The 115,343-nt window shown below is 64.8% G+C and carries 102 protein-coding genes and 3 tRNA genes (2 of these 105 cut by a window edge); 48 read left to right on the top strand and 57 right to left on the bottom strand.

Annotation, left to right across the window (positions count from 1 at the left end; genetic code table 11):
• Positions 1-288 carry the final stretch of a molybdenum ABC transporter ATP-binding protein gene (gene modC / locus DD542_RS16195; protein ID WP_127806344.1) on the top strand. It extends 816 nt beyond the left edge of the window, so 288 of the gene's 1,104 nt are visible here — the last part of the coding sequence; its start codon lies beyond the left edge, outside the window; its stop codon occupies positions 286-288.
• A gap of 9 nt (positions 289-297) precedes the next feature.
• Here modC and DD542_RS16190 read toward each other — a convergent pair whose 3' ends face one another.
• Genes DD542_RS16190 through DD542_RS16180 form a run of 3 tightly spaced genes read right to left on the bottom strand, consistent with a single transcriptional unit; the run spans position 298 to position 2,641 of the window.
• Complete coding sequence (locus DD542_RS16190) at positions 298-1,137, bottom strand: extracellular solute-binding protein (RefSeq protein WP_127806343.1); 840 nt, start codon at positions 1,135-1,137, stop codon at positions 298-300.
• On the bottom strand, positions 1,134-1,910 hold the full coding sequence (locus tag DD542_RS16185; protein WP_206610828.1) for a phosphate ABC transporter ATP-binding protein: 777 nt from the start codon (positions 1,908-1,910) through the stop codon (positions 1,134-1,136). The genes DD542_RS16190 and DD542_RS16185 overlap by 4 nt, the downstream gene beginning before the upstream one ends.
• A gap of 2 nt (positions 1,911-1,912) precedes the next feature.
• Entirely contained in the window at positions 1,913-2,641 is a 729-nt protein-coding gene (locus DD542_RS16180) for an ABC transporter permease (protein ID WP_127806341.1), read from the bottom strand.
• A gap of 118 nt (positions 2,642-2,759) precedes the next feature.
• On the opposite strand from DD542_RS16180, the gene DD542_RS16175 reads away from it, so the two are divergent.
• A complete protein-coding gene (locus DD542_RS16175; RefSeq protein WP_127806340.1) occupies positions 2,760-3,875 on the top strand; it encodes a substrate-binding domain-containing protein in 1,116 nt (371 codons plus the stop codon).
• A gap of 4 nt (positions 3,876-3,879) precedes the next feature.
• Here DD542_RS16175 and DD542_RS16170 read toward each other — a convergent pair whose 3' ends face one another.
• Entirely contained in the window at positions 3,880-4,953 is a 1,074-nt protein-coding gene (locus DD542_RS16170) for an MBL fold metallo-hydrolase (RefSeq protein WP_127806339.1), read from the bottom strand.
• 85 nt (positions 4,954-5,038) lie between these two features.
• On the bottom strand, positions 5,039-6,289 hold the full coding sequence (gene coaBC, locus DD542_RS16165) for a bifunctional phosphopantothenoylcysteine decarboxylase/phosphopantothenate--cysteine ligase CoaBC (protein WP_127806338.1): 1,251 nt from the start codon (positions 6,287-6,289) through the stop codon (positions 5,039-5,041).
• A gap of 101 nt (positions 6,290-6,390) precedes the next feature.
• On the opposite strand from coaBC, the gene DD542_RS16160 reads away from it, so the two are divergent.
• The 8 genes from DD542_RS16160 (at position 6,391) to DD542_RS16125 (ending at position 13,402) form a co-directional block, all read left to right on the top strand.
• A complete protein-coding gene (locus tag DD542_RS16160; protein WP_127806337.1) occupies positions 6,391-6,933 on the top strand; it encodes a hypothetical protein in 543 nt (180 codons plus the stop codon).
• Positions 6,934-7,049: 116 nt separating this feature from the next.
• Positions 7,050-8,705, top strand: coding sequence for a CTP synthase (locus DD542_RS16155; RefSeq protein WP_066155547.1), 1,656 nt, complete (start codon positions 7,050-7,052; stop codon positions 8,703-8,705).
• 13 nt (positions 8,706-8,718) lie between these two features.
• A complete protein-coding gene (kdsA, locus tag DD542_RS16150; protein WP_066155541.1) occupies positions 8,719-9,573 on the top strand; it encodes a 3-deoxy-8-phosphooctulonate synthase in 855 nt (284 codons plus the stop codon).
• Positions 9,570-9,857, top strand: a complete 288-nt coding sequence (locus DD542_RS16145) for a DUF1330 domain-containing protein (RefSeq protein WP_066155538.1) — start codon at positions 9,570-9,572, stop codon at positions 9,855-9,857. The genes kdsA and DD542_RS16145 overlap by 4 nt, the downstream gene beginning before the upstream one ends.
• Before the next feature lie 47 nt (positions 9,858-9,904).
• Positions 9,905-11,191, top strand: a complete 1,287-nt coding sequence (gene eno, locus DD542_RS16140; protein WP_079365314.1) for a phosphopyruvate hydratase — start codon at positions 9,905-9,907, stop codon at positions 11,189-11,191.
• A gap of 44 nt (positions 11,192-11,235) precedes the next feature.
• The gene (locus DD542_RS16135; RefSeq protein ID WP_127806336.1) at positions 11,236-11,520 is read left to right on the top strand and encodes a septum formation initiator family protein; all 285 of its coding nucleotides are present in this window, start codon (positions 11,236-11,238) and stop codon (positions 11,518-11,520) included.
• An 8-nt stretch (positions 11,521-11,528) separates the two neighbouring features.
• Positions 11,529-12,203 carry an ATP-binding protein gene (locus DD542_RS16130; RefSeq protein WP_127806335.1) on the top strand — a complete coding sequence of 225 codons (675 nt, stop codon included), beginning with the start codon at positions 11,529-11,531 and terminating at the stop codon, positions 12,201-12,203.
• Positions 12,200-13,402, top strand: a complete 1,203-nt coding sequence (locus tag DD542_RS16125) for an AGE family epimerase/isomerase (protein ID WP_127806334.1) — start codon at positions 12,200-12,202, stop codon at positions 13,400-13,402. The genes DD542_RS16130 and DD542_RS16125 overlap by 4 nt, the downstream gene beginning before the upstream one ends.
• A gap of 4 nt (positions 13,403-13,406) precedes the next feature.
• Here the strand turns inward: DD542_RS16125 and DD542_RS16120 are convergent, their stop codons facing one another.
• Positions 13,407-14,387 (bottom strand): Hsp33 family molecular chaperone HslO, encoded by a 981-nt coding sequence (locus tag DD542_RS16120; protein ID WP_127806333.1) that lies wholly within the window; start codon positions 14,385-14,387, stop codon positions 13,407-13,409.
• A 37-nt stretch (positions 14,388-14,424) separates the two neighbouring features.
• On the bottom strand, positions 14,425-14,949 hold the full coding sequence (locus tag DD542_RS16115) for a gamma carbonic anhydrase family protein (protein WP_127806332.1): 525 nt from the start codon (positions 14,947-14,949) through the stop codon (positions 14,425-14,427).
• Positions 14,950-14,994: 45 nt separating this feature from the next.
• On the opposite strand from DD542_RS16115, the gene DD542_RS16110 reads away from it, so the two are divergent.
• From DD542_RS16110 to DD542_RS16085, 6 genes are all read left to right on the top strand, one after another.
• Positions 14,995-15,846: a ferritin-like domain-containing protein gene (locus tag DD542_RS16110; RefSeq protein WP_127806331.1), complete on the top strand. Its 852-nt coding sequence runs from the start codon at positions 14,995-14,997 to the stop codon at positions 15,844-15,846.
• A 128-nt stretch (positions 15,847-15,974) separates the two neighbouring features.
• Positions 15,975-17,003, top strand: coding sequence for a histidine kinase dimerization/phosphoacceptor domain -containing protein (locus tag DD542_RS16105; RefSeq protein WP_127806330.1), 1,029 nt, complete (start codon positions 15,975-15,977; stop codon positions 17,001-17,003).
• Positions 17,000-18,487, top strand: coding sequence for a response regulator (locus DD542_RS16100; RefSeq protein ID WP_127806329.1), 1,488 nt, complete (start codon positions 17,000-17,002; stop codon positions 18,485-18,487). Before DD542_RS16105 ends, DD542_RS16100 begins: the two co-directional genes overlap by 4 nt.
• 34 nt (positions 18,488-18,521) lie before the next feature.
• Positions 18,522-19,928: an ATP-dependent RNA helicase DbpA gene (dbpA, locus tag DD542_RS16095; protein WP_127806328.1), complete on the top strand. Its 1,407-nt coding sequence runs from the start codon at positions 18,522-18,524 to the stop codon at positions 19,926-19,928.
• A 54-nt stretch (positions 19,929-19,982) separates the two neighbouring features.
• Positions 19,983-20,228, top strand: coding sequence for a DUF3297 family protein (locus tag DD542_RS16090; RefSeq protein ID WP_127806327.1), 246 nt, complete (start codon positions 19,983-19,985; stop codon positions 20,226-20,228).
• Positions 20,229-20,239: 11 nt separating this feature from the next.
• Positions 20,240-20,824, top strand: a complete 585-nt coding sequence (locus tag DD542_RS16085; RefSeq protein ID WP_127806326.1) for a DUF1439 domain-containing protein — start codon at positions 20,240-20,242, stop codon at positions 20,822-20,824.
• Positions 20,825-20,830: 6 nt separating this feature from the next.
• Here DD542_RS16085 and DD542_RS16080 read toward each other — a convergent pair whose 3' ends face one another.
• From DD542_RS16080 to DD542_RS16070, 3 genes are read right to left on the bottom strand one after another with little or no spacing between them, the layout of a single operon-like run.
• Positions 20,831-22,021 carry an AAA family ATPase gene (locus DD542_RS16080; RefSeq protein ID WP_164868415.1) on the bottom strand — a complete coding sequence of 397 codons (1,191 nt, stop codon included), beginning with the start codon at positions 22,019-22,021 and terminating at the stop codon, positions 20,831-20,833.
• Positions 22,022-22,062: 41 nt separating this feature from the next.
• Positions 22,063-22,983: a site-specific tyrosine recombinase XerD gene (xerD, locus tag DD542_RS16075; protein WP_127806324.1), complete on the bottom strand. Its 921-nt coding sequence runs from the start codon at positions 22,981-22,983 to the stop codon at positions 22,063-22,065.
• Complete coding sequence (locus DD542_RS16070; RefSeq protein ID WP_127807417.1) at positions 22,983-23,939, bottom strand: tripartite tricarboxylate transporter substrate binding protein BugE; 957 nt, start codon at positions 23,937-23,939, stop codon at positions 22,983-22,985. Before DD542_RS16070 ends, xerD begins: the two co-directional genes overlap by 1 nt.
• 178 nt (positions 23,940-24,117) lie before the next feature.
• On the opposite strand from DD542_RS16070, the gene DD542_RS16065 reads away from it, so the two are divergent.
• The 15 genes from DD542_RS16065 to DD542_RS15995 all read left to right on the top strand — a co-directional run bounded on the left by DD542_RS16065 (position 24,118) and on the right by DD542_RS15995 (position 43,622).
• Positions 24,118-25,023 (top strand): AEC family transporter, encoded by a 906-nt coding sequence (locus tag DD542_RS16065; protein ID WP_066155484.1) that lies wholly within the window; start codon positions 24,118-24,120, stop codon positions 25,021-25,023.
• 76 nt (positions 25,024-25,099) lie between these two features.
• Positions 25,100-26,266 carry a nucleotide sugar dehydrogenase gene (locus tag DD542_RS16060; RefSeq protein WP_127806323.1) on the top strand — a complete coding sequence of 389 codons (1,167 nt, stop codon included), beginning with the start codon at positions 25,100-25,102 and terminating at the stop codon, positions 26,264-26,266.
• A 30-nt stretch (positions 26,267-26,296) separates the two neighbouring features.
• Positions 26,297-28,093, top strand: a complete 1,797-nt coding sequence (locus DD542_RS16055; RefSeq protein WP_079365327.1) for an SGNH/GDSL hydrolase family protein — start codon at positions 26,297-26,299, stop codon at positions 28,091-28,093.
• A gap of 10 nt (positions 28,094-28,103) precedes the next feature.
• A complete protein-coding gene (locus DD542_RS16050) occupies positions 28,104-29,174 on the top strand; it encodes a glycosyltransferase (protein ID WP_127806322.1) in 1,071 nt (356 codons plus the stop codon).
• Positions 29,171-30,124: a glycosyltransferase family 2 protein gene (locus DD542_RS16045; RefSeq protein WP_084397286.1), complete on the top strand. Its 954-nt coding sequence runs from the start codon at positions 29,171-29,173 to the stop codon at positions 30,122-30,124. The genes DD542_RS16050 and DD542_RS16045 overlap by 4 nt, the downstream gene beginning before the upstream one ends.
• A 31-nt stretch (positions 30,125-30,155) precedes the next feature.
• Positions 30,156-31,115, top strand: a complete 960-nt coding sequence (locus DD542_RS16040) for a glycosyltransferase family 2 protein (RefSeq protein ID WP_127806321.1) — start codon at positions 30,156-30,158, stop codon at positions 31,113-31,115.
• The gene (locus DD542_RS16035; RefSeq protein WP_206610683.1) at positions 31,112-31,843 is read left to right on the top strand and encodes a glycosyltransferase family 2 protein; all 732 of its coding nucleotides are present in this window, start codon (positions 31,112-31,114) and stop codon (positions 31,841-31,843) included. Before DD542_RS16040 ends, DD542_RS16035 begins: the two co-directional genes overlap by 4 nt.
• Before the next feature lie 98 nt (positions 31,844-31,941).
• Positions 31,942-33,006, top strand: a complete 1,065-nt coding sequence (gene rfbB / locus DD542_RS16030) for a dTDP-glucose 4,6-dehydratase (RefSeq protein WP_127806320.1) — start codon at positions 31,942-31,944, stop codon at positions 33,004-33,006.
• Positions 33,003-33,899 (top strand): dTDP-4-dehydrorhamnose reductase, encoded by an 897-nt coding sequence (rfbD, locus tag DD542_RS16025; RefSeq protein ID WP_127806319.1) that lies wholly within the window; start codon positions 33,003-33,005, stop codon positions 33,897-33,899. Before rfbB ends, rfbD begins: the two co-directional genes overlap by 4 nt.
• Positions 33,896-34,777: a glucose-1-phosphate thymidylyltransferase RfbA gene (gene rfbA / locus DD542_RS16020; RefSeq protein ID WP_127806318.1), complete on the top strand. Its 882-nt coding sequence runs from the start codon at positions 33,896-33,898 to the stop codon at positions 34,775-34,777. Before rfbD ends, rfbA begins: the two co-directional genes overlap by 4 nt.
• A gap of 4 nt (positions 34,778-34,781) precedes the next feature.
• A complete protein-coding gene (rfbC, locus tag DD542_RS16015) occupies positions 34,782-35,327 on the top strand; it encodes a dTDP-4-dehydrorhamnose 3,5-epimerase (RefSeq protein ID WP_127806317.1) in 546 nt (181 codons plus the stop codon).
• Positions 35,324-36,151, top strand: a complete 828-nt coding sequence (locus tag DD542_RS16010) for an ABC transporter permease (RefSeq protein ID WP_127806316.1) — start codon at positions 35,324-35,326, stop codon at positions 36,149-36,151. Before rfbC ends, DD542_RS16010 begins: the two co-directional genes overlap by 4 nt.
• Complete coding sequence (locus tag DD542_RS16005) at positions 36,141-37,496, top strand: ABC transporter ATP-binding protein (protein ID WP_127806315.1); 1,356 nt, start codon at positions 36,141-36,143, stop codon at positions 37,494-37,496. The genes DD542_RS16010 and DD542_RS16005 overlap by 11 nt, the downstream gene beginning before the upstream one ends.
• The gene (locus DD542_RS16000; RefSeq protein WP_127806314.1) at positions 37,489-42,975 is read left to right on the top strand and encodes a glycoside hydrolase family 99-like domain-containing protein; all 5,487 of its coding nucleotides are present in this window, start codon (positions 37,489-37,491) and stop codon (positions 42,973-42,975) included. Before DD542_RS16005 ends, DD542_RS16000 begins: the two co-directional genes overlap by 8 nt.
• A 2-nt stretch (positions 42,976-42,977) precedes the next feature.
• Positions 42,978-43,622, top strand: coding sequence for an acyltransferase family protein (locus tag DD542_RS15995; RefSeq protein WP_127806313.1), 645 nt, complete (start codon positions 42,978-42,980; stop codon positions 43,620-43,622).
• A 181-nt stretch (positions 43,623-43,803) separates the two neighbouring features.
• Here DD542_RS15995 and DD542_RS15990 read toward each other — a convergent pair whose 3' ends face one another.
• From DD542_RS15990 to aceE, 8 genes are all read right to left on the bottom strand, one after another.
• Positions 43,804-44,652: a 2OG-Fe(II) oxygenase gene (locus DD542_RS15990; RefSeq protein ID WP_127806312.1), complete on the bottom strand. Its 849-nt coding sequence runs from the start codon at positions 44,650-44,652 to the stop codon at positions 43,804-43,806.
• Between the two features lie 141 nt (positions 44,653-44,793).
• The gene (locus DD542_RS15985) at positions 44,794-46,962 is read right to left on the bottom strand and encodes a PAS domain S-box protein (protein WP_127806311.1); all 2,169 of its coding nucleotides are present in this window, start codon (positions 46,960-46,962) and stop codon (positions 44,794-44,796) included.
• Positions 46,963-47,100: 138 nt separating this feature from the next.
• The gene (locus DD542_RS15980; protein WP_127806310.1) at positions 47,101-48,777 is read right to left on the bottom strand and encodes a DUF4038 domain-containing protein; all 1,677 of its coding nucleotides are present in this window, start codon (positions 48,775-48,777) and stop codon (positions 47,101-47,103) included.
• The gene (locus DD542_RS15975) at positions 48,774-49,937 is read right to left on the bottom strand and encodes a rhamnan synthesis F family protein (protein ID WP_127806309.1); all 1,164 of its coding nucleotides are present in this window, start codon (positions 49,935-49,937) and stop codon (positions 48,774-48,776) included. Before DD542_RS15975 ends, DD542_RS15980 begins: the two co-directional genes overlap by 4 nt.
• A 15-nt stretch (positions 49,938-49,952) precedes the next feature.
• Positions 49,953-51,398, bottom strand: coding sequence for an oligosaccharide flippase family protein (locus tag DD542_RS15970; protein WP_127806308.1), 1,446 nt, complete (start codon positions 51,396-51,398; stop codon positions 49,953-49,955).
• Positions 51,399-51,714: 316 nt separating this feature from the next.
• Entirely contained in the window at positions 51,715-53,550 is a 1,836-nt protein-coding gene (gene lpdA / locus DD542_RS15965) for a dihydrolipoyl dehydrogenase (RefSeq protein WP_127806307.1), read from the bottom strand.
• A gap of 12 nt (positions 53,551-53,562) precedes the next feature.
• Positions 53,563-55,206: a dihydrolipoyllysine-residue acetyltransferase gene (gene aceF, locus DD542_RS15960; RefSeq protein WP_127806306.1), complete on the bottom strand. Its 1,644-nt coding sequence runs from the start codon at positions 55,204-55,206 to the stop codon at positions 53,563-53,565.
• An 18-nt stretch (positions 55,207-55,224) separates the two neighbouring features.
• Complete coding sequence (gene aceE, locus DD542_RS15955; protein ID WP_066154273.1) at positions 55,225-57,927, bottom strand: pyruvate dehydrogenase (acetyl-transferring), homodimeric type; 2,703 nt, start codon at positions 57,925-57,927, stop codon at positions 55,225-55,227.
• Between the two features lie 203 nt (positions 57,928-58,130).
• Here aceE and DD542_RS15950 point away from each other — a divergent pair, with 203 nt between their 5' ends.
• From DD542_RS15950 to folD, 3 genes are all read left to right on the top strand, one after another.
• Positions 58,131-60,689, top strand: a complete 2,559-nt coding sequence (locus DD542_RS15950; RefSeq protein ID WP_066154276.1) for a PAS domain S-box protein — start codon at positions 58,131-58,133, stop codon at positions 60,687-60,689.
• Positions 60,686-61,312: a response regulator transcription factor gene (locus tag DD542_RS15945; RefSeq protein ID WP_066154279.1), complete on the top strand. Its 627-nt coding sequence runs from the start codon at positions 60,686-60,688 to the stop codon at positions 61,310-61,312. The genes DD542_RS15950 and DD542_RS15945 overlap by 4 nt, the downstream gene beginning before the upstream one ends.
• Positions 61,313-61,387: 75 nt before the next feature.
• The gene (gene folD, locus DD542_RS15940) at positions 61,388-62,239 is read left to right on the top strand and encodes a bifunctional methylenetetrahydrofolate dehydrogenase/methenyltetrahydrofolate cyclohydrolase FolD (RefSeq protein WP_127806305.1); all 852 of its coding nucleotides are present in this window, start codon (positions 61,388-61,390) and stop codon (positions 62,237-62,239) included.
• 13 nt (positions 62,240-62,252) lie between these two features.
• Here folD and DD542_RS15935 read toward each other — a convergent pair whose 3' ends face one another.
• The 24 genes from DD542_RS15935 to rpsB all read right to left on the bottom strand — a co-directional run bounded on the left by DD542_RS15935 (position 62,253) and on the right by rpsB (position 86,863).
• The gene (locus DD542_RS15935; protein WP_127806304.1) at positions 62,253-63,689 is read right to left on the bottom strand and encodes a hypothetical protein; all 1,437 of its coding nucleotides are present in this window, start codon (positions 63,687-63,689) and stop codon (positions 62,253-62,255) included.
• Positions 63,686-64,159, bottom strand: coding sequence for a DUF4149 domain-containing protein (locus tag DD542_RS15930; RefSeq protein WP_127806303.1), 474 nt, complete (start codon positions 64,157-64,159; stop codon positions 63,686-63,688). Before DD542_RS15930 ends, DD542_RS15935 begins: the two co-directional genes overlap by 4 nt.
• Positions 64,160-64,169: 10 nt before the next feature.
• The gene (gene greA / locus DD542_RS15925) at positions 64,170-64,643 is read right to left on the bottom strand and encodes a transcription elongation factor GreA (RefSeq protein WP_127806302.1); all 474 of its coding nucleotides are present in this window, start codon (positions 64,641-64,643) and stop codon (positions 64,170-64,172) included.
• Positions 64,644-64,760: 117 nt separating this feature from the next.
• Positions 64,761-65,489, bottom strand: coding sequence for an alpha/beta hydrolase (locus tag DD542_RS15920; protein WP_127806301.1), 729 nt, complete (start codon positions 65,487-65,489; stop codon positions 64,761-64,763).
• Between the two features lie 131 nt (positions 65,490-65,620).
• Complete coding sequence (locus tag DD542_RS15915) at positions 65,621-66,595, bottom strand: helix-turn-helix domain-containing protein (protein WP_241559576.1); 975 nt, start codon at positions 66,593-66,595, stop codon at positions 65,621-65,623.
• 50 nt (positions 66,596-66,645) lie between these two features.
• The gene (gene carB / locus DD542_RS15910; RefSeq protein WP_127806299.1) at positions 66,646-69,930 is read right to left on the bottom strand and encodes a carbamoyl-phosphate synthase large subunit; all 3,285 of its coding nucleotides are present in this window, start codon (positions 69,928-69,930) and stop codon (positions 66,646-66,648) included.
• Between the two features lie 34 nt (positions 69,931-69,964).
• The gene (locus DD542_RS15905; protein ID WP_127806298.1) at positions 69,965-70,327 is read right to left on the bottom strand and encodes a hypothetical protein; all 363 of its coding nucleotides are present in this window, start codon (positions 70,325-70,327) and stop codon (positions 69,965-69,967) included.
• Positions 70,328-70,350: 23 nt separating this feature from the next.
• The gene (gene carA, locus DD542_RS15900) at positions 70,351-71,505 is read right to left on the bottom strand and encodes a glutamine-hydrolyzing carbamoyl-phosphate synthase small subunit (protein ID WP_241559575.1); all 1,155 of its coding nucleotides are present in this window, start codon (positions 71,503-71,505) and stop codon (positions 70,351-70,353) included.
• 178 nt (positions 71,506-71,683) lie between these two features.
• Positions 71,684-72,463: an RNA methyltransferase gene (locus tag DD542_RS15895; protein WP_127806296.1), complete on the bottom strand. Its 780-nt coding sequence runs from the start codon at positions 72,461-72,463 to the stop codon at positions 71,684-71,686.
• The gene (gene rnhB, locus DD542_RS15890; RefSeq protein WP_066154309.1) at positions 72,460-73,089 is read right to left on the bottom strand and encodes a ribonuclease HII; all 630 of its coding nucleotides are present in this window, start codon (positions 73,087-73,089) and stop codon (positions 72,460-72,462) included. Before rnhB ends, DD542_RS15895 begins: the two co-directional genes overlap by 4 nt.
• On the bottom strand, positions 73,061-74,200 hold the full coding sequence (gene lpxB / locus DD542_RS15885; protein ID WP_206610682.1) for a lipid-A-disaccharide synthase: 1,140 nt from the start codon (positions 74,198-74,200) through the stop codon (positions 73,061-73,063). The genes rnhB and lpxB overlap by 29 nt, the downstream gene beginning before the upstream one ends.
• A gap of 16 nt (positions 74,201-74,216) precedes the next feature.
• Complete coding sequence (gene lpxA / locus DD542_RS15880) at positions 74,217-75,005, bottom strand: acyl-ACP--UDP-N-acetylglucosamine O-acyltransferase (RefSeq protein ID WP_066154312.1); 789 nt, start codon at positions 75,003-75,005, stop codon at positions 74,217-74,219.
• A gap of 19 nt (positions 75,006-75,024) precedes the next feature.
• Complete coding sequence (fabZ, locus tag DD542_RS15875; protein WP_066154315.1) at positions 75,025-75,462, bottom strand: 3-hydroxyacyl-ACP dehydratase FabZ; 438 nt, start codon at positions 75,460-75,462, stop codon at positions 75,025-75,027.
• An 11-nt stretch (positions 75,463-75,473) separates the two neighbouring features.
• Positions 75,474-76,517 carry a UDP-3-O-(3-hydroxymyristoyl)glucosamine N-acyltransferase gene (gene lpxD, locus DD542_RS15870; RefSeq protein WP_127806295.1) on the bottom strand — a complete coding sequence of 348 codons (1,044 nt, stop codon included), beginning with the start codon at positions 76,515-76,517 and terminating at the stop codon, positions 75,474-75,476.
• An 8-nt stretch (positions 76,518-76,525) separates the two neighbouring features.
• Positions 76,526-77,044: an OmpH family outer membrane protein gene (locus DD542_RS15865; protein WP_066154325.1), complete on the bottom strand. Its 519-nt coding sequence runs from the start codon at positions 77,042-77,044 to the stop codon at positions 76,526-76,528.
• Positions 77,044-79,344, bottom strand: coding sequence for an outer membrane protein assembly factor BamA (gene bamA / locus DD542_RS15860; protein WP_127806294.1), 2,301 nt, complete (start codon positions 79,342-79,344; stop codon positions 77,044-77,046). Before bamA ends, DD542_RS15865 begins: the two co-directional genes overlap by 1 nt.
• Before the next feature lie 14 nt (positions 79,345-79,358).
• Positions 79,359-80,723, bottom strand: a complete 1,365-nt coding sequence (gene rseP / locus DD542_RS15855; RefSeq protein ID WP_127806293.1) for an RIP metalloprotease RseP — start codon at positions 80,721-80,723, stop codon at positions 79,359-79,361.
• A 66-nt stretch (positions 80,724-80,789) separates the two neighbouring features.
• A complete protein-coding gene (gene ispC, locus DD542_RS15850; RefSeq protein WP_127806292.1) occupies positions 80,790-81,977 on the bottom strand; it encodes a 1-deoxy-D-xylulose-5-phosphate reductoisomerase in 1,188 nt (395 codons plus the stop codon).
• Entirely contained in the window at positions 81,974-82,816 is an 843-nt protein-coding gene (locus DD542_RS15845) for a phosphatidate cytidylyltransferase (RefSeq protein ID WP_127806291.1), read from the bottom strand. The genes ispC and DD542_RS15845 overlap by 4 nt, the downstream gene beginning before the upstream one ends.
• Positions 82,809-83,576 carry a polyprenyl diphosphate synthase gene (gene uppS / locus DD542_RS15840; protein ID WP_066154342.1) on the bottom strand — a complete coding sequence of 256 codons (768 nt, stop codon included), beginning with the start codon at positions 83,574-83,576 and terminating at the stop codon, positions 82,809-82,811. The genes DD542_RS15845 and uppS overlap by 8 nt, the downstream gene beginning before the upstream one ends.
• Before the next feature lie 46 nt (positions 83,577-83,622).
• Positions 83,623-84,183: a ribosome recycling factor gene (frr, locus tag DD542_RS15835; RefSeq protein WP_066154345.1), complete on the bottom strand. Its 561-nt coding sequence runs from the start codon at positions 84,181-84,183 to the stop codon at positions 83,623-83,625.
• A 42-nt stretch (positions 84,184-84,225) separates the two neighbouring features.
• Positions 84,226-84,936 carry a UMP kinase gene (gene pyrH / locus DD542_RS15830; RefSeq protein WP_066154348.1) on the bottom strand — a complete coding sequence of 237 codons (711 nt, stop codon included), beginning with the start codon at positions 84,934-84,936 and terminating at the stop codon, positions 84,226-84,228.
• 167 nt (positions 84,937-85,103) lie between these two features.
• A complete protein-coding gene (gene tsf / locus DD542_RS15825; protein WP_127806290.1) occupies positions 85,104-85,997 on the bottom strand; it encodes a translation elongation factor Ts in 894 nt (297 codons plus the stop codon).
• A 110-nt stretch (positions 85,998-86,107) separates the two neighbouring features.
• Positions 86,108-86,863, bottom strand: coding sequence for a 30S ribosomal protein S2 (gene rpsB, locus DD542_RS15820; RefSeq protein ID WP_066154354.1), 756 nt, complete (start codon positions 86,861-86,863; stop codon positions 86,108-86,110).
• A 295-nt stretch (positions 86,864-87,158) separates the two neighbouring features.
• On the opposite strand from rpsB, the gene DD542_RS15815 reads away from it, so the two are divergent.
• Entirely contained in the window at positions 87,159-88,379 is a 1,221-nt protein-coding gene (locus tag DD542_RS15815) for an FAD-dependent oxidoreductase (protein ID WP_164868414.1), read from the top strand.
• A gap of 176 nt (positions 88,380-88,555) precedes the next feature.
• Positions 88,556-90,025 carry an NAD(P)H-hydrate dehydratase gene (locus DD542_RS15810; protein WP_347232054.1) on the top strand — a complete coding sequence of 490 codons (1,470 nt, stop codon included), beginning with the start codon at positions 88,556-88,558 and terminating at the stop codon, positions 90,023-90,025.
• A gap of 9 nt (positions 90,026-90,034) precedes the next feature.
• On the opposite strand, the gene DD542_RS15805 is transcribed toward DD542_RS15810, so the two are convergent.
• A complete protein-coding gene (locus tag DD542_RS15805; RefSeq protein ID WP_241559574.1) occupies positions 90,035-90,589 on the bottom strand; it encodes a YggT family protein in 555 nt (184 codons plus the stop codon).
• Complete coding sequence (gene rnr, locus DD542_RS15800; RefSeq protein ID WP_127806287.1) at positions 90,589-92,865, bottom strand: ribonuclease R; 2,277 nt, start codon at positions 92,863-92,865, stop codon at positions 90,589-90,591. The genes DD542_RS15805 and rnr overlap by 1 nt, the downstream gene beginning before the upstream one ends.
• A 49-nt stretch (positions 92,866-92,914) precedes the next feature.
• Between rnr and DD542_RS15795 the strand changes: the two genes are divergently transcribed.
• Together DD542_RS15795 and DD542_RS15790 are read left to right on the top strand one after the other, a co-directional pair.
• Positions 92,915-92,999: transfer RNA gene (locus tag DD542_RS15795), tRNA-Leu, on the top strand.
• A 114-nt stretch (positions 93,000-93,113) separates the two neighbouring features.
• Positions 93,114-93,198: transfer RNA gene (locus DD542_RS15790), tRNA-Leu, on the top strand.
• Positions 93,199-93,249: 51 nt separating this feature from the next.
• Here the strand turns inward: DD542_RS15790 and rimO are convergent.
• The 5 genes from rimO to DD542_RS15765 form a co-directional block, all read right to left on the bottom strand.
• On the bottom strand, positions 93,250-94,635 hold the full coding sequence (gene rimO, locus DD542_RS15785; RefSeq protein WP_079366141.1) for a 30S ribosomal protein S12 methylthiotransferase RimO: 1,386 nt from the start codon (positions 94,633-94,635) through the stop codon (positions 93,250-93,252).
• Between the two features lie 30 nt (positions 94,636-94,665).
• Positions 94,666-95,208 carry a polyhydroxyalkanoate synthesis repressor PhaR gene (gene phaR / locus DD542_RS15780; RefSeq protein WP_241559573.1) on the bottom strand — a complete coding sequence of 181 codons (543 nt, stop codon included), beginning with the start codon at positions 95,206-95,208 and terminating at the stop codon, positions 94,666-94,668.
• Positions 95,209-95,404: 196 nt separating this feature from the next.
• Positions 95,405-95,481: transfer RNA gene (locus tag DD542_RS15775), tRNA-Val, on the bottom strand.
• Between the two features lie 61 nt (positions 95,482-95,542).
• Positions 95,543-97,828 carry a bifunctional (p)ppGpp synthetase/guanosine-3',5'-bis(diphosphate) 3'-pyrophosphohydrolase gene (locus DD542_RS15770; RefSeq protein ID WP_079366139.1) on the bottom strand — a complete coding sequence of 762 codons (2,286 nt, stop codon included), beginning with the start codon at positions 97,826-97,828 and terminating at the stop codon, positions 95,543-95,545.
• Positions 97,829-97,841: 13 nt separating this feature from the next.
• Positions 97,842-98,774 carry an alpha/beta hydrolase gene (locus tag DD542_RS15765; RefSeq protein ID WP_241559572.1) on the bottom strand — a complete coding sequence of 311 codons (933 nt, stop codon included), beginning with the start codon at positions 98,772-98,774 and terminating at the stop codon, positions 97,842-97,844.
• Positions 98,775-98,840: 66 nt separating this feature from the next.
• On the opposite strand from DD542_RS15765, the gene DD542_RS15760 reads away from it, so the two are divergent.
• The gene (locus DD542_RS15760) at positions 98,841-99,611 is read left to right on the top strand and encodes a 3-hydroxybutyrate dehydrogenase (protein WP_066154381.1); all 771 of its coding nucleotides are present in this window, start codon (positions 98,841-98,843) and stop codon (positions 99,609-99,611) included.
• A gap of 3 nt (positions 99,612-99,614) precedes the next feature.
• Here DD542_RS15760 and DD542_RS15755 read toward each other — a convergent pair whose 3' ends face one another.
• Together DD542_RS15755 and DD542_RS15750 are read right to left on the bottom strand one after the other, a co-directional pair.
• Positions 99,615-100,355, bottom strand: coding sequence for an SIMPL domain-containing protein (locus DD542_RS15755; protein WP_127806286.1), 741 nt, complete (start codon positions 100,353-100,355; stop codon positions 99,615-99,617).
• A gap of 6 nt (positions 100,356-100,361) precedes the next feature.
• Positions 100,362-100,655: a hypothetical protein gene (locus DD542_RS15750; RefSeq protein ID WP_127806285.1), complete on the bottom strand. Its 294-nt coding sequence runs from the start codon at positions 100,653-100,655 to the stop codon at positions 100,362-100,364.
• A 168-nt stretch (positions 100,656-100,823) separates the two neighbouring features.
• Here DD542_RS15750 and ompR point away from each other — a divergent pair, with 168 nt between their 5' ends.
• Positions 100,824-101,555 carry a two-component system response regulator OmpR gene (ompR, locus tag DD542_RS15745; RefSeq protein ID WP_066154387.1) on the top strand — a complete coding sequence of 244 codons (732 nt, stop codon included), beginning with the start codon at positions 100,824-100,826 and terminating at the stop codon, positions 101,553-101,555.
• On the top strand, positions 101,555-102,964 hold the full coding sequence (locus DD542_RS15740; protein ID WP_066154390.1) for an ATP-binding protein: 1,410 nt from the start codon (positions 101,555-101,557) through the stop codon (positions 102,962-102,964). Before ompR ends, DD542_RS15740 begins: the two co-directional genes overlap by 1 nt.
• A gap of 12 nt (positions 102,965-102,976) precedes the next feature.
• On the opposite strand, the gene ispF is transcribed toward DD542_RS15740, so the two are convergent.
• Together ispF and ispD are read right to left on the bottom strand one after the other, a co-directional pair.
• Positions 102,977-103,489: a 2-C-methyl-D-erythritol 2,4-cyclodiphosphate synthase gene (gene ispF, locus DD542_RS15735; protein WP_127806284.1), complete on the bottom strand. Its 513-nt coding sequence runs from the start codon at positions 103,487-103,489 to the stop codon at positions 102,977-102,979.
• Positions 103,486-104,199: a 2-C-methyl-D-erythritol 4-phosphate cytidylyltransferase gene (ispD, locus tag DD542_RS15730; RefSeq protein WP_127806283.1), complete on the bottom strand. Its 714-nt coding sequence runs from the start codon at positions 104,197-104,199 to the stop codon at positions 103,486-103,488. The genes ispF and ispD overlap by 4 nt, the downstream gene beginning before the upstream one ends.
• A gap of 83 nt (positions 104,200-104,282) precedes the next feature.
• Here ispD and mfd point away from each other — a divergent pair, with 83 nt between their 5' ends.
• The 4 genes from mfd to DD542_RS15710 all read left to right on the top strand — a co-directional run bounded on the left by mfd (position 104,283) and on the right by DD542_RS15710 (position 109,720).
• Positions 104,283-107,774: a transcription-repair coupling factor gene (gene mfd, locus DD542_RS15725; RefSeq protein ID WP_127806282.1), complete on the top strand. Its 3,492-nt coding sequence runs from the start codon at positions 104,283-104,285 to the stop codon at positions 107,772-107,774.
• Positions 107,775-107,891: 117 nt separating this feature from the next.
• Entirely contained in the window at positions 107,892-108,398 is a 507-nt protein-coding gene (locus tag DD542_RS15720; protein ID WP_127806281.1) for a DUF4405 domain-containing protein, read from the top strand.
• A gap of 36 nt (positions 108,399-108,434) precedes the next feature.
• Positions 108,435-109,151 (top strand): phosphoserine phosphatase SerB, encoded by a 717-nt coding sequence (serB, locus tag DD542_RS15715; RefSeq protein WP_079366132.1) that lies wholly within the window; start codon positions 108,435-108,437, stop codon positions 109,149-109,151.
• The gene (locus tag DD542_RS15710) at positions 109,148-109,720 is read left to right on the top strand and encodes a protein disulfide oxidoreductase (protein WP_127806280.1); all 573 of its coding nucleotides are present in this window, start codon (positions 109,148-109,150) and stop codon (positions 109,718-109,720) included. The genes serB and DD542_RS15710 overlap by 4 nt, the downstream gene beginning before the upstream one ends.
• Positions 109,721-109,744: 24 nt before the next feature.
• Here DD542_RS15710 and DD542_RS15705 read toward each other — a convergent pair whose 3' ends face one another.
• A complete protein-coding gene (locus DD542_RS15705) occupies positions 109,745-111,115 on the bottom strand; it encodes a TrpB-like pyridoxal phosphate-dependent enzyme (RefSeq protein WP_206610681.1) in 1,371 nt (456 codons plus the stop codon).
• A 140-nt stretch (positions 111,116-111,255) separates the two neighbouring features.
• Between DD542_RS15705 and DD542_RS15700 the strand changes: the two genes are divergently transcribed.
• Positions 111,256-112,290, top strand: a complete 1,035-nt coding sequence (locus DD542_RS15700) for an AraC family transcriptional regulator (protein WP_164868413.1) — start codon at positions 111,256-111,258, stop codon at positions 112,288-112,290.
• A 48-nt stretch (positions 112,291-112,338) separates the two neighbouring features.
• Here DD542_RS15700 and DD542_RS15695 read toward each other — a convergent pair whose 3' ends face one another.
• Entirely contained in the window at positions 112,339-112,698 is a 360-nt protein-coding gene (locus DD542_RS15695; RefSeq protein ID WP_066154413.1) for a translation initiation factor Sui1, read from the bottom strand.
• Positions 112,699-112,734: 36 nt separating this feature from the next.
• Between DD542_RS15695 and DD542_RS15690 the strand changes: the two genes are divergently transcribed.
• Positions 112,735-113,973, top strand: coding sequence for a DEAD/DEAH box helicase (locus DD542_RS15690; protein ID WP_127806278.1), 1,239 nt, complete (start codon positions 112,735-112,737; stop codon positions 113,971-113,973).
• An 80-nt stretch (positions 113,974-114,053) separates the two neighbouring features.
• Here the strand turns inward: DD542_RS15690 and DD542_RS15685 are convergent, their stop codons facing one another.
• On the bottom strand, positions 114,054-114,389 hold the full coding sequence (locus DD542_RS15685) for a DUF6172 family protein (protein WP_127806277.1): 336 nt from the start codon (positions 114,387-114,389) through the stop codon (positions 114,054-114,056).
• A gap of 54 nt (positions 114,390-114,443) precedes the next feature.
• Entirely contained in the window at positions 114,444-114,752 is a 309-nt protein-coding gene (locus DD542_RS15680; protein WP_127806276.1) for a hypothetical protein, read from the bottom strand.
• Between the two features lie 55 nt (positions 114,753-114,807).
• Here DD542_RS15680 and DD542_RS15675 point away from each other — a divergent pair, with 55 nt between their 5' ends.
• Positions 114,808-115,343, top strand: partial view of a 3'-5' exonuclease gene (locus DD542_RS15675; RefSeq protein ID WP_127806275.1) — the 5' portion only. The gene runs 67 nt beyond the window's last position; 536 of the gene's 603 nt are visible here — the first part of the coding sequence; the start codon lies at positions 114,808-114,810; its stop codon lies beyond the right edge, outside the window.

Genomic DNA, 115,343 nt, shown 5'->3' with positions numbered 1-115,343 from the left:
GGCGTGCCACAGCCTGGCACGCGCGCGCGCCTGCACATTCAGGCGCGGGATGTGAGCCTGTCGCTGGTGATGCCTGCGCAGACCAGCGTGCTCAACGTGCTGCCGGCGGTGGTGGACAGCCTGACGGACAACGCCCCGGCGCAGGTGGTGGTGAGCCTGCGCCTGGGCGCCGACGGCCAGGGCGCCACCCTGCTCTCGCGCATCAGCAGCCTGTCGGCCCGGCGCCTGGCGCTGGCGCCGGGTCAGCTGGTCTACGCCCAGATCAAGGGCGTGGCGATGGTGCGCTGAGGCGCACCGTCATTTCGTGGCGTTCGGAAAGAATAGCTGCTCGCCGCCGATCTTGTAGTCGGCAATCGCCTTCTGGCCGGCCGGGCCGGTCACCCAGTCGACGAACTTCTGGCCCTCGGCCGTCTTCACCTGCGGGTGCTTGGCGGCGCTCACCAGCATCACGCCGTACTGGTTGAACAGGCGCTTGTCGCCTTCCACCAGCACCGCGAGGTCGGCGCGGTTCTTGAAGTTGAGCCAGGTGCCGCGGTCGGCCAGCACGTAAGCGCCGCTGCTCGCGCCGATGTTCAGCGCCGGGCCCATGCCACAGCCGCATTCCTTGTAGCCGCTGCCCTTGTTGGCATCGGTGTCCGTCATCTTCCAGAAGCGCAGCTCGGCCGCGTGCGTGCCGCTCTTGTCGCCGCGCGAGACGAAGGGCGCATTGGCGGTGGCGATCTTCTTGAGCGCGGCCACGATGTCGTTGCCCTTGGTGCCGGCCGGATCGGCCTTGGGGCCGATCAGCACGAAGTCGTTGTACATGACCTCCTGGCGCTTGGCCGCGAAGCCATCGGCCACGAATTTCTCTTCAGCGATCTTGTCGTGCACGAAGAGCACGTCGGCGTCGCCGCGGCGCGCCATGTCGATGGCCTGGCCGGTGCCCAGCGCCACCACCTTCACGTCGATGCCGCTGGCCTGCTTGAAGGCCGGCAGGATGTGGCCGAACAGGCCCGACTGCTCGGTGGAGGTGGTCGAGGCCACGACGATGCTGCTCTGGGCCAGCGCGGAAGTGGCGCCCAGCAGGCCAGCCGACACGAGGCCGGCGGCGGCGAGCAGTTGCACGATGGTGCGACGGGAAGTGAGGGATGGGTTCATGTGGTTTCTCCTTTGACGAACAGATGGGCCTGGGGGCAGTGCGCCTCCAGGAAGGTGTGGTTGAAAAACTCGTTCACCGGCAGGTCGGCCAGCAGCCGGCCCTGCTCCAGATAGATCACGCGGCTGGCCAGGCGCTTGACCTGGCCAAGGTTGTGGCTGGCAAACACCAGCGTGGGCGGCAATCGGCCGGGTGCGGGCGCTTCGTCGCCGAAGTCGGCGATCAGCGCCTCGACATCGCGCTTGGCGTGTGGGTCCAGGCTCGCGGTGGGCTCGTCCAGCAGCCACACATCGGGCCGCAGCGCCCAGGCCCGCGCCAGCGCCACGCGCTGCTGCTGTCCGCCCGACAGCGCACGGCCATTGCGCTCGGCCAGCGCCGCCAGCTGCACCCGCTCCAGCGCCTGCCGGGCACGCTCGCGCGTCTGTCCCCAGGGCACGCCACTGAGCCATAGGCCCAGCTGCAAGTTGCGCCGCACCGACATGCGCAGCATGTGCGGACGCTGGAACAGCATGGCGATGCGCGAGGCATGGGGCACCTCGCGCCGGCCCTGCGCAATGGACAGCAGGCCGTGCAGCGTGCGCAGCAGCGTGCTCTTGCCGCAGCCGTTGGGCCCGACCAGGGCCACGCGCTCGCCGGCGTGGATGCTCAGCGTGATGTTCCGCAATGCCTCCACCTGCGCCGCAGGCCCGAGGCTCACGTGGACCGACGCCAGCGTCAGCACCGCCGGCGCCGCGCCGGCGCTGCCGAACACCTCGCCCGTGGCGGAGAGTTCCATCTTCATGTCGTGGCCATCCGCAGATCACCACCGTCCAGGTGCTCTCGCCAGCGGCGCAGCAGCGCCACCAGGCTGTTGAGCAGCAGCACCACCGCCAGCAGCACGATGCCCAGACCGAGCGCCAGTGGCAGGTCTCCCTTGCTGGTTTCCAGCGCAATGGCGGTGGTCATGACGCGGGTGAAGCCGTCGATGTTGCCGCCGACGATCATCACCGCGCCGACCTCGGACACCGCCCGGCCGAAGGCGGTGATCAGCACCGTGAGCAGCGCATAACGTTCGTCCCAGGCCATCAGCAGGCTGCGCAGCCCCAGACCCGCGCCCAGCGAGGACAGCTGCTCGCCGTGGTTGCGGTCGGCGTCTTCGACCACCTGGCGCGTGAGTGCGGTGACCAGGGGCAGCACCAGGATCGCCTGCGCCAGCACCATGGCCTGGAAGCTGAACAGCCAGCCCAGAAAGCCCAGCGGGCCGGAACGCGAGAGAAGCAGGTAGATCACCAGGCCCACCACCACCGAGGGAATGGCAAGGAAGGTGTTGAGCAGGGTCAGCACCATCGGCCGGCCCGGGAAGCGTGCCACCGCCAGCCAGGCGCCGAGCAAGAGTCCCAGGCCGCAGGCAAACAGGCAGGCCGTGGCGCTCACGGCGAGGGAGCGCGTCACGATCGCCCAGAGACTGGCATCGCCCGAGAGGATGAGTTCGAGCGCGGTGACTGCGCTATCGGAAAAAGTGTTCATACGTTGCGCCGCAGCATAAGCGGGCGCTACGGGTTTGAGAGTACGTGGCAACTCGGTATGAACAAATCAACATAGGAACTTGTTTGCATATGGAAGCTCTCAGGCACACTCGACGCCCATGAAACGGATTGCGATGTCCTATTCGCTGATGGCCGAACGCCCGGAGCGCGGGCGGGGCTCGGCGTTGCTGAGCAACCCGATGATGGATGTGCTGCACGCCGTGCACGAGCAAGGCTCGATTTCCGCGGCAGCCCGGCAGTTGGGCCTCTCGTACCGCCATGTCTGGGGCCAGCTCAAGGAGTGGGAACAGCAGCTCGGGCGCGAACTGTTGGTCTGGGAACGCGGGCAGTCCGCCCTGCTCTCACCCTTCGGCCAGCGCCTGCTGATGGCCGAGCGTCTGGCCCAGGCGCGGCTGGGCCCGCAGATGGAGAGCCTGCGCGCGGAGCTGGAACGGGCCTTTGCCTTGGCTTTCGACGACGCGCAGCGCCCCCGCGAGGTCCTGACGCTGTACGCCAGCCACGACCATGCGCTGGCCGAGCTTCAGGAACTGGCCGCCTCGTCGCAGACGGCGAACGAGCCCGGCGTGCATCTGGACATCCGCTTCACCGGCAGCGTCGACGCGATCCGCGCCCTCAACGAAGGCCGCTGCCTGCTGGCGGGCTTCCACACCCAGCCGTTTGCGGACGCCGACAGCCGCAGCGCCCGCACCTACCGCCCGCTGCTCAAGCCCGGCACACACAAGATCATCGGCTTCGCGCGCCGCTCGCAGGGCCTGATGGTGGCGCCCGGCAACCCCTTGCGCTTGCGCGATCTGCGCGATGTGTCTCTGCAGCGCGCCCGCTTCGTCAACCGCGCCATCGGCACCGGCACCCGGCTGCTGCTGGAGGAGTTGCTGAGCCAGGACGGCCTGAGCAGCGCCGACCTCAACGGCTTCGACCGCGAGGAAAGCTCCCATGCGGCGGTGGCCCAGGCCGTGGCCAGCGGCGAAGCCGACGTGGGCCTGGGCACAGAGTACACAGCGCGCATCCAGGGACTCGGTTTTGTGCCGTTGACGGACGAGCGCTACCTGCTGGTGTGCCTGAAATCGGCACTGGAACAGGCGCCGGTGCAAGCGTTGCTGAAGATGTTGCGCAGCGCGAGCTGGCAGCAGCGCCTGCAGTCGATGACCGGTTACCTGCCCGACCATCCGGGTGAGGTCGCCGCGATGAAGCGGCTGCTGCCCTGGTGGGCCTGAAGGTTCAGAACGCTTCCTTCTCCGCTTCCAGGTAGGCCAGGCTGGTGTATTTGCCGATGTTGCTGTCGAAGCCATCCATGGTCTTCGCGCGGCTGGCGACACGGGGGTCTTTCATCACCAGCGCCTTGGCGCCATCCAGCGGAATGCCGTCCTTGACCGCCTGCATACACGGTTCCCAGATGCCCCGCATGAAGGTGCCATAGGTGTCCAGCAGGTCCTTGCTGCCCCGGCCGTGGCCGGGCACCCAGAGCTGGTCGCCCGCGGCGCTCCTGAGCGCCTCGTAGTACTTGAAGGTGCCCGGGTAGGAACCGTCGTCGATGTTGGCGATACGGTTCGCCATCGCGATGTCGCCCACATAGGTCAGCTGGTCCTGCACGACCTCGAAACACAGGTCCGACGGCGTGTGGGCCCGGCCGTAGTGGTGCAGCCGGATCTGCACATCGCCATAGTCGAACACCTGTCCGTGCTCGACGGTCCGGTTGGGCGCCACCACCTGGGTGCCCAGGGTGGCCTGGTTGGTCCAGCGCTCCATCAGGCTGCGCCAGAGGTTGCCCTCGTGGCCGGCAATCTGCTCGCGCGTGTAGGCCAGCGCATGGATCGGCAGGTCCTTGCCGTAGGCGTCGGCGAAGGCGTGGTTGCCCAGCCAGTGGTCGCCGTGGTAGTGGCTGTTGAACACCGCGATCACCGGCTTGGGCGTCACGGTCCTGATCATGCGGATGGCCATCTGACCGATCTGCAGCGAGGCGCCGCTGTCCAGCACCACCACGCCCTTCTGTGTCACCACGAAGATGACGCTCGCCATCAGGCCCTGGTTGTCCTGTGTCGGAAAGCCCTCCTTGGCGTAAACCATCCAGACGTGGGGCGACAGCTGCTCGGGTTTGACGTCCGGCACCGGCGGGCCTTCGATGAATTCCTGCACCTGCTGGGCGAACACCCGGACCTCTGGTACCAGGGCCAGGCCCAGCCCGGCGGCCCCCAGGCCGGCGGCGGTCCGCACCCAGTGGCGCCGGGATTCGTTGACAGCGACAGAAGGTGTCCCTAGCACCGGGGGCCGGTGGGTCGGAATTCGGGATGGCATGGGCGTCTCCTCCAAATCATCGAATAAGCAATTGCTTATTCGATGATAGCGAGCTTGCCTGCACCGGGCAACCGGCGTTACCAGGTCAGGTCGTGGCTGGCAGCGGCGAGGGGTTGGGCAGACGCCGCGCGATCTCCGCCACAAGCTGCCGCGCCAGCTGCAGCTTGGACGCCCGGGGCAGCTCCGAACTGCCCTGCTCATCCACCAGCAGCAGGGCGTTGTCGTCCTGGCCAAAGGTGTCAGGACCGATGTTGCCCACCAGCAGCGGCACGCCCTTGCGCACGCGCTTGGCCTGCGCATGGGCCAGCAGGTCCTCGCTTTCGGCGGCGAACCCGACGCAGTACAGCGCCCGGCTCTGCGCGCGGGCGGTCTGGGCAATGCCGGCCAGGATGTCGGGGTTCTCGACGAAGCCCAGGGTCGGCACCTGGCCGGAACCGTCTTTCTTGATCTTCTGCACGGCGATGTCGGCTGGACGCCAGTCGGCCACCGCGGCGGCCGAGATGAACACCGTGGCGTTCTGGCTCAGTACGCCGAGCGTCTTCTGCATGTTCAGCGCGGACTTGACGTTGATGCGCCCCACGCCTCGGGGGGTCGGCAGGCTCACCGGCCCAGCCACCAGCGTCACATGGGCGCCCGCCTCGTGCGCGGCCCTGGCAATGGCAAAACCCATCTTGCCGCTGGACAGGTTGGTCAGACCCCGCACCGGGTCGATCGCCTCGAAGGTCGGGCCGGCGCTGACCAGCACCTGCTGGCCGGCCAGCAGCTTGGGCGTGAAGAAGCGGATGAGCTCGTACAGCAGTTCGTCCGGTTCGAGCATGCGCCCGTCGCCAATCTCGCCACAGGCCTGATCACCCACGCCCACGTCCAGCACCGTGGCGCCATCGGCTTTGAGCTGGGCCACATTGCGCTGCGTGGCCGGGTGGGCCCACATCTCGCGGTTCATGGCAGGCGCCAGGATGAGTGGAACCTTGTCGATCGGGCGCGCCAGGCACATCAGACTGAGCAGGTCGTCGGCCCGGCCGTGCAGCAGCTTGGCCATGAAGTCGGCGCTGGCGGGGGCCACCACAATCGCGTCGGCTTCCCGGCTCAGGTTGATGTGGGGCATGTTGTTGTCCACGCCCGCTGCGTTGCGGTTGTCCCACTGGGACGAGAACACCGTGCGACCTGACAGGGCCTGCATCGTGACCGGTGTGATGAACTGGGTGGCCGCGTCGGTCATGACCACCTGGACAGTGGCGCCGGCCTTGATCAGGGCGCGACAGAATTCGGCCGCCTTGTAGCAGGCGATCCCGCCCGACAGCCCCAGGACAATGTGTTTGCCGGCGAGTTCGCTCATGGCCGCAATGTAGCAGTTTGAAACGCCTGCCAGCAGGCCACGGCCGCGCGAACCCATAATCTGCGCTTTGACCAACCTTCCATATCAGGACACCCTTGGCCATGCACTTGACCCGCCTTCCCATGCTCCTCAGCGCCAGCCTTGTCCTGGCCTCCCTTGCAGCCTGTGGAGGAGGCTCCGACGGACCGGAAGGCGAAGCGCCCACGGGGGGTGCCCTGGCCAACGTCTGGTTTGCCGACAGCGACAGCTACCACCCGCTGGACAAGATCAGGCCCGATGGCAGCTTCTACTCGGGCAACGAGGCCGACTTCGGCCCGGTCAATCCCGCGTACGCCGGCAGCACCGCCACCCAGTCGCGCTGGGCCATCGACACCTCGGCCACCCCGCCCGCCGGCGAAACCCTGAGCTACTCGTTCAAGCTGGACGGCGTCAGCGCCTCGGGCAGCGCGGTGGCGGCACTGCTGACCAATCTGCGCATCAACAGCAGCACCGGCCTCATCACCCAGACCTGCAAGGGCTTTCCCGAGTGCTACGACAACACCTCTGGCCAGGACGAGGACTTCCTTGTGACGGTGACGGCCCAGGCCAGTGGCGGCGGCAAGCTGGAGAGGAATTTCCTGCTGCGGGTGCGCGGCAACCGCTGAGCACCACAGCCCGCGGACCGACCGTGTCGTGACCGGTCCGTGCGGCCGGGCCAACAGGGGGGTGGCGCCTATAATCGCCATTTCCACCTCCTGCGAGCGCCCGGCTCGCCCGAGTCATGACCAAATTCGTGTTCGTCACCGGCGGTGTGGTGTCCTCCCTTGGCAAGGGCATTGCTTCTGCTTCCCTGGCTGCGATCCTTGAATCGCGCGGCCTCAAAGTCACCCTCATCAAGCTCGACCCGTACATCAACGTGGACCCGGGCACCATGTCGCCCTTCCAGCACGGCGAGGTGTTCGTCACCGACGACGGCGCCGAAACCGACCTGGACCTTGGTCACTATGAGCGTTTCATCGAAACGCGCATGAAGAAGACCAACAACTTCACCACCGGCAAGATCTACCAGTCGGTGCTGGAGAAGGAACGCCGCGGCGACTACCTCGGCAAGACCGTGCAGGTCATCCCGCACGTCACCAACGAGATCCAGGAGTTCATCAAGCGCGGCGCCGGCATCGGCACGCCCGATGCCGTGGACGTGGCCATCGTCGAGATCGGCGGCACGGTGGGCGACATCGAGTCCCTGCCCTTCCTCGAAGCCGTGCGCCAGATGAGCCTGCGCATGGGCCCGAACAACTCGGCCTTCGTGCACCTGACCTACCTGCCGTGGATTGCCGCGGCCGGTGAGCTCAAAACCAAACCGACCCAGCACACGGTGCAGAAACTTCGCGAGATCGGCATCTCGGCCGACGCCCTGCTGTGCCGTGCCGACCGCCGCATTCCCGAAGAGGAGCGCGCCAAGATTTCGCTGTTCACCAACGTGCCCGAGTGGGGCGTGATCAGCATGTGGGACGTGGACACGATCTACAAGGTGCCGCGCATGCTGCACGAGCAGGGCCTGGACGGCCTGATCTGCGACAAGCTGCGCCTGAACACCCCACCCACCAGCCTCAAGCGCTGGGACGACCTGGTTTACGAGACCGAACACCCGCAAGGCGAGGTGAAGATCGCCATGGTCGGCAAGTACGTCGACCTCTCGGACAGCTACAAATCGGTCAACGAGGCCCTGCGCCACGCCGGCATGCGCAACCATGTGCGCGTCAAGATCGACCACGTCGACTCCGAAACCATGGAGGGTGCCGATGTGGCGACCAAGCTGGCACAGTACGACGCCATCCTGGTGCCCGGCGGTTTCGGTCAGCGCGGCGTGGAAGGCAAGATCGCCACCGCCCGCTTCGCGCGTGAGCACAAGGTGCCCTATCTCGGCATCTGCCTGGGCATGCAGGTTGCGACCATCGAGTACGCGCGCCACGTCGCGGGCCTCGAAGGTGCCAACAGCACCGAGTTCGATGCCGCCACGCCCCACCCGGTGATCGCACTGATCGAGGAATGGAAAGACGCGGACGGCAGCATCCAGAAGCGCGACGCCAGTTCCGACCTGGGCGGCACCATGCGCCTGGGCGCGCAGAGCTCCGACGTGGCCCCCGGCACGCTGGCGCACAGCATCTATGGCGACGTGGTGACCGAGCGCCACCGCCACCGCTACGAGGCCAACGTCAACTACCTCGACCAGCTGCGTAAGGCCGGTCTGGTGATCTCGGCTCTGACCCAGCGCGAACAGCTGACCGAGATCGTCGAACTACCGCAGAGCGAGCACCCGTGGTTCATCGGCGTGCAGTTCCACCCCGAGTTCAAGTCCACTCCCTGGGCCGGTCACCCGCTGTTCAACGCCTTCGTCAAGGCGGCGGTCCAGCACCAGAAGGCCGCCAAGGCCTGATCGGAACACCGCCATGCAACTCTGCGGATTCGACGTCGGCCTGGACCGGCGCTTCTTCCTGATCGCGGGCACCTGTTCCATCGAAGGTCTGCAGATGTCGCTCGATGTCGCCGGTCAGCTCAAGGAAATTTGCGGCGCGCTGGGCATTCCGCTGATCTACAAGGGCTCCTTCGACAAGGCCAACCGCTCGTCTGGCAGCAGCCAGCGCGGCGTTGGACTGGATGCGGGACTGAAGATCCTCGACGAAGTGCGCCGCCAGCTGCAGCTGCCCGTGCTGACCGACGTGCACGACGAGTCGCAGGTGGCCGAGGTCGCAGCCGTGGTGGACGTGCTGCAGACGCCGGCCTTCCTGTGCCGCCAAACCGATTTCATCCGCGCCGTGGCGCAGTCGGGCAAGCCGGTGAACATCAAGAAGGGCCAGTTCCTCGCCCCCTGGGACATGAAGAACGTCATCGACAAGGCCCGCGCCGCCGCGAAGGACGCCGGCCTGTCGGAAGACCGATTCCTGGCCTGCGAACGCGGCGTGAGCTTCGGCTACAACAACCTGGTGGCCGACATGACCAGCCTGGCCGAAATGCGCAAGTCCGGCGCACCGGTGGTGTTCGACGTCACCCACTCGGTGCAGAAGCCCGGCGGCCTGGGCGCCGTCAGCGGCGGTGCGCGCGAGATGGTGCCGGTGCTGGCCCGCGCGGGTGTCGCCGTGGGTGTGGCCGGCCTGTTCATGGAAACGCACCCGAAGCCGGCCGAGGCCTGGTCCGACGGACCGAACGCGGTGCCGCTGGGCCGCATGAAGGCGCTGCTGGAAACCCTGGTCGCGCTCGATTCCGTAACCAAAACAAATCCGCTGCTGGAGAACGATTTCCAATGAGCGCGTACATCATTGCGGATGTGACCGTCACCGACGAAGCGCAGATGAAGGTCTACCGCGAGTGGAGCACCCGCGCCATGCAGGAGTTTGGCGCCGAGGTGCTGGTGCGCGGTGGCCGTATCGAGCCGCTCGAAGGTGGCTGGCATCCGCAGCGGGTTGTGGTGCTGAAGTTCAAGGACATCGCCACCGCACAGGCCTACTACCACTCCGAAACCTACACCCATGCGCGCACGCTGCGTGAGGGTGCGGGCTCGATCCGCATGTTTGCCGTAGAGGGCGTCTGAGCGCCCCGTTCCGATTTCTTTTTTGACTTGTTCCAAAGGTAGAAACCATGAGTGCAATCGTTGATATCGTCGGCCGCGAAGTCCTGGACAGCCGTGGCAACCCCACCGTCGAATGCGACGTGCTGCTGGAATCGGGTGTGATGGGCCGCGCGGCCGTGCCGTCGGGCGCCTCCACCGGCTCGCGCGAAGCCATCGAGCTGCGCGATGGCGACAAGAAGCGCTATCTCGGCAAGGGCGTGCTCAAGGCCGTCGAGAACATCAACACCGAGATCAGCGAAGCCGTGCTGGGACTGGACGCCTCGGAGCAAGCCTTCCTGGACAAGACCCTGATCGACCTGGACGGCACCGAGAACAAGGGCCGCCTGGGCGCCAACGCCATGCTGGCCGTGTCGATGGCCGTGGCCCGTGCCGCCGCCGAAGAAGCCGGCCTGCCGCTGTACCGCTACTTCGGCGGCATGAGCGCGGTGCAGATGCCGGTGCCCATGATGAACATCATCAACGGCGGCGCACACGCCAACAACTCGCTCGACCTGCAGGAACTGATGATCATCCCCGTGGGCGCCCCGAGCTTCCGCGAAGCCCTGCGCTGGGGCGCCGAGGTGTTCCACGCCCTCAAGGCCATCCTGCACGACAAGCACATCAGCACCGCCGTGGGCGACGAAGGCGGGTTTGCCCCCTCGGTCGAGAACCACGAAGCCGCGCTGCAGCTGATCCTGCAGGCCATCGACAAGGCCGGCTACACCGCCGGTGAACAGATCGCCCTGGGCCTGGACTGCGCCGCCAGCGAGTTCTACAAGGACGGCAAGTACGTGCTCGAAGGCGAAGGCGGCATCCAACTCACCGCCGAGCAGTGGACCGACATGCTGGCCACCTGGGTCGACAAGTACCCCATCGTCTCCATCGAGGACGGCATGGCCGAAGGCGACTGGGATGGCTGGAAGCATCTGACCGAGCGCCTGGGCCAGAAGGTCCAGCTCGTGGGCGACGACCTGTACGTCACCAACACCAAGATCCTCAAGGAAGGCATCGAGAAGGGCATTGCCAACTCGATCCTGATCAAGATCAACCAGATCGGCACCCTGACCGAGACCTTCGCCGCCATCGAGATGGCCAAGCGCGCCGGCTACACCGCCGTGATCTCGCACCGCTCGGGCGAAACCGAAGACAGCACCATCTCCGACATCGCGGTGGGCACCAACGCCGGCCAGATCAAGACCGGCTCGCTGTCGCGTTCGGACCGCATGGCCAAGTACAACCAGCTGCTGCGCATCGAGGAAGACCTGGGCGACGTGGCCGTGTACCCCGGCCGTGCCGCGTTCTACAACCTGAAGTAATCGGGACCGGCGGCTCCGGTCGCCAGACCAAGCAATACTGCTCCATGGCTCATCGCATTGTCCCCGGCCTGCTGATCACGCTGCTGCTCGTGCTGCACGCACAGCTGTGGTTCGGCCGGGGCAGCGTGCCCCAGGTCTCGCGCATGAAGACCGAACTGGCGGCGCTGGAAGCGGTCAACCAGGACGCGCAGCAGCGCAACGAGCGACTGGCCAACGAGGTGCGCGACCTCGAAGAAGGCTTGGGCATGGTCGAAGAACTGGCCCGCAACGATCTGGGCATGGTCCGGCCCAACGAGATCTTCGTGCAGATCGCCCACAAGAAGCCCTGAGCTGCGCCGTGGCACTTGTGGTCACGCTGCTCGGCGGCGAATCCACCGGCAAGACCTCCCTGGCCCGTGCCTTGTGCGGGCACCTCGCGGAAACGGGTCTGACCGCCGAGCTGGTGCCCGAGCACCTGCGCCACTGGTGCGAACAGCAGGGCCGTGCGCCCCACGCGCACGAGCAGGCCGCCGTGGCCCGCGAGCAGGCCCGCCTCACCGACGAGATGGCTTCCCTGCATGGGGTGGACATCGTCGTCGCCGACACCTCTCCGCTCGTGATCGCGGCCTACAGCGAGCTCTATTTCAACGACCGCTCGCTCTGGCCCGAGGCCCTGGCCTGGCAGCGCTGTGTGGACCTGACCCTGCTCATGGGTCTGGACCTGCCCTGGGTCGCCGATGGATTCTTCCGCGACAGCCCCGCCGTGCGCGATGCGGTGGACGCAGCGATCCGGCGCGAACTGCAGGCCGCGGGACTGGCCTTCCAAACCATCCACGGCCACGGGCAGACCCGAACCGAACAAGCCCTGCGCGCCATCGGCCGCTGCCTGGGGCAGGACCTCACCACCACCGAACCGTCCCTGACCAGCGGCCGCCGCGCCTGGAGCTGCGACAAATGCAGCGACCCGGCCTGCGAACACCGGCTGTTCAGCGGCCTGCTGGCACGCAACCACACTGGAGACGCACGCCCATGATTCCTGCAACACCCCTGCCCGACTTCCGCTCGCCGGCATTCCTGCGCAACCACATCGAAGACACGCTGTCGTTCTACCTGCCGCGCGCCATCGACCCCAACGGCGGGCTGTTCCATTTCCTGCGCGACGACGGCAGCGTCTACGACGCCCACACCCGGCACCTGGTGAGCAGCACGCGCTACGTGGTCACACTGGCCATGGCCGTGCGCCGAGGGCTGGGTGGTGCGGTGGCCCGCAAGGCCCTGCAACAGGCCTTCGACTTCCTGCCCATGCACCGCAACCCGGACACCGGTGGCTACGCCTGGCTGCTCGACTGGCGAGACGGTCAGGCCCGCGTGCTGGACGCCACGAACCACGCCTACGGCCTGGCCTTCGTGCTGCTGGCCCATGCGCACGCCCACATGGCCGGCTTGGCCGGTTCACACGCGGGCATCGCGCAGACCTTCGAGCTGCTGGAGCAGCGCTTCTGGGAACCAGCCCATGGTCTCTACGCCGACGAGGCCACCGCCGACTGGCAGGTCCTGCCCTACCGCGGCCAGAACGCCAACATGCACCTGTGCGAAGCACTGCTCGCCGCCTTCGACGCCACGCAGGAGACGCATTACCTGGACCGCGCCGCCCTGCTAGCCGAACACATCACCGTGCGGCAGGCCGCCCTGGCCGACGGGCTGGTCTGGGAGCACTACAAGGCCGACTGGAGCGTGGACTGGGACTACAACAAGGACGACAAGACCAACATCTTCCGGCCCTGGGGCTTCCAGCCCGGCCACCTGACCGAGTGGACCAAGCTGCTGCTGCAACTGCATGAGCACCGCCCCGATGCGGCCCTGATCGACCGCGCGCGCCATTTCTTCGACACCGCGATGCACAAGGCCTGGGACGGCGAACACGGCGGCCTGTACTACGGCTTCGCGCCCGACGGCAGCATCTGCGACAGCGACAAGTACTTCTGGGTCCAGGCCGAGTCGCTCGCCGCCGCGTCGCGGCTGGCCACCGTCACCGGCGAGCAGCGCTACTGGGCGGCCTACGACCACCTCTGGGCCTACTCATGGCGCCATTTCGTGGACCACGAACACGGCGCCTGGTGGCGCATCCTGACGGCCGACAACCGCAAGTACAGCGACGAAAAGAGCCCGGCCGGCAAGGTCGACTACCACACCATGGGCGCCTGCCACGATGTGCTCGATGCTCTGAAGTAAAGGCTCAGTGCGTGCCGCCCGCGACGGGCGGCTGGGCCGCCGCCTGCAGGAACACCTGCGCTGCGTCGACCGGATCGAAGTGGTACTGGGCACCACAGAAATCGCAGCCCACCTCCACCTGTCCTTGCTCGGCGATGATGGACTCGACCTCCTCGCGCCCCAGCGACTTGAGCATGCCCGCCACGCGCTCGCGCGAGCAGGTGCAGGCAAAACGCGGACCTTCGGCGCCGATCTGCGGCTCGAAGCGGCGCACATCCTCTTCCCAGAACAGGCGGTGCAGGATGGTGTCGGCATCCAGCGTCAGCAGTTCCTCGCGCTTGAGACTCGCGGCCAGGATGGCGATGCGGTTGTAGTCCTCGTTGCGGCCGATCTGGTCCTCGTCGCGCGCCACCGCGCCCGCACCAGCCAGGTTGGATTCGCCCTGCAGCGGCAGGCGCTGGATCAGCAGGCCAGCCGCGACCTGGTCGTTGGCGGCCAGCACCAGGCGCGTATCGAGCTGCTCGCTCTGCAGCATGTAGTGCTCGATCACCTCGCTGAGCTTCTCCAGCTTTTCGTGACGATCGCCGAACAGCGGCACCACCCCCTGGTAGGGCTGCTGACCCGGCAGGCGGTCCTTGGGGTCGAGCGTGATGGCGCAGCGGCCGAGATTGTTCACATTGACCATGTGCGACAGCGGTGCGTCGGTCGCCACCTCGCCGGTCACGGTGGCCGTGGCGCGCAGCGCCAGGTCGGGCTGCACCTCGGCCACGGCCAGCTTGACCGGACCATCGCCCTGCACCTGCAGGATCAGCGCGCCGTTGAACTTGATGTTGGCCTGCATCAGCGTGGCCGCTGCCGCCATTTCGCCCAGCAGCTCGGTCACGGCTTCGGGGTAGCCACCGGCTTGCTGGCGACGGCGGAGGATTTCCTGCCAGCTGTCGGTCAGGCGCACCAGCATGCCGCGCACCGGCAGGCCTTCAAACAGGAATTTGTGGAGTTCGGACACTCTGTGCTTTCAGAAAAAGAACGTTGGCAGATCGGGGTCAGCCGATTTTTTTCAAGCCCTGGCGGTAGCGCTCGGCGTTCTCCATGTAATGCAGCGCGCTGCGGCGCAGCCCTTCGATCTGCTCGGGCGTGAGCTGGCGCATGGCCTTGGCCGGGCTGCCGATGATCATGGAGCCGTCGGGGAATTCCTTGCCTTCGGTGACCAGCGCACCCGCTCCGACCAGGCAGTTCTTGCCGATCTTCGCGCCGTTGAGCACGATGGCGCCGATGCCGATCAGCGACTCGTCGCCGATGGTGCAACCGTGCAGCATGACCTGATGGCCCACGGTGACGTGGCGACCGATGGTCAGCGGCAGGTTCTTGTCGGTGTGCAGCACCGAGCCATCCTGGATGTTGCTGCCTTCGCCCACCACGATGGGCTCGGTGTCGCCGCGCAGCGTGGCGCCGAACCATACGCTGCTGCCGGGCGCGAGCTGGACGTCGCCGATCACCTGCGCGTTCTCGGCCACCCAGGCCGATTCGGCCAACTGCGGGCGGGTGCCATCGAGTTCATAGATCGCCATGCGAAGGTCTCCTGTGGGCTGCGGGGCAAACCTAGAATTGTAGGGATGCCCACCGTCCCCAGCACCGAACCCAGCCTGCGCGAGGCGGCGCTCGACGCCCTGTGCCTGCCGGACCCGCAGGCCAAGGCGCAGGCGGCCCACGCGCTGTGGCAGCGCTTGCTGGCATTGCCCGACGAGTCCGCGCGTGAAGCGGCACTGGCGCCAGCACAGTCCATCCATGAGCCCGATGACCGGGTCTTGCCCGGCCGCCCGGAACAGCCGGCGCTGGTGCCGCCCATGGCGGTGGCGCAGCGCTCGCCGTTCACGCCCGAAGGCCTGGCCGCTCTGCTGCACGCGGTCTGCCACATCGAGTTCAACGCCATCAACCTGGCGCTCGACGCGGTCTGGCGCTTCGCGGGCATGCCCTCCGATTTCTACCGCGACTGGCTGCGCGTGGCCGATGAAGAGGCCACCCACTTCGGCCTGCTGCGCGAACACCTGCAGAGCCTGGGCCACGACTACGGCGACTTCCCGGCGCACAACGGCCTGTGGGAGATGTGCGTGAAGACGCAACACGACATCACAGCGCGCATGGCCCTGGTGCCGCGCACGCTGGAGGCGCGCGGCCTCGATGCGACGCCGCTGATCCAGGCCCGGCTGCGCAAGGTCGGCACCCCGGCGGCTCTGCGCGCCGTGGACATCCTGGACATCATCCTGCGCGACGAGGTCGGGCATGTGGCCATCGGCAACCGCTGGTATGGCTGGCTGTGCGAACGGCAGGGCCTGGAACCACTGTCGCACTACCGGCACCTGGCGCGCGTGCACACGGCGCCCCGGCTGCGCCCGCCTTTCAACAATGAGGCCCGCCGGGCGGCGGGTTTCAGTCAGGCCGAACTCGACTATCTGCTCAGCGCCTGAGCCGAAAACGAATTCGTTTGTATCAAGCGAGGGTGCGACGCGCGCCCGGACGGTGTTTTTCCCCGCGCAGCGTGGCCCATTCCCCTTTATGCTGGGCCACCACCTGGCATCACTCCCGCACGTTGGCCATGAGCACACGAAACATCCAGCTGGACGAATACCTCGGACAGGCGTTTGACCGCATACCGGTGGCCATGGTCGTGGTCACGCAGCAAGGCATGATCACCCGCGTGAACCGGCTCGCCGAGGCCACCTTCGGCTACACGAGCGAAGAGATGCTGGGACAGCCGGTGGAAATGCTGGTGCCAGAACGCTACCGCCACGCACACCCCGGGTACCGGCGCGGCTTCCAGATCGAGGCCACCGCGAGACCGATGGGCGCGGGACGCGATCTCAGCGGACTGCGCAAGGACGGCAGCGAGTTCCCGGTGGAGATCGGCATCAACCCGGTGGACACCGGCGAGGGTCCGATGATCCTGTCGGTGATCCTGGACCTGAGCGAGCGCAAACAGAACGAACGCCGCGTCAGCGACGCACTGCGCGAGAAGGAGCTGCTGCTCGAAGAGGTGCACCACCGGGTCAAGAACAACCTGCAGGTGATCCACAGCCTGCTCGACCTGCAAATGCTCAAGATCGGCGACCCGGATCTGGTGGCCATGCTGCGCGACAGCCAGAACCGCATCCGCTCGATGTCGATGATCCATCAGACGCTGTACCAGTCGCACGACTTTGCCCGGGTCGACTTCCAGCAGTTCCTGGGCGAGCTGCTGCCCAGCCTGATGGACTCCTACGGCATGGTGGCGGGTCATGTTGCGATCAACATCGAGTCGACCCACGTCAAGCTGCCGATCAACGAGGCGATACCCTGTGGCCTGATCGTCAACGAACTGGTGAGCAACGCGCTCAAACACGGGTTTCCCGGCCAGCGGCGCGGCACCATCCAGGTGGTGCTGGAGCAGGGCGGCGACGGCAGTGTCAGTCTCTCCATCAGCAACGACGGCGTCGCCATCCCGGAGGATCAGAATCTGGAGCGAACCGGTTCGCTGGGCCTGCAGCTCGTGCGGCTGCTGACGCGCCAGTTGCAGGGCACGCTGGAGGTGCAGCGCGCCGACCCCACCCGGTTCACCGTCCACATCCCTCCCGGAGGCCAGCCATGAACCAGCCCGCCCGCATCCTCGTGGTGGAAGACGAAAGCATCGTGGCCTTCAACCTGCAGCAGCGCCTGTCGATGCTGGGGTACGACGTGCCCGCCATCGCGGTCTCGGGCCAGGAGAGCATTGATCTGGTGTCGCAGATGCGGCCCGACCTGGTGCTGATGGACATCCACATCCAGGGCGACATGGACGGCATCGAGGTGGCCGCGAAGCTGCGCGAGACGCACGCTGTCCCGGTGATCTACCTGACGGCCTACTCCGAGGACTCGACCCTGGAGCGTGCCCGCAGGACACGACCTTACGGCTACCTGCTCAAGCCCTTTTCGGAGCGCGAGCTGCACGCCACCATCCAGATGGCGTTCGAGCGCCAGCGGCTGGAGAACGAGCTGAACGACAGCCGTCGCCTGCTGCAGCAGGCACTTGATGCCGCCAGCCTGGGGGTCATGGAGCTGGACAAGAACACCAGCACCATCACCCCGTCGCCCCGCACCGCCGACCTGATCGGCTGGCCACGCGATCAGCCAATGACATTGGCCAACCTGCTCGAGCGCGTGGACGCCGCCGAGCGCGACGCCATCGCGGGCAAGCTCCACGACTGCCTGGAAAACCGCCGGCACTTCAGCGAGGAGTTCCGCGTGCTTGCGGAAGGCGCGACGCCCCGGTGGATCAAGATCGACGCAGGCCACGTCTCCGACCGCCGCGTGACCGGGGTGGTGCAGGATGTGTCGGAGCGCAAGCAGAGCGAACTGCGACTCAAGACGCTCAACGAGAGCCTGGAGAATCTGGTCACTGCACGCACCGACCAGCTCAACCAGAGCCTCAAGGAACTGGAGGCCTTCAGCTATTCGGTGGCGCACGATCTGCGTGCGCCAGTGCGCGCCATCATCGGCCTGAGCGAAATGCTGGTACAGACACAACCGACCCGCTTCGACCCCGACGGGATCGACCTGGTCCAGCGGATTGCGGCCACCGGCCAGCGCATGTGGGCCCTGATCGACGCCTTGCTGCACATGGCGCGCCTGAACCAGGTGCCCATGCAGTTGCGGGTGGTCGACATCAGCGGCATCGCCGGCGAGATCGCCAGCCAGCTGATGGAGTCCGAGCCGCAACGTGTCGCCGAGATCCGGATTTCACCCAAGCTTGAGGCCATGGCGGACCCGACGCTGGTGCGCGCCCTGCTCGACAACCTGATGCGCAACGCCTGGAAGTTCAGCGCCCACAGCAAGATCACGCGCATCGACGTCGGTGCCAAGACGCTCGGCGGGGAAACGGTGTTCTTCGTGCGCGACAACGGCTGCGGCTTCGACATGGCCTCGGCCGACCGGCTGTTCGGCCCCTTCCAGCGCCTGCACCGGGCGGATGAATACACCGGCACCGGCATCGGGCTGACCATCGTGCAGCGCATCGTCATGCGCCACGGCGGTCGCGTGTGGGCGTTTTCCGAGCCCGGGCTGGGGGCGGCCTTCCACTTCACCCTGAGCGCCTGAACACCCAGCAGCCGGCATGTGCGGATAATCGCCGATGACCTCCGCCTCCCCCGCATCCTCCGACGCCGGTTTCAGCCAGCTCCCCCTCTCGCCCGCCACCCTGGCCAACCTGGAGCAACTGGGCTACCTGCGCATGACGCCGATCCAGGCGGCCTGCCTGCCGCCCGCCCTGCTGGGCAAGGACCTCATCGCCCAGGCCCAGACCGGCAGCGGCAAGACCGCCGCCTTCGCCCTGGCCCTGCTGACCAACCTCAACCCGCGCCGCTTCGCGGTGCAGACCCTGGTGCTCTGCCCCACGCGCGAGCTGGCCGACCAGGTGACCACCGAGATCCGGCGCCTGGCGCGCGCCGAGGACAACATCAAGGTCGTCACGCTCTGCGGCGGCGTGCCTCTGCGCGGGCAACTGGCCACACTGGAGCATGGCGCACACATCGTGGTCGGTACACCCGGCCGCATCATGGACCACCTGGAGCGCGGCAGCCTGCAGCTGGACGCGCTCAACACCCTGGTGCTGGACGAGGCCGACCGCATGCTGGACATGGGTTTCTTCGACGACATCGTCAAAGTCGCCAAGCAGTGCCCCAAAGAGCGCCAGACCCTGCTGTTCTCGGCCACCTACCCTGAAGGCATCGCCAAGCTGGCGGCGCAGTTCATGCGCGATCCGCAGACGATTGCCGTGCAGGCCCAGCACAGCAGCGCGCAGATCGAACAGCGCTGGTACGAGGTGAGCGACAAGGAGCGCCTGCACATGGTGGGCCAGCTGCTGCTGCACTTCCGCCCGGCCAGCACCATCGCCTTCTGCAACACCAAGGCCCAGTGCCGCGACCTGGTGGCCGTGCTGCAGGCCCAGGGCTTCAGCGCGCTGGCCCTGTTCGGTGAACTGGAGCAGCGCGAGCGCGACCAGGTGCTGGTGCGCTTTGCCAACCGCAGCTGCAGCGTGCTGGTGGCCACCGACGTGGCCGCGCGCGGGCTGGACATCGCCAGCCTGGCGGCCGTCATCAACGTGGACGTGACGCCCGACCCCGAGGTGCACATCCACCGCATTGGCCGCACGGGCCGCGCGGGCGAGAGCGGCCTGGCGCTGAACCTGGCGAGCATGGACGAGATGGGTTGCGTGGGCCGCATCGAACAGCTGCAGGGCCGCGAATCCGAATGGCATCCGGTCAGTGAACTCGTGCCCGCCAGTGCCGAACCGCTGCAGCCGCCCATGGCCACGCTGCACATCCAGGGCGGACGCAAGGAAAAGATCCGGCCCGGCGACGTGCTGGGTGCGCTCACCGCCGACCTGGGCTACACCCGTGAGCAGGTGGGCAAGATCAACGTCAACGAATGGTCCACCTATGTGGCGGTGGACCGTGCCATCGCACAGCAGGTGGCCAGCCGCCTGTCCACCACCAGGGTCAAGGGCAAAAGCGTGAAGGTGCGGGTGCTGGAGGACTGAGCCGACACCCGATGCGGGACAATCGGCGTTTTCTGATTTCCGATCCTCTGCCTCATGTCTGACACCGTCCGCCCCGACCTCCCTGACCGCCTCTCCATCGATCCGCGCAGCCCCCACCATGTGGCGGCCGTGTTCGAGCACGACATCGGCATCCGCTTCAACGGCAAGGAGCGCTTCGACGTGGCCGAGTACTGCATCAGCGAAGGCTGGGTCAAGGTGCAGTCGAGCAAGACGGTGGACCGCCGTGGCCAGCCTGTGCTGATCCAGCTCAAGGGCCCGGTCGAGGTGTTCTACCGCTGAGCTGAGTCCGCGTGCGCCGCCGCCTGCTTCTTTCGTTGGTGACGGTGGGCCTGTGCGGGCACAGCCTGGCGCAGACCACCGGCGCCGCGTCGGCCGAACCGCCCCCCGCCCTGCCCCGCATCACGGTGCCGCAGGACCTGCTGCAGACCGAGGTGGCCAAACGCTTTCCGGTGCGCTACCCGGTCGCCGGCCTGGTGAACCTGGACCTCGGCGCACCGCGCCTGGGCCTGCTGCCGGCGCAGAACCGGCTGCGCGCCGAGATGCCGGTGACCGCCGCCGGCGCGGCACTGGCCCGCACCCAGCAAGGCAGCTTCACGGTCGACTTCGCGCTGCGCTACGAACACAGCGACCGCTCGCTGCGGGCCCACCAGCTCAAGGTCTACCGCTTCCGGTTCCCCGGCCTGCAGCCCGAGGCGGTGGACCTCCTCAACACCTACGCCCCCGCGCTGGCCGAGCAGTCGCTGCGCGAAGTGGTGCTCTACCAGCTGCCACAGAAGGAAGCCGCCATGGCCGACCTGCTGGGCCTGCGGCCTGGCCAGATCACGGTCACCGAGCAGGGGCTGCTGGTGGAGCTGGTGCAGCGGCCGCCGCAATGAGCGTCGTCAGACCTGACGACGCATGGCGCCGAAACGGCGCATCAGCATGCCCTGCACCTGCGCCGGCGACAGACCCTGCGGGGCGTGCTTCGAGGCGAACGCCAGCGCCGCCACCTCGTCCGGGTCGAACTTCAGGTAGAGCCGCCGCAGCTGCTCTTCGTCACAGGCGCCCAGTTCCACCCGCTCGTCGATGCGCCCGGCGCGGATCAGCGCCTCGTCCAGACGCTCGGCGTGGTTGGTCGTCATGAATAGCACATTGCCCTCCTGCGTCGCCACACCGTCCAGCGCGTTGAGGAAGCCGGAGAAGGACAGCCGCACCTGGGCGTGCGCCGCGTCGCGCTGGCGGAAGAAGGCGTCGACGTCCTCAATCAGCAGCAGCGAGCGCTGCGGTACCGCCGCCAGCAGGGTGTGGATCTTCTCGTCGGTGACAATGGGCGAGGCTAGGCTGAGCGTGCAGACGTTCAGGTGCAGCTCGGACGCCAGCGCGGTGACCAGCGAGGTCTTGCCGGTGCCCGGAGGCCCGTAGAGCAGGTAGCCGCGGCGCCAGGGAATGCCCAGTTCCGCGTAGCGCTCGTGGGCAGCGTAGAACGATTGCAGGTCGGCCAGCAGCGCCTCGGCCTGCCCGGCCTTGAGCACCACAGACGACAGCGGGCGGCGCGAGCCCAGCCGTGCCCGCATCCAGTCCCCGCCGTGGAACGGGTTGGGGATATAGACCGAGAGCGTGTCGCTCTCGCGGCTGGCGCGCGCGTCGATGGCGCGCTGCAGAAAGGCCGACAGCCAGCCACCGGAGCGACCGAAGTGCGACAGGCTGATGCGCTCGAACACGCTTTGCGTCACCTGCAGTTCGCGGCGTATCCAGACCAGCCGGCCGTCGATCCAGAGGATGTGCAGGCCTTCGCCAGGCGACAGATAGGCCCGGGGCGCCTGGCCGGCCCGCAGGTCCTCGGCCAGGCTCTGGTATTCCGTGCCCTGGCGCACGCTGCGGGCCGTGAACTGGTTGACCTGCCGCAGCGAGGGATGGGTGTCCATGTACTCCACGAGCGCCGAAAACAGGAACTCGTCGCGCGAGTCGATGGAGAGGGTGGAGATGAAGAAGCGCTTGCCCCAGGAGACCACCAGCCCGGGCACGTCTCTCAGCCAGAACGCCAGCGCGCCCGCCGCCGCCAGCATCGCGGCCTGCGCCACGGGGGTTTGCAAGAAGCCATCCATATCCGGGTTATACCCCCAGGACCATCCCCTCAGCCGCGCGGATGGTGCTGCGCCACGACCGATTTGAGCCGCTCGCGCGCGACATGGGTGTAGATGGTGGTGGTCGAAATGTCGGCGTGCCCCAGCAGCATCTGCACGGCACGCAGGTCGGCGCCGTGGTTGAGCAGATGGGTGGCGAAGGCATGGCGCAGCGTGTGGGGCGACAGCGGCGAGGTGATGCCGGCGGCCAGCGCGTAGCGCTTGACCAGGTTCCAGAACATCACCCGGCTCATGGCTTCGCCGGCCTTGCTGCCGCGCGCGGTGACGAACAGGTCTTCGCTGGCTTGCCCACCGAGGATCTCGGGGCGCCCTTCCCTCAGATAACGCTGCAGCCACTCACCAGCGATCTGCCCGAACGGCACCAGCCGCTCCTTGTTGCCCTTGCCAGTCACCCGCAGCACGTGGTCCTGGTGGCCCACCTGAAAGGTGCGCAGCGTCACCAGCTCGCTCACCCGCAGCCCGCTGGCGTACATCAGCTCCAGCATGGCGCGGTCGCGCAGGCCGAGCGGTGTGGCGGTGTCGGGTGCGTTCAGCAGCGCCTCGACCTGGGCTTCGGACAGCGTCTTGGGCACGCGCAGCGGCTGACGCGCCGCGGTCAACCGCAGGGTCGGATCGGCGTCGATGAGGCGCTCGCGCAGTGCCCAGCGGAAATAGCGCTTGAACACCGTGAGGCGCCGGTTGGCGGTGGTCGCCCGGGTCTCGGCGTGGCGGCTGGCGAAGTAGGCATGGATGTCGGCCTCGCCCGCCTGCGGCAGGGAACGCGCGCCATGGGCCGCCAGCCACTGGCCGAACAGCACGAGGTCGCGCCGGTATGCGTCGAGCGTGTTGCGCGAGAGGCCCTCCTCCAGCCAGAGGGCATCGACAAAGGCGCCCGCGCTCTCTTCGCTGCGCGCGAGCGCCGTGGGGTCCATCAGTCCAGCGAGAGCTTCTGCTTGGTGACGACTTCCTTGTACACCTCGTACTCGGCCTTGATCTGGGCCGTGAACTGCTCGGGTGTGTTGGCCACGATCAGCGAACCGGTGTCCTCGATGCGCTTGCGGACCGCCGGGTCCGTCAGGGCCGTCTTGGTGGTGTTGTAGAGCTTGTCCACCACGTCCTTCGGCATGCCCTTGGGGCCGATGAGGCCGTAGTAGGCCATGCGGTTCACAGGCTCCAGCCCCACTTCCTTGAAGGTCGGCACGTCGGGCAGCACCGGCAGGCGCTGCGGCGCGGCCACCACGATGGGCACCAGGCGACCAGCCTTGATGTGCGGCAGGGCCGACGGCAGGTTGTCAAAGATGATGGGCACCTGGCCGCCCACGGTGTCGTTCAGGGCCGGACCGGCGCCACGGTAGGGAATGTGGGTCATGAACACACCCGCAAGGCTCTTGAACAGCTCGGTCTGCAGGTGGCCGATGCCACCGGTGCCGGAGCTGGCGTAGCTGTACTTGCCAGGGCTCTTCTTGAGCTCGGCGATGAAGGCCTTGTAGTCCTTGGCCGGGAAGCTGGGGTGCACCGCGATCACGTTGGGCGTGGCGGCGATGTTGGTGATGGGGGTGAAGTCGGTGAGCGTGTTGTACGGGATCTTGGGATTGATCGCCGGGTTCGCCGCCGTGGTGGACACCGTGGCCATGCCGATGATGTAACCGTCGGCGGCGGCACGTGCCAGCTCGGTGGCACCGATCACACCGCCGCCACCAGCCTTGTTCTCGACCACCACGCTCTGGCCCAGCGATTTGCCCAGAGGCTCGGACATGACGCGCGCGACGATGTCGGTCGTACCGCCTGGTGCGAACGGTACCTGCAGGCGGATGACCTTGGTCGGGTAGGCCTGCGCCCAGGCCACTCCGGTCGCACCCAGCGACATGGCAACCAGACCCAGCCCCATCAGGGAACGGCGAGCAAACATGCGATCTCTCCTTCGTTGTACACAAAACAATAGCAACGGTCATATTACCCCTGCCAGCCCCCCGGGACTGTAGACAGGCTGCACCCGGTTGACCATGGGGAGACTACATAAGTACAAACCCCCGGAAGCAGGCACGTCCGGGCGCTATGCTCGCCCGGTGAACTTTGCCCAACTGCTCTTTCCGGACTTTTCGCTGATCCTCTGCGGCTACCTGGTCTGCCGCTTCACCGCCCTGAACCGGACGGTGTGGGAGCCACTGGAAAGCCTGGTGTATTTCTTCCTGTTCCCGGTCCTGCTCTTCCACTCGATCGTCAAGAGCCCACTGGACATAGGTGCCGCCTCCAGCCTTATGGCGGCCGGCCTGGCACTGGGCATCTGTGGCATCGCGCTGTCCTATTCGCTGCCTCACTGGCCCTGGCTGGGGCGCCGGCTGGACCCGCGGTTGCACGCCGCCAGCGCACAGGTGGGGTTCCGGTTCAACTCCTTCATCGCCCTGGCACTGGCCGACAAGATCGCCGGCCCCCAGGGGCTGCTGATGATTGCGGTGCTGATCGGGGTCTGCGTGCCATTGTTCAACGTGGGCGCCGTATGGCCGATGGCCCGCCGCGCCAACAAGGGCTTCGCCCGCGAGCTGGTGCGAAACCCGCTGATCATCGCCACCGCCAGCGGGCTCGTCGCCAATTTGCTCGGCTTCACGGTTCCGTCCTGGCTGGAACCGACGGTCAACCGCATCGGGCAGGCCTCGCTGGCCCTGGGGCTGATGGCCGCTGGCGCGGGTATGCGGCTGGGCAGCCTGACCAAGGCCAAGCAACTCGGCGCGATGGTGTTGTGCGTCAAGCACCTGGGCATGCCGCTGCTCGCCTTCGGGCTGGCCATGGCCTTCCGCCTCGACACGGCACAGACCACCATCTTGCTGATGTTCTCCGCCGTGCCGACGGCCTCCAGCTGCTACGTGCTGGCGGCCAGGATGGGCTACGACGGGCCCTATGTGGCCGGTCTGGTGACCCTGTCCACACTGCTGGGCATGGCCAGCCTTCCGTTCGCGCTGGGAATCCTGGCCTAAGGAACCCATAAGGGTCTCAGAGGCCCCTATGGCAAAATTCCAAGGTTTTAGGCCTAGCTCTTTCACAAGGTTTCTCATGAAGATTGCGGTTGCTGGCACCGGCTACGTCGGGCTGTCCAACGCCGTGCTGCTGTCCCAGCACCACGAAGTCGTCGCTCTGGACATCGTTCCCGAGAAGGTGGCGCTGATCAATGCGCGCAAGAGTCCGATCGTCGACGCGGACATCGAAGACTTCCTGGCCCACCAGCCGCTGAACCTGCGCGCCACGCTGGACAAGCACGAAGCCTACGAAGGCGCCAGCTTCGTCATCATTGCGACGCCCACCGACTACGACCCCGAGACCAACTACTTCAACACGCGGTCGGTCGAGGCGGTGATCCGTGACGTGATGCAGATCAACCCGCAGGCAGTGATGGTGATCAAGTCCACGGTGCCCGTGGGCTATACCGCCAAGCTGCGCGAGCAGACCGGCTGCCAGAACCTGCTCTTCTCGCCCGAGTTCCTGCGCGAAGGCAAGGCCCTGCACGACAACCTGTACCCGTCACGCATCATCGTGGGCGAGCGTTCGGAGCGGGCTGAGACCTTCGCCGGGCTGCTCAAGGAAGGTGCTCGCAAGCAGGACATTCCGGTGCTGTTCGTCGATTCGACCGAAGCCGAGGCGGTCAAGCTGTTCTCCAACACCTACCTGGCCATGCGGGTGGCCTATTTCAACGAGCTGGACACCTACGCCGCGGCGCACAACCTGGATTCGCGCCAGATCATCGAGGGCGTCGGCCTCGATCCGCGCATCGGCAACCACTACAACAACCCCTCCTTCGGCTACGGCGGCTACTGCCTGCCCAAGGACACGAAGCAGATGCTGGCCAACTACCAGCACGTGCCGCAAAACCTGATCCAGGCGATCGTCCAGTCCAACACCACGCGCAAGGACTTCATCGCCGAGAGCATCCTGAAGCAGAAGCCCAAGACGGTCGGCGTGTTCCGGCTGATCATGAAGGCGGGCTCGGACAACTTCCGGTCCTCCAGCATCCAGGGCATCATGAAACGGATCAAGGCCAAAGGCGTCCGCGTCATCATCTACGAACCCGCCTTGCAGGAAGAAGAGTTCTTCCACTCGCCGGTGGTCAACGACCTCGAAACCTTCAAGAAGGAATCGGACGTGATCATCACCAACCGCCTCACGCCAGTACTGGCCGATGTGCAGGACAAGGTCTACACGCGCGACCTGTTCGGCAGCGACTGACCCACCAGACACTTTTCGGGGAGAACCTTCATGAAGTCACACCATGCCCTGTCGGCGATGACCCTGGCAGTCACGGCCCTGATCACCGGCTGCGCCAGCTCCGGCGGCTCCACCCCTTCGGTGGCCAACCCCTACAGCAGCAGCGGTGGCAGCTCGCTGGGTGAGGTCCATGTGAACACCATGCGGGTGTTCGGCGACAGTTACTCCGACCCGAACTTCACCAACTCCATCGGCACCATCAACTGGGCCACGCAGATGCAGGGCCGGGGCACGGTCACGAAGTCCGACATCTATGCGATCGGTGGTGCACGCGCCAGCTACGGCGAAGCACGCGCCTTCGACAAGCAGATCGACAACTGGAAGAACCGTGGCAGCGCCATCGCCGACCGGGATCTGACCGTGGTCTACCTGGGCCACAACGACATGGGTCGCAACGGCTCGCCGGACAACAACCTCACCAATGCCAAAAAAGGCTATTCGGATGGCGTGGCGCGCCTGATCGCGGCCGGTGCCGCGGCCGACAACCGCCGGCTGTTTGTCACCCAGTTGCACGACTGGGGCCGCGGACCGGGCGTGTCGTCGCTGGCCTCCCAGCAGGTGATCGGCTGGAACAACTACATCGCTTCGGTGGCCAACGCCACACCCAACGTGATCGCGGTGGACATGTACACCGTGTTCCAGCGCGTCTTCAACGAACCCGGCAAGTTCGGCTTCAACAACGTCTCGACGGCCAACCCCTCCCGCTCGGCAGTGGACACGCTCTACCACGACGCCACCCACTTCGGCAACCGGGGCCAGGACATCATCACCCGCGTCTACCAGCACTACCTGACCCGCGGCTGGGACTGGGCCAACAGTGTGAGCGCCGGCGCCGACTCGGCCGGGCGCATCAACCAGGACATCGACAACGGCACGCTGGTGCTGTCCATGGCCGAACAGAAGACCCTGCAGCCTGGCTTCAGGCTGCTGCCGCTGGGCCTGCGGGAGGGCGATGCCTTCCAGTTCAACGCACGCAACAGCCGGGTGTTCCAGCCGTTCGCCCAGACGCCGCAAGGCTCTGCGCCGACCGGCCTGGCCTTCGACATGCGCGTCGGATCGGCCGACAACGCCCAGAGCAGCCGCATGGGCATCGCCGTGTTCCAGCAGGACCAGGCCAAGTACCTGTCCACCACCGAGCAACGCAACTCCAAGCAGTACACCTCCGACGCCGTGTCGCTGTACTGGAACAAGCCGGTGTCGGGCTGGGTGATGAGCAGCCAGGTCTCCCACCTGGACCTGAAGTTTGCCAGCCACGCACAGGACGGTCTGGTCCGGCGCACGCTGGAAAACCGCCAGAGCGGCAGCACCTGGTCCTTCGAGAACAAGATGCGCTACCCGATGCGTGGCGAGTTCTTCAGCGTCACGCCCTGGGTGTCGCTGACCAACCAGTCGCACAGTCTCGACCCGGCCCTGACCTCCACCCTCTACACCACCGACGTGCTGTTCAGCTCCAACCGGGTCAACGAGTGGCTCTCGGGCATCGGCGTGGACCTGCAGACCGACCCGATCAGCCTGAGCGGCCAGCGCAAGCTGCGTTTCGGCGGCAGCCTGCACCACACCTCCAGCCTGTCGCGCGACACCGTGACCGTGTCGATGCGCGAGTCGGGCTCTCCCAACGTCGTGCAGCGCGAGATTTTCCCGCTGTCCAAGGTCGAGCGCACGCAGCTGGGTCTGCAGGCCACCATGGACGTGGCTCGCCACCTCCAGTTCAGCGCCACCTACGGCGCCCAATTGCAGGACGTGCGCAAGACACAGAGCGTGGTGTTCAAGGCCAACCTCCGCTTCTGATCCGCCCTTGATGAAAATCCTGTATGTCGCCGGACGGGAGGCCGCCTACTCACGCACCCGCATCGTGCTCAACGCCATGCGCCAGAACGGCTTTGAGGTGATCGAATGCCTGCCGCCCAACAAGTCATTCAAGCACTACCCGGGCCTGTTGCTCAAGACCCTACTGAACGCCCCCCGCTGTGATGCGGTTGTGGTGGGTTTCTACGGCCAGTTGCTCGCGCCGCTGGTGCGGCTGCTGACCTGGAAGCCCATCCTGTTCGACATGTACATCACCACGTACGACACGATGGTGTTCGACCGGGAGAAGGCGGCCCCCGGCTCGTTCAAGGCCCGCATCTATGGCCTCAGCGACTGGCTGTCCTACAAGATGACGAAGCTGTCCATCCTGGACAGCCACCACGTCATCGGCCATTTCGGGCGCACCATCCACACCGAGACCAGCAAGTTCCGCCGGCTCTTCCTGGCCGTGGACGACAGCGTGATCAAGCCGGGGCCTTTGCGGCCCGCCGATGGCGAGTTCCTCGTGCACTTCCATGGCGAATACATCCCGTTCCATGGCGTGCGTCACATCCTCAAGGCCGCCAAGCTGCTGGAACCACATGGTGTGAAGTTCCAGATAGTGGGCAAAGGCCTGACCTACGAAGAGGACATGCAACTGGCCCGCGAACTTGGCCTGCCGCATGTGAAGTTTCTGGACCCAGTGCCATACGCCAAGCTGGCCGAGCTGATGTCCCGGGCCGATGTGTGCCTGGGAATCTTCGGCGACAACGAGCGCGCCAAGCTGGTGCTGACCAACAAGGTCGTCGAGGCGATCGGCGTGGGCAAACCCCTGATCACCAGCCGCAACGAGCCCGTTCAGGAGCTGCTCAAGGACGGCGAAAGCGTGCTGCTGGTGAACCCCGCCGATCCTCAGGCGCTGGCCGATGCCATCCTGCGCCTCAAGAACGACGAGCCGCTGCGCCATCGCATCGCGGCCGCCGGCCACAAGGTGTTCAGGCAGCAGTGCGCCACCGAGACCTTCGGAAAACGCTTCACCGCGATCCTGCACGAGGTGCTGGGTACGCGACGCACCGCCGAATGAGTGAAGCGTCCGGTGCCGCGCCCTGCGTTCATGTGCTGCTGGCGTCCTACCAGGGTGGCAGGTACATCCGTGAGCAGCTGGAGTCGATCGCCGGCCAGACCCACCCCAACTGGACGCTGACCGTCAGCGACGACGGATCGACGGACGACACCGTGCGTCTGTGCGAAGCCTTCGCGGACAAGCACGGGGACCACCGCATCCGGCTCGTCAAAGGACCCGGGCGGCGCTCCACCGCCAACTTCTTCCACCTCCTGCGCACCGTCGAACCCACGTCCAACCACGACCTGATCGCGTTCAGCGACCAGGACGACGTCTGGCTACCGGAAAAGCTCTCCCGCGCCGTGGACGCACTGCGGGCCCTGCGGCCGACCACGGGCCAGCCGGCGCTGTATGCGGCGCGCACCCGCCTGGTCAACGAGCGACTGGAGCCCATCGGCGTGAGCCGCCTGCCACAACGCCCCCTGGGCTTCGGCAACGCCCTGCTGCAGAACGTCGCCAGCGGCAACACCATGGTGTTCAACCAGCCCCTGCTGCGGCTGATGCGCCGGGTCAAACCCGAGCATTCGGTCCTGCACGACTGGACGGCATACCAGGTCGTCACCGGCTGCGGCGGGCAGATGCACTTCGATCCGGAGCCCTGTCTGCTCTACCGCCAGCATGCCGACAACCTGATCGGATCGCAGGGCCGCTCCTGGGACAAGGTACTGCGCATGGGCATGCTGTTCAAGGGGCAGTACCGCACCTGGGGCGACCAGACGGAAGCGGCCATGAACGACATCGCCAATGAGCTGCAGCCCAAGGCGCTGGACGTGCTGCGCAAGTTCCAGGACATGCGCCGCCGCCCCGATCTGATCGGACGCATGCAGGCAGGACGCCACAGCGGCCTCTGGCGGCAGACCCGTTCCGGCCGCGCCTCGTTCTGGCTGGGCCTGGCCCTCAACCAGCTCTGACCTATCCCCGGCGGTCCACCCATCACTCTCCATGAGCCAGTCTCCCGTTCCTACTTTTTCTGACCCTGCTTCACCCTGGGTGCTGGTGCTGCTGCCGGTGTACAACGGCCAGCGCTTCCTCACACAACAGGTGGAATCCATCCTGAATCAGAGCGGCGTGAGCACCCACATCCTGTGCCGCGACGATGGATCGAGCGACGGATCACCTGGGCTGCTGCACGAGCTCCGACTGCGCTCGCCCGAGCGCATCACTGTGGTCGAGGACGACCTGGGCAACCTGGGCGCCAGTGGCAACTTCTCGTGCCTCATGCAACTGGCCTTGGACTTGGAGCCGTCCGGGTTCGGGCGCGCGGCCTACATCGCGCTTTCCGACCAGGACGACGTCTGGCACGACGACAAGGTGGCCATCGGGCTGGCCACCATCCGCTCGCTTGAACAAGCCCGCCCCGGTGCCCCAGCGCTGGTGCACAGCGACCTGCGCGTCATCGAAGAGGACGGCCGGGAGATCGCCCCATCAATGGCCCGGTACCAGGGCTTGCGCCCAGATCTCAGCAGTCTGCCAGCACAGCTGCTGAGCAACACGCTGACAGGGTGTACCAGCCTGATGAACCGAGCCTTGCTGGAGAAGGCCTTGCCGGTCCCGCCCGAAGCCATCATGCACGACTGGTGGTTGTCGCTGGTGGCCAGCGCCCTGGGCAGCCGCCGGTACCTGGACCAGTCCTTGATCGACTACCGCCAGCACGCCAGCAATGCCATCGGCGCCAAGGCGCAAGACAAACCCGTGGCCTTCAAGACCATCGTGCACCGCTTGTTCGACGACCGGCACGGCGAGATCTTTCGTCTCAACGCCCGCCAGGCGCGTGGTTTCATGGCACGTTTCGGCGGTGAGCTGACCGCCCGCCAACGGCTCACCACCTGGCTCGCATCCCAGCTGTCGCTGCCTTTTCCGCCCCTGCAGCGCCTGATCTACCGCGTGCTGAGGCGCTTGTGAGCATCCGCCTGTCCATGGTCAGCCACGGCCAGGCCCGACTGGCCAACCAGTTCCTGCAGGACCTGACCGGAACACACGAAGTGGCTGAACTGGTGGTCACGGAAAACATCCCGGACGCGCCCATGCACCCACCACCCGGCTTGACTGTCCTCGCGCACCACAACCCGTTGCCGTTGGGGTTTGCGGGCAACCACAACCAGGCCTTTGAGGGATGCGAACAAGCGTTCTACTGCGTAGCGAATCCCGACATCCGTTTGCCGATCAATCCGTTCCCGGGCCTCCTGGCAGCAATGCAAGACCCTACAGTGGGGCTGGTGGCTCCGCTGGTGCTCGGCCCGGCCGGACAGCCTGAGGACAACGCGCGGCGCTTTCCCACCCCCTGGAACCTGGCGCAGAAACTCGCTGGCGTGAACGATGGTCGCTACCACCTCATGCCCCAGTCGGATGCCCGCCCGGTCGAATGGGTCGCAGGAATGTTCCTGCTGTTTCGCGCCCAGGCGTTTCGGGATGTGGGAGGTTTTGATGCTAAATTCCACCTCTACTATGAAGATGTGGACATCTGCGCCCGGCTGTGGAAATCGGGCTGGAAAGTGATGTGCGATCCGGGGGTCACGGTGGTGCATGAGGCCCAGCGCGCCAGCCGGCACAGCTTCCAGTACATGCGCTGGCATGCTGCGAGCATGGCACGCTACTTTGGCAAGCACCTGGGCCGCCTGCCACTGGTATAGCCACCCCTTCAAGACACAAGCCCTTCAGAGCCGCTCCATCCCGATGGGTGGGTGACGGACTTCCACGATCTCGCCCGACACACCAAGCAGGAGAAAAGATGATTCTGGTTACCGGCGCCGCAGGCTTTATTGGCGCGAACTTCGTGCTCGACTGGGTCGCACAGTCCCAGGAACCCGTCGTGAATCTGGACAAGCTGACCTATGCCGGCAACCCCGAGAACCTGGCCAGCCTGCAGGGCAACCCCGGACACATCTTCGTTCAGGGTGACATAGGCGATCGCTCCCTTGTTGACCGCCTGCTGGCCGAACACAAGCCCAGGGCAGTGGTGAACTTCGCTGCAGAAAGCCACGTCGACCGATCCATTCACGGACCGGAGGACTTCATCCAGACCAACGTCGTCGGCACCTTCCACCTGCTGGAGTCTGTGCGTGCGTATTGGGGTTCTCTTGAAGGTGAAGCCAGGGCTGCTTTCCGGTTCCTGCACGTCTCGACCGACGAGGTCTACGGCACGCTCGGCCCGAACGATGCTCCGTTCACCGAGACCACACCCTACACGCCCAACAGCCCCTACTCGGCCTCCAAGGCGGCCAGCGACCACCTGGTGCGCGCCTACCACCACACCTACGGTCTGCCGGTGCTGACCACCAACTGTTCGAACAATTACGGTCCCTACCACTTCCCCGAGAAGCTGATCCCGCTGATGATCGTCAACGCCCTGGCCGGCAAGCCACTGCCGGTCTACGGCGACGGCATGCAGGTGCGCGACTGGTTGTTCGTCAAGGACCACTGCAGTGCGATCCGCCGCGTGCTCGAAGCCGGTACAACGGGTGAAACCTATAACGTGGGCGGCTGGAACGAAAAGCCCAACATCGAGATCGTCAAGACGGTCTGCGCACTGCTGGACGAGCTGCGTCCCCGCACCGATGGCCAGTCCTACGCCGCTCAGATCACCTACGTGAAAGACCGGCCGGGCCACGATCGCCGCTACGCCATCGACGCAACCAAGATCCACCGAGAACTGGGCTGGAAGCCTGCGGAAACCTTCGACACCGGCATCCGCAAGACCGTGCAGTGGTACCTGGACCATCCCGACTGGGTGGCGCACGTGCAAAGCGGCGACTACCGGAACTGGATCGGCCAGCAGTACGGAGCGCTTGCATGAAGATTCTCCTGACCGGCAAGAACGGCCAGGTCGGGTTTGAGTTGCAGAGAGCCCTGGCGCCACTGGGCACCGTTCATGCAGTGGATTCAGGCGACTGCGACCTGGCCGACGAACAGGCGCTGCGAGCCCTGATCAGGACCTCGTGCCCGGACCTCATCGTTAATCCCGCCGCGTACACCGCGGTGGATCGTGCCGAAGATGAAGCCGGCGGACAACTCGCCACCGCGGTCAACGCCATCGCCCCCGGGGTCATGGGTGAGGAAGCCGCGCGCCTGGGCGCCGCAGTCATCCACTACTCCACCGACTACGTTTTTGACGGTCACAAGGCCTCGCCATACGTGGAAACGGATCCGACAGCCCCTCTGGGGGCCTATGGGCGCAGCAAGCGCGACGGGGAGCTGGCCTTGATGCGCAGCACCCCGCGGCACCTCGTGCTTCGCACGAGCTGGGTGGTCGGAGCCCACGGAAACAACTTCGCAAAAACCATGCTCCGCCTGGCGGCCGATCGCAAGGAACTGAGCGTGGTCCATGACCAGGTGGGAGCCCCCACCTCTGCGGCCCTGATCGCTGACCTGACCGCACATCTGGCAATGCGGCTGCGCCAAGACACCGCCTTTCCGTTCGGCCTGTATCACATGACCGCCGGTGGAGAAACCTCCTGGTGCGAATACGCCCGCTTCGTGATCGAGCGCGCCGTCCATGCTGGTCAACCTCTGAGCCTGACCCCCGCGGACGTGCGCCCGATCGCCAGCGCCGACTACCCCACCCGGGCCCGCCGCCCACTGAACTCGCGGCTGGACACCCGCCGCTTCACCGAGACCTTCGGCCTGCGCCTGCCGCCATGGCGGGAAGGGCTGGGCCACATCCTGCAACAGATCCTGAGAACGCCATGAACAGAAAAGGCATCATCCTGGCCGGCGGCTCCGGCACGCGCCTGTACCCCGTGACGCAGGCGGTGAGCAAGCAGCTCATGCCCGTGTACGACAAGCCAATGATCTACTACCCGCTGAGCACCCTCATGCTCGCCGGCATCCGCGACATCCTGATCATCTCCACTCCGCAGGACACCCCGCGCTTTGCCGATCTGCTGGGCGATGGCAGCCAGTGGGGCCTGAACCTGCAGTACGCCGTGCAGCCCAGCCCCGACGGCCTGGCCCAGGCCTTCATCATCGGCGAGCAGTTCATCGGCAACGACCCTTCGTCTCTGGTGCTGGGCGACAACATCTTCTACGGCCACGACTTCGCAGCCCTGCTGGGCAACGCCACGCGCCGTCCGGACGGCGCCACCGTCTTCGCCTACCACGTGCACGACCCCGAGCGCTACGGCGTCGCCGAGTTCGACCCCTCGGGCAAGGTGCTCAGCCTGGAAGAGAAGCCGGCGAAACCCAAGAGCAACTACGCGGTCACGGGCCTCTACTTCTACGACAACCAGGTGGTGGAGCTGGCCAAGAACCTCAAGCCCTCGGCCCGCGGCGAGCTGGAGATCACCGATCTCAACCGCCTGTACCTGGAAGCCGGCTCGCTGCAGGTCGAAGTGATGGGCCGCGGCTACGCCTGGCTGGACACCGGCACCCACGACAGCCTGCTCGAAGCCGGCCAGTTCATCGCCACCCTGGAGAAGCGCCAGGGGCTGAAGGTGGCCTGCCCCGAAGAAATCGCCTACCGCAGCAAGTGGATCGACGCCGAGCAGGTGCAGCGCCTGATCAAGCCGCTGGCCAAAAACGGCTACGGCCAGTACCTGCAACAGATCATCAAAGACGAGCTGCGCTGAGCCCATGAAAGCGACCCCACAGTCCATCCCCGAGGTCATCCTGTTCGAGCCCAAGGTGTTCGGCGACGAACGCGGCTTCTTCTTCGAGAGCTTCAACCACGCCCGCTTTGAAGAAGCGGTGGGGCGCCCCGTGCGCTTCGTGCAGGACAACCACTCCAAGTCCATCAAGGGCGTGCTGCGCGGGCTGCATTACCAGGTGCAGCAGGCCCAGGGCAAGCTGGTGCGCGTGGTCCAGGGCGAGGTGTTCGACGTCGCGGTCGACATCCGCCGCTCCTCACCCACGTTCGGCAAATGGGTGGGCGCCCACCTGACGGCCGAGAACAAGCACCAGCTGTGGGTGCCCGAGGGCTTTGCGCACGGCTTTGTCGTGCTCAGCGACAGCGCCGAGTTCCTCTACAAGACCACCGACTACTACGCCCCCGCTCACGAGCGCAGCATCCTCTGGAACGATCCGGACCTGGGTATTGACTGGGGATTCACGGGAACACCCAACCTGTCGGGCAAGGATCAGGCAGCCCTGCTGCTCAAGAACGCCGAAGTTTTTGGATGACCACAATCCTGCACCACAAGAGCTCCCCGCTGGAACTGCTTTACAGCCACTGGAGGAACCGAAGCCTCATCGCGCAGATGGTCCGTCGCGAAGTCTCCAGCCGATATAAAGGGTCTGTCCTGGGGGTGTTTTGGGCATTCATACAGCCATTGATTCTCCTGGTCGTGTACACCTTCGTTTTCTCCGAGGTGTTCAACGCGCGATGGGGCACGCATGTAGCAAGCAAAACAGATTTCGCACTGGCGCTGTTCACAGGCATCACCATCTACAACTTGTTCATGGAGGTGATCACCCGGTCCCCTTCCCTGATCATCTCCCATGCCAACTACGTAAAGAAAATCATCTTTCCGCTTGAAACCCTGCCTGCAATCGCCATCGGCAGCGCCTTGGTACAGATGACGATCTCGATCATCACGATCATCGGGATCAATTTCGCACTCAATAGCAGCTTCTCACCGGCCATCATTGCCCTCCCTATCATTGTCCTGCCATACATACTCTTCATTGCAGGACTGAGCTGGCTACTGGCAGCATTGGGTGTCTATATCCGAGACATCAACCAAAGCGTAGGCCTGATCACCTCGGTGAGCATGTTCCTCTCGCCGATTTTCTATCCGATCTCAGCACTTCCAGAGAAATATCAACCTTGGCTTCAATTGAACCCTCTGACTCTGATAATTGAAGAGTCGCGCAAAGTGATTCTCTGGAATACCCTGCCCGACTGGGCTGGACTGGCGAAGTACTCCATTGCTTCCTCTCTGCTTGCGGCTTTCGGCTTTTTCTGGTTCCAGAAAAGCAGGAAGGGATTCTCCGATGTCCTCTGAACCATCCATCGTCGCCAGAGATATCAGCAAGGTCTACAGGATTTACAACAATCCCGAAGACCGTTTGAAGCAATCCATCATCCCGCGCGTACAACAACTTTTTGGTCGGCCTCGAAGCCACTATTTCACCGAATTTCCAGCACTCAGTGAAATCAATTTCGAGATCAACAAGGGGGAAACCGTAGGAATCGTCGGAAAGAACGGCAGCGGCAAATCCACCCTCCTGCAGATCATCTGTGGAACGATGACACCGACAACCGGGGAAGTACGAACCAGCGGACGGATCGCGGCCTTGCTGGAACTCGGTTCAGGGTTCAACCCCGAATTCACCGGACGGGAGAACATTTACCTGAACGGAGCGATCCTAGGGCTAACCAAAGAACAGATCGAGGGTTATTTCGACCAGATCGTCTCGTTCGCCGACATCGGGGAATTCTTGGACCGCCCCGTCAAGACCTACTCATCGGGCATGTCAGTGAGGCTTGCGTTTGCGGTTCAGGCACAGATCGAACCAGAGATTCTTATCGTTGACGAAGCCTTGGCGGTTGGCGACGCAAAATTCCAGCTCAAATGCTTTAACCACCTCAAGAAACTTAAGAGCAGCGGGACCAGCATCCTGTTGGTCACTCACTCCACTGAACAAATCGTTTCCCATTGCAATCGGGCCATCCTGCTCGACAGCGGGAAAATTCGTATGTTTGGCGAGCCCAGATCTGTGGTCAATCAGTACCTGGATCTGCTATTCGGGCGGGAGCGCTCTGCAATCGATGACAAATCACTAGCACCTGATCTGGACATCGGGACGGGGTCTACCGATCCCCGGACACACGGGTCGCTGAGCCTGGGTGAAGCCAAGTTCGTACAGCGCCCCAACTACAACCCACACGAACACCGTTGGGGCGACCGATACGCTGAAATTCTAGATTTTTGCCTGTTTAGCGACCAGGAAGAATACCCAGTAGCGGTTTCAACCGGAACTGTCCTTCATCTCTGGTTCTCGGCTCGCTTCAACCAGGAAGTAGTCAGACCCATCTATGGCATCACGATCAAGACCAAGGAGGGCGTCACGGTGTATGGAAAGAACACCATACACGAGTCTGACGATGCCACGCTGAATGCCGGCAGGGCTCTTTCCCTGTCCATCATCAAGGCCCAATTCGAGGCCGCGCTTGCGCCGGGTGACTACTTCATATCGATAGGTATTGCGAGCCGCATGGGCGATTCGATCATTCCTCACGACCGTCGCTACGACAGCATCCATTTCCACATCAGCCCCACGGATGAGTTCCACGGCATCGCCGACCTGAAAGTCCGGATCCAGTCGGACAATCTGAACCATGCTTAAGCACGACAACTCGCACCCCTACGCTCTGGATGAAGCAACGAACTGTTGGCGACGTCCCGACTACGTCAGTCTAGATTACTCCGACGGCAACGAGACAGAAGAGAACATCGCCCGCCTGGTTCGTTCATGCCAGGACCGCTCCGTTTTGTCCGATGAGCTTCGGACACGCTGCACCGACTGGCCGACCACCTACCACCTCAGCTCTACACGGGCCAACATCCTCCGCCCGTTCACGCCGTGGCTCAAGGGTACCCAAGTGTTGGAGATAGGAGCCGGCTGTGGCGCAATCACCCGCTTCCTTGGAGAGTCAGGTGCCAAGGTGCTAGCCCTCGAAGGCAGCCTTCGCAGGGCCGAGATTGCCCGCATGCGGACCAGCGATCTGGACAACGTCACCGTGCTGGCCGAGTCGTTTTCACACTTTCAAACGTCTGCCCTGTTTGACTGCATCACTCTGATCGGTGTACTTGAATATGCCAATCTGTTTGTAGAGGGTGACAACCCCACCCGAATCATGTTGCAGAAAGCTGCCTCGTTGCTCGCCCCCGGCGGGGTTCTGATCGTCGCGATCGAAAACCAGCTGGGGTTGAAGTATTTCGCAGGGGCACCGGAAGACCATGTCTGGAAAACGCTCTACGGTGTAGAAGGGCGGTATCAGCAAAACGAGCCCAAAACGTTCGGCGCAAGAGAACTGGCCAAGCTTCTGCGAGACAGCGGCCTGGAACAGGTGCAACGACTTGCACCGTTTCCTGATTACAAACTGCCCTACGCAATCATCACTGAAGCAGGCGCTCGTCACCCTGATTTCGATGCAGGCGCACTGGCAGCGCAGCACACACGCAAAGATCAGCAGCTGCCGTCCGAGTTGGCGTTTGCCCCAGAAAGGGTCTGGCCGGAGCTGGGTAAAAACGGCCTGTTGATGGATCTGAGCAATTCTTTTCTGTTTACTGCAGCCCGAACGTCTAGTTTTGCACTCCCCCCCCAAGTACTGGCATTCAACTACAGCACGGACCGAAAGGCCCGGTTCTGCAAAGAGGCAACGTTCCGTGCGCACGGCGACACAGGAATTTCCGTTGAGCATGCACGGCTCTCACACGTCGAGTCCGCGCCTTGCGAGCGAATTCGCTGGCGGCTGGCTGAATCGTCAATGACCGAAAATTACCTTGCCGGTGCACCGATCCAATCCCAAATCGTCGACATCTGGAAGGCAGATGGCTGGACCAAAGAAGAGATCTCGCCCGTCATCCACAGCCATCTTTCAGCCGTACTCCAACTGGCAGGACGCGCTGCTGACACAGCTCCAATCAAGCTGGATACATCAATCCCAGGGGACTTGGTCGACCTGACGCTGAGCAACCTTATAGCGGGCCCCAAAGGTTTGATGTCTTTTGACCAGGAGTGGCGACTAGCGGAACCCATCCCTCTGGGATGGCTGCTATTCCGATCCTATTTGATACTGATCCAGTCAGTCACCCGCGTTGGTCGCTATGCGAACCATCAAACCATAACGCGCACCGAACTGGTGAAAGTGCTTTTTGAGGTTGTGGGACTACCCGTCAGTGACACCGATCTGAGACACTACGCTGATCTGGAAGCGGATCTGCAAAATCTGATCTTGCCACGCCCCGTCGACAAGCCGTTGAACTGGTATGAAACAGCGGAACTGATTCATTTCAATGCATTTGAACAGCTTTGGCTGTCCAAAAAATCAAAAGAAAGCATCAAACACTCGCTGACCCGGAGTCAAGCCCAACTGACCTACGAGCAAGAAGCGAACGCTCAACTGAAAAGCGAAATCACCGCATTGCGAACTCTCGAGGATGAGTTCACCCGGGTCAATACCGAGCTCGAGTCGCGTATGTCCGCTCTGGCGCAGCAATTCAAGCAAATTCCCCGGTTGCGTTTAAAAAGAGTTCTGCTTCAACGCCTGCTGCCCAACGCCTTCAGATCAAAGGAAAAAAAGCGGATCGCATATTTGTGTGCCAGCCCCGCCTTCGACTCCGACTACTATCTCACTAACAATCCGGATTTACCATTCAAAACACGAGAGCAAGCGGCGCGTCATTTTCATACATTTGGATGGAGAGAAAGCCGCCGACCAGCAGCTTGGTTCGACTGCGAATCCTATTTATTGGCAAACCCAGACGTCTTGGCGAGCGATCAGGATCCATTCCTACACTACCTGCACCATGGTATTGTAGAAAAGCGAAGGCTGAGACACACGACCAGCACGAGCTTTGTGCGACATCAGGATGACCCTATTCATGGGATTGGGCCGATTCATCCTGACCCCTACCTACCTGAGTCGGCAAAAGGAAAGGCGATTCGCGCATCGGTTCGCATATTCGTAGATCAACCAGAAGAATCTCATTATCAACGCTGCAGACTGATTAAAGAGGCCTGTGATGCCTTGGGCCTAACCGTGTCCATTAGGCTGCCGAGCGCAAGCGAAGATACCGAGATCCCGAGTGACTTGCGGCAACACCCTGGCGCTGCCGTGACCGGTACCCCTGAAAATGCATGGCTGGACTTCTTGGCTACCCAATCGTTGCAAGCTCACAGCTTCGATGTTCTCGCATCGATCTCCACAGCGGCCAATGACAGTCATTCCGACGAAGATCCAAGTGCAACCCTCTCGCTGGATGCTCTTGTCACGCGACTGAGGCAATCAATCCATCTGGCAACAGAACAGTGCTCGCTGCTCAGGACCGGGCTGCCGTTTACCCCTTGGTTCGAACCTCATAGTCATTGCATTCCGGCCGAAACCATGCACGAGACTTACGTCCGAACCGTGGATGTTCCGGGCACCGTGGCGGTCTCGTCCGATATTGAGCTGGGTGGCGCATTCTTCGTCAGCGGTTCTCTGATGCGCCATTTTCTGCGCTATCGTGGGGATCTGGTTCATTTCGCACCGCAGTACCCCACAGAATCGTTAACCCTGTTTCTGACCACAGCCCGGTCATTGGCATTCAGCAGTGCCTTCCTTGCTCCTCCAGAAGTTCAACAGCGTTCGGTCTGGTACGAGGAGCCCCAAGACTTTGCGAACGCCTCAAAGAATCCTGGACCACGGGTGCTGGCTTTCTACCTGCCACAGTTCCGACCAACGCCCGAAAACGATGTCTGGCACGGCAAAGGATTCACGGAATGGTTCAAGGTCAGAAGTGCTTATCCGCTTTTTGACGGGCACTACCAGCAGCACATACCCCACAGCGACCTTGGCTACTACGCCATAGAAGACAGCCACACACTGCGTCGACAAGCCGAGATGCTCAAGAAAGCCGGCATGCATGGCATGGTGTTCTACCACTATTGGTTCACCGGAAAGCTGATCCTTGAGAAAGCTGCGCAGATGCTGCTGTCCGAATCGGACATCGACATGCCTTTCTGTTTTTGCTGGGCCAACGAAAATTGGACAAAGCGGTGGGACGGCGAAGATCAAGAAGTGCTGCTGGCGCAAGACTACTCCAGAGAAGATGCCAAGGCATTTATTGAGTACCTCATTCCGTTCTTCAAGGATCCCCGCTACATCCGTGTTCACAATCGCCCTGTCTTGATTGTCTACAGGCCCAGCTCCATCGAACAGCCACACGACTACATCGCGATCTGGTCGGAACAATGTCGGCTGCATGGTCTGCTCCCCCCGTACGTGGTAGCCACCCTCACGCGAGGCGCCGTCACGCCACATGCGTATGGGATGGACGCAGCACTGGAACGGCCGCTAAACGACTGGACCGATGGCGCCGTACCCGATATCCGAGAACGACTGCCTTCCTTCACACAGCTAAAGGGCAGTGTGCTGGACTACTCGCAGGTTGCCAAGCATTACGCTCAGCCCTCCAGCCCCACCGAGTTCATCCACTGGCGCTCGGTGGTACCGATCTGGGACAACACGCCGCGCTACAAGTCAGGTGCGTATCTGTTGAACGACTTCAACAATGCGGACTTCCAAGGCTGGATCGAAGCAGCCTTGGCAGACACCCGAGACAAGCTGGCGACCGAGGAGCAGATGGTTGTCATCAATGCCTGGAACGAATGGGCCGAAGGAGCTCACCTTGAACCCGACGAAAGAAACGGGTATGCCTATCTCAACGCAGTCGGCCGCGCACTCACCGGCGAGCCATTTTTTCCGGTCAGTCCAGATCGAGAAGCATCGTTCGTGATTCGGATACACCCCGAGGTCGCCAGCGCGATGACCCGGGATTGCTGGGCCACTCGTTTGTTTACGCACGGCCTACGGATCAATGAGCCTTCCTTTGGCTACCAGGTAGCACCTGACGATCAAGTCACTGCAAAGGCGCTGGCCGAAATTGGCCTGACATCTCACTGTGCTGACGACCTCTCTGTGGTCAATGTGCATCTGGACCAAATGGTGGCGATCCCTGAGGACAGCCTCTCTTTCCTAGCAACCTATGCCCGGCGTTTTGCCGGCTACCGGGTGGTGGCGAATCACAAAAACGACGAAGCGTTGACCACGGATCGGTTCGAACGCTGCCTCAGTGCACCTTCTGGATACACACCTGCCATCTGGGGCTCAGTGCGCAATCAAACCAGCCTCGGCTCCAAAGTGGCAGCACAGGCCTGGTGCTACCGGATAGAAACTGAGCAAGATTGCGGAGCACCGGCCACCGGCCTGTCTGTATCGACCTTGGTTCGCTACCACAGCGCAGGATCCATGACAGAACTGCGAAATGCCGTCTACTCCCTCCTCGCACACACTCAAACGAGCGTGGAAGTCTTGGTGCTTGCGCAAGACCTTGACATGGAGCAGCAGGCGCGCGTGGCCGAATGGCTGAATTCTCTGCCTTTGCCCAATTCGTTGCACCAGATTCGGGTTGAGTCCTTTCAATCGACCGCAGAGCAAAGCGACCTACGGTGCGAGATGCTGAACCGGGGTGTCGCTGAAGCCACCTTTCCGTACTTCACATTCCTTGACTATGACGACACCCTGTTCCCGGGCGCACTGACCCACCTTGCGCGCCGACTCGTCAGTACAGGAGCACGAGCCACATTCGGGCGCGTATACCACGCCGACTTAGACGATGAAACAGGACTGGTGCAGGAGCGGCGTGTCAACCACGGCTACGGATCGACGTATGAGGATTTTGTTCATGACAATTGTGCGCCAATCCATTCATTCATGATTGACAAGCGCAAACTTGATCTCGATGGGATCCGCTACTTCCCAGACATGAAATTCATGGAGGATTACTATTTCCTCCTGCAAGTGTTTGACCAGGAAACTACAGACTGGGCCGCTCTTGAAACACCAAAGATGCTTGGCGACTATAACTTCCGCGTGTCGGGTCGCAACCACACGCTGGTTTTCCGAGACATGAGCGATCGCCAGAGAGTTCTGGACAATCCGCACTACCAGATCTGCGACCGCCGCATCAACGAATTGAGACAGCGCCTAGCCCAAGACCATCTGGCCCGGACGCATCACTTGAAGAACAGGTACCTCAGCATTGGCCAAAGCAACTAGCCATGGTCAGGAGATACCCCAATTTCGACCTTCTTCGCCTTCTTCTTGCACTGGAAGTGGTTGTCGTTCATGCATGGAACGAAACCGACAGAAACTTCAGCTGGGCTGGCTTCATCATGGCCGTTCCGGCGTTTCTGGCAATCAGTGGATTCCTCGTTCTTAAAAGCTATGAGGACTCGGGCTCTTGGCGGAGCTTCGCAAAAAAACGGGCCCTAAGAATCCTACCTGCGCTGATGGTTTCATTGCTGCTGTGCTGGGCCTTGTTCGACACGTTCGCCGTGTTCAACTCCCTTCTCAACTGGCTAACAGGAGGCCTGTACACCTTGCCCGGCGTAGCCAACGGACCTTTGTGGTCGCTTGCCTGGGAGGAACTGGCCTATACTTTGCTTGCAGTTCTGTTCGCGGCCGGCGCCTACCGCAAACCGCTGCTTATTTGGACACTGTTCGCCTGCTCCCTGTACATAGTTCACCTGGGCAGGGGGCTGCAGCCGTGGTTTCAGATGATCTTGTTGTTGCTGCCAGCTTTCTTTATCGGCAATCTTGCATACCTGCACCGCGACATCCTCAACAGGGTTCATCCTGTGGTGCCGTGGGCATTCCTTTTTCTCGTGATGTTCGGGAGCGGATGTCCATACTTCTCCACATGAAGTCTCCTCGAATTCCTGAGCCAGTCAGAAGTAGAGGTTGGGGAACAGTTTGACACGGTACTCGACCGGTGGGAAGCAATGCCCCGCAACTCACGTTGCGAGGCATTGTGCACAGCTCTTCAGCGTCTTGTTAGTGTTCTGACACGGACTGAATGGCTCCCTTTTTGTAGAGTCCTGGCGCTCAGCCGCGCTTCTGGATCGTGCGCCTGAAGTAGCGCTCGCGCACTCGGCGCGCCGTGCGCCAGAGCACCGGGGGGGCGAAATCCTGGCCCAGGCGCCACATCACACCAGAGAAGCTCTCCTCCGGCCGCGACTTGAAAATGGTGGTGTGGATGCCGTCCGCCTCGCCTTTCGGACGCCCGTTGGTGTAGTAGTACAGCGCCAGCGACTTGCGGGTCATGTCCTCCGGACAGTTCAGGGGGTCCGGATGGCCGTGGAAGGAGTCGCTGGTGGTGGTGAAGATCGCCAGGCGGTTGAACACCGGCAGGATCTTGTCGCCGCAGAACTTGGTGTCCTTGTCCCACAGCTCAAGGTACCCACCGTACTCCTCCTTCCAGTCCTTGTTCAGGTACAGCAGCACGTTGATGCGGCGGTCCAGGAAGGTGCTGTCGTGCTTGTTGAAGTCGGCGTGCAGCTTCAGCAGGCCTCCGCGACGGATCTGGTGCAGGCCCCCCCCGCGCAACAGCGGGTCGGGAATCAGGTTGTCGATGCCGGTGAGCTTTTCGAGGAACTGCAGGAACGGGATCGAGTGGAACTGGTAGAACAGTTGGCGGGTCACCGGGCCGAACTGGGTTTCGTCGGCGCAGACCAGCTTGATCTCGGTCTGGCGGTTGTAGTTGTGCCAGTCGATGTCGGCGGGCTTCGGAAACTCGGCCAGCACCGCCTCGGCCACGTCCGGGGGCAGGAAGTTGTCCAGGTGGATGTGGGGGAAAGGATTGCCATTGGCGTACCGCTCCGCGTTTTCCGCGGCCAGTTGAAGGTACTTGGGATCGTCAAACACAAAACGATCGCTCAGATCCACGGTGGACATATCCATGCGCTCCTCAGGAAGGGGTCGGGTCAATCCGACAAACCTGACGATGCTAGGTTGCAATACTTAAGATGCGTTTAAGTGTTCAGCCGTCGTGGTCTGGTCGCTGACGGTGCGGCCTGCCGCATCCTCATGCGGACATCAAGCCTGGGCGGCGGGCACCGGTGGCAGCACGATACAGAACGTGGCACCCTCACCTGGCGCCGCCACGGCGGCGAGCTCACCGCCATGACGGTGCACGATGCTCTGCACCGTCGCCAGGCCGATGCCGATGCCGGGAAACTGGTCCTCCCGGTGCAACCGCTGAAATGGCTGGAACAGCCGGTCCGCGTGGGCCATGTCGAAGCCCGCACCGTTGTCCGAGACGCAGATGCCATGCAGCCCAGTGACACTCCCCGCATGCACACGGATCTCGGGGTCCGGCGTCGCGCCGGTGTACTTCCAGGCGTTGTCGAGCAGATTGGTCATCACCGAGGCCAACATGCGTTCGTCACCGGTGACCTCCAGCCCTTCCTCGACATAGGTGCGCACCTGCCGACCGGACTCCTCGGCCAGCTGTGCCAGTCGCTGACGGGCCAGCGCGGACACATCCACCCGGTCGAGGCGAAGATCCCCCCGGCTGCTTCTGGAGAGCGCCAGGATGCCTTCTATCAGCTGGCCCATGCGCGCAGCGGACTGGTGAATCCGATCCAGATAGACCCTGGCCTGGTCGGGCAGTGTGTCGCCGAAATCTTCCTGCAGCGCCTGCGAGTAGCCGCTGAGCGCCCGCAATGGTGCGCGCAGATCGTGGGAGACCGCATAGGCGAAGGTCTCCAGTTCCCGGTTCGCGGCGCTGAGCTCGGCGGTGCGCTCGGAGACACGAAACTCCAGTGTGGCGTTCATCTCCCGCAACGTGGCCTCGGCCGACTTGAGCGCGTCGATGTCGGTGTGGGTGCCCAGCATGCGCAGCGGCCTGCCGTCCGCGGACCGCTGCTCGATCTGTCCCAAGGACAGGATCCATTTCCAGCGCCCGTCCCTCGTGCGCAGTCGGAATTCGACGCGAAACGCCGCCTGGCGGCCCGCGAGGTAGTCCTCCAGCAGGCGCGGAATGCGGGCCTGGTCTTCGGGGTGGAGCCGTTCGCGCCACGATGCGAGGGTCTCGCGGAAATCGGCCGGGTCGTGGCCGAGCATGACCGCGTACTCGGGACTCACGGTGGTTTCACCGGTTTCCAGGTTGAGGTCGTACAGCCCCTGACTGGCTGCCGCCAGGGCCAGGCGCAGCCGTTCTTCGCTGTCGTGCAGGGCCATCTCCGTGGCCCGTCGACCACTGATGTCGAGAAATGTCACCGCGCAAAGGCCCTCGCCCGCCCGGAAAGCGGACACCGAAAAGAAGGTGCCCAGACGTTCGGACCCTTGCTCGAACTGCCGCGACTCGCCTGTCAATGCCACCCGGCCGTAGGTGCCGATCCAGTCCGCTTCGTCGTCCTCGATACCCGGCAGCACCTGCGTCAGCCGTTGCCCCATGACCTTGACCAAGTCCAGACCCGTGACATCGGCCAGATGGCGGTTGGCGGCAAGGATCACCAGATCCACCGGTCTGCCCTGCCCGTCCTGAACCAGTTCGAACAATACAAAACCAGTGTTCATGTTCTCGAACAGGGAGCGGTAGCGGGCCTCGGACTCGATCAGCCGCTGCTTGGCCTGCGTGCGTTCGGTGATGTCGCGCGAAATGCCGAAGGTGCCTCGGATGTGTCCCTGGGCATCGCGCAGCGGCCCCTTGGTGGCCAGAAATACCCTTCGCCCCTGCGCCGTGTCCAGGTGTTCCTCGTTGGTCTCCACACGGCCAGACGCCAGCACCCGCCGGTCGATGCCCCGGATCAGCGTCGCCTGTTCGGCCGGGAAAGCAGCCCCGTCGTCCTGGCCGAGCAAGGCGCTGGCGGGACGCCCCACATAGCGGGCCGCGGCGTCGTTGACCAGCAGGTAGCGTCCCTGCTCGTCCTTGGCGAAGATGGCGTCGCTGGAACTCTGGGCGATGGCGGTGAGCAGCTCCAGGGCCCGGGTCTTTTCTTCCGCCTGGGCCTGTTCGCGCCGATGGGAGGCGTTCAGCCGTCCGACCAGCCGGCGGACCAGCACATACAGCAGCAGGGTGGTGACGACGACGAAGAACCAGCCCTTGAGCATGCTGGCCTGCACGAGCGCCTCGGGGTCGTGCCACAGCAGGCCCATCGCGCGGTCCGACAGCAGGATCCAGAGACCGGCAAACGCGGCATACACCAGCGCCACACGCAGGGCACCATGCGCCAGATTGATTCGTTTGTTGGATGTGTTCACTGGAATCCGGGCCGATGAAGCCGCTGCAACAAGCTTGGGCGACCTTACCCGTCCCGGCCCCGGCGTACAAACCCTGCGACGCAAAAACTGCGAAAAATGACCGTTCGCGCGATGTGATCCGCAGACCCTATGCTGTCGTCAGGCCGACGCGCCGCCAGCAGGCTGCACCAGCAGCAGCCAGTCGCTGTCGCCGGCAGCGTTCCTGGCCGGCGGCGTCACATGCAGCTGCCCCACGCGCAAGTCGAGGTGCAAGGGGTGCGTTTCGAAGCTGGTCGGATCGACCCAGCAGCCCTTCAGCGGCCCTTTCAGCCGACGAACATCGAGCGAAAAGCCCTTGCTCTCGATCGAGTACGCGAGAACGGTGGACCTGGCTTCGGCCATTCCCATGGCGATGGGTGCTGGCGAGGTGGGCCGCCACCCGAGCTTGAGAAGCAGCCTCTGCAGGCGCCTGCTGCGAGGCAGGAAGTGTTTGCGCCCCTCGGCCGGGTGCAGCGGCACGAACTCGTGCCACGGCAAGGTGGCCATCAGGAACGACCGGGCCAGGCCGATCTGCCGGGCGCCGGGGAGTTGCATCGCCTGCGCCCACGGCAGGTTCCCCCAGCAGGACCCGGAGGGCGACGGGCCAAACGGCCGCTGCTCCGTGTTGACCTGCCAGATCCCGTTGGCCCCGTAGGTGTGCCCCGCCAGGCCGCTGTTGAGCGCATGCGCCCAGAACGCCTCGCGCGCGTCGCGGGCCGTGACGGTGGGGTTGATGTCCAGCGCTTCGTACCGGGACTCCCCGCTGATCACCGGCATGACCGGCCCCGCGCTCCAGCCCTCCTGCGCGCGCCGCGCGTGGTGCAGCGTGGGCTGCCCGTGACCGGTCTGCTGCATCTCGAAGTCGAGCAAGTCCGCATCCGTGACCGACTCTCGGGCGCTGGTGACCGGGTGCGTGGAGATCAGGCGATCGAAGGCATTGAGGCGGCGCATCTCGCGGATCACCTCGGTCCAATCGGTGCGCAGCCGGGCCCGCGAGGCGTCCTTCTGAAGGTGGCCCTCCAGATACCACGGCATGGTCTGCTCGCCGGCGGCCACCCACACGACCGGCAACGCCCCCCAGCGCGCGATCAGATGGCGCCAGTGCCGCTGCATGTTTTCCGGGCCGATCATGGGCAGGTAGTAGCCCCAGGCGCCCAGAATGCACGGCACCAGTCCCTGCTCGACCAGGTGAAACACCCGCTGGTCCGCCTCGTCGAAAAAGGCCGGGTTGATGCGGCCCAGATCGGTCTCCCAGCTGAAGCCGCTGGCGCTGCAGCCCCGCTCGTCGAACAGCGGCATGTCCGGGTACAGACCGGCGACCAGCTGGATCAGGTTGAACCCGCGCTCCTTGCGGTTGCGCACCAGCGCCTGGAAATCATCCGGCCAGGAAAGGCGGCCGCACAGCCCCATCCACCAAGTGTCGCCCAGCCAGAAAAACGGCGTGCCGTCGGCGTGGCAGAAGTGCCGCCGGTCCTCGGCCACCCGGATGCCACCGTGCCGGTAGAGCGGGTTGTCACCCTGGTAGGCCGTGACCTCGACCGTGCCCGCCTGGCCATGCAGACCCGCATTGCCCGCGTCGCTGCAGCGGGTGGTGAAGGTGTGGATGCCCGTCTCGGCACTGGCGTAGCGGACACACCAGGTGTCCCCGCCGCCCCAGAACGCCGGAACCTCGACCACACGCTGGCTGGGCGATACGAACACCACGTCCAGCAGCAGATCTTTGAACGGCTCGTCATAGGCGACGCTCGACCGGAAGCGGATCTCGACCGCCCTGTTCTGATGTGTGCGGAGCGTCATGCCTTGCCCCCGCCCGCCAGCCGCCGGGCTTCTTCAAGCATGGACGCATCGCCATAGCGCTCGATCAGAGACATCGTGATCTGCGCCGTGGGCCTGCTCAACCACATCGGCGACTTCTTCAGAAAGCCGAAGCCCTGTTCGGGCAATGACCAGTGCGGCAGCGCATAGGCCGGCCCTGTGGCGATGGTGGCCCAGAGAATGAAGCGGCGCAGCGTCGCTGCATCGACCGGTGCTGCCGACGGGTCGGTCAGGGCCCGCTGTTCTTCGCGCAGCGCCGTGTCCTCGGGGATCACCAGGTTCGCAGCCAGTTCGCGCAACTGGTCGGCGTCCATGCGTTCGAGGTGCTGATCGAACCGGGTGATGTCCAGTGTCTGGGCATGGCGATAGCCGCGATCAATGACCCAGCGGCTCAGACCGACCTCGCCACGGCGAATGGTTTCCAGCTTGTCGGCGGTGAGCGTCAGGTCCTGCCAGTACTTGCGGAAGCCCGGGTCCCTCAGGATGCGCGCGCCAAACATCAGCGCGAACGAGCAGTAGTGCAGGTGCGGCACGCCCTCATCCGGCACCCAGGGCCGGCCACGGCCGGGGTCTGCCAGAAAGTCCAGCCAGCCGTCGTTGGATACCGCGCCCACCAGGTCCACCTCCAGCCGCTCGGCCTGCGCCAGCCAGTCTGCCGAGGCCGGCACCGGGAACCAGGCGGAATCGTTGACCAGCAAGAGCTGATCGAGGCCCGGCAGTTGGTCCAGGGCCATCAGCACGCCCTCGCGGTAGGCGCCAAAGTCGTAACCGTAGTTGGGCCGCTCCACCAGCCGCCAGCACAGGGGTTGCAGGCGTTCGCGCTCCTGGGGCGTCAGCGGCAAGTTGCTGACCACCAGCGGCGCACAGCCCTTGCGCGCCAGGTAGGCCAGCGACGTCAGGTGGGAGTCCTGCAGCCCGAGGCGCGGGTACATGACATACACCGCGCAGCGCCGGGTGGCCGCCAGTGCGCCTTCGGTGATGCGCACCTGGCGCCTGAGCCAGTGGTCGTGCCACAGGTTGCCGAACCAGAGGTTGACGAACAGACCCGGCATCCGCCGCACACGGCCCCAGCGCCAGGCCAGATGGTTTCGCAGCCGGGTGAGCCAGCGGCTGGCGGTCTGCGCGAGTGAATCGGTCCCCATGCTGCGTCGGACGGCTCAGGACACCGATCGCCGGAGCATGGGCAGCACCAACCGGTGGCCCAGCGGTGCGAACACCGCCACCTCCATCAGCCCCAGCAGCAGCAGGCGCACGAAAGGATGCTGGCCCGCCACCCAGGGCAGGTGGTGCACGAACCACCATCCGAGGGCCGAAGCGCCGAGCATCAACAACAGCAGCAGGCCTTCCATCCGCAGGTTGCGCAGGCCCAGTTTCCAGCCCAGGTACTGGCTCGTGGCCCCGGTGACCACCTCGGCACACAGCACGGCCAGCACCGCCGTCTCGATGGAGTACTCGAACTGGAGGTAGACCCCGAGGAACAGCAGGAACGAGAGCACCTTGACCGCGCTCACGATGGCGATCCACTGCGGCTTGCCCATGGCCATGAACGCAGCGCCGTAGATGCCGCTGAGGCTGCTGAACCAGACCCCCATGGCCAGCAGCGGCAGGAAGTCGCCCCCTTTGACGTAGCGGTCGTCGTAGGCCAGATCGAAGAAGCTGCTGGCCCCGGTCACCAGCAGCACCACCAGAAAGCTCACCACCAGCATCAGCGGCACGCGGGTGCGCCGGAAGGCCTCTTTCAGCGGCACCCCGTGGTCCAGCATGCGCGAGTACCAGGGGAACACGATAGACGACTGCAGCGTCCCCACCAGCATCGCCACCATCAGCGACAGGCTGGTGGCGATGGAATAGACGCCCACCTCGGCCAGGGGGAAGATGGCCGCCAGCAGCACGCGATCGATCTGCAGCGCCAGGAAAGAGATCATGGTGCTCAGGAACACCCACTTGCCGAAGCCGAAGATCGCCTTCACCGAGTCCCGGTCGAGCCGGAACCGGTCGGTCATGCCCGACAACATCGCATACGAGAGCCAGACCCGCAGGCCGCTGCTGACCACACCTGCGATCGCCAGCGCATATACCGAGCGCAGGTACCAGGCCAGTCCCACCATCAGCACCGCGTTCAGCACCTGCACCAGGAGCTCGATCTTGGTCACGCTGGCAAGGTCCATCCTCCGAGCCGCGGTGAGCATGCGCGAGGACTGGAAGCCGTCGGCGATGGCACCAAGCGCCACCAGCGGGATCAGCCAGAGCAGTTCGCGGGCCATCGGGTCGTTGGCGCCATAGATGTGCGCCATGGGCCAGGCCAACGCCGCCGCACCGATGAACAGGATCCCTCCCCGAATCGTCTGCAGGGTCCAGGCCGTCTGCAGGAAGACCGGTTCGTCGCCTCTGGGGTTCTGCACCACGCTGGGCTTGAGCCCGAGGTCGGAGAACATCGCCAGGCCCTGCATCACGGCCGCCACCAGGGCCATCAGGGCAAAGGCCTCCTGGAACAACAACGCCGCCAGTGCGATGTTCGATGCGAGACGGATGATCTGCCCGCCACCGAACGCGACAACGATCCAGATCGTTCCGGTCTTGGCGCGGGCGGAGATGTGGGCCATTGAGGACTGGCCGACCTCCGCGGCGGGTGTCACTGAGTCGGTCAAGCAGCACTCCCCGGCGCCACATCTTGGGCAGCATGCAATCGCACCATTGGATACATCACGGTTGGTTCTGGTGCTCGGGCAGGCACCCTGTTGCGCGCAGGCGAATGAAAAAGTTCAAACGCGCGGGACAAATTATCGCGAAGATTTCCTCTCCGTCCCGGCCCGCGCGAGGCGCACGCAACAAAACGCCCTCCGGAACACAGGGTCCCGGAGGGCGAATCGATTGGGCTTCTCGGCCAACCGCCAGGCTTCTGGCGGCTGCGGACCAGGCTTACTTCTTCGAGGGCGGCAGGTCGGTGCAGGACCCGTGCGCCACCTCCGCCGCCATGCCGATGCTCTCGCCCAGCGTGGGGTGCGGGTGGATGGTCTTGCCGATGTCCACCGCGTCGGCGCCCATCTCGATGGCCAGCGCAATCTCGCCGATCATGTCGCCGGCGTGGGTGCCCACGATGCCGCCGCCCAGGATCTTGCCGTGGCCATGGGCCTCGGGCGAGTCGTCGAACAGCAGTTTGGTGAAACCCTCGTCGCGGCCGTTGGCAATCGCGCGGCCTGAGGCTGTCCAGGGGAACAGGCCCTTCTTGACCTTGATGCCCTGGGCCTTGGCCTGGTCCTCGGTCAGGCCCACCCAGGCCACCTCGGGGTCGGTGTAGGCCACGCTGGGGATCACGCGGGCGTTGAAGGCGGCCGAGGCCAGCTCCTTGTTGCCCTGCAGTTCACCGGCAATGACCTCCGCCGCAACGTGCGCCTCGTGCACCGCCTTGTGCGCCAGCATCGGCTGACCCACGATGTCGCCGATGGCGAAGATGTGCGGCACGTTGGTGCGCATCTGGATGTCGACGTTGATGAAGCCGCGGTCGGTCACCGCCACGCCGGCCTTGTCGGCGGCGATCTTCTTGCCGTTGGGCGTGCGGCCCACCGCCTGCAACACCAGGTCGTAGGTGCCTTCGCTCTTGCTGCCGTCCAGGCCCTCGAACTGCACCTTGATGCCTTCGGGCGTGGCCGTGGCGCCCACGGTCTTGGTCTTCAACATGATGTTGTCGAAGCGGCCCTTGTTCATCTTCTCCCAGACCTTGACCAGGTCGCGGTCGGCGCCCTGCATCAGGCCGTCGAGCATCTCGACCACGTCCAGTCGCGCGCCCAGCGTGCTGTACACCGTGCCCATTTCCAGGCCGATGATGCCGCCGCCGACGATCAGCATCTTCTTGGGCACGCCCTTGAGCGCCAGCGCGCCAGTCGAATCCACGATGCGCTCGTCCTGCGGGAAGAACGGCAGGCGAACCGCTTGCGAGCCGGCGGCGATGATCGCGCGCTTGAAGGCCACGACCTTCTTGGTGCCGGTCTTGTCCTGGCCCGTGCCCGTCGTCTCTTCCACTTCAACGTGGTTGGGACCGACGAAGGCGCCGTAGCCACGCACAGTGGTGACCTTGCGCATCTTGGCCATGGCGGCCAGACCACCGGTCAGCTTGCCGATGACTTTTTCCTTGTGGGCGCGCAGCTTGTCCACGCTCACCGTGGGCTTGCCGAACTCGACCCCCAGATCACCCAGGTGCGAGACCTCGTCCATCACCGCCGCGACGTGCAGCAGCGCCTTGGACGGGATGCAACCCACGTTCAGGCAGACGCCGCCCAGTTGGGCGTAGCGCTCGACGATGACCACCTTCAGGCCCAGGTCGGCGGCGCGGAAGGCGGCCGAGTAACCGCCGGGGCCGGCGCCGAGAACCAGCACGTCGCATTCGATGTCGGCAGAACCGGTGAATGCAGCGCCGAAGCTGGCGGCCGTGGGGGCCACGACCGGCGCAGCGGCCGGGGCCGCCGCGGGTGCGGCTGCAGACGCAGGCGCCGCGGCCGGCGCGGGAGCCGCCGCAGCGCCCTCCGCGTCCAGCACCAGCACGACCGAACCTTCGCTGACCTTGTCGCCCAGCTTGACCTTGAGCTCTTTCACCACGCCAGCGTGCGACGAGGGGATCTCCATCGAGGCCTTGTCAGACTCGACCGTGATGAGGCTTTGCTCGGCCTTGATGGTGTCACCCGCCTTGACCAGCAGTTCGATGACCGCGACCTCGTCGAAGTCACCGATGTCGGGAACCTTGATGTCCATGAGTGCCATGTTCGGGTTCCTTTACAGCAGCACGCGACGGAAGTCGCCGAGGATCTGGCCGAGGTACGCGTTGAAGCGGGCCGCTGCGGCGCCGTCGATCACGCGGTGGTCCCAGGTCAGCGACAGCGGCAGCATCAGGCGCGGCACGAACTGCTTGCCGTCCCACACCGGTTCCATCTGGCTCTTGCAGACGCCCAGGATCGCGACTTCGGGCGCGTTGATGATGGGCGTGAAGTAGCGCCCACCGATGCCGCCCAGCGAGGAGATGGTGAAGGTGGCGCCGGACATGTCGGCTGGTCCGAGCTTGCCGTCGCGGGCCTTCTTGGCCAGGTCGCCCATTTCCTGGCTGATCTGCAGCACGCCCTTCTTGTCGGCGTCCTTGATGACGGGCACAACCAGACCGTTGGGTGTGTCGGCCGCAAAACCGATGTGCCAGTACTGCTTGTAGACCAGCGCATCGCCGTCCAGCGAGCTGTTGAACTCGGGGAACTTCTTGAGCGCGGCGACGCACGCCTTGATCAGGAAGGCCAGCATCGTGACCTTGATGCCGCTCTTCTCGTTCTCCTTGTTGGTGGACACGCGGAAGGCTTCGAGGTCGGTGATGTCGGCGTCGTCGTGGTTGGTGACGGCCGGAATCATCACGGCGTTGCGCAGCAGGTTGGCACCGCTGATCTTCTTGATGCGGCCCAGTTCCTTGCGCTCGATCGGACCGAACTTGGCGAAGTCCACCTTGGGCCAGGGGATCAGGCCCAGCTCGGAGCCGCCACCGCCGGACGATGCCGGGGCCTTGGCCGCTTGTGCCTTGGTCTGCACCGCGCCGGCCATGACCGACTTGGTGAAGGACTGGATGTCTTCGGCCGTGATGCGGCCCTTCAGGCCCGAACCCTTGACCTCGTCCAGCGGCACACCCAGTTCGCGGGCGAACTTGCGCACCGACGGCGAGGCGTGCGGCAGACCCAGCGCCGGGGTGGCGGTGGGGTTGTGGACGGGAGCGGCCGCCGGGGCCACGGCAGCAGCCGGAGCCGCCACGGCTGCGGCGGCGGGAGCGGCCACCGGGGCGGCGGCTGCCGGTGCCGGCGCAGCGGCGCCCGCGGCACCCTCCAGGATCGCCAGCAGGTCACCGATGTTGACGGTGTCGCCGACCTTCACCTTGAGTTCCTTGAGCACGCCGGCGTGCGAAGACGGAATCTCCATCGACGCCTTGTCGGACTCGACCGTGATCAGGCTCTGCTCGACCTTGATGCTGTCGCCAGGCTTGACAAACACTTCAATGACCGCGACGTCCTTGAAGTCGCCGATGTCGGGCACGCGCACTTCCACCGGTCCCGCAGCAGCAGGCGCTGCAACCGGCGCAGCCACCGGGGCTGCCGCAGGGGCCGGGGCCGGAGCCGGTGCAGCGGCGGCAGGTGCCGGCGCAGCGGCCTCACCAGCGGCTTCCACCACCAGCACCACAGAACCTTCTTTCACCTTGTCACCCAGCGCCACGCGCATTTCTTTGACCACGCCAGCGGTGCTGGACGGGATCTCCATCGAGGCCTTGTCGCTCTCGACCGTGATCAGCGACTGCTCGGCCTTGACCGTGTCGCCCACCTTGACCAGCAGTTCGATGACCGCCACTTCGTCGAAGTCGCCGATGTCCGGGACCTTCACTTCTACCAGTGCCATGTTCTTGTCTCCGGATGTTTACGCGTAGAGCGGGTTGACCTTGTCGGTCTTAATGCCGTACTTCTTGATCGCCTCGGCCACCTTGGCCAGCGGCAGCTTGCCCTCGTCGGCCAGCGCGCGCAGGGCGGCGACCACGATGTAGTGGCGGTTGATCTCGAAGTGCTCGCGCAGCTTGCTGCGGAAGTCGCTGCGGCCGAAACCGTCGGTGCCCAGCACCTTGTACTCGCGGCCCTTGGGGATGAAGGGGCGGATCTGCTCGGCGTAGTTCTTCATGTAGTCGGTCGAGGCGACCACCGGACCGGCGTGCTTTTCGAGCTGCTGCGCCACAAACGGCACGCGTTGCTTCTCGGTCGGGTGCAGCAGGTTGAAGCGCTCGCAGTCCTGGCCGTCGCGGGTCAGTTCGTTGAAGCTCGGGCAGCTCCACACGTCGGCCTGCACGCCCCAGTCGGTGGCCAGCAGTGCCTGGGCAGCGATGGACTCACGCAGGATGGTGCCGGAGCCCAGCAGCTGCACGCGCTTGTCGCCTTCGGCGCCCGGCTTGCACAGGTACATGCCCTTGATGATCTGCTCTTCCGTGCCGGCGGTCAGGCCGGGCATGGCGTAGTTCTCGTTCAACAGCGTCAGGTAATAGAAGACGTTGTCCTGCTTCTCCACCATGCGCTTCAAGCCGTGGTGCAGGATCACGCCGACTTCGTGCGCGAAGGTCGGGTCATAGGACACGCAATTCGGGATCGTGCCGGCCAGGATGTGGCTGTGGCCGTCTTCGTGCTGCAGGCCCTCGCCGTTCAGCGTGGTCCGGCCGGACGTGCCGCCCAGCAGGAAGCCACGGGCCTGCATGTCGCCAGCCGCCCAGGCCAGGTCGCCGATGCGCTGGAATCCGAACATCGAGTAGTACACATAGAACGGCACCATGATGCGGTTGGACGTGCTGTAGCTCGTGGCCGCTGCGATCCAGCTGGACATGCCGCCGGCTTCGTTGATGCCTTCCTGCAGGATCTGCCCGGCCTTGTCTTCCTTGTAGTACATGACCTGGTCCTTGTCGACCGGGGTGTACTGCTGGCCTGCGGGGTTGTAGATGCCGACCTGGCGGAACAGGCCTTCCATGCCGAAGGTGCGGGCCTCGTCGACCAGGATGGGCACCACGCGCGGGCCCAGGGCCTGGTCGCGCAGCAGCTGGGTCAGGAAGCGCACATAGGCTTGCGTGGTGGAGATTTCGCGGCCTTCAGCGGTCGGCTCCAGCACGGCCTTGAAGGTTTCCAGCGAGGGCACGGTGAAGCTCTCGTCGGCCTTGGTGCGGCGCTTGGGCAGGTAACCACCCAGGGCCTTGCGGCGCTCGTGCAGATACTGCATCTCCGGCGTGTCGTCGGCCGGCTTGTAGAACGGGATCTTGGGCAGCTCGCTGTCCGGGATCGGGATGTTGAAGCGGTCGCGGAAGTACTTGATGTCCTCGTCCGTCAGCTTCTTGGTCTGGTGGACGGTGTTCTTGCCCTCACCGGCCTTGCCCATGCCGAAGCCCTTCACCGTCTTGATCAGCAGCACGGTCGGCTGGCCCTTGTGGTTCACGGCCTGGTGGTAGGCGGCATAGACCTTCTGCGGGTCGTGGCCACCGCGGCGCAGGTTCCAGATGTCGTCGTCGCTCATGTGCGAGACGAGTTCCAGCGCCTTGGGATCGCGGCCGAAGAAATGCTTGCGCACGTAGGCACCGTCGTTGGCCTTGAAGGCCTGGTAGTCGCCGTCCAGCGTCTCCATCATGATCTTGCGCAAGGCGCCGTCCTTGTCGCGCGCCAGCAGCGGGTCCCAGTTGGAGCCCCACAGCAGTTTGATCACGTTCCAGCCGGAACCGCGGAACTCGCCTTCGAGTTCCTGGATGATCTTGCCGTTGCCACGCACCGGACCGTCCAGGCGCTGCAGGTTGCAGTTCACCACGAAGATCAGGTTGTCGAGGTTTTCGCGCGCGGCCAGGCTGATGGCGCCCAGCGACTCGACCTCGTCCATTTCACCGTCGCCGCAGAACACCCAGACCTTGCGGTTCTCGGTGTTGGCGATGCCACGGGCGTGCAGGTACTTCAGGAAGCGCGCCTGGTAAATCGCCATCAACGGGCCCAGGCCCATCGAGACGGTCGGGAACTGCCAGAACTCGGGCATCAGCTTGGGGTGCGGATAGCTCGACAGACCCTTGCCGTCCACTTCCTGGCGGAAATGCAGCAGCTGCTCTTCGGTCAGGCGGCCTTCGAGGTAGGCACGGGCGTAGACGCCGGGCGACACGTGCCCCTGGATGTACAGGCAGTCACCGCCGTGGTTCTCGGACTCGGCGTGCCAGAAGTGGTTGAAGCCGGCGCCGAACATGTGGGCCAGCGAAGCGAACGAACCGATGTGACCACCCAGGTCACCGCCATCATCCGGGTTGTGGCGGTTGGCCTTGACCACCATCGCCATGGCGTTCCAGCGCATGTAGGCACGCAGGCGTTCTTCGATCTCGATGTTGCCGGGGCAGCGTGCCTCTTCGGTTGGCTCGATGGTGTTCACATAGCCGGTGTTGGCCGAGAACGGCATGTCGATGCTGTTCTGGCGGGCTTCCTCGAGCAGTTGCTCCAGCAGGAAGTGGGCGCGCTCAGGGCCCTCTTTTTCAATGACGGCGGCCAGCGCCTCCATCCATTCGCGGGTTTCCTGGGCATCGATGTCCCCGGCACCACGGTTGTTCTGAGCGTCGGACGCTGACATGGCTGTCTCCTGTGGGTTTGAAATAAAGCTTACGGCGGTGATTCCGCAGTGTCACGGATTTTTCCACAGATCATTTTAAATTTCAATATGTGCTCTATGATTTCTTTATATGAAATATTGCCGCGCACATGTTGTGGCGTCTGCTGCGCGCTCCGCCGACTCTGGCCTGTGGATTCCGCGGGCACACCCGTACACTCGAACGAATGATTCCCGCCCCTGAACAACCACCAGCGAGCCCGCCCGGAGGCACTCCGCTGGACTGGTGGCGCCGCTGGTGGCGCCGCCTTCCTCCCTCGCGCCAGGACCGCTTCGCCACGCTGGCGCCACTGCTGTCCGTCCTGCTGTTTCTGTCGGCCATCGCGGTGGCCATCACCTATCTGCGCTACGAGGAACTTGAGCGCGAGCAGGAAGCCGTGACGCGAGACGTCGAGTACGCGCAGCAGCGCATCCGGCTGCGACTGCTGGAACGCCAGGAACAGCTCATGCGTCTGGCGCGTGAGGTCGACAACAAGGAGATCAGCGCCGATGAATTCGAGTTCCAGGCCGAAACACTCATCAGCCAGTTCCCCGAACTGCAGGCGATCAGCTGGGTCGATGCGCGCCGTACCGTCCAGGCCAGCCACGCCTCGCCCAGTGCTCCGCTGTCACTTTTGCGCCCCAAGGGCAGCACGATGGCGGCAGCCGAAGGCGATGGCTCCTTCGAGTTGGCGCGCGACCTGCGCCAACCGATCTATTCGAGGCCCCTCGGCGAGGACGCCCGCCAATCCACCCTGATGCTGCAGGTACCTCTCACCGAGCAGGGTCGCTTCTCGGGCACGGTCATGGGTGAGTACTCCATCGACGGACTGATGCGCTTCGGCATGCCGCCGGAGATCATGGCGCGCTACGCGGTGGCCCTTCTCGATGATCGCGGCCGTGTGCTCGCGGGCAACCTGCAGTCACCGAGCGCGGTGCTGCGGCTGCTGCCCTGGTCGCCGCAGCCACTGGAGCACGAGGTGCCGGTCTCGCCGGTGGGCAACGGCCTGATCCTCAAGGCCCAGGGCTACCGCACCTCGCAGGACATCGTGGGCAGCGGCTTCTTCTGGGTCATCGGCGCGCTGTCGGCGCTCACGGTGTGGATGCTGCTGGGCACCTGGCGCCACACGCGCCGCCGCGTGCAGGCGCAGCAGGCCCTGATGTCGGAGACCAACTTCCGCCGTGCAATGGAAAACTCCATGCTCACCGGCATGAGGGCGCTGGACATGCAGGGTCGCATCACCTATGTCAACCCCGCGTTCTGCTCGATGACGGGCTGGACCGAAAGCGAGCTGGTCGGCCGCACCGCCCCCTTCCCCTACTGGCCAGAGGACGACCACGAGCAACTGGCGGCGCGGCTGGAGGACGAGCTCAACGGCCGGTCCACCCCCGGCGGATTCGAGGTGCGTGTGCAGCGCCGCGACGGCAGCATCTTCGACGCCCGCATGTACGTCTCGCCCCTGATCGACCCGAGAGGACACCAGACCGGGTGGATGACCTCGATGACCGACATCACCGAGCCCAAGCGCATCCGCGAAGAACTCTCCGCATCCTACGAACGGTTCACCACCGTGCTGGAATCACTGGACTCCGCGGTGTCGGTGGCGCCACTGGGCAGCGACGAGATGCTGTTCGCCAACAAGATGTACCGACTCTGGTTCGGCACCCGCGGCCATGGCCACCGCCAGCTGGTCGACCTGGCCGGCAACCAGCCCACCCCCAGCCCGGACAACGGGGACGCGGTGGACGCCTTTGCCGGCATGCCGACCGACACGCTGACCGACGCGGGCGCCGAGAACGCCGAGGTGTTCGTCGAGGAGCTCGACCGCTGGCTGGAGGTGCGCACGCGCTACCTGACCTGGGTCGACGGCCGGCTGGCCCAGATGGTGATCGCCAGCGACATCACGCCGCGCCGCAACGCGGAAGAACAGGCCGCGCGCCAGGCCGAACGCGCGCAGACCGCCAGCCGCCTGATCACCATGGGCGAGATGGCGTCGAGCGTGGCGCACGAACTCAACCAGCCGCTCACGGCCATCAGCAACTACTGCAACGGCATGATCTCGCGGCTCAAGGAGCAGCGCATCAGCGAAGAGGACATGCTCGCCGCGCTGGAGAAAACCGCGCGCCAGGCCCAGCGCGCCGGCCAGATCATCCAGCGCATCCGCGCCTTCGTGAAACGCAGCGAACCCAACCCCATGCCCTCGGACGTGGCACAGATGGTGAGCAACGCGATCGAACTGGCCGACATCGAACTGCGCCGCCACCAGGTCCGCCTCTCGCCATACGTCGCGGCGCGTCTGCCAAGTCTGATGGTCGATCCGATCCTGATCGAACAGGTGCTGATCAACCTGCTCAAGAACGCGGGCGAGGCGATTGCGCAGGCGGGCCGACCACCCGGCGAGCGCTACATCGAACTGCGTGTCGGTCCGCGCCGGCTCGATGACCAGGAGGTGGTGGAGTTCTCCGTGCGCGATTCGGGCAACGGAGTACCGGCCGAAATGATCGAGCGCATCTACGAGGCTTTCTACAGCACCAAGAGCGAAGGCATGGGCATCGGTCTCAAGCTGTGCCGCAGCATCGTCGAGTCGCACCACGGCAGGATGCAGGTGCAGAACATCTACAATGGAGATGAAGTGGTGGGTTGCTGCTTCAGTTTCTGGATTCCCGTTCAGTCCCGACTGACACAGGAACCGGAACCGGGGCCATCCGCCGCGACGTCGTTGACGGACACCGAAAGAGCGAGATGAGTTTGATTCCCAAAAAAGGCACCGTCTATGTCGTCGATGACGACGAGGCCGTTCGTGACTCCCTTCAATGGCTGCTCGAAGGCAAGGACTACCGGGTCCGCTGTTTTGAATCTGCCGAAGCCTTCCTCAGCCGCTACGACGCGCGAGAGGTCGCCTGCCTGATCGCCGACATCCGCATGGGTGGCATGACCGGCATGGAGCTGCAGGAAAAGCTGATCGAACGCCAGTCTCCCCTGCCCATCGTCTTCATCACCGGCCATGGCGATGTGCCGATGGCTGTGGAATCCATGAAGCGGGGCGCGCTGGACTTCATCCAGAAACCCTTCAAGGAAGACCAGCTGGTGCTGCTCGTCGAGCGCATGCTCGAAACCGCGAAGGAGGCTTTTGCCACCCACCAGCAGGCCGCCAGTCGCGACGCCCTGCTCTCCAAGCTCACCGGCCGCGAAGCCCAGGTGCTCGAACGCATCGTCGCCGGTCGCCTGAACAAGCAGATCGCCGACGACCTGGGCATCAGCATCAAGACCGTGGAAGCGCATCGCGCCAACATCATGGAAAAGCTGGGTGCCAACACCGTGGCCGATCTGCTCAAGATCGCCCTGGGCCAGACACCCGCCAAAGTCTGACCCTCCACACCCTGCGCCAACGCCCGCCCCCTCCCGGCGGGCGTTTCCATTTCTCCCCTCTTTCCCCCAACGACCATGACCGCCCAACTCATCGACGGCAATGCCCTCTCCAAACAGCTTCGCACCGATGTGGCAGCGCGCGTGACCGCACTCAAGGCCAAAGGGGTGACGCCTGGTCTGGCCGTCATCCTGGTCGGCGACAACCCCGCCAGCCAAGTCTATGTGCGCAACAAGGTCAAGGCCTGCGAGGACACCGGCATGCACTCGGTGCTGGAGACCTGGCCGGCCACCATGACCGAGGCCGAGCTGCTGGCCCGCGTGGACGCGATGAACAACGACGCCAGCATCCACGGCATCCTGGTGCAGCTGCCGCTGCCGGCCCACATGAACGCACAGCGCGTGATTGAGGCGATCTCGCCCGAGAAGGACGTGGATGGCTTCCACATCGCCAGCGCCGGCGCGCTCATGACCGGCCTGCCCGGCTTCTGGCCTTGCACGCCCTACGGCTGCATGAAGATGCTGGAACGCATCGGCTACGAGCTCAAGGGAAAACACGCGGTCGTCATCGGGCGCAGCAACATCGTGGGCAAGCCCATGGCGATGATGCTGCTGCAGCAGAACGCCACCGTCACCATCTGCCACAGCGCGACCAAGGACCTCAAGGCCATGACGCTGCAGGCCGACGTGATCGTCGCCGCGGTGGGCAAGCGCAACGTGTTGACCGCCGACATGGTCAAGCCCGGTGCCGTGGTGCTGGACGTGGGCATGAACCGCAACGACGAAGGCAAGCTCTGCGGTGACGTGGACTTTGCAGGAGTGAAGGAAGTGGCGGGCTGGATCACCCCGGTGCCCGGCGGCGTCGGCCCCATGACCATCACCATGCTGATGGTCAACACCCTGGAGTCGGCGGAGCGGCGCGCCGCCTGAACACCACCCGGTTTCAGCGCAGCAGCGAGCAGGGCTGCGGGTAAAGCCGCAACAGCGGCTCCGCCGGTGCCCCCGGGGCGAGCGGCCCCAGGCGCTGCTGCTCCATCAGGTCCCACTGCGCCTGCCGCCCCAGCCAGCCGGGCTGGAACTGAGCCCGTGCATCCAGCGCCTGCAACCGGACATCCGCCGCCGCAACGTCACCGCCGGCGCGGTACTGTTCCAGCCAGCACAGCTTCATGCCCGCGTAGTAGCGACCGAGCAGGTACGCCTCGCGCGTCTCCGGCAGCACGCGCGCGGCGAACAAGAGCAACAGCACCAGCAACAGCGGCCCCAGCCGGTCGCGGTGCTGAAACAGCAACAGGTAGACCGCCAGCAGTCCTGGCAGCAGCAAGGCCGTATAGCGGGACGCCATCGCGGCGCCGACACCCAGCTGCGCGCGCCCGTAGGCGGTGAGCAAGGCGAAGACGAGGCTGCAACCGATCAGCACCACGCACACCTGCCACAGGGTCCGCTCGCCATCCCGCTCAGCGGCTGGGCGGCTGAGATGCCGCACGCCCCACAGCCACGCGACCACCCAGGCCGCCAGCAGCAAGGCGCCTGCGGGATAGAGGACCCAGGGCGAGGGGCGCTGCAGCATGAGCAGGAAATGGCTCAGCATGGCCGCCATGAAGCGCAGGTAGTCGGTCGGGTCCGGCCGCAGCACCTGAAAGCCGTCGGCCGACACCACGAACTGATACCGGTGCAGAAACGCCAGCAGCGTGAGCACCCCAGCCGCCAGCACGACCATCGCCCGCTGCCGCTGTGCTCCGGCGCCGCGCCAGACGTCAATCAAGGCAACCAACATCAGCGCGGGCAAGGCCGTGAGACCAAACCCGGTGAAGCCCAGGCACACCACCAGAGCGATCAACACCAGGTGGTTCAGGAGGCCGGGCGCCGCCAGCCACACGTTGAGCAGCAGCATCAGGAGCAGCAGCGGGAAGATGCTGTGCGACGCGTTGGGCGCAACGACCAGGGTCTCGAAGGTGCACACGCCCCAGAACGCCAGCAGCAGCACGGCGTCCCAGAGCGACCACGGCGCCGGCAGCAGACGCCTGCGCAAGCGCAGTGCCAGCAGGCCGGCCATCAGTTGCACACACGCGGTCCAGAGGCTGTCCCAGCGCACGTTCCAGTCGCTGAAGTGGTAGGCCGGCAGCACCAGGGAGAAGTTCAGCCCCTGACGGTGGGGCCCGTGCTGCCAGATGAAGGCGATGGCGGCATCGCTCCACTGAAAGCCGTTGTACAGCCGGGTGAGCAGGGCCCATTGGTCTGAGAACGGCACATTGACCGCCAGCAGCCAGGTGAGCCCCAGCAGCCGCGCGGCCAGCAGTGCGGCGACCACGGCCAGCAGCCCGGCGACCATCGGCGAAGGCAGCGCCGTCAGCCGCTGGGCTAGGCGCCGCAGGGCACTCATGCCGGGGACACCGACCGCCTAGGTGCGGCCAGGCGCCACAACACGACCCCTGCGCACAGCCACTGGCCCAGCACCAGCACCGAGCCCAGGCTGTGCCACAGGCGCAGGTCACCGCCGGTCGCGCGCGCGGTCACGATCTTCCGGGCCACACCGAACTCCTGCGTCATGGCCAGCAGCACGGCCAGTGCCACCAGCGCCATGGAGACCAGCAAGGCCCGGAGATCCGGCAGCACCTGCGGCGATGGGTCTGCGGTGAGCCATGCGCGCTGGCGCCGCAGCACCAGCATCAACGCCGTTCCCAGCACGAGCCCGATCCAGCACTGGAAAGAAAACAGCTGTGCCGCCACCGGCCCCGCCACCGCCGGACTGCCCAGCTTGGCGAACAGCGTGGGCACCGCCACAAAGCTCAGCCCCGTGATGCCACCCCACCAGAGGGCGGCCAGAAGGATGGACAGGCGCTGCAGCGGCATGCCGGCCGGTTCAGACGTAGCGCACCGCCACGATCTCGAAGCGGCGCGTGCCGCCGGGGGTCTGCACCTCGGCGGTGTCGCCCTCTTCCTTGCCGATCAGCGCCCGCGCGATCGGACTGCTGATGTTGACCAGCCCCTGCTTGAGGTCGGCCTCGTCTTCACCCACGATCTGGTAGGTCATCTCGTTGCCGCTGTCCTCGTCCGACAGCTCGACCGTCGAGCCGAACACCACACGGCCGCCAGCGTCCAGTGTCGAGGGGTCAATGACCTGCGCCGCCGAGAGCTTGCCTTCGATCTCGGCGATCCGGCCTTCGATGAAACCCTGGCGTTCCTTGGCCGCGTCGTAGTCGGCGTTTTCGCTCAGGTCACCCTGCGCGCGCGCTTCGGCAATGGCCTGGATGACGCCCGGGCGCTCCACGGTCTTGAGCTTGTGCAACTCGGCCTTCAGCATTTCAGCGCCGCGCTTGGTGATGGGATAGGTCATTTTTCGAACTCCGGGGTCGGCAAAAAGCAAACCGCCGATCGTTTCCGGTCGGCGGCCAATGGCCCGGATTATGCAACGAAACCCGGGCCCTCATGCCCGGGGAAACCGCGGTTGCGCTCAGTCGCGGCCGGCCTGCTCGATGGCGTCGGCCAGCCGTTTCGGATCGGTGAAACACAGCTCGTGGCTGCCGCTGCACTCCACCAGCCGGAACAGGCCCAGCCGTTCGGACAGCCGGGGGTGCCAGGGCAGGCTGTGGGGCAGCGCCGTGTCCTGCTGGCAATTGATGTAGCTCTTGCCCAGGGTCATGGCCGCCAGCGGTGTCGACAGCTTCGCCGGGTCGGTGAAGGTCTTGTAGGGATGGGGGTTGAGCAGTCCGTAGGCCTTCTCGGCCAGCGCCGCATCGGCGTCGTTGATGAAGGCCTCACGCCAGATCGGGTACGGCAGCATCACCGAACCGTTGTTTGCGGCGGCGATGCCGTCGAACAAAGCCACGTAGTGCGGCGGCACCAGGTCGTTGAGGCACTCGCCATCCAGCGGCACGAAGGCGTTCCAGTAGACCAGACGGCGGATGCGCTGCGCCGCCTGGTCGGCGGCATGGCTGATCACCATGCCGCCGTAGCTGTGGCCCATCAGGCGCACGTCCTTCAGGTCGTGCTGGTGCAGGTAATCCACCAGGGACGCCGCGGCCTCGGCCAGGCCGGTGGTGCTGCGGTCGTCGCCGGGGCGGTTGCCCGCCAGGGTTGGACAGAACACGGTGTGCCCCTTGGCGCGCAGGTGCTGGGCCACGGGCTCCATCAGCTCGCCGGTGTGCCAGGCGCCGTGGACAAGAACATAGGTATCGGCCATGAAGGTCTCCTCGAATGGGTGGCGGGGAATGGTGGCCAGCGGCCACACCACCGACACTCTAGAAACCCATGCCGGCTCGCGCTGGCCGGGTTGCGCCAGCCGGGCCGCCGGGTTGCGCCAACCCCACGGTGTCAGTGGCCGCGCCGATCCCGCACCCAGCGCTGGGGCGTCACCCCCATCACCCGCTGGAAATCGCGGCCGAAATGGGAGGCATCGGCGTAACCGCAGCGCCGCCCCACCTCGGCCATGTGCAGTCCGGCGAGCCGGGGCTGCGCGAGCAGTTCACAGGCATGGGCGATGCGCTCCTCGCGCCAGCGCCCCATCACCGTCTCGCCCGCCGCCGTGAACGCGCGGTGCAGGCTGCGCACCGACACCTGCAGTTGCACCGCAAGCTCGTCGGCGCGCCAGCCGGGCTCTCCGCGACGCTCCCGCATGAGGGCCACGGCGCGCTCGCGCAGGTCACCGGCGCCGGCTGCGTGGCGGTGCGTCACCGGCTCCATAGACGCCGCGAGCAAGGCGCCAAACTGGGCTTCCAGCCAGTCGGGCGCCATCTGAAGCGCCAGTTCGGGCTGGCGCCCCAGTTGCAGGCTCAGCGCCGACAGCATGGCGCCCCAGCCCTGCTCGCGGTGCGCCACCCGCGCATGGGACAGGTCCACGGTCTGCAGCCACTGGCCGACCCAGGCGCGCGGCATCTGCACCGACAGGCAGGTGACCGAGTGCGGGAAGTGCAGTTCGTAGGCCTGTGCCGCGTCCACCAGCACCGTGTCACCAGGGCGTAGCTGCAGCACGCGCCCACCCTGCTTCACCAGCCAGGGCTGTTCGATCTGGGTGATGAGGTAGAACGGCTGGTCCTTGCTTTTTGCGATGGCGGCGGGCGTCCGGTACACATCCTGGGTGGAGGCCTGCACCCGGTTGACCGCCAGCCGCTGCAGCGGCAGGTGGACGAGCTGTCCGTCGAAACGGTCCGCGTCGGTGGAGCTGCAGTCCATTTCGAGGAAGGCCTCGCAGATCGCGCCCACCCAGTAGTCCAGCCGCTCGCGCGGGCGGGCCTGCGCGGTGGTCCATTCGCGCAGGCGGGTGTCGGGGGCCGAAAGCACAGCGGGCATGGCCACAATCTAGTGACCATGCCCGCGGGGAGCAAGGGGACTTACGCGGATCAGGCCGTCAGTTGCGCGTGCATCTCCTGCACCGAAATCACGCCCAGGCTGTCCATGTGTCGCATGCCCTCCACCGCGGCTTCCGCGCCGGAGATGGTGGTGAAGGTGGTCACGCGGGCCAGCAGCGCCGACGTGCGGATGGCGCGCGAATCGGCGATTGCGTTGCGGCGCTCCTCGACCGTGTTGATCACCAGGGCGATCTCGCCGTTCTTGATCATGTCCACGATGTGCGGGCGGCCTTCGGTGACCTTGTTGACCGTCTGCACCGGAATGCCGGCCGCGCCGATGGCCGCCGCCGTGCCCCGCGTGGCCACCAGCTCGAAACCGAGCGCGACCAACTGGCGCGCCACTTCCACGGCGCGCGGCTTGTCGCCGTTCTTCACGGTCAGGAACACCTTGCCCGAGCGCGGCAGCTTGGTGCCGGCGCCCAACTGGCTCTTGACGAAGGCCTCGCCGAAGGTCTTGCCAACGCCCATGACCTCACCGGTGGACTTCATCTCCGGGCCAAGGATGGTGTCCACGCCCGGGAACTTCACGAACGGGAACACGGCTTCCTTGACGCTGAAGTACGGCGGCGTGACCTCGGCGCCGATGCCCTGCTGGTCCAGCGTCTGGCCGGCCATGCAGCGCGCCGCCACCTTGGCCAGCTGGATGCCGGTGGCCTTGGAGACGAAGGGCACCGTGCGCGAGGCGCGCGGGTTCACTTCGAGCACGAAGATCACGTCGGTCTTGACGCCGTTCTCTTCCTTCTCCTGGATCGCGAACTGCACGTTCATCAGGCCCACCACGTTCAGGCCTTCGGCCATCGCCGCGGTCTGGCGCTTGAGTTCGTCGATGGTGGCCTTGGACAGGTAGTACGGCGGCAGCGAGCAGGCGGAATCACCGGAGTGCACGCCAGCCTGTTCGATGTGTTCCATTACGCCGCCGATGAAGACGCGGCCCGAGGCGTCGCGCACGGCGTCGACGTCGCATTCGATGGCATCGTTCAGGAATCGGTCCAGCAACACCGGCGAGTCGTTGCTCACCTTCACCGCTTCGCGCATGTAGCGCTCCAGGTCGCGCTGCTCGTGCACGATTTCCATCGCGCGACCGCCCAGCACATAGCTGGGGCGCACCACCAGCGGGTAGCCCAGGGCTGCGGCCTTCTCCAGCGCATCGGCTTCGGTGCGGGCTGTGGCGTTGGGCGGCTGGCGCAGGCCCAGGTCGTGCAGCAGCTTCTGGAAGCGCTCACGGTCTTCGGCCGCGTCGATCATGTCGGGCGTGGTGCCAATGATGGGCACACCGTTGGCTTCCAGGCCGAGCGCGAGCTTCAGCGGCGTCTGGCCGCCGTACTGCACGATCACGCCGACCGGCTTTTCCTTGTCGACGATTTCCAGCACGTCTTCCAGCGTCAGCGGCTCGAAGTACAGGCGGTCGCTGGTGTCGTAGTCCGTGGACACGGTTTCCGGGTTGCAGTTGACCATGATGGTCTCGTACCCGTCTTCGCGCATGGCCAGCGCGGCGTGCACGCAGCAGTAGTCGAACTCGATGCCCTGGCCAATGCGGTTCGGACCTCCACCCAGCACCATGATCTTCTTCTTGTCGGTCGGCTCGGCTTCGCACTCGCCGTCGCCATGGCCTTCGTAGGTGGAGTACAGGTAGGCGGTGTCGGTGGCGAACTCGGCCGCGCAGGTGTCCACCCGCTTGTAGACCGGGCGCACGTTCAGCGCCTTGCGACGTTCGCGCACGGCGGTGTCGGTGGTGGCCAGCAGCTTGGCGAGGCGGCGGTCGGAGAAGCCCTTCTTCTTCAGGCCGCGCAGCGTGTCGGCGTCCAGGCTGGTCAGCGCGCCCTCGCCTTTCTCGGCCACCAGCTGGTCCATGGCCATCTCGAGCTTGATGATTTCCTCGATCTGGATCAGGAACCACTTGTCGATCTTGGTGAACTGGTGCACCTCGTCAAGCGACCAGCCGGCGGCGAAGGCATCGCCCACGTACCAGATGCGCTCTGGGCCGGGTTCGCCCAGCTCGCGCTCCAGCGTCTCGCGGTCCTGGGTTTTCTCATTCATGCCGTCGACGCCGACTTCCAGACCGCGCAGGGCCTTCTGGAACGACTCCTGGAAGGTGCGGCCCATGGCCATCACCTCGCCCACCGACTTCATCTGCGTGGTCAGGCGGCTGTCGGCCGTCGGGAACTTCTCGAAGGCGAAACGAGGAATCTTGGTGACCACGTAGTCGATCGAGGGCTCGAACGACGCGGGCGTGGCGCCACCGGTGATCTCGTTGCGCAACTCGTCCAGCGTGTAGCCCACGGCCAGCTTGGCCGCGACCTTGGCGATCGGGAAGCCGGTGGCCTTGGAGGCCAGGGCCGACGAACGCGAGACGCGCGGGTTCATCTCGATCACCACCATGCGACCGTCGGCCGGGTTGATGGAGAACTGCACGTTGGAGCCACCGGTGTCGACGCCAATTTCGCGCAGCACCGCCAGCGAGGCGTTGCGCAGGATCTGGTATTCCTTGTCGGTCAGCGTCTGGGCGGGCGCAACGGTGATGGAGTCACCGGTGTGCACGCCCATCGGGTCCAGGTTCTCAATGGAGCAGACGATGATGCAGTTGTCCGCCTTGTCGCGCACGACTTCCATCTCGTACTCTTTCCAGCCGAGCAGCGATTCTTCGATCAGCAGCTCGTTGGTCGGCGAGGCTTCCAGGCCGCGCTTGCAGATGGTCTCGAACTCTTCCGGGTTGTAGGCGATGCCGCCGCCGGTGCCACCCAGCGTGAAGCTGGGACGGATCACGGTCGGGAAACCGGTCATCTTCTGAACCGCCCAGGCCTCTTCCATGCTGTGGGCGATGCCCGAGCGCGCGGAGCCCAGACCGATCTTGGTCATGGCGTCCTTGAACTTCAGGCGGTCTTCGGCCTTGTCGATGGCCTCCGGTGTGGCGCCGATCAGTTCCACGCCGTAGCGCGCCAGCACGCCGTTGCGCCACAGGTCCAGCGCGCAGTTCAGCGCGGTCTGGCCGCCCATGGTCGGCAGGATGGCAAAACCGCCCGGGGTCTGGGGCCGTTCCTTGGCGATGATCTTCTCGACCGTCTGCCAGGTGATGGGCTCGATGTAGGTGACGTCGGCCGTGGCCGGGTCGGTCATGATGGTGGCCGGGTTGCTGTTGATCAGCACCACCCGGTAGCCCTCTTCGCGCAGGGCCTTGCAGGCCTGCACGCCCGAGTAATCGAACTCGCAGGCCTGGCCGATGATGATCGGGCCAGCTCCGATGATGAGGACGGTCTGGATGTCTGTTCTTTTCGGCATGGGTTCGCTTGTGTATCTAGGCGGCAGGTCGGGCTCAGGCCTGGCGCTGGGTTTCCAGTTTTTTCAGCAAGGCCTGCACGCGTTCGGCAGGCACGTTCTTCTGCATCAGCTGCAGCAGGCCGTCGCCTTCGATGATCGGGCGCAGCACTTCGACCTCGGCGGGATAGAACAAGGCATCCCACGCAGCCATTTCGGTGTTGAAGGTCTCGTCGTCCCAGGTCTTGCCCTTGGCGATCAGGGTGACCAGCGGCATCGCCTTGTTCTCGATGAAAGCCTTGCGGTAGGGCTTCTGCGCCCAGCGCTGGCCGAACCACTCCTTGTGGGGCGACTCCAGACCCAGCATGCGCTTGGCGATGGCCTTCTCGATCGCAAAAACCGGGAAACTGAAGAGCTTCATGGGTGGTTCCTTGGGGTGCTGGCTCAGGCCTTGGCCTGCATCAGGTCGATGAAGCGGTCGAACAGGTAGCCGATGTCGTGCGGGCCAGGCGAGGCTTCCGGGTGGCCCTGGAAGCAGAACGCCGGCTTGTCGGTGCGCGCCAGACCCTGCAGCGTGCCGTCGAACAGGCTCACGTGCGTCGGGCGCAGATTGCCGGGCAGGCTCTTCTCATCCACCGCAAAACCGTGGTTCTGGCTGGTGATGGAGACGCGGCCGCTGTCCAAGTCCTTGACCGGGTGATTGGCACCATGGTGGCCGAACTTCATCTTGAAAGTCCTGGCGCCTGACGCCAGCGCCATGATCTGGTGGCCCAGGCAGATGCCGAAGGTCGGCGTGCCAGTCTCGATCAGTTCCTTGGCGGCGGCGATGGCGTAGTCGCACGGCTCCGGGTCGCCAGGACCGTTGGACAGGAAGATGCCATCGGGCTGGTGCTTGAGCACCTCGGCGGCCGGCGTCTGCGCCGGCACCACCGTGACCTTGCAGCCGCGCTCGGCCAGCATGCGCAGGATGTTCTTCTTGACGCCGAAGTCGTAGGCGACCACGTGGAACTTCGGTGCCGTCTGCTCGCCGTAGCCGCTGCCCAGCTTCCACTCGGACTGGGTCCAGTCGTAGGACGCTGTCGCGGACACCACCTTGGCCAGATCCTGACCTGCCATGTTCGGCGCGGCCTGGGCCGCGGCAACCGCCTGCGCACGGTGTGCGTCGGTGATCACCTCACCGGCCGGCAGGGCCAGGATGCAGCCGTTCTGCGCGCCCTTGGTGCGCAGCAGACGCGTCAGCGCCCGGGTGTCGAGGTCGGCGATGGCCACGGTGCCTTCGCGCTGCAGGTACTGGGACAGCGTCTCTTCGGAACGGAAGTTGGACGCCAGAAGGGGCAGGTCTTTGATGATCAGGCCAGCAGCGTGGATGCGGTCGGCTTCCACGTCCTCACGGTTCACGCCGGTGTTGCCGATGTGGGGGTATGTGAGGGTGACGATTTGCTGGCAATAGCTCGGATCGGTGAGGATTTCCTGGTAGCCGGTGATCGAGGTGTTGAACACCACCTCGCCGGTCGTCTGACCGGTGGCTCCGATGGAAACCCCCGTAAAGACCGTGCCGTCGGCGAGCGCAAGAAGGGCTTTCGGATGGACGGGAAGCACGGTTTTCTCCAGAGGTTTTTCGGACGCACCCGCGCCCGCCATGGGGCACAACCGGGGAGATTCGCGCCCGCTCCCGCATCGTCGCAGGGGATCGCGACAGCGGGCTTGGGACGGGGAACCTGGGCAGGAAGCCGGGGCGGACGCAGCGAGATGCGTCGATTGCGGGTAAACCCCGGAATTATAGCGGCAGGGCCCTGGCCGCCGCGCTCGCGTGCAGGCAGATCGCCGCTGCAGCGGCCACGTTCAGCGACTCCTCGCCCCCGGGCTGGGTGATGCGGACCGAGCGGCTGGCCATGGCCTCCAGTTCGGGACGCACGCCCTGCCCCTCATGTCCCATGACCCAGGCGCAAGGCCAGGGCAGTTCGGAGCGGTGCAGGAACTCGCCTCTGTGGGAACTGGTGACCAGCATGGGCACAGCGAGCGGCCTCAGATCATCCAGTGTCAGCCCCTCGACCAGCCGGAGCGCGAAATGCGCTCCCATGCCTGCCCGCAGCACTTTGGGCGACCACAGGCCGGCGGTGCCCTTGAGCGCCAGCACCTGGCCAAACCCCATCGCAGCGGCGCTGCGCAGGATGGAGCCGACGTTGCCGGCGTCCTGCAGGCGGTCCAGCACCACCGTCGAAGCCGCCGGGTCCGGTGCCGGGCGGGTCGGTAGATCCCAGAGGAAGCCCATGCCGGCAGGTGACTCCAGTCCGCTCACGCCCGCCATCAATGACTCAGAAACCAACACCCGGTGCTCACAGGCCACCCGCATGGCGTCGGCGGCATCCGACCAGCCGCGCTCCGTGAACACCGCCGTGGTCGGACGCTGGCCCCGGGCCAGCATGGCCCGGCACAGGTGATCGCCCTCCAGCCAGACCTGTCCCTGTTTTCGATAAGCCATGCTGTCCTGGGAGAGCAGGCGCAGGCGCTTGAGCAAGGGGTTGTCCCGCGAGGTGATCAGAATGGGTTCGTTCATGCGCCATGCTCCTGCATCGCCTGGGCCACTGGTGCAAACGAGCGCCGGTGTTCCGGCAACGGACCGAATTCGCGCAGCGCCGCCAGGTGCTGCGCCGTACCGTAGCCCTTGTGGCGATCAAACCCGTAGAGCGGGTGCTGCGCGTGAAGTTCGTCGAGCATGCGGTCGCGCGTGACCTTGGCCAGGATGGAGGCGGCTGAGATGGCCTGCACCAGCGCGTCACCGGACACGATGGCCTCGGCCACCACGTCCAGCACCGGCAAGCGGTTGCCATCCACCAGCACCTTCGCCGGTTTCAGGCGCAAGCCCTTGACCGCGCGCTGCATGGCCAGCATGGTGGCCTGCAGGATGTTGAGCCGGTCGATCTCCTCCACGGTCGCGAGCGCCACGCTGCAGCACAGGGCTTTGGCCCGGATTTCGTCGAACAGTTTTTCGCGGCGCAACGCGGTCAGCTTCTTGGAGTCGGCCAGTCCCTTGATCGGCTTGTGGTCGTCCAGGATCACGGCCGCCGCCACCACCGGCCCAGCCAGGGGCCCGCGGCCGGCCTCGTCCACACCCGCAACCAGCCCGGGAACGTCCCAGGCGAGGCTGACCTGCTCAGCCCGCAAGAACTTTTTCGATCGCATCGGTGGCCAGGCGTGCCGTGTCACGCTGCAGCAGATGGTGCAGCTGGGTGAAGCGCTCCTCCAGAGCCGCCACCCGCTGGGGAGAATCGAGCCAGGCGAGCGTGGCTTCGGCCAGCGCCGCCGGCGTCGCAGCGTCCTGCAACAGTTCGGGGACCACAAAATCGCTGCTCAGGATGTTGGGCAGTCCGACCCACGGCTGCAACTGCTTGCGACGCATGATGATCCAGGACAGCCAGTGCATGTTGTAGGCGATCACCATGGGGCGCTTGAACAGCGCCGCCTCCAGCGTGGCCGTGCCCGACGCGATCAGCGTCACGTCGCACGCAGCCAGCACCTCGTGTGAACGCCCCTGGACGATCAGCACATCCTGAAGACCTGCGTCCTGGGCGTGGGCCTCGATGACTTCACGCAATGCGGGGACCGCAGGCACCACGAAGCGCAGCCCTGGACGGCGCGACCGCATCAGCACCGCCGCATCGAAGAATCGGCGGGCCAGGTACTGCACCTCCGAGCGCCGGCTGCCAGGAAGAATGGCCACGACCGGCCCCTCGCCTTCGATGCCCAACGCACGCCGTGCGGCCAGACGATCCGGGACAAGCGGAATCACGCTGGCAATCGGGTGACCCACATAGGTGGCAGCAATTCCGTGGCGAGCGAGCAGTTCGGGCTCGAACGGGAAGATGCACAACACGTGGTCGGCACTGCGACGGATCTTTTCCACCCGCTCCGGACGCCAGGCCCAGATCGACGGGCAGATGAAATGCACCGTCTTCACGCCCGCCGAGCGGAGGCTGCTCTCGAGATCGAGGTTGAAATCAGGCGCATCCACGCCGATGAAGGCGTCGGGCCGCTCCTGCAGCAGGCGCTCCCGGAGCTGTGTGCGAATGCCCGCAATCTCCCGGTAGTGGCGCAACACCTCGACATAGCCTCGCACGGCCAGCTTGTCGCTGGACCACCAAGCCTCGAAGCCCTGCTTTGCCATGGCCGCGCCGCCGATGCCGACAGCCGACAGATCGGGCCAGCGGCCCTTGAGCCCCTTCAGAAGCAGACCTGCGAGCAGATCGCCCGACGTTTCGCCGGCGACCAGCGCGACACGGCGGGACGCATTCATGACCGGTGATGAGAAATCAGCGCGCAATGCCGCGCGTTGCCGCAGACAGGAAGCGGCTCATCAAGGCCACGTCCTCTGCCGCCTCGGGCGTCTCGGTTGCCAACGCATCAATGCCGGCGCGTGCAGCATCGAGTGTGAGGCCCTGCCGGTAGAGCAGTCTGTGCATCTGCTTGATCGCCGCGATCCGCGCGGCGGAAAAGTCGCGTCGCCTGAGCCCCACGGTGTTCAGCCCACGCACCGCCAGCGGGTTGCCGTCCACCAGCATGTACGGGGGCACATCCTGCGTGACCGCACTGGCAAAGCCGATCATCGCGTGTGCGCCCACCGAGACAAACTGGTGAATGCCAGTCAGTCCGCCCACGGTCACCCAGTCGGCCAGCAACACGTGCCCTGCCAGGGTGGTGTTGTTCGCCAGCGTGGTGTGGTTGGCCACGTGGCAGTCGTGCGCAATGTGGGTGTAGGCCATGATCCAGTTGTGGTCTCCCACCGTGGTACGGCCACCTGCCCCTGGCACCCCGAGGTTGAAGGTGCAGAACTCGCGGATCGTGTTGTGGTTGCCGATGATCAGCTCGGTGGGTTCACCCGCGTACTTCTTGTCCTGCGGCACCGCACCAATCGAGTTGAACTGGAAGATGCGGTTGTGCGCACCGATGGTGGTGCGGCCTTCGATCACGCAGTGCGCGCCAATCGACGTACCTGCACCGATCTTCACATGGGGCCCGACGATGGTGTACGGGCCGACCGAAACCGAATCGTCGAGCTCCGCAGAAGGGTCCACCAGCGCAGTGGGATGAATCTGCGTCACGTCAGCAGCCCCCCACCACTCAGGACACCGTGCGCATGGTGCACATCAACTCGGCCTCGCAGACCACGTCGTCGCCCACCCGGGTCACGCCCTTGAACTTGTAGATACCCGCGCGCACACGGTCCAGCTCAATGTCCATGACCAACTGATCCCCTGGTTCAACCGGTCGCTTGAAGCGGGCGCCGTCAATGCCGGCAAAGTAATAGACGGTGTTGTCGTCCATTGTTACCCCGGCGGTGTCGAAGGCCAGCAGCGCTGCCGCCTGGGCCATGGCCTCCAGCATGAGCACGCCAGGCATCACCGGACGGTTCGGAAAGTGACCACCGAAGAACGGCTCATTGATGGTGACATTCTTCAGCGCCTTGATGCGCTTGCCCTTTTCGATCTCCAGCACACGGTCCACCAGCAGGAACGGGTAACGGTGAGGCAGTTGTTTTCGGATCTGGTGGATGTCCATTGTGTTGATGCTCAGCTTTTCGGAAGATTGTTTTCAACTCGTTGTTCGAGGGCACGCACGCGTTCGCGCAAGCGACCCAGTTGCTTGAGCGATGCGGCGTTCTTTTCCCAGGCCGCATTGTCGTCGATGGGGAACATGCCGGTGTACAGCCCAGGCTGATGGATCGAACGGGTCACCACCGTCGCTGCGGAAATGTTCACCCGGTCTGCAAGCGTCAGATGGCCCAGCACAATGGCGCCACCGCCGACCGAACAATGCGCACCAATCGTGGCCGTGCCCGCCACGCCGACACAACCCGCCATCGCCGTGTGATCGCCGATGCGCACGTTGTGACCGATCTGTATCAGGTTGTCGAGCTTGACACCATTGCCGATGACCGTATCGTCCAGCGCGCCGCGGTCGATGCAGGTGTTGGCGCCGATTTCGACATCGTTCCCGATACGGACGGCACCCAACTGTTCTATCTTGACCCACTCTCCCTGATGAGGTGCGAACCCGAAGCCGTCGGCACCAATGACCACGCCGGGATGAAGAATGCAGCGTTGACCAACCACACAACGGTCGCCGATGTTGACCCTGGCGTGGAGCAGTGTTTCCTCTCCTACCGCGGCATCTCTGCCCACGATGGAATGGGGTCCGATTCGCGCCCCGTCACCAATCCTTGCCCCAGGGCCGACGACGGCAAACGGACCGATCGAAACGCGATCTCCGATGACTGCGGATGGGTGGATGCTCGCGAAAGGGTCAACCCGAGGCGCCTCTGCAGGCTCGTGCTGAGCCTTCCACCATTGGGTCAGGCGGGCAAAGTACAGATACGGATCGTCGCAGACAATACAGGCACCGCGCGACATGGCCGCATCTCTCAGGCCGGCGGGAATGATCAAAGCACCCGCCGCTGTTGTCTGGATCTGGGCCGCGTAGCGCGCCTGGGCAACGAATGAAAGCTCGTCCGCCCGGGCCGTTGCGAGCGGCGCCAGACGGTGAATCTGTAGACTGGCGTTCCCGACGAGCTCTCCACCCAGGGCGCCGACGATGTCGCCGAGCGACCGGGACATGACGGGCCTTACTTGGTGTTGTTCAAGCCACTGAGCACCTTGTCGGTGATGTCGTGCTTGGGGTTGATATAGACCGCCTCCTGAAGGATCAGGTCGTACTTTTCAGTTTCAGCCACCTGCTTGATCACTCGATTGGCTTTTTCAAGCAACTGCTGAACTTCTTCGTTCTTGCGCATGGTGACGTCTTCCTGAAACTCCCGCTGCTTGCGCTGGAAGTCCCGGTCCTGGTCCACCAGTTGCCGCTGGCGGGTCACTCGCTGTGCTTCGGGCAGTGTGGGGGCGTCGCGTTCAAGCTTCTCGGACGCAGCCTTGAGCTGTGCGGCCAGCCCCTGCAGATCCTTCTCGCGTCGGGAGAATTCCTGCTCCAGCTTGGTCTGTGACGCCTTCGCCATGTTGGCCTCACGCAGAATGCGCTCGGTGTTGACGAAACCCACACGAAAGTCCTGGGCTGCCGCTGTCAAGGTCACGCAGGTGGCTGCGAGAAAAACGGCCAGGTGACGGGCAAAGCGACGCTGCAAGGTCTTCATCAAAAGGATGTTCCGATCTGAAACTGGAATTTCTGGATTCTATCGCCGGAGAACTTGCGCACCGGGTTGGCGAGCGCAAAGCGCAAAGGGCCGACCGGTGAGATCCAGCTCAGGCCAACGCCCACCGAAGAGCGCATCTTGCTGAAGTCGATACTTTCCGATTCACCATAGACGTTGCCTGCGTCAACAAACGCAAACCAGCGCAATGTGCGGTCGTTGCCTGCCCCCGGGAAGGGTGCGATGAACTCTGCATTGAAGACGATATTGCGGGCCCCGCCGATGTTGACGGTTTCGCCGGTCGTCGATCCGATGACTGCCGAGGTTGGGCCAAGGGTTCCCTGCTCGAAGCCGCGAACCGACCCGAGGCCACCGCCGTAAAAATTGCGCAACACCGGGAACGTCTTGCCTCCCAGCCCCTTGCCGACACCGAGTTCGGTGTTGAATGCAAAGGTGTATTGGCGGGTGATGGGCAGATACTGCTGGAACTGATAGGTGAGCTTGGCATACCGCCGGTCTCCCCCGAGGCCAAATTCGGAGTTGAGCCGCTGCAGTCGACCCTCCGTCGGGACGAGAGCGCTGTCTCTGTTGTCACGCGCCCAGCCAATGGTCGCAGGCAGATAGGTTCCCCCCTGGTCTCGATAGGCCTCGGGAAGCTGGTCTCCCTCCTTCACCTTGACCCGCTCCGCCCCGACCCCGAAGAAAACGGTGTCGGTCTCGGTGAAAGGCACGCCAAACCGCACACCGACCCCAGGCGTGGCGATTTCGTAGTCCCCGCCCTGCGCGTCATAGGGGCGGGTGGTTTTGTAGTACAGGTCAAAGGTCCGGGAAACACCATCCTGGGTAAAGTAGGGGTTGGTGGTACTCAGGACAAACTGGCGGTTGTAAGAACTGGTGTTGAGATCCAGCCCCAGATAGTTGCCGGAGCCGAAGACGTTTTCCTGCTTGATGCTGGCAATCAGCGACAGCTTGTCGGCCTGCGAATAACCAGCACCAATCGACAGGTTGCCCGTGGGCTTTTCGGCCACCGTCACCGTGAGATCCACCTGGTCATTGGTGCCCGGCACTGGCTCGGTGTCGATCCCGACCTCCGTGAAGAACCCCAGCCGGTCAATGCGGTCGCGCGAGAGCCGGATGCGATCGCTGTCATACCAGGCCGACTCAAATTGGCGGAACTCGCGGCGGATGATTTCGTCACGGGTCCGATTGTTGCCTTCCACATTGATCCGGCGAACGTACACCCGACGCGACGGCTGGGCCCTCAGCGCGAACGCCACACGGTTGTTGACACGATCAATCAGGGGGGCCGCCTCCACTTGCGCGAACGCGTACCCAAATGCCCCGAAGTAGTCCGTGAATGCCTTGACGGTGCGCGCCACATCTTCAGCGTTGTAGGCTTCACCCGCGCGAATGCTCACAAGCGACTTGAACTCCTGCTCTTTGCCGAGGTACTCGCCCTCAAGCGCGACAGAAGACACCACGAAGCGATTGCCTTCGCTGATGTTGATGGTGACCGACATGTCCTGCTTGTCAGGTGAGATGGCCACCTGGGTGGACTCGACCTTGAACTCAAGGTATCCACGCGCGAGATAGTATGAGCGCAGGGTTTCCAGATCGGCGTTGAGCTTGGCCCGTGAGTAGCGATCAGCCTTGGTGTACCAGCTCATCCAGCCACCCGTGTCCAGATCGAACAGGTCGCGCAAGGTCGACTCGGAGAACGCCTGGTTGCCGACGATGCGGATGTCCTTGATCTTCGCCACCTCACCTTCCACCACATTGAAGTTGAGGTTGACCCGGTTGCGCTCACCCGGGGTCACGGTGGTCACCACTTGAGCGGCGTACATGCTGCGGTTGATGTACTGACGCTTGAGCTCCTGCTCGGCGCGGTCGGCCAGCGCCTTGTCAAACGGCCTGCCTTCAGCGAGCCCCACCTCCCTCAGGGCCTTCTTGAGCACCTCGGCATCAAACTCCTTGATGCCCGTGAAGCTCACATCGGCCACCGACGGACGCTCTTCCACGATCACCACGAGAACGTCCCCGTTGATCTGCAGCCGCACATCGGAGAAAAGCCCCAGGCCAAACAGAGCCCGAATGGCGGAAGACCCTTTGTCGTCGGTGTACTGGTCGCCAATACGGAAAGGCAAGGAGGCAAACACAGTGCCCGGCTCGACGCGCTGCAGGCCTTCGACCCGGATGTCCTTGAGTGTGAATGGGTCCACGGCCCAAGCGGGCAAGGCCATCAACAAGGAAGTGGCAATGGCGGACAGTTTGAGCCCACGCAGGCTGGAGACAAATGGTTTCATGAGAGAGAGATCGTTCAGCCCACGAGACGGGTGATATCGTTGAAGAGGGCAACGCACATGAGGGCCAGCAACACAGCCACTCCCCCTCGCTGCAGCCGTTCCAGCCAGACGTCGGACACCCCGCGGCCGGTCACACCCTCCCAAAGATAATACATCAGGTGCCCCCCATCGAGGACCGGCAACGGCAGCAGGTTCAGGACCCCAAGGCTGACGCTGATCAGGGCCAGAAACACGATGTAGGACGTGAGCCCCATGCTGGCCGATTTGCCTGCGTAGTCCGCGATGGTGAGCGGGCCGCTGATGTTCTTGAGGGAGGCCTCTCCGATCAGCATCTTGCCCATCATTTTCAGCGTCAACCAGGACACCTCCCAGGTGCGCTGGATGCCCAGCCACAGCCCTTCCAGCGCGCCGTGGCGCACCGTCGTCATCGCCGGCGCGGAGCCGACGTACGCGCCGATACGACCGATCCAGGCCTCACCCGATTTCTCTGGCTTGGGTTCCACGGTCAGGCTTAGCGTGCCGCCGTCACGGGACACGTCCCACACCTGGCGTACCGCCTGACCCTCAGCATTGACGCTGTCACGGATGCTCTGTCGCAGCGCACCGCCATCGGACACCGCCTTGCCGTCGACGCGCAACACACGGTCCCCCGCCCTCAACCCGGCAGCCTCCGCAGCACCGCCAGGCATGACGTCCCCCATCACCGGATCGGTCCATGGGGACAAGATGCCAATGCGCCTGAACAGCGTGGCGTCGGCCTCCTTGACGTCGATCTGGCTGAGCGGCAGCGTCAGCTCGCGCGCAGCGCCACCCTCCTCACGGGACACCAGCAGTTGCATGTCCTGATCAGACAACGCCGCCTGCGTCAGGCGCCAACGGAGGTCCTCGAACGACCTCACGGGCGACGCTTCGTCACCGTTCACGTAAGCGCTTTGCACCCACTCCCCGCCAACGAGTCCCGCCTTTTCCGCCACTGAACCAGCCACGGGTGAAGCAAGCACTGGCTTGGGCTCCTCCACACCGATCCAGTTCACCGCTGCATACAACACCACGGCGAGCAGCAGATTCGCTGCCGGCCCGGCCGCGACGATGGCCGCCCGCGAACGCAGCGGCTGTGTGTTGAACGCCAGATGGCGTTCCGCTGGATCCACCGGTGCTTCGCGCTCGTCCAGCATCCGCACATACCCGCCCAGCGGCAGGGCACACAACACAAACTCGGTCGGACTGCCAGCCCGTTGCCAACGCAGCAGCGGCTTTCCGAATCCGACGGAAAAGCGAAGCACCTTGACCCCGCAGGCCACGGCCACCCGGTAGTGACCATACTCGTGCACAGCGATCAACAGGCCCAAGGCCACGACAAAGGCAATCAATGTGGTCATAGGTCCCTCGAAGTATCAAATCGGCAGCGCACACAACCCTGGCCTGAAGGGCCAAGCAGGGCAGGTTCAGCCGCGGCAGCGATCCACGCAGGCCGAGGCCATCGCTCGCGCTTGCTCGTCCAGCGCGAGCAGCGCTTCCAGACCCTCGGCCTTGGAGGGCGACAAGGCCTCCAAAGTTGCACGATTGACCACATGAATGTGATCGAAGCGCAGCCGCCGATCCAGAAAGGCCGCCACCGCCACCTCGTTCGCGGCATTGAGCACAGCGGTGGTTCCCGGAGGTCCTTCCAGGGCCTCCCAGGCCAGGCGCAGGCCGGGAAAACGAAGGTCGTCGGGCTTTTCGAATGTCAGGGCAGTCAACGCCGAAAAATCCAGCGCATTTGCACCAGACTGCATGCGCTCGGGCCATGACAGGCCGTAGGCAATCGGAACCCGCATGTCGGGTGTCCCCAATTGGGCCACCACCGAACGGTCATGGAACTGAACCATCGAATGCACCACGCTCTGGGGATGAATCACCACCTCGATCTGAGACGGTTTCACACCAAACAGGTACCTGGCCTCGATGACCTCCAGCACCTTGTTCATCATGGTGGCGGAGTCGACCGAAATCTTGCGCCCCATCACCCAGTTCGGATGGGCACAGGCTTCTTCTGGCGTCACCGAATGCATGGTGGACGGATCACGCTGTCTGAAGGGGCCGCCCGATGCGGTCAGCAGGATCTTCTCCACGCGCCTGGGCCATGTCGAAGGGTCTTCAGGCAAGGACTGAAAAACCGCCGAGTGCTCACTATCGATAGGCAGCAACCGGCCGCCCCCCTCCGCCACGGCCTGCATGAACCACTCACCGCCCACGACCAACGATTCTTTGTTGGCCAGCAGAAGCTTCTTGCCAGCCCGCGCCGCAGCGACACTTGGCTCCAGGCCGGCCGCACCGACGATGGCCGCCATCACGGCGTGGACCTGCGGGTCGGCACTGACCTCGCAGAGGGCACGGGGGCCCGACAACACCTGAACCTTCAGACCTTCTGCTTTCACCCTGTCCGCCAGCAGCCGGGCATGCTCCGGGCTGGCCATCACAGCGTATTCGGGACGGTGCACCTTGCATTGCTCGAGCATGGACCCGACCTGAGTCGCTGCCGTGAGGGCAAACACCCGGAACCGTTCAGGGTGGCGGGCGATGACGTCCAGGGTGTTGGTACCGATTGATCCGGTCGATCCGAGGATGGTGATGTTCTGCACGGGCACGATCATCTCTCCAGCAGATGGGCAAAAAGCATGGCGACAGGCAACACGGGCAACAAGGCGTCCACCCGGTCAAGCACCCCACCATGCCCGGGCAGCAACTGGCTCGAATCCTTCATGCCCGCACTGCGCTTGACAAGTGACTCCAGAAGGTCTCCCACCACACTGGCAGCAGTCAGTAGAAGGAGTGCCGGGACCACCCAGCCCGGCCCTGCCTGCCACAGACGACTGAAAAGACTGGGCCCATCCGACGGATAGCGCTGATCGAACCACAGCCAGAACAGCGCCAGCAGGAACACCCCGAGAAGCCCGCTGAACACTCCTTCCCAGCTCTTGCCCGGACTCAGGGTCGGCGCGAGCTTGCGGCGACCAAACGTCCTTCCGCCGGCATAAGCGGCAATGTCCGCAGCCCACACAAGGGTCAAGACCGAAAGCAGAAACACTAAGCCTGTTTGCCGGGCCTGCACGAGCGCCAGCCAGGCACATGCGAGAACCAATAGACCACCCGACAATCGCCAAATCATCGGCCACTGCTGCCAACCAGCCACTCCGCGCCTGAGCATCAAGACCGACAGCAACAGCCATCCCCCAGCAGCGCCCCACCAGACGGCTGCCCACGAGCGGTCCAGCCCACCCCACAACCAGAAGAGCAGCAGCAGTCCGCCAAACCCTGCGCCGATCAGCAACGCCGCCTCCCCTGACTGGCCATTCATGCGAGCCCACTCCCAGCCAGCAGCGGAAACCATCACCACCGCCAAGGCAGCAAACGGAACAACAGAGGCATGAAACATGGCTGGCAGCACCACAGCCAAGAGCACCAGCGCGGTGATGATGCGTTGCTTAAGCATGCGAGCCGCTGGCCGCTGCCACCGGGCTGGACGGGCTCACCTGTTCGGAGGTCAATCCGAAACGGCGCTCGCGCCCTGCGTAGTCTTGGAAAGCCCGATCCAGTTCGGCGGCGTCGAAATCCGGCCACAGACAGGGTGTGAAAAACAGCTCGGAATACGCGCACTGCCAGAGCAGAAAGTTGCTGATGCGCATCTCGCCGCCCGTACGGATCAGCAGGTCGGGATCGCCCACGTGGGCCAGCGCCGTTGTTTGACACAACCCAGCTTCCGTGATGTCTCTGCCCTGGGCCAACAGCTGCTTCGCGGCGTTCACGATGTCCCAACGACCGCCATAGTTGAAACACACATTGAGTACCATGCGATCGTTGTGTGCGGTCGTCTGCTCGGCCTTGCGAAGGCCTTGCAGCAGGCGCGGAGACAGTCCGGAGGAGTCGCCTGGGAAGTGCAGTCTCACTCCACTCTTGTCGAGCTTGGGCACTTCCCGTGAAAGGGCCAACACCAGAAGATCCATCAGCCCTGAAACCTCTTCTGGAGGGCGGTTCCAGTTCTCGGACGAGAACGCGAACACCGTGAGCACTTGGACGTGGCGCTCAAGGCAAGCCCTGACAGTCCGGCGAAGCGCATCCACACCTTGCTTGTGCCCAGCCACCCTGGGCAATAGACGCTTCTTTGCCCAGCGGCCGTTGCCATCCATGACGATGGCCACATGCCGCGGCACGCCAACGGCATTCGGCGCGCCGGTCAGGGGATTGGAAGACATCGGCAAGCGAACCTGGTGTTGGAATGGGAACGAAGGCGGGTGCGAATCAGACCGCCAGGATGTCCTGTTCCTTGGAGGCGACAATCCGGTCGATCTCCCCGATCATCCGGTCGGTCAGCTTCTGAATGTCGTCCTGGGCACGGCGCTCGTCGTCTTCCGACACCAGCTTGTCCTTCAGCAATTTCTTGACGTGCTCGTTGGCATCGCGACGCAGGTTGCGGACAGCCACCTTTGCAGCCTCGCCCTCCCCTTTGACAACCTTGGTCAGTTCCTTGCGGCGCTCTTCCGTCATGGGAGGCATCGGCACACGGATCAGGTCCCCCTGACTGGCCGGGTTCAAGCCCAGATCCGACTCCCGGATGGCCTTCTCGATCTTGGCGCCCATGCCCTTCTCCCAGGGAGCGACCCCGATGGTTCGGGCATCCAGCAGGGACAGGTTGGCCACCTGTGACAACGGCAACATGGAACCGTAGTACTCGACATGCACGGTATCCAGGATCTGCGGGTTGGGGCGGCCAGTGCGCACCTTGGAAAGGCTGGTTTTCAGCGCCTCCAGCGACTGGTTCATCTTGTGTTCGGCGTTCTGACGGATCTCGGCGATGCTCATGAATGCTCCTATGGAAGACAGGTTCTCTGTACCAAGCGTCGGTCAGACGTGGACGAGTGTTCCCTCGTCCCCGCCCAGCACCACATTGCGCAGCGCCCCGGGCTTGAAAATCGAAAACACCTTGACGGGCAACTTCTGGTCTCGGCAAAGGGCAAAGGCCGTCGCATCCATCACCTGAAGGTTTTTGGCCATGGCCTCGTCAAACGTCAACGCTGTGTAGCGGGTGGCCTTGGGGTCCTTGTTGGGGTCGGCGGTGTACACACCATCAACCTTGGTGGCCTTGAGCACGATCTCGGCTCCGATCTCTGCGCCACGCAGCGCGGCGGCCGTGTCGGTTGTGAAAAACGGGTTGCCTGTGCCCGCGGCAAAAACCACCACCTTGCCCTCTTCGAGATACTGCAGGGCTTTGGGACGCACGTACGGCTCCACCACCTGCTCAATGGCGATCGCCGACATCACGCGGGCCACCAATCCGGCCTTGTCCATGGTGTCGGCCAGCGCCAGCGAGTTCATCACGGTGGCAAGCATGCCCATGTAATCGGCCGTAGCGCGATCCATGCCGACGGAGCCACCAGCCACCCCGCGGAAAATGTTGCCGCCCCCGATCACAATGGCCACCTGGACGCCCAGACGGGTCACTTCGGCAATCTCCTCGACCATGCGGACAATGGTCGCGCGGTTGATGCCGAAGGCATCGTCGCCCATCAGGGCTTCACCGGAGAGTTTCAGAAGAATGCGCTGGTAGGACGGCATGAGAATTCCTGTGTGACGACTCTTGTTGTATGTGCAACCGGCAAGTGTAGCGAGGAGCCGCGTGTGATTCGAGGCCCAGCGTCGCCAGACACCGGAAAATTCAGCGACCGAATATGACAACGGGCCTTGCGGCCCGTTGTCATGATCAGCTAGATACGGCGACGGGTTCAGGCACCTTTGGCCGCTGCAACCTGGGCTGCAACCTCGGCGGCGAAATCGTCGACCTTCTTCTCGATGCCTTCACCCACCACATACAGGGTGAAGCTCTTGACCGCAGTGTTCGCAGTCTTGAGGTACGCACCAACGGTCTGCTTGCCATCGGCCGCCTTCACGAAGACCTGGTCGAAGAGCGAAACTTCCTTCAGGTACTTCTGAACCGAACCTTCCACCATCTTGGCAGCGATGTCGGCCGACTTGCCCGACTCGGCGGCCTTGGCCGCTGCCACAGAACGCTCGCGCTCGATCAGTTCTGCAGGAACATCAGCCGAAGTCAAAGACACAGGCTTCATGGCTGCCACATGCATGGCGACGTCCTTGGCAGCCGTTGCATCACCGTCGAACTCGACCACAACGCCAATGCGGGTGCCATGCAGGTAGGAGGCCAGCTGACCACCGTTGGCCCAGCGCTTGAAACGGCGGAAAGACATGTTCTCGCCGATCTTGCCGATCAGGCCCTTGCGCACTTCTTCCAGCGTGGGGCCAAAGCCGTCCTGCTCGTAGGCCAAGGCACCCAGGGCTTCGATGTCAGCCGGGTTGTGATCGGCCACCAGCTTGGCCGCAGCACTGGCCAGCGCCAGGAAGCTGTCGTTCTTGGTCACGAAGTCGGTTTCACAGTTGACTTCGATCAGGGCGCCCGTATTGCCGCTGATGGCAGCAGCGACCACGCCTTCGGCGGTCACGCGACTGGCGGCCTTGCCGGCCTTGGTACCCAGCTTGACACGCAACAGCTCTTCAGCCTTGGCCATATCGCCATCGGCCTCAGTCAGCGCCTTCTTGCATTCCATCATGGGTGCGTCGGTCTTGGCACGCAGTTCAGCGACCATGCTTGCGGTAATTGCCATTTCAGTTCTCCGTTGTCCGGGTCCGCAGCGCGGACTCACACTGTTCATTGATCGGTTTTGCTTGTGAAAAAGGGGCTACTGGAGCCCCTCTTTCGCACAGGCTGCGAGGCTCAGGCAGCCGCGTCTTCCTTGACTTCCACGAACTCGTCGCCGCCTTCGGCAGCGACGGCCTTGACAACATCGTTCACCGCGTTGGCACGACCTTCGAGGATGGCATCAGCGATGCCACGGGCGTACAGAGCCACAGCACGGGCCGAGTCGTCGTTGCCGGGGATCACATAGTCAATACCCACGGGCGAGTGGTTGGTGTCCACCACGCCGACCAGCGGAATGCCCAGCTTCTGAGCCTCGGACACGGCGATCTTGTGGAAGCCCACGTCGATGATGAAGATGGCATCGGGCAGCGCGGTCATGTCCTGGATACCGCCGATGTCCTTCTCCAGCTTTTCCATTTCACGAGCGAACATGAGCTGCTCTTTCTTGCTCATGCTGTCGAGGCCGGCTTCTTTTTGAGCCTGCATATCCTTCAGACGCTTGATCGAGGTCTTGACCGTCTTGAAGTTGGTCAGCATGCCACCCAGCCAGCGCTGATCGACAAAGGGAACGCCAGCACGACGGGCTTCCTGGGCAACGATGTCGCGCGAAGTGCGCTTAGTGCCCACCATCAGGATGGTGCCGCGGTTGGCAGAGAGCTGCTTCACGAACTTTGCAGCCTCTTCGAACATCGGCAACGTCTTTTCGAGGTTGACGATGTGAATCTTGTTGCGATGGCCGAAAATGAACGGGGCCATCTTGGGGTTCCAGAAGCGGGTTTGGTGGCCGAAATGGACACCGGCTTCCAGCATTTCGCGCATGGAGATCGACATGATGTATTCCAGAGGTTGGGTCTAAAATCCAGCCCCGATTGCTTCGTTTCCGACCTTTGCAGGGTCTTGGCATTACGAAGCAACACCTGGGTAGGCTGGTTTGGGATTTGCCTGACACCAGTACTCCAGCAATGGACCACCAGCAGCAAAGCCTATCAATTATAGCAGCACCGCTCCTGGCGCACGGCGATTCTTGGCCGTACCGCCTTACCGTACTCCTCGCCCCCCGACCATCCATGCACTGTGCCGATCGCTTCTGCCCTCCTTTTGCCCGCCACATCAGCGGGAGCTGCGATTGAAGCTTGCCGTGCTTGGTGCAGGCGTGGTCGGCGTCACCACCGCCTATGAACTGGCCCAGGATGGGCACTCGGTCACCGTATTCGAGCGACGCCAGACAGCGGCAGAAGAAGCCAGTTTCTCCCCTGGGGGCTTGCTCGCACCAGAATGGACGGCCGCTTGTGCTGCCCTGGAATGGGAGCGGGTGAACGAGCGACAACAATCTTGGTGGTCGAAGCTGCTGGGCCACCGGTCACCCTTCAACCCCAATCCGGGACCAGCCCTTCTGGCCATGGCCTGCCACTCGCTCGAACGGCTCTCACAGCTGTCCGAACATCTGATGCCGTCCTTCGGTGAGCAGCAAGGCCTGATGACCGTGTGGAGGGACCCGTCAGTGCACCCGGTTGCAGCCCGATTGCAAAGCATCCTTGCGGACTATGGCTGCAAGTCCCTTCTGACCGACGCAGAACATGCCAGAAACCTTGAGGCGGCGCTGAACCCCGACATCACGCTCGCAGGCTCGCTTGTCGTTCCTGAGACGTGGTCTGCGAACTGCCGTCAGTTCGTGCTGCAACTCAAGGCCCATGCCAAGCACGCCGGCTGCCGCTTTCGGTTCGCAACCGAGGTTCTGGGCATTCAGCACATGCCCGGCCAGCGCGGCATCCGTGTGCTGAGCAACCAGCAGGATGCCTCCATTGAACCGTTCGATGGCGTCGTCTTGTGCGCAGGCGAAGCAACACGCGGGCTCTTGAAACCATACGGACTGGACCTTTCGATGGAAACCCGGGTTGCCCATGCGGTCTCGGGGCTCATCCGCGAACCCCTGGATGCGCCATCGGCGACCATTCACGACCTCCAGCAGGGCATCACGATCGCCCGCACTGGACAATGGGTTCGTGCAGTCGGCCCTGCCCTCCGAGCTTCGCGACTGCCCCGGGCCGGGGCCGCATTCAAACCGCTGTACGAGTCTCTAAGCGACTGGTTTCCGGGAGCGCTTAGGACGGGAGTCTCGGGCGCTGTACAAGAGTGGAGCGGCACAGTGACAACAACGCCTGACGCACTGCCTTTGCTTGGCCCCTCCGGCGTGCCAGACGTCTGGATAAATGCGGGGCATGGCATGCACGGCTGGCTTTTGGCCTGCGGCTGCGCCAAAGTGCTAGCGAATCAGTTGTCTGGCCGGCCACCCGAGGTCGACATCACCGCCTTCCAGGCGCAAAGAAGTCTGCCAGCAATCGCTTGACGGACTGGTCTTGCCGCCCCACCATGGGTCAAGCACACGCTCAACGCAACGAGGAGGCATTCCATGCGGACGCTCCGCCTCATCAGCAAACAACGATGACTCGAATGCGGCGCATCGGGCCCCTCTGCAGCGAACCACTGCACGACAGCGCAGCCACGCGCGCGCTGGAGCGCGCGATGACGGCGTCCCTGCCAGCGCATGAGCTGATGGCCCGTGCTGGACGAAGTGTGGCCGACCTGACCATGGCCCTTGCCCCCCACGCCCGCCGCATCTGGATCGCCTGCGGTCCGGGCAACAACGGGGGCGATGGGCTGGTGGCCGCTCGCCACTTGTCTCTGCACGCCCAAAGCCGCCAGGGCCGGCCGGAGATCGTCACCACGCTCACCGGTGACCCCGGCCGGTTGCCTCCAGATGCCGCGCACGCCCTGACCCTGGCTCTGGAAAGTGGAGTGACGTTAGCGTCCTCGCCGCCGCATGATTTTGACGTGGCCATTGATGCCCTGCTGGGCATCGGAACAACTCGCCCCCCTGCTGGTGAAATGGCCGAGTATCTGCGCCGCCTGCACCGAACCAGCGCCACAGTGCTGTGCGTAGATGTGCCCAGCGGCCTCCTGGCCGACACCGGAGAGTACCTGGGGCCTGCTGCACCGACACCGAACGGCCCCCGGCACACACTGTCTCTGCTGACACTCAAACCAGGACTGTTCACTGCAGCAGGTCGAGATCAGGCGGGATCCGTGTGGCTGGACACACTGGGAGCCACAGCCACCAACTGCCCGGCATATGCCGCCATACTTCAAGGCGCAACCGATGCACGTACGCGCCGGGCGCATGCGGCCCACAAGGGAAGCCAAGGAGATGTGCTCGTGGTCGGCGGTCAGGGTCTCGCGCCCTCCGGTGCCGGCATGACCGGGGCAGCCATCCTGGCCGCACGGGCCGCACTTCACGCAGGCGCCGGTCGGGTCTATGTCGGGCTTCTTGCTCCCGATGAACAACAGCCCTCCTGGGATCCCCAATGTCCTGAGCTCATGTTCAGGCAAACAGACACGCTGCTCGCCGATGAGACCTTGTTACGGCAAGCCACTGTGGTGTGCGGCTGCGGCGGCGGCCAGGCAATTGCCAAGTATCTCCCCAACATCCTGTCGACTTGCCCATCCCTGGTCCTGGATGCAGACGCGCTGAACGCCATTGCCGGCGATGATGCGCTGCGCCGTCTGGTGGTCGAGCGCAGCGCGCGGAACTGGATCACTGTTGTCACACCCCACCCGCTTGAAGCAGCGCGCCTGCTCGCCGCCAGCACAACTTCGGTCATGAAGGACCGCCTCGACGCAGCGCGCCTGCTCAGCGAGCAGCTGAACGTGGTCGCCGTACTCAAGGGATCAGGAACGGTGATTCACGCGCCCGGCAAAACACCCCGAATCAACGCCAGCGGCAATCCGGCGCTGGCCACTGCGGGCACAGGAGACGTCCTGGCCGGATGGATCGGAGCCTCACTGGCGAACTCCACTAGTCGATCAGCGCCCTCCTATGAGGCGGTCCTTGAGGCCGTGTCAGGTCATGGCAGATTGGCAGACCAATGGGTGGTGCACCATGAACAGACCCTCACGGCCAACCGCCTGGTGGAGTGCATTCGTGGAGCGCGCTGAGCCGGCGCGTCACCCCAGCAAAATCAGCCCGATCTGCAGCAGGACGATGAGCACAAGCACAGACAAATCCATACCGCCGATCTGTGGCACCACCCTTCGGATGGGGCGCAGCAGGGGCGAGCAAAGCCGGTCCAGCGTGCCCATCACCGGTGCACCTGGCTGCACCCACGAGAGCACCGCAAACACCAGCAACAGGAAGATAAGCCCCTGAAGTAACACCCGGATCAGTAGATAAAAAGCCAAACCCGGAATGGCCACCAAGGGCGCGACCACACCAACGGGCGACGGCGCCAGTGCCGCACCGAGCATCAGGCGCAAACCGCCATAGCCAATGGCCAGCAGCACCGCAGCCAGCAGGCTGCCCCAGTCGATCGGGCTCTGGGACATGGAGCGCGGCAGGATTTTGCGCACTGGTCCCACCAGCCAGTGTGTGAGCGCCATGGCGAACCGGCCGGGCTGAGCCGACATGTTGATGCGAAGGTGATTCATCCAGGCCCGCAGGAGCGCCGCTCCTATGAGCAGAAAAAACACCGTCTCCAAAACGAAAAAAAGCGCGGCGGCCATCAGCGACGCCCCTTCCGCGTCTTGCCCGCCCCACCGCGCGCAGAACCTCTGGCCTCCTTGTTGCGCCCGCCTCCTTTGGCGGTTGCGCCCTTGCCGGGCCCCGTGGATTCCCGGGGAGTTGCCTTGCCCTGCGCCCGCTCCTCACGCTCACGCAGACGCCGTCCCCCGCCTTGATCCGGCGCCCCCTCTCCGCCAGTCTTGTCGCGCATGGCCCGCAGCATGGCATCGTCGTTGCCCGACACAAGCCGGAAGTCAATGCGACGCCCGTCCAAGTCGACCCGGCTCACCTGAACCTGCACCCTGGACCCCAACGCGTACCGGATGCCTGTTCGCTCCCCGCGGAGCTCCTGCCGCGCCTCGTCGAACCGGAAGTACTCTCCGCCCAGTTCGGTGATGTGCACCAGCCCTTCCACATACATCGCATCCAGCGTCACGAACAGTCCGAAGCTGGTGACTGAGGTCACGACGCCACTGAACTCCTCGCCCAGGTGCTCGCGCATGTACTTGCACTTGAGCCACGCCTCCACATCACGACTGGCTTCATCGGCACGTCGCTCGTTGGCGCTGCAGTGCAAGCCGGCCGCCTGCCAGGCCAGCAGATCGGCCGAAGGCTTCTTCACCGCCTCTCCAGCCACGGGCGGGCGGGCCCGGCTGGCCAGGCGCTTGCTCAGTTTGGCGTGCGCTTCCCCAGGCGTTGGCAAGGCGGGCAACTGGTACTTCTGCTTGGTCAGGATGGCCTTGATGACCCTGTGAACCAGCAGATCGGGGTAGCGCCGGATCGGACTGGTGAAGTGGGTGTAGGCATCGAACGCGAGACCAAAATGCCCCTGATTCATCGGCGTATAGATCGCCTGCGACATGGAGCGCAGCAGCATGCTGTGGATCTGCTGGGCCTCCGGCCGATCCTTGGTCGCCTCGGCGATCTGCTGGAACTCGGACGGGTGGGGGTTGTCGCTGATGGACTGCGGAACACCCATGGCTTTAAGGTAGTTGCGCAAGGTCTCCTGCTTCTCCGGCGTCGGCCCTTCGTGCACACGGAACAGGCCTGCGTGTTTGCTCTGACCAATGAAATCGGCAGAGCACACGTTGGCCGCCAGCATGGCTTCTTCAATCAGCTTGTGGGCGTCGTTGCGGGTGCGCGGCACGATCTTCTCGATGCGGCCGGATTCATCGCACACGATCTGCGTTTCCACCGTCTCGAAGTCGACCGCCCCCCGCTTGTTGCGGGCCGCGACCAGCGCCCGGTACACGTCGTGCAAATTCAGCAGGTGCGGAACCAGTGCCTTGCGGTTCTGAGCCTCAGGACCCCGCGTGTTCTGCAGGATCGCAGCCACCTCGGTGTAGGTGAAGCGCGCATGGCTGTGCATCACTGCCGGATAGAACTGGTAGGCATGCACCTCACCCTTGGCATTGACCAGCATGTCACAGACCATGCACAGGCGATCCACATCCGGGTTCAGAGAGCACAGTCCGTTGGAAAGCTTCTCTGGCAGCATCGGGATCACGCGACGAGGGAAATAGACCGAAGTGGCCCGGTCGTAAGCGTCCACGTCGATCGGCGCGCCGGTCTTCACATAGTGACTCACATCGGCAATGGCCACCAGCAGACGCCAACCCTTGCCCCGCCCCACCTTGGCTGGCTCGCAGTACACCGCGTCGTCAAAGTCCCGCGCATCTTCTCCGTCGATGGTCACCAGGGCCACGTCGCGCAGATCGACCCGATGCTTCAGGTCGGCCGGCCGGACTTTGTCGGGCAGTGCCCGGGCCTCTGCAAGTGCCGAGTCCGAAAACTCGTGAGGCACACCGTACTTGCGCACCGCGATCTCGATCTCCATCCCGGGGTCATCGATCTCGCCAAGCACCTCCTTGACGCGGCCAACAGGCTGACCATACAGGGCCGGAGGCTCGGTCAGTTCGACCACCACCACCTGGCCGGTCTTGGCCGATCCAGTGGCCCCCTTGGGAATCAGGACGTCCTGGCCATAGCGCTTGTCCTCAGGGGCGACGAGCCACACGCCACTCTCTTGCAGCAGTCGACCGATGATGGGGGCAGCAGGGCGCTCAATGATCTCGGTCACCCGCCCTTCGGGCCTGCCCTTGCGATCCAGCCGCACGATGCGGGCCTTCACCCGGTCCTTGTGCAGCACCGCTCTCATTTCGTTGGAAGGAAGATAGATGTCGGGCTGTCCGTCATCACGGATCACAAAGCCGTGTCCGTCGCGATGACCGGAGACGACACCTTCGAATTCGGCCAGAAGATTGTTTTTTTCGTTCAAGATTATGAGTTCTGTTTTTTTACTGTTATACTAGTCGTCTTCCTGAGATGCCCAGGTGGCGGAATTGGTAGACGCACTAGTTTCAGGTACTAGCGCCGAGAGGCGTGGAGGTTCGAGTCCTCTCTTGGGCACCAATCATAAGGGCTTGCAAACGAAGAGTTTGCAAGCCCTTTTCTTTTTTATCTGGACCGCAAACAGCGCAGCCAAAACGCGCTGAGCCGCAGGCTATAATGCGAGCTTCCTGAGATGCCCAGGTGGCGGAATTGGTAGACGCACTAGTTTCAGGTACTAGCGCTGAGAGGCGTGGAGGTTCGAGTCCTCTCTTGGGCACCAAACACAAGGGCTTGCAAACAATTCGTTTGCAAGCCCTTTCTGTTTGCTGCATCAAATCGGCTGAGCCACGAGGTCGTGACCGTCCGCTGCAACGATGCGCGCGCGAGTGAACTCCCCCACCTTGAGCGTCTTGCTGATCTTCTCTGGTGGCAGCAGTCGCACCACGCCATCGATCTCCGGCGCATCCGCGTAACTGCGGCCAACACCCCCCTTCTTACCCAGGCCGGGCGCCGAATCCACCAGCACCTGCATGGTCGAGCCCACGCGGGAGCGCAGTTTGTCAGCGGACACCGCCTCCGCGACCTCCATGAAGCGCGCGCGGCGCTCTTCCCGCACCGCATCCGCGACAGGATCAGTCAGTGCGTTGGCTGCGGCCCCCTCCACCGGCGAGTACGCAAAGCAACCCGCACGATCAATGCGCGCTTCGGCCAAGAAATCGAGCAGATTCTGAAACTCAGCCTCCGTCTCTCCGGGAAATCCTGCGATGAAGGTGCTGCGCACCACGATCTCAGGGCAGATCTCGCGCCAGCGGGCAATGCGTTCCAGATTTCTTTCCCCACTGGCGGGGCGCTTCATCCGCTTGAGCACATCGGGATGGCTGTGCTGCAGTGGCACATCCAGATACGGCAGGATCAGACCCTCGGCCATCAGCGGAATCACGTCATCCACGTGGGGATATGGGTACACGTAGTGCAGACGCACCCATGCGCCAAATCCTCTTGCCAACTCACCAAGCGTGCGAACCAGATCGAGCATCTTGGTTTTCACTGGCTTGCCATCCCAGAAACCAGTCCGGTATTGCACATCGACACCATAGGCCGATGTGTCCTGGCTGACCACCAACAGCTCCTTGACTCCGGCCTCAAACAACTTGCGCGCTTCTGTCAGCACATCACCCACAGGACGACTGACCAGATCACCTCGCATCGACGGAATGATGCAGAAGGTGCAGCGGTGGTTGCAGCCCTCGCTGATCTTCAGGTAGGCGTAATGGCGCGGAGTGAGCTTGATGCCCTGGGGCGGCACCAAGTCAACAAAAGGATCGTGCGGCTTGGGAAGGTGCCTGTGCACTGCCTCCATCACCTCATGGGTGGCGTGAGGGCCGGTCACCGCCAGCACGCTCGGGTGCATCTGCTGCACCAGGTTGCCACCGCCATCGCCCTCGCGCGCGCCAAGGCAGCCGGTGACGATCACCTTGCCGTTCTCGGCCAAAGCCTCCCCGATGGTGTCCAGGCTCTCCTTGACAGCGTCATCAATGAAGCCACAGGTGTTGACGATGACGATGTCGGCACCTGCAAAGGTCTTCGATGTCTGGTAACCCTCGGCGCTCAGTTGCGTGAGGATCAGTTCGGAGTCCGTGAGGGCCTTGGGGCAACCCAGACTCACAAACCCTACTTTGGGCGCCGTGGCGCTGGTGGAAACAGGGGATTCACTCATCCCCAGATTGTCTCAGACCGGCCGACCGGGTCAGCGCTTGAGGCCAAAAGCGGCCAGCATCTGCTCGCTGTTCTTCTGCATCTGCTCCTGCATCTGCGTGAACGCGCTGCGAGACTGCTCCAGATACGTTCCCATCATGCCCTGCATCATGGGAGACTGGACATTCATAAACTGCTTCCAGACCTCTGGATTCAGCCCCTTGGACTGTTCTGCCATCTTGGCCTGCAAATCCATGAATATCTGGACGTTCTTTTCCAGATAAGCCCCCATGAAGTCCTGCATCGCGTGACCGTAAAAACGGATGATGTTGGCCAGCACCTGCTCGGTGAAGATCGGCGCGCCTGCCGTCTCCTCTTCCAGAATGATCTGCAGCAGGATGCTGCGGGTCAGGTCCTCGTTGGTCTTGGCGTCCCGCACCACGAAACGCTCGTTGTCCATCACAAGAGATTTGACCTCGGCCAGTGTGATGTACGACGACGTATCGGTGTCGTAAAGGCGCCGGTTGGGATATTTCTTGATGACCCGCACGGCATCCGGGGAGGAGCCTTGGGCATCGGCCTTGCTTTTTTGCACTACAGGACCTTCACGTGAAGACGGAGAGCCCCCCGCGTTGTGGAGGCTGCTGTTGCGCCGGATTCTAGGAAGTCTCCCCAAGGCTGCCAAATGGGTTTTCCCTGTGCGCATCGCAGATGATGCCATGGCGCCATGGCTGCCGCACAAAGAAAAAGGGCCTGACGCAATGTCGGGCCCTTGTCGTTTCGGAGATGTTTGGTAGGCGCGATTGGACTCGAACCAACGACCCCCACCATGTCAAGGTGGTGCTCTAACCAGCTGAGCTACGCGCCTGCAAACTGTCCGAAGCCTCGCAGTATAGCAGCGAATTCTGCGTTTTGTCCAAACCCGCAAATCATTTGCGCCGGACCATGCGCACACCTGCCACGTCCCCGACCACCGACATCGCACGGGACACCTGCCTCGCATCGGTGACCTCGATGGTGAAGGTCATCCACGCAATGCCCTTGACCGATTGCGTCTGCACCCCGATGACGTTCATCTTCTCGCGTGCAAACACATCGGAAATGTCCCTCAGCAACCCCTGCCGGTCAATCGCCTCCACGGCAACGTCCACCGGGTACACCGCAGAAGCCCCTTCCCGCCCGCCAGAGACAGCGCCACCCCATTGCACGTCGATCACCCGATCAGGACTGGTGCGCTGCAGATGGGCAAAGTCGCTGCAATCGCTGCGATGGATGCTCACCCCCTTGCCACGGGTCACGAACCCCCGGATATCGTCGGGCGGCGCCGGCTTGCAGCATTTGGCCAACTGCGTCATCAGCGAGTCGACACCGACCACCAGCACGCCCCCGCTGGGGGCCGAGCGCACGGGACGCGGCTTTTTCAACCACGGGGGAATGTCCTCAACAACAGGCTGATCTCCCTGCCGCAGAAGCACTTCCAGCGTGCGAAGCGACAGTTCGTCCTTACCCACCTGTTCGAACAGCGCCTGTGCCGAGGGAAGACCCGCCGAGCTGGCCAGATCCTCGAACCTCAGCGCCGTGCGCCCCTCTCGCTGCAGGAGACGCTCCACCGCCTCACGCCCCCGGGCAACGGTCTCTTCCATCGCCAGTTGATTGAACCATGCCCGGACCTTGCTCTTGGCACGGTGGCCAACCAGGTAGCCCAGCTCAGGGTTGAGCCAGTCGCGCGAAGGGCCGCCTTCCTTGGCGGCGATGATCTCGACGGTCTGGCCATTCTGCAGCGCCGTGTTCAGCGGAACCATGACGCCGTCCACCCGGGCCCCTCTGCAACGATGCCCCAGGTTCGTGTGCACCGAATAGGCGAAGTCAACGGGCGTGGCGCCCTGCGACAGCTCCACGATGGCGGCATCCGGCGTCAGGACATAGATGCGGTCGTCGAACAGGCCCGGTGACGCCCCGCTGAGGTCACGCTCCCAGGCCAGCAGTTGTCGAAGCACCGCAATCTTGGCGTCGTACTCGGAACTGGCCGACACGCCCGCATAGCCTTTGGTGCCCGCCTCCTTGTAGGCCCAGTGAGCGGCCACCCCGTGTTCCGCGTGGTCGTGCATGGCCTGGGACCGGATCTGGATCTCGAATGCCCTGCCCTGCGCGTCGCGCACCACCGTGTGCAAGGACTGGTAACCATTGGCCTTGGGCTTGGCGATGTAGTCGTCGAACTCTTCCGCAACAGGCGTGAACTGCGAGTGCACAAGCGCCAACACCGCGTAGCAGTCATCGGTTGAAGGCACCACGACCCGCAGCGCCCGGATGTCGAACACCTGGTCAAAGTCCAGCGACTTGCCACGCATCTTCTTGACGATGCTGTAGATGTGCTTGGGCCGTCCCTGGACCGACGCCTGGATGCCCTGCCCTTGCAGGTCCGTCTCAAGCTGCAACCGCACCTGCTCGATGTGAACCTCGCGCTCTGCCCGCTTTTCATCCAACAGACGGGCGACATCTTTGTACGTCTGTGGCTCAAGAAAACGGAAGGCCAGATCTTCCATCTCCCACTTGATCTGCCAGATGCCCAGCCGGTTGGCCAGTGGAGCGAAAACATGAAGCGACTCGCTGGCCAAGGCCAGACCAGGGTCGCCCTTGCATGCCGCGAAATAGCGCAGCGTCTGCAGGCGCGATGCCAGCCGCAGCATCACCACCCGCAGGTCACGGGAAAACGCCAGCAGCATCTTGCGGACGTTCTCGGTCTGGCTGGCCGCCAGTTCGGACACGGGCACCTTGCCCGGTGACGCCACTGGCAGGGCCGCCTCTTGCGCGGCCAGACGCTCTCCTGTCTTCCGGTTCTGCACCTCGGCCGACTTGATCCGCGCCTGCCGCTGCAGTTGCACCAGCTTGGTCGTCTCAAGAGCGAGTGCCGCGAAGTTCTCGCCGAACGCTTTGGCAATCACCTCCTGTGGCCTGTTGAGGTACTGACAGGCGTACACCAGATAGGCCGCAGCCTGCATCGCCTCCGACCCACCGATGTCGCGCAGCACCGTGGCGACCGCGTCGGCGTGCGAGAGGATGTTCTCGCCAGTGTCCAGTTGTTCGCTGGCCAGCAAGGGCTCTGCAAAGGCACGTGCACGTGCCAAAGCCTGGGCCTGCCGTGGCAAGAAGCTGTCCGAGGTGGCGGCCACGATGGCCGACGTCGGCGGTGGAGGGACAGAAGTCGAATACTGCATGGAAAAGGTTCGCTCAGGCCTGTTCCAGGAAGCCGACCACCGCCGCCACCTGGTCTGGCACCACCAGGGTCGGCGCATGTCCAACACCCTGAAACTCGACGCAACGCGCGCGGGGTCCTCTTTCAGACATGGCCTTCGCCGTCTCGCGCGTCAGAAGGTCGGAATCGGCGCCCCGCAGCAGCAGGGTGGGGGCCGAAATGGCGTCATACAGCGCCCACAGGGCAGCCTCCCCGTCGGCCACCACTTGGCGACCGACAGATTCATCCATGTCTGTCAGCGCCCGGATCGGAACGGCCAGCGCAGGGTCGTAGTGCAGCCACCAGCGCCCCTCCCGCTCGCGCAGCATGGGACGGGACAGTGCCATCCACTGCTGCTGGCAGTGAGGTCCAAATCCGGTGGAGATCGACCACAGATAGTCCGCAGCCTCCTGCTCGCTGGCAAAGGAGGGGTTGAGTCCCAGATAGGTTCCGATGCGCCGCAAGGCTTCCCATTGGAGCACCGGACCGACATCGTTGAGCACCAGCCTGCGGATGCCCATGGCAGGCTGGGCCGCCAGGGCCATGCCGATCAGCCCCCCCATGCTGGTGCCGATCCAGTCGATCTGAAGCATGGGGTCTTCAGAACGCAGCCTGGCAATGAGGCTGCCCACATCTGCTGCGTAGGTTCCCACCTGATAGGTCATCGGGTCGGCAAGCCAGTCGCTGAATCCGCGACCGGCAACGTCCACGGCGATGACGCGCGCCTGCGCGGTCAGGGCGGACGCCAGCACATCGAAGTCACGACCCTGACGGGACAGCCCATGCACACACACCACGACGCGGTGGGCATCGGCACCTTGTTGCGGCATCCAGTCCCAGTACGCCAGCCGGCGCTGCTGGCCGCTGTTGGCGACAGGCCCGGGAACACCGACGAACCGCAGCTCTGGCATCTGGCTGGAACCGCTCATTCCTCGGACTCCGTGATAATGGTTTGCATGTTGTTCAACCGATCGTAATGGAACTGGAGATCCCTCATGCTTGCCAACAAAACCGCCCTTGTCACCGGCTCGACCAGCGGCATTGGACTGGGCATCGCCAAGGCGCTGGCTCGACAGGGTGCGAACATTGTTCTCAATGGTTTCGGTGACTCTGAAGGCCCGCAGGCAGAGATCGCAGCCCTGGGTGTGCAGGTGGCCTACCACGGCGCGGACATGAGCAAGCCGGCCGAGATTGAAGACATGATGAAGTTCGCGGCCAGCCGCTTTGGCCAGGTCGACATCCTGGTGAACAACGCCGGCATCCAGCATGTGGCGCGCGTGGAGGACTTCCCGGTCGAGCGCTGGGATGCGGTGATCGCCATCAATCTCTCCAGTGCGTTCCACGCCACCCGCCTGGCGCTGCCCGCCATGCGCGCAGCGAACTGGGGACGCATCATCAATGTGGCCTCGGTCCACGGTCTGGTCGCGTCTGCGGAGAAGTCGGCCTACGTTGCGGCCAAGCATGGGGTGGTCGGCCTGACCAAAGTGACCGCCCTTGAAAACGCGACCACCGGCGTGACCTGCAACGCAATCTGTCCTGGCTGGGTGCTGACACCGCTGGTGCAGAAACAGGTGGATGCCAAGGCGGCGGCACTGGGCCTTACCAACGAGGACGCCAAGAAGCAGTTGCTGGGCGAGAAGGAGCCATCGATGCAGTTCACCACCCCCGAGGAGTTGGGCGAACTGGCGGTGTTTTTCTGCTCACCAGCCGGCGCCAACGTGCGTGGCGTGGCCTGGAACATGGACGGTGGCTGGGTGGCGCAATGAACCTCAGCGCAGCTGGACCGAGCCCGACACCGAGACCGTGACCAGGCTCTTGCCCGCCTCGACAGGAATGGAGGCGTCGGCAGGCGCCTGGGCCACCGACGCGGCTCGCATCCGGTACATCGGTCGCTCGCCCTGGTCGGCGGGGCTGACCGACACCTCCCGCAGGGTGTAACCCTCGAAGCCGAAGGCCTTGGCCACCTCGACTGCCTTGGCCTTGAAACGCTCAATGGCCGATGCCTGAACCTCGGACTCGAGCTTTTGTTGCGCTTCGCGGGACAGCGAGAAGGCCACGTTGCCGACGCCCATGGAAGTGATCTTCCCCGCGGTGGTGCTGATGCGGACAAAGTCCCGCCCCTCCAGCACCAGCTCCGCCGATCCCTGCCAGCCCACGATACGTCCGTTGCTGCCATGGCGCGGATACACACCAAACGATCCTGTTTTCACCTCCAGTTGCTGAGCAGAGGCCTGTGGCTTGGCAACCGCCAGAGCGGCATCAACCGCTTGTCGCAACTGGCTCTGCACTGCAGCAGCATCACTGCCATCGCGCGAGGTGCTCAGGGTCATCGTGACCCAGTCCTGAGGCACTTCAAGCTGTGCGCTGGCAGACACCACCACCACATTGACCGGAGCGGCTGCAGGCAAAGGTTGGGCAAAAGCAGCGCCAGCACCCAGAAACCCTGAAAAAACCAAGGCGAGCACGCCCGCCTGGTGACACGACGATGCCACCCGCAGATATTTGTTCATAGCCGGCTATTTTGATTGAGCGGACTGCTCTGGCAGACCGCGAAGCTGTTCGCGCATGCGCTGCCGCTCTTCAGGAGACAGCCGAAATGGTTTGCTGGCGGCATAGCCATCGCTGAGCGGCTGTCGCAGGGAATCGCGCAACCGTGTGGTCACCGGGCGTCCTTCCTGGATCTCGGCGGGCGACACCGCCACAGGCTCAGAGGCCAGGGGCTGGGCAGGCTGCTCCCGCAACTCCAACGCGGCAGAGAGCAATGGCGCCCCCAGCAGCATCGCGGACACAGAGTATTTGTGGTTGATCATGGTTCTGGCTGAACTGAACGATGAAGGCATTCTGAGCGGGCCTCTGGTAACGGTGTGCGGGGGCTGGGCAACAGATGTAACAGCCTGTCAAAAAACCAAAAAACAAGCCCTGACAAGCACTTGGCGCTGCCACAATCGCCTTTGTTACATTTACCGGGAGTTGCTTCCATGCCACAAAACACCACCCGCCCGAACAAGATCCTGGTGGTCGATGACGACGTCCGCATCCGCGACCTGCTGCGCCGTTACCTGATGCAGGAAGGTTTCGAGGTCATGCTGGCCGAGGACGGCAAGGCACTGAACCGAGTATTGCAGCGCGAGGCGGTGGACCTGATCGTGCTGGACCTGATGATGCCGGGTGAGGACGGCCTGTCGATCTGCCGGCGCCTGCGCGCCAACGGCGACCGCACACCGATCATCATGCTGACCGCCAAAAGCGAGGACGTGGACCGCATCGTCGGCCTGGAGGTGGGCGCCGACGATTACCTGGGCAAGCCGTTCAACCCGCGCGAGTTGCTTGCCCGCGTCCATGCGGTGCTGCGCCGCCGCCCTCCGGCCGAGGTGCCTGGTGCCCCCTCGCAGGATGCAGAGGTGGTCAATTTTGGTCCGTTCGAGTTCGACCTGAGCCTGCGCACCCTGCGCAAGGACGGCGCCGACCTGCCACTGACCACGGGCGAGTTCGCCATGCTCAAGGCCCTGGTGCGCCATCCGCGCCAGCCGCTGTCCCGAGAGAAGCTCGCGCAACTGGCCCGCGGCCGGGAGTTCGAACCATTTGACCGCAGCCTGGACGTGCAGGTGTCCCGCCTGCGCAAGCTGATTGAAGAGGACGCTGCGTCGCCCCGCTACCTGCAGACGGTGTGGGGCGTGGGCTATGTGTTCGTGCCGGACGGCAACGCCTGATGATCGACGAATCGCGGGTCCCCACCTTCGAAACCGAGCCGGCGGCGCTGGAGACGGCGTCCGCTCCGCTGGAGAGCAAACCCGCGCGCGAGGTGAGCCTGTTCTGGCGCACCTTTTTCTTGCTGTCGCTGCTGCTGGTGGGCTGCATCGTGGCATGGCTCCAGACATTCCGGGCGCTGGAATACGAGCCGCGCACGTTGCAAAGTGCGCAACAGCTGGCTTCCCTGGTGAACCTCAGCCGTGCGGCACTCGTGCACTCCGACTCGATTGCCCGTGTGTCGCTGGTCAAGACCATGGCCGACGAGGAGAAGGTGAGGATCGCCCCTCGTGAGCCGGGTGACAAGTTCCGGCTCTACGACGCGGACTCACTCAGCAGGACGGTCAGCGCCCAGCTCAGCGCCAGGCTGGGCCCTGACACCGTGGTCGCTCGCGAGGTCAACGGCACGCCGGGTCTCTGGATCGGTTTTTCCATCGACGGTGACCCGTACTGGCTGCAGGCCGACCCGTCTCGGGTGGAACTGGTGACCGGCAAGACCTGGCTGATCTGGCTCGCCACCGCCGCCGTGCTTTCGCTGATGGGTGCTGCGCTCATTGCACGCCTGATCAACCGGCCGCTGCAGAAGCTGTCGTTTGCCGCGAGCCGTGTGCGAGACGGCGACTTCAACTCCAGCCGACTCAACGAGGCCGTGGCCACGAGTGAAATCCGGCAGGTGAACATCGGGTTCAACCAGATGGCGCAGCGGCTGTCCAAGATCGAACAGGACCGCGCCCTGATGCTGGCCGGCATCTCGCACGACCTGCGCACGCCGCTGGCGCGGCTGCGTCTGGAGACCGAGATGAGTGTGGCCGACGCGGAAGCGCGAGAGCACATGTCGGCCGACATCGAACAGGTCAATGCCATCATCGACAAGTTCCTCGACTACGCACGGCCGGACCACATGGAGCCTCAGCGCGTGAGCCTCAACGAGGTCATCGAGGCCGCCGTGTTTGCGCTGGGCAACCAGCCCGACGTGGCGGTGAAGACCAGCATTCCTGACGACACCTGGGTCATGGGCGATGCGGTTGAACTCAACCGCGTGTTCTCCAACCTGCTGCAGAACGCCGTGCGCTATGGCCGCAACCAGACGACCGGTGTGGCCGAGATCGACATTGGCGCCAAGACCAAGGACCAATGGGTGCTGGTCAAGCTGCGCGACCACGGCCCAGGTGTCAATCCCGAGATGCTGAGCCAGCTCACACAGCCATTCTTCCGTGGCGACGCCTCTCGCAGCGCCGCCACCGGCACAGGCCTGGGCCTGGCCATCGTCGAGCGCGCCATTGCCCGCATGGGCGGTCGCTTCGCGCTGGCCAACAGCAGCTCCGGCGGGCTGGCCGCCCACATCAAGCTGCCGGTCGGCAAAACCGCCTGATGCAAACCGGGCTCAGCCCGGCCGGCGCACCAGCAAGGCAACCGCCCGGGCCTCGATCGACAGGCCCTGCCCGACCGGGCCCAGCTTCTCGGCGGTCTTGGCCTTCACATTGACCGACTCCACGGGCAGGCCCAGCGCCTGGGCTATGTGCGCGCACATGGCCGGAATGTGCGGGCCGAGTTTGGGCGCCTGGGCCACCACCGTGCTGTCGATGTTGCCGATCTCGAAACCCGCCTCGCGCACGCGCCGAGCGACTTCGGTCAGCAGCACGATGGAATCGGAACCCTTGAAACGCGGGTCTGTGTCTGGGAAGTGACGCCCGATGTCGCCCAGCGCCGCCGCGCCCAGCAGGGCGTCGGTGATGGCGTGCAGCAGCACGTCGGCGTCCGAATGGCCCAGCAGGCCGGCCGTGTGGGGGATGGTCACGCCGCCGATAAGCAGCGGCCGTCCGGGCACCAGGGCGTGCACGTCCCAGCCCTCACCGATGCGAAATGGAATGGACGGGGTGGTGGTAGCAGCGCTCATGTTCGGCTTGAAAGGATGGCTTCGGCGAGGGCGAAGTCTTCGGGGTAGGTCACTTTGAAATTCTGCGCGCTGCCCGGCACCAGCAGCGGCCGGAGCCCGGCCATTTCCATGGCGCTAGCCTCGTCGGTCACACCGGCGAAGCCACTGTCGGCCTGGGCGGCGAGAGCGCTTCGCAGCATGCCGAGCCGGAACATCTGCGGGGTCTGGGCCAGCCATTTGTCCGATCGGTCCACGGTCGCAGCCACGCGTCCCTCGCGTTCGGTCTTCAGCGTGTCGGGCAGCTTGAGTGCGAGCAGCCCGCCCACCGGGTCACCCTCGCAGGCGCTGATCAGCGCCTCGATCTGCTGCGGTGTGATCAGGCAGCGCGCCGCGTCGTGCACCAGCACCCAGTCGTCGTCGGCCGCGCCTCTGGCGCTCAAGGCATCCAGTCCGTTGTACACGCTGTGCGCACGGGTCGCGCCGCCACAGCGCTCGAGCCGCAGATCGGGCTGATCGACGCTCAGGAAGCGGTCGTCCGGCGCCACCACCAACACCGTCTGCTCGATGCGGGGAGCCGCGCTGAACGCTGCCAGGGTGTGCAGCACCATGGGCAGGCCGGCGACGGTCTGGTACTGCTTGGGGCCAGCGGTGCCCGCGCGCGAGCCGGTGCCGGCACAAGGCAGCAGCGCGTGGCAGCGCACAGAGGTCGGGGTGTTTTGGAAAGCACTCATGATCGGTCCGGGCATTCTAGAATCCCCCACTTCACCCCCCTGTCCCAACGACCGGGGGGTTTTCGTCATTTGCGCCTGAATCCATGGACCTGCCCAAGCTCAAACCCGGCCAACGTTTCCACCTGCCCCGTCCCGTCGGCGCGGCCGATGCCCTGCTGCTCGCGCAACTGGCGGCGCGCGAGAAAGCCGCTGGCAGGCCCGTAGCCATCGTGACCGCCGACGCGACCGATGCGCAGCGCCTGATGGACGAAATGGCGTTCTTCTCGCCTGAACTGCGCTGCGCCCTCTTCCCCGACTGGGAGACCCTGCCCTACGACGCCTTCTCGCCGCACCAGGACCTGATCTCCGAACGCCTGGCCACGCTCTGGCGCATCCAGCAGCGTGACAAGGACACCGGTGCCGACGTGGTGCTGGTGCCCGCCACCACGGCGCTGTACCGGCTGGCGCCACCCTCGTTTCTGGCGGGCTACACCTTCCAGTTCAAGGTCAAGCAGAAGCTCGATGAAGCGAAGCTCAAGGGCCAGCTCACGCTCGCCGGCTACAGCCATGTGACGCAGGTGGTGAGTCCCGGCGAATACGCGGTGCGCGGCGGCCTGATCGACCTCTTCCCCATGGGCTCGCAGGTGCCCTACCGCGTCGACCTGTTCGATGACGAGATCGACTCGATCCGCACCTTCGACCCCGACAGCCAGCGCAGCCTCTACCCCGTGCCCGAGGTTCGTCTGCTGCCCGGCCGCGAGTTCCCGATGGACGAGACGGCGCGCGCGCGCTTCCGCAGCCGCTGGCGCGAATTGCTTGAAGGCGATCCGACCAAGAGCCGCATCTACAAGGACATGGGCAACGGCGTGGCCACCGCCGGCATCGAGTACTACCTGCCCCTGTTCTTTGAAGAGACCGCCACGGTCTTCGACTACCTCGGCGTGCAAGCCACGGTGGTGCTGCACGGCGACCTGGAGCCCGCCTTCCAGCGCTTCTGGCGGGACACGCAGGACCGGTACCGCCTGGTCAAGGGCGACCCCGACCGCCCCGCCCTGCCGCCCGAGAGCCTGTTCCTGTCGATAGAGCAGTTCTACGGCGAGGCCAATGCGCATGCCCAACTGGCGATCCGGCCCGCGGTGGAAGACATCGCCGACAACGCGTTCGCGCAGAAGCTGGGCGAGCTGGCCGCGGTGCGTGGTGCCGAAGACCCGCTGTCGCGCCTGCACGGCCACATCCGCAACACCGCCCACCGGGTGCTGCTGCTGGCCGAGAGCGACGGACGGCGCGAGAGCCTGCTGGACTTCATCCGTGCCAGCGGCCTGAGCCCGCCGGCCTTCGATTCGCTGGCCGAGTTCCAGGCCAGCGACGAGAAGGTCGGTATCGCCACCGCGGGCCTGACGGTCGGTTTCTCGTGGCTGGAAGCGGGCATCGACTTCGTCACCGAGACCGAACTCTTCGCAGCCGGCCCGACCACGCGTCGGCGCAAGAAGCAGGAACAGGTCAGCGACGTCGATGCGCTGATCAAGGACCTGTCCGAGCTCAATGTGGGCGACCCGGTGGTGCACAGCGCGCACGGCATCGGTCGCTACCGCGGGCTCATCAACATGGACATGGGCGACAAGAACCCCGACGGCACGCCCGCGCTGCAGGAATTCCTGCACCTGGAATACGCCGACAAGGCCGTGCTCTATGTGCCGGTGAGCCAGCTCAGCCTGATCGGCCGCTATACCGGGGTGAGCGCGGACGAGGCGCCGCTGCACAAGCTGGGCAGCGGCCAGTGGGAGAAAGCCAAGCGCAAGGCCGCCGAACAGGTGCGCGACGCCGCCGCCGAGCTGCTGAACATCTACGCCCGCCGCGCTGCGCGCCAGGGCCACGCCTTCCGCTTTTCCGCGCAGGACTACGAGATCTTCGCCAACGACTTCGGCTTCGACGAGACCGCCGATCAGAAGGCCGCGATCCACGCCGTGATCCAGGACATGATCAGCCCCCAGCCCATGGACCGCCTGGTCTGCGGCGACGTGGGTTTCGGCAAGACCGAGGTCGCGCTGCGCGCCGCCTTCGTGGCGGTCACCGGCGGCAAGCAGGTGGCGTTTCTGGCGCCGACCACGCTGCTGGCCGAGCAGCACTATCAGACCCTGGTGGACCGCTTCGCCAAGTGGCCGGTGAAGGTGGCCGAGATGAGCCGATTCCGCTCGCAGAAGGAGATCACGGCCGCCATGAAGGGCATCAGCGACGGCAGTGTCGACATCGTGGTCGGCACGCACAAGCTGCTCTCCGAGAAGACCCAGTTCAAGAACCTGGGCCTGCTCATCATCGACGAGGAACACCGCTTCGGCGTGCGCCACAAGGAGGCGATGAAACAGCTGCGCGCCGAGGTGGACGTGCTCACGCTGACGGCGACGCCGATCCCGCGCACGCTGGGCATGGCACTCGAAGGCCTGCGCGACCTGTCGGTGATCGCCACCGCGCCGCAGCGGCGTCTGGCCATCAAGACCTTTGTGCGCAACGAGGGCACGGGCGTGATTCGCGAAGCCGTGCTGCGCGAGCTCAAGCGCGGCGGCCAGGTCTATTTCCTGCACAACGAGGTCGAGACGATCGAGAACCGCAAGCAAAAGCTCGAAGAAATCCTGCCCGAGGCGCGCATCGCCATCGCCCACGGCCAGATGCCCGAGCGCGATCTGGAGCGCGTGATGCGCGACTTCGTGGCGCAGCGCTACAACCTGCTGCTGTGCTCGACCATCATCGAGACCGGCATCGACGTGCCCACGGCCAACACCATCGTGATGAGCCGCGCCGACAAGTTCGGCCTGGCCCAGCTGCACCAGCTGCGTGGCCGCGTGGGCCGCAGCCACCACCAGGCCTACGCCTACCTGCTGGTGCCCGAGATCGAGGGCCTCACCAAGCAGGCCGCGCAACGGCTGGACGCGATCCAGCAGATGGAGGAACTCGGCAGCGGCTTCTACCTGGCCATGCACGATCTGGAGATCCGCGGCGCGGGCGAGGTGCTGGGCGAGAACCAGAGCGGCAACATGCTCGAAGTCGGCTTCCAGCTCTACAACGAGATGCTGAGCGAGGCCGTCAAGGCGCTCAAGGCCGGACGCGAGCCGGACCTGCTGTCGCCGCTCTCCGTCACCACCGACATCAACCTGCACGCACCGGCCCTGCTGCCCAACGACTACTGCGGCGACGTTCACCTGCGCCTGTCGTTCTACAAGAAGCTGGCCACGGCCAAGACGACGGACCAGGTCGACGGCCTGCTGGAAGAGATCGTGGACCGCTTCGGCAAGCTGCCGCCGCAGACGCAGACCCTGATCGACGTGCACCGCCTGCGCGTGCTCTCGGCCCCTTACGGCGTGGTCAAGGTCGATGCCGCGCCGGGTGTCATCAACATCACCTTCCGGCCCAACCCGCCGATCGAGCCGATGCGCATCATCGAGCTGATCCAGAAGAACCGCCACATCAAGCTGGCGGGCAACGAGAAGCTGCGCATCGAACGCGCGCTGCCCGAGGTCAAGGACCGGGTTCAACTGGTGCGCGACGTGCTGCGCTCGCTGGGCCAGCCGCTGAAGCAGGAAGCCACCGCCGGCGCAGCTTGATCTGCATCAAAAACAGGAGCAGCACCGGCCGACGTTCACCAGCCGTTCACACAGCGGCGACCAGACTTCAACACAGAGGCTCCAGCATCGGAGCTTTCAACTTGAAGGAAGAAAACAATGAACCTGTCCGCCCAACGCCCCTGGATCACGCCCGTCGTCATGGGCGCCTTTTTGCTGTCCGCCGTCACCGGCGTGCTGATGTTCTTCCACCTCGACTCGGGCCTGAACAAGACCGCCCACGAATGGCTGAGCTGGGCCATGGTGATCGGGGTCGGCCTGCACGTGCTGCTGAACATGCCCGCGTTCAAGCGCTACCTGAAACAGACCACCGGCCGGGTGGTCATCGGCGCGTTCGCCCTGGTCCTGGCCCTGAGCTTCATTCCGGCGGGGGGCAGCAGCGGCAGCGAGCCCGGCTTCGCGCCACCCGTCCGCGCGCTCGCCCAAGCCCCGATCAGCGTGCTGGCCCAGGTCGCCGGCACCAGCACCGACGACGTCACGGCAAAGCTCCAGGCCCAGGGCCTGACCGTCACCAGCGACCAGCAGTCGGTGGCCGACCTGGTGGGGCCGGACCTGCGCAAGCAGATCGGCACCATCTCCAAGGTGCTGCCGGCGGCCAAGTCCTGATCGGGGCGTCATCCCGGCTCCCGCGATAATTCCGGGATGACTTCCTCCATCGAATTCGCCCCCGGCCTGACCGTGCAGGGCGTCCAGCCGCCCCTGAACCTGCGCGACTTCAAACTGATCGCGTTCGACATGGACTCCACGCTGATCAACATCGAATGCGTGGACGAGATCGCCGACGCCGCGGGCCGCAAGGCCGAAGTGGCGGCGATCACCGAGGCCGCGATGCGCGGCGAGATCACCGACTACAAGGAGAGCCTGCGCCAGCGCGTCGCCCTGCTCAAAGGCGTGACCGAGGAACACCTGGCACACGTCTACCGCTCGCGCCTGCGCCTGAACCCCGGTGCGGCCGAGCTGGTGCTGGCCTGCAAGGCCGCCGGGCTGAAGGTGCTGCTGGTCAGCGGCGGCTTCACCTACTTCGCCGAGCGCCTGCGCGACCGCCTGGCGCTCGATTTCGCGCGCAGCAATCAGCTGGAGATCGTGAACGGCCAGCTCACCGGCCGCATGCTGGACCAGAGCTGGGGCGACATCTGCGACGGCGCGATGAAGAAGGAAACCCTGCTGCGCACCTGCAGCCTGATCGGCTGCTCGCCGGCGCAGGCGATCGCCATGGGCGACGGCGCCAACGACCTGGAGATGATGAGCGTGGCCGGGCTGTCGGTGGCCTACCGCGCCAAACCCAAGGTGCGGGCGCAGGCCAAGGTCGCCATCGACATGGGCGGGCTGGATCGCCTGCTCGAACTGTTCCACGCATGAGCTTGTCCAGCCGCCTTCGTGCGTGGGCGGCGGGCCTGCGGCGCGACTGGAAGCGCCACATCCGCTCCCTCGCGCTGTTCGCGGGTGTGCTGCTGGCGGTGCAGCTCTGGCAGACGCGCGATGTGGCCGGTGGCCCGCTGCCCGGTGCGGCGTTGGACGCACCGCTGGCGGTGCTGGCGGGCGGCGGCGCGCGGCCCAGCAGCCTGCGCGCCGAGATCGCCGCGCTGCAAGCGGCTCACCCCGGCCGGAACATCGGCCTCTACGTCTGGGCCGACTGGTGCCCGATCTGCAAGACCATCCAGGGCACGGTGAACGGCCTGACGCAGGACCACCCGGTGATCACCGTCGCCATGCAGTCCGGGCCGCCCGAGAAGGTGTCCCGCTATATGGCCTCGCGCGGCCTGGCCTGGCACACCGTGGTCGATCCGCAGTCGGCCATCCCGGGCGCGCTGGGCTTCGGCGCCGTGCCGGCCTTTGCCGTGATCACGCCAACAGGCGAGCTGCGCTGGCCGACCGTGGGCCTGACCAGCGGCTGGGGGCTGCGGGTGCGCCTCTGGCTGGCGCGCTGAGGCCCTCCGCCCCCTTTCAGTTCATCAGGCCGGTTCCGGCACGCTGGGCAGACCGGACAGCGCCATCGCCAGCTCCTTCTCGTCGTACTGCTCGTCCTTGAGCTCGCCCGCGAAGTACTTCTGGTAGGCCGCCATGTCGAAATGGCCGTGGCCGCAGAGGTTGAACAGAATGGTCTCGCTCTTGCCCTCGCGCTTGCAGCGTAGGGCCTCCTCGATGGCGCCCTTGACCGCGTGGTTGGCCTCGGGTGCGGGCACGATGCCTTCGGCGCGCGCAAAAGTCACACCGGCCTCGAAGCACTGGCCTTGGGTGTAGGCGGTGGCTTCGAGCAGGCCCAGTTCCTTGCAGTGGCTGACCAGCGGCGCCATGCCGTGGTAGCGCAGGCCGCCGGCGTGGAAGCCCGGCGGCGTGAAGGTGCTGCCCAGGGTGTGCATCTTGGTCAGCGGCGTCATGTGGCCGGTGTCGCCGAAGTCGTAGGCGTACTTGCCGCGCGTGAGCGACGGGCAGGCCGCGGGCTCCACCGCGACGATGCGCGATTTCCGACCACCGCGCAGCGCATGGCCGATGAAGGGGAAGGCGATGCCCGCGAAGTTGGAGCCGCCGCCGGTGCAACCCACCACCACGTCCGGCCAGGCGTCGGCCATCTGCATCTGCTCCATGGCTTCCAGGCCGATGATGGTCTGGTGCATCAGTACGTGGTTGAGCACCGAACCCAGCGCGTACTTGGTGTCCTCGCGCTGCACGGCCAGCTCGACCGCTTCCGAGATCGCAATGCCGAGGCTGCCGGGATGGTCGGGCCGCTGGGCCAGCACGCTGCGACCGTACTCGGTCTGGTTCGATGGAGAAGGCAGGCAGCGCGCGCCATAGGTCTCCATCACGGCGCGGCGGTAGGGTTTCTGGTCGTAGGACACGCGCACCTGGAACACTAGCACCTCGAGGTCGAACAGCGAGCCCGCGAACGACAGCGAGGTGCCCCACTGGCCGGCACCGGTCTCGGTGGTCAGGCGCTTGACGCCCGCCTGCTTGTTGTAGAAGGCCTGCGGGATGGCGGTGTTGGGCTTGTGGCTGCCGGCGGGGCTGACGCCTTCGTACTTGTAGAAGATCTTGGCCGGCGTGCCCAGCGCCTTCTCCAGCCGGTGGGCGCGGTACAGCGGTGCCGGGCGCCAGAGCCGGTAGATGTCGCGCACCGGCTCGGGAATCTCGATCTCGCGCTCGGTGCTGACCTCCTGCAGGATCAGTTCCATCGGGAACAGCGGCGCCAGGTCGTCCGGGCCGATGGGCTGCAGGGTGCCGGGGTGCAGCACGGCCGGCAGCGCCTTGGGCAGGTCGGCCTGGATGTTGTACCAAAACTTGGGCATCTGGTTCTCGTCGAGCAGGTACTTGGTTTGCAGACTCATGCGCTTCTCCTGAAAAGGGTGAACAGGGTGGGACGGCGAACCGGGCCATTCTGGAAGCTGGCAGCGGTCAAGACCATCCGCGAAACGAACCCGGGTATCCGATAAGTGCAAAACCCCGGGTAATCACTAGCATGCAGCGCATGGCCCCCAGCCCCGCCCCGTCCCCGCCCCACGCGCCCGCCTGGCTGGACCGCAGTGCGCCCGCAGGCGCGGCCTGGGCGCCGCTGTCGGTACTGGCCTCCGACGACCTCGACGAAACGCGCGAGCAGATCGCGCGCATCTACAAGCCGCACGATCTGGCGGTGATCGGCCCTCGGCAGCGCGTGCGCGCCCGCATGCACCACCGCGCGCTCGGCCCTTCGGTGTCGCTCAACCGGCTGGCCCACGGCGCCGCGGTGCGCATCGACCCGGACCGGCTGGACGACTTCTTCCTGGTGCAGATGCCGCTGGCCGGCGAGGCGGCGGTGTGGCACCAGAACGCGCGGCACCTCAGCGCTGTGGGCGAAGCGACGGTGATCTCGCCGCAGGACGCGGTGCGCATGGAGTGGTCGTGCCATTGCGACCAGTTCATGCTGCGCATCGACCGCCAGCGGCTGCTACACGTGGCGGCGGCCATCAGCGGCAGCGAACCGGCCGCCACCTTGCGGCTGGCGCCGCGGCTGGACCTGCGCCAGGGTTCGGGCGCGCACTGGTGGCAGCTGATGCACTACCTCGCCGCGCTGCTGCAGCCCGGCGGTGAGCACCCGTCGACGGGCCTGCACACGGCCATGCTGGAAGACCATGTGCTGGCCATGCTGCTGCGGGTGGCCTGGGCGCCGGCCACGGTGAGCCGGGCGCCCGCCAGCGCGACCGTGCCCAGGCTGCGGCAACTGGAGGATCACATCGAAACGCACCTGGACCAGCCGCTGACCGTGGCCGACCTGGCGCGGGCGGTCAACAGCAGCGTGCGCCTGGTGCAGCAACTGTTCGCCCGCGAGCGTGGCACCACGCCCATGGCCCACATCCGCCGGCTGCGGCTGGAACGCGTGCGCCACGACCTGCTGCACCCCGGCCCGGACACCCGCGTGCTGCAGACCGCCGCACGATGGGGTTTTGAGCACCCCGGCCGCTTCGCCGCCGCCTACCAGCAGGCCTACGGCGAAAGCCCCAGCGCCACCCTCGCGCGCAGCCGCTGACCCGGATTTTTTCCTGCTGCCTGCTGGCCTTGAACGCTCAGCGACTGCTCAGCCGCCCGCGCGCTTGACCGTGTGGCCCTGGGCCTTGAGCGCCTCGATCACGCGTTCGACGTGGTCACCCTGCACCTCGATCACGCCATCTTTCACCGTGCCGCCGGTGCCGCAGAGCGTGCGCAGCTGCTTGCCCAGCGCCGCCAGACCCGCCGCATCGAGCAGCGCCCCCTTGACCACGGTCACGGCCTTGCCGCCCCGGCCCTTGGTCTCGCGCGAGACGCGCAGCACGCCATCGCCCTTGGGTACAGCGGGTTCGCCGCAGCGGCAGGCCGCCACCGGCTGGCGGCAGCCGGGGCACATGCGGCCCGATTCGGTCGAATAGACCAGGCCACCGGAAGAAGCTCGTGATTTCATGGGCCGGGATCGTAGCGCGTCGCCGACAATCGCCCCATGCCGTTTTTCTCTCTGGGCCTTGAGCCCGCTCTCGCCCAGGCCGCTGCCAACCTGGGTTTTGCCGCCCCCACCCCGATCCAGGCCGAGGCCATCCCGCCGGTGCTCGCCGGTCGCGACCTGCTCGCCAGCGCCCGCACCGGCTCGGGCAAGACCGCCGCCTACGCCCTGCCCCTGCTGCAGCGCTGGCTGGACCGGGCGGACACCGGGCCGCGCCGCACGCGGGCACTCGTGCTGGTGCCCACGCGCGAACTGGCCGCGCAGGTCGGCGAGGTGCTGCGCTCGCTGGCGCAGGCGCTGCCCCGGCGCCCGAAGCTGGTCGTCGCCTTCGGCGGCGTCTCGATCAACCCGCAGCTGATGGCGCTGCGCGGTGGCGCCGACGTGGTGGTCGCCACCCCTGGCCGGCTGTTGGACCTGGTGGACCACAACGGCCTGCGGCTGGATTCGGTGGATCTGCTGGTGCTGGACGAGGCAGACCGTCTGCTCGACCTGGGTTTCGCCGACGAACTGGCGCGTGTGCGGGGCCTGCTGCCGACGCAGCGCCAGAACCTGCTGTTCTCCGCCACCGTGCCACCGGCGGTCGAAACCATGGCGCTGCAGCTGCTGCACGACCCGGTGCGGGTGGACGTGCCAACGCCGGACGATGACGCCGACGCACCGCTGGTGCAGCAGCGCGCCTTTGCGGTCGACGAGAAACGGCGCACCCAGCTGCTGCGGCAGCTGATGAAAACCGAGGGCTGGAAGCCGGTGCTGGTGTTCGTGGCCACGCAGTACGCGGCCGAGCGCCTAGCCAACAAGCTGCACCACGGCGAGGTCTACGCCACCGCCTTCCATGGCGGACTGAGCCAGGGCGCACGCCAGACCACGCTGGGCGAGTTCAAGGCCGGGCGCTGGGACGTGCTGGTGACGACCGACCTGGCCGCGCGCGGCATCCACATCGACGGTCTGCCGGTGGTGGTGAACTTCGACCTGCCGCGCTCGGCGGTGGACCATCTGCACCGCATCGGGCGCACCGCCCGAGCGGGTCAGGCCGGCCTGGCGGTCAGCTTCGTGACCGCTGCGCAACTGGCGCACTGGCACCTGATCGAGAAGCGCCAGGGCCTGAGCCTGCCGCTCGAAACGGTGGAAGGCTTCGAGCCGACCGAAACGCCGCCACCGCCCGCGCCAGGCAACGGCGGAGTCAAGGGCAAGCGGCCGAGCAAAAAAGACAAGCTGCGCGCACAGGCAGCGAAACCGTAGCCCCACGCTCCGCCGCTGCGCGGGTCGCTGCCCCCTGAGGGAGTGCGTTTCGCCTTGGGGCGGCCCGGCGGCGACACCGCTTACTCTTCGTCGCTGGTCTGTTCACCGGCAGCTTCGGGCGTCGTACCCGCCGGGCGCGGCTTGCGCACGCCGGGCTTGGCCAGCAGCTCCACATAACACTGCGTGGCGCCGTCCTTGGCCAGGGCGTCCAGCAGGTTCATGAGCTCGCCCGGGTGCACGGTCTGGGCGCTGTCCTTGTCGGCGCCGAAGCGGCAGTCGAAGTCCCAGAAGTCCGCACCCTCGGGCAGATCGCGGCGGCGTTCGCGCTTCTGGTATTTGCGGATGTCGTGCTTGACGGCGTCGAGCACGCGGTCGGGGTGCTTGCCCTCGGGGCGCAGCGGGTAGGTTTTTCTCATGGATGTCCTTGGGTTGGGTGCGTTCGCCCCGGCAGGACGTGAAACGGACCCGGATTATGCGGGCAGCACGATGTCGTAGCCGCCTTCGTCCAGGTGGCGGTGCGGGCCGAACACAGCCTCCAGAGCCGCGGCTTCGGCCATCTGCCAGTGCTCCAGCACCGTGCGCTCTTCGACCGTCAGCGCCTCGGGGTCGGGCGTCTCGCCGTGCTGCGCCACGATGCCCAGATAGGCGCGGTAGACCGGCGCCACCAGCGCCGCATCGCCCAGCGCCGCCTCCAGCGCATCGCGGAACAGGCGTTCAGCGGCCTGGCGCTGGCCCGGCGGCGTGTCGTCGGGCACGTAGAGCTTGAGGGTGTAGGTCATGGCGGGGCGGCAGGCACAATGCCCGATTATCCCGCGCCGTCCCGACCTCCTGCCCATGAACACCACCCGCACCACACCGAGCAAGGACGACATCGCCCTCCTGCCCGAATTCCCCCGCCTGGGCCTGGACCGCATCGCGCTGGTGAACTCCGCGGTGGCCGCGCGCGAGGCGGTGGCGGCGCTGCGCGACCACGCCCACTGGGGCTTCGACACCGAGAGCAAGCCCACCTTCGTGCAGGGCGAGGTGTCTGACGGGCCGCACATCCTGCAGCTGGCCACGACGGAGCAGGCCTGGGTGTTCCAGCTGCACGACCCCGCCAGCCGCGACCTGGCCGCGCAGGTGATGGCCGAGGCCGGACACAGCAAGGCCGGCTTCGGTCTGGGCGACGACACCAAACGCATCCGCGCCAAGCTGGGCGTCGAGCCGGTCGGGGTGATCGAGCTCAACCACCTGTTCCGCGCGAGCGGCTACCGCAAGGACATGGGCGTCAAGGGCGCGGTGGCGGTGCTGTTCGGGCAGCGCTTCATCAAGTCAAAGAAAGCCGCCACCTCCAACTGGGCCAACCCGCGCCTGACCGAGGGCCAGCTCAT

This window comes from Hydrogenophaga sp. NH-16 (assembly GCF_004006415.1).
In the GTDB taxonomy this organism is placed as follows: Bacteria; Pseudomonadota; Gammaproteobacteria; order Burkholderiales; family Burkholderiaceae_C; genus Hydrogenophaga; species Hydrogenophaga pseudoflava.
Note: the sequence above shows the minus strand (reverse complement) of the source record. Positions and strands in the feature narration are given on the sequence as shown.

Bases quoted from the DNA above. Each gene is read 5' to 3' on its own strand.
- DD542_RS16190 (WP_127806343.1), bottom strand. From the start codon at position 1,137: ATGAACCCATCCCTCACTTCCCGTCGCACCATCGTGCAACTGCTCGCC.
- DD542_RS16185 (WP_206610828.1), bottom strand. From the start codon at position 1,910: ATGGAACTCTCCGCCACGGGCGAGGTGTTCGGCAGCGCCGGCGCGGCG.
- DD542_RS16180 (WP_127806341.1), bottom strand. From the start codon at position 2,641: ATGAACACTTTTTCCGATAGCGCAGTCACCGCGCTCGAACTCATCCTC.
- DD542_RS16175 (WP_127806340.1), top strand. From the start codon at position 2,760: ATGAAACGGATTGCGATGTCCTATTCGCTGATGGCCGAACGCCCGGAG.
- DD542_RS16170 (WP_127806339.1), bottom strand. From the start codon at position 4,953: ATGCCATCCCGAATTCCGACCCACCGGCCCCCGGTGCTAGGGACACCT.
- coaBC (WP_127806338.1), bottom strand. From the start codon at position 6,289: ATGAGCGAACTCGCCGGCAAACACATTGTCCTGGGGCTGTCGGGCGGG.
- DD542_RS16160 (WP_127806337.1), top strand. From the start codon at position 6,391: ATGCACTTGACCCGCCTTCCCATGCTCCTCAGCGCCAGCCTTGTCCTG.
- DD542_RS16155 (WP_066155547.1), top strand. From the start codon at position 7,050: ATGACCAAATTCGTGTTCGTCACCGGCGGTGTGGTGTCCTCCCTTGGC.
- kdsA (WP_066155541.1), top strand. From the start codon at position 8,719: ATGCAACTCTGCGGATTCGACGTCGGCCTGGACCGGCGCTTCTTCCTG.
- DD542_RS16145 (WP_066155538.1), top strand. From the start codon at position 9,570: ATGAGCGCGTACATCATTGCGGATGTGACCGTCACCGACGAAGCGCAG.
- eno (WP_079365314.1), top strand. From the start codon at position 9,905: ATGAGTGCAATCGTTGATATCGTCGGCCGCGAAGTCCTGGACAGCCGT.
- DD542_RS16135 (WP_127806336.1), top strand. From the start codon at position 11,236: ATGGCTCATCGCATTGTCCCCGGCCTGCTGATCACGCTGCTGCTCGTG.
- DD542_RS16125 (WP_127806334.1), top strand. From the start codon at position 12,200: ATGATTCCTGCAACACCCCTGCCCGACTTCCGCTCGCCGGCATTCCTG.
- DD542_RS16115 (WP_127806332.1), bottom strand. From the start codon at position 14,949: ATGGCGATCTATGAACTCGATGGCACCCGCCCGCAGTTGGCCGAATCG.
- DD542_RS16110 (WP_127806331.1), top strand. From the start codon at position 14,995: ATGCCCACCGTCCCCAGCACCGAACCCAGCCTGCGCGAGGCGGCGCTC.
- DD542_RS16105 (WP_127806330.1), top strand. From the start codon at position 15,975: ATGAGCACACGAAACATCCAGCTGGACGAATACCTCGGACAGGCGTTT.
- DD542_RS16100 (WP_127806329.1), top strand. From the start codon at position 17,000: ATGAACCAGCCCGCCCGCATCCTCGTGGTGGAAGACGAAAGCATCGTG.
- dbpA (WP_127806328.1), top strand. From the start codon at position 18,522: ATGACCTCCGCCTCCCCCGCATCCTCCGACGCCGGTTTCAGCCAGCTC.
- DD542_RS16090 (WP_127806327.1), top strand. From the start codon at position 19,983: ATGTCTGACACCGTCCGCCCCGACCTCCCTGACCGCCTCTCCATCGAT.
- xerD (WP_127806324.1), bottom strand. From the start codon at position 22,983: ATGGACCCCACGGCGCTCGCGCGCAGCGAAGAGAGCGCGGGCGCCTTT.
- DD542_RS16070 (WP_127807417.1), bottom strand. From the start codon at position 23,939: ATGGGGCTGGGTCTGGTTGCCATGTCGCTGGGTGCGACCGGAGTGGCC.
- DD542_RS16060 (WP_127806323.1), top strand. From the start codon at position 25,100: ATGAAGATTGCGGTTGCTGGCACCGGCTACGTCGGGCTGTCCAACGCC.
- DD542_RS16055 (WP_079365327.1), top strand. From the start codon at position 26,297: ATGAAGTCACACCATGCCCTGTCGGCGATGACCCTGGCAGTCACGGCC.
- DD542_RS16050 (WP_127806322.1), top strand. From the start codon at position 28,104: ATGAAAATCCTGTATGTCGCCGGACGGGAGGCCGCCTACTCACGCACC.
- DD542_RS16045 (WP_084397286.1), top strand. From the start codon at position 29,171: ATGAGTGAAGCGTCCGGTGCCGCGCCCTGCGTTCATGTGCTGCTGGCG.
- DD542_RS16040 (WP_127806321.1), top strand. From the start codon at position 30,156: ATGAGCCAGTCTCCCGTTCCTACTTTTTCTGACCCTGCTTCACCCTGG.
- rfbB (WP_127806320.1), top strand. From the start codon at position 31,942: ATGATTCTGGTTACCGGCGCCGCAGGCTTTATTGGCGCGAACTTCGTG.
- rfbD (WP_127806319.1), top strand. From the start codon at position 33,003: ATGAAGATTCTCCTGACCGGCAAGAACGGCCAGGTCGGGTTTGAGTTG.
- rfbA (WP_127806318.1), top strand. From the start codon at position 33,896: ATGAACAGAAAAGGCATCATCCTGGCCGGCGGCTCCGGCACGCGCCTG.
- rfbC (WP_127806317.1), top strand. From the start codon at position 34,782: ATGAAAGCGACCCCACAGTCCATCCCCGAGGTCATCCTGTTCGAGCCC.
- DD542_RS16010 (WP_127806316.1), top strand. From the start codon at position 35,324: ATGACCACAATCCTGCACCACAAGAGCTCCCCGCTGGAACTGCTTTAC.
- DD542_RS16005 (WP_127806315.1), top strand. From the start codon at position 36,141: ATGTCCTCTGAACCATCCATCGTCGCCAGAGATATCAGCAAGGTCTAC.
- DD542_RS16000 (WP_127806314.1), top strand. From the start codon at position 37,489: ATGCTTAAGCACGACAACTCGCACCCCTACGCTCTGGATGAAGCAACG.
- DD542_RS15995 (WP_127806313.1), top strand. From the start codon at position 42,978: ATGGTCAGGAGATACCCCAATTTCGACCTTCTTCGCCTTCTTCTTGCA.
- DD542_RS15990 (WP_127806312.1), bottom strand. From the start codon at position 44,652: ATGTCCACCGTGGATCTGAGCGATCGTTTTGTGTTTGACGATCCCAAG.
- DD542_RS15980 (WP_127806310.1), bottom strand. From the start codon at position 48,777: ATGACGCTCCGCACACATCAGAACAGGGCGGTCGAGATCCGCTTCCGG.
- DD542_RS15975 (WP_127806309.1), bottom strand. From the start codon at position 49,937: ATGGGGACCGATTCACTCGCGCAGACCGCCAGCCGCTGGCTCACCCGG.
- DD542_RS15970 (WP_127806308.1), bottom strand. From the start codon at position 51,398: ATGGCCCACATCTCCGCCCGCGCCAAGACCGGAACGATCTGGATCGTT.
- lpdA (WP_127806307.1), bottom strand. From the start codon at position 53,550: ATGGCACTCATGGACATCAAGGTTCCCGACATCGGTGACTTCGACGAG.
- aceF (WP_127806306.1), bottom strand. From the start codon at position 55,206: ATGGCACTGGTAGAAGTGAAGGTCCCGGACATCGGCGACTTCGACGAA.
- aceE (WP_066154273.1), bottom strand. From the start codon at position 57,927: ATGTCAGCGTCCGACGCTCAGAACAACCGTGGTGCCGGGGACATCGAT.
- DD542_RS15950 (WP_066154276.1), top strand. From the start codon at position 58,131: ATGATTCCCGCCCCTGAACAACCACCAGCGAGCCCGCCCGGAGGCACT.
- DD542_RS15945 (WP_066154279.1), top strand. From the start codon at position 60,686: ATGAGTTTGATTCCCAAAAAAGGCACCGTCTATGTCGTCGATGACGAC.
- folD (WP_127806305.1), top strand. From the start codon at position 61,388: ATGACCGCCCAACTCATCGACGGCAATGCCCTCTCCAAACAGCTTCGC.
- DD542_RS15935 (WP_127806304.1), bottom strand. From the start codon at position 63,689: ATGAGTGCCCTGCGGCGCCTAGCCCAGCGGCTGACGGCGCTGCCTTCG.
- DD542_RS15930 (WP_127806303.1), bottom strand. From the start codon at position 64,159: ATGCCGCTGCAGCGCCTGTCCATCCTTCTGGCCGCCCTCTGGTGGGGT.
- greA (WP_127806302.1), bottom strand. From the start codon at position 64,643: ATGACCTATCCCATCACCAAGCGCGGCGCTGAAATGCTGAAGGCCGAG.
- DD542_RS15920 (WP_127806301.1), bottom strand. From the start codon at position 65,489: ATGGCCGATACCTATGTTCTTGTCCACGGCGCCTGGCACACCGGCGAG.
- DD542_RS15915 (WP_241559576.1), bottom strand. From the start codon at position 66,595: ATGCCCGCTGTGCTTTCGGCCCCCGACACCCGCCTGCGCGAATGGACC.
- carB (WP_127806299.1), bottom strand. From the start codon at position 69,930: ATGCCGAAAAGAACAGACATCCAGACCGTCCTCATCATCGGAGCTGGC.
- DD542_RS15905 (WP_127806298.1), bottom strand. From the start codon at position 70,327: ATGAAGCTCTTCAGTTTCCCGGTTTTTGCGATCGAGAAGGCCATCGCC.
- DD542_RS15895 (WP_127806296.1), bottom strand. From the start codon at position 72,463: ATGAACGAACCCATTCTGATCACCTCGCGGGACAACCCCTTGCTCAAG.
- rnhB (WP_066154309.1), bottom strand. From the start codon at position 73,089: ATGCGATCGAAAAAGTTCTTGCGGGCTGAGCAGGTCAGCCTCGCCTGG.
- lpxB (WP_206610682.1), bottom strand. From the start codon at position 74,200: ATGAATGCGTCCCGCCGTGTCGCGCTGGTCGCCGGCGAAACGTCGGGC.
- fabZ (WP_066154315.1), bottom strand. From the start codon at position 75,462: ATGGACATCCACCAGATCCGAAAACAACTGCCTCACCGTTACCCGTTC.
- lpxD (WP_127806295.1), bottom strand. From the start codon at position 76,517: ATGTCCCGGTCGCTCGGCGACATCGTCGGCGCCCTGGGTGGAGAGCTC.
- DD542_RS15865 (WP_066154325.1), bottom strand. From the start codon at position 77,044: ATGAAGACCTTGCAGCGTCGCTTTGCCCGTCACCTGGCCGTTTTTCTC.
- bamA (WP_127806294.1), bottom strand. From the start codon at position 79,344: ATGAAACCATTTGTCTCCAGCCTGCGTGGGCTCAAACTGTCCGCCATT.
- rseP (WP_127806293.1), bottom strand. From the start codon at position 80,723: ATGACCACATTGATTGCCTTTGTCGTGGCCTTGGGCCTGTTGATCGCT.
- ispC (WP_127806292.1), bottom strand. From the start codon at position 81,977: ATGATCGTGCCCGTGCAGAACATCACCATCCTCGGATCGACCGGATCA.
- DD542_RS15845 (WP_127806291.1), bottom strand. From the start codon at position 82,816: ATGCTTAAGCAACGCATCATCACCGCGCTGGTGCTCTTGGCTGTGGTG.
- uppS (WP_066154342.1), bottom strand. From the start codon at position 83,576: ATGTCTTCCAATCCCCTGACCGGCGCGCCGAATGCCGTTGGCGTGCCG.
- frr (WP_066154345.1), bottom strand. From the start codon at position 84,183: ATGAGCATCGCCGAGATCCGTCAGAACGCCGAACACAAGATGAACCAG.
- pyrH (WP_066154348.1), bottom strand. From the start codon at position 84,936: ATGCCGTCCTACCAGCGCATTCTTCTGAAACTCTCCGGTGAAGCCCTG.
- tsf (WP_127806290.1), bottom strand. From the start codon at position 85,997: ATGGCAATTACCGCAAGCATGGTCGCTGAACTGCGTGCCAAGACCGAC.
- rpsB (WP_066154354.1), bottom strand. From the start codon at position 86,863: ATGTCGATCTCCATGCGCGAAATGCTGGAAGCCGGTGTCCATTTCGGC.
- DD542_RS15810 (WP_347232054.1), top strand. From the start codon at position 88,556: ATGACGGCGTCCCTGCCAGCGCATGAGCTGATGGCCCGTGCTGGACGA.
- DD542_RS15805 (WP_241559574.1), bottom strand. From the start codon at position 90,589: ATGGCCGCCGCGCTTTTTTTCGTTTTGGAGACGGTGTTTTTTCTGCTC.
- rimO (WP_079366141.1), bottom strand. From the start codon at position 94,635: ATGAGTGAATCCCCTGTTTCCACCAGCGCCACGGCGCCCAAAGTAGGG.
- DD542_RS15770 (WP_079366139.1), bottom strand. From the start codon at position 97,828: ATGCAGTATTCGACTTCTGTCCCTCCACCGCCGACGTCGGCCATCGTG.
- DD542_RS15765 (WP_241559572.1), bottom strand. From the start codon at position 98,774: ATGAGCGGTTCCAGCCAGATGCCAGAGCTGCGGTTCGTCGGTGTTCCC.
- DD542_RS15760 (WP_066154381.1), top strand. From the start codon at position 98,841: ATGCTTGCCAACAAAACCGCCCTTGTCACCGGCTCGACCAGCGGCATT.
- DD542_RS15755 (WP_127806286.1), bottom strand. From the start codon at position 100,355: ATGAACAAATATCTGCGGGTGGCATCGTCGTGTCACCAGGCGGGCGTG.
- DD542_RS15750 (WP_127806285.1), bottom strand. From the start codon at position 100,655: ATGATCAACCACAAATACTCTGTGTCCGCGATGCTGCTGGGGGCGCCA.
- ompR (WP_066154387.1), top strand. From the start codon at position 100,824: ATGCCACAAAACACCACCCGCCCGAACAAGATCCTGGTGGTCGATGAC.
- DD542_RS15740 (WP_066154390.1), top strand. From the start codon at position 101,555: ATGATCGACGAATCGCGGGTCCCCACCTTCGAAACCGAGCCGGCGGCG.
- ispF (WP_127806284.1), bottom strand. From the start codon at position 103,489: ATGAGCGCTGCTACCACCACCCCGTCCATTCCATTTCGCATCGGTGAG.
- ispD (WP_127806283.1), bottom strand. From the start codon at position 104,199: ATGAGTGCTTTCCAAAACACCCCGACCTCTGTGCGCTGCCACGCGCTG.
- mfd (WP_127806282.1), top strand. From the start codon at position 104,283: ATGGACCTGCCCAAGCTCAAACCCGGCCAACGTTTCCACCTGCCCCGT.
- DD542_RS15720 (WP_127806281.1), top strand. From the start codon at position 107,892: ATGAACCTGTCCGCCCAACGCCCCTGGATCACGCCCGTCGTCATGGGC.
- serB (WP_079366132.1), top strand. From the start codon at position 108,435: ATGACTTCCTCCATCGAATTCGCCCCCGGCCTGACCGTGCAGGGCGTC.
- DD542_RS15710 (WP_127806280.1), top strand. From the start codon at position 109,148: ATGAGCTTGTCCAGCCGCCTTCGTGCGTGGGCGGCGGGCCTGCGGCGC.
- DD542_RS15705 (WP_206610681.1), bottom strand. From the start codon at position 111,115: ATGAGTCTGCAAACCAAGTACCTGCTCGACGAGAACCAGATGCCCAAG.
- DD542_RS15700 (WP_164868413.1), top strand. From the start codon at position 111,256: ATGGCCCCCAGCCCCGCCCCGTCCCCGCCCCACGCGCCCGCCTGGCTG.
- DD542_RS15695 (WP_066154413.1), bottom strand. From the start codon at position 112,698: ATGAAATCACGAGCTTCTTCCGGTGGCCTGGTCTATTCGACCGAATCG.
- DD542_RS15690 (WP_127806278.1), top strand. From the start codon at position 112,735: ATGCCGTTTTTCTCTCTGGGCCTTGAGCCCGCTCTCGCCCAGGCCGCT.
- DD542_RS15685 (WP_127806277.1), bottom strand. From the start codon at position 114,389: ATGAGAAAAACCTACCCGCTGCGCCCCGAGGGCAAGCACCCCGACCGC.
- DD542_RS15680 (WP_127806276.1), bottom strand. From the start codon at position 114,752: ATGACCTACACCCTCAAGCTCTACGTGCCCGACGACACGCCGCCGGGC.